Here is a 115,343-nt window from a genome sequence, read left to right as displayed (position 1 = left end):
ACGGCGGCCGCATGCTGGCCGACCTCAGCCCGGCGCCGGCCTATGAGAAGCTGGTGGAGGCGAGCGGCGGCACGGGCTTCCGCGTCGAGCGGCCGGAGCAGCTGTGCGAGGCGCTGCGCCAAGCGGTCGCCGTGGTGACGACCGAGCGCCGGCAGGCGCTGGTCAACGTGCTGTGTGATTACTGTTGTCGGCGCAGGATCAAGCCATCGCTGCAGCAACGCCGGCAAAGCCGGCGGGCGGCTGGGGCACCGGCGGGCTGTCGACGGGGGCCGCGCGCCTGCGCCGCCGCTTCCCGACGGTCGCCGATCTCGCGGCGCAGGCCCGGCGGCGGGCGCCGCGTTTCGCCTATGACTTCGTGGCCGGCGGGGTAAGCGACGACCTCGGGTTGGCGCGCAACCGCCGGGCGCTGGACGCCATCGAGATCGTGCCGCGCTATGGGCTGGACGTCCGCTCGGTGACGACGGAAACGATCCTGTTCGGCCGCGGCTACGCCCTGCCGGTCGGGGGAGCCCCGATGGGGCTGGCCGGCCTGCTGTGGCCGGACGCCGACGAGTCCATCGCAAAGGCCGCGCAGCGGGCGCGCATCCCCTACGTGATGTCCACAGTCGCCAACACCTCCATCGAGCGCATCGCCAAGATCGCGCCGGACGTCTTCTGGTACCAGCTCTACAACGTGCCGGAGAACGACCACGCGGTGTCGCTTGACCTGATCCGGCGCGCCCAGGCCGCGGGCGCCCACGCGCTGGTCCTGACCATGGACGTGCCGGTGCGCTCCAAGCGGGTGCGCGACGTGCGCAACGGCTTGGTCGTGCCCTTCCGCCCCACTCTGCGCACCGCGTGGGACGTGGCGCGGGCGCCGGCCTGGGCGCTGGCGATGCTGCAAAAGGGGCAGCCACGCTTCCGCAACTTCGAAGCCTATCTGGGGCCGGACGCGAGCACCGCCGATCTGGCGAGCTTCGTCTACCAGAAGATGACCGGCCCGCTGACCTGGGAGTCGGTGGCCCGCTTCCGCGACGCCTGGACCGGCCCGCTGATCGTCAAGGGCATCCTGCATCCCGACGACGCCGAGACAGCGGTCTCGCTGGGCGCCGACGGAATCCTTGTGTCGAACCATGGCGGACGCCAGTTCGACGCGGCACCGGCCACCGCCAGCGCCTTGCCCTCGATCGTGGAGCGGGTCGGGCGGCGGGCCACGGTTCTCGTCGACGGTTCCATCTCCTCGGGCCTCGACCTGCTGCGCGTCCTTGGCCGGGGCGCCGTCTCGGCCTTCGCGGGGCGCGCCTTCCTGATGGCCTACGCCGCGGCCGGGGAGGGTGGCGTGGACCATGTCGTGCGCCTCTTCACCGACGAATTGCGGGTGGCACTCGCCCAGAGCGGCGCCGCCGCACTGGGTGTCACCTTGGGCGCCCCTCCGGGTGGCGCCGGGGGGCCGGCCGGCCCCCATCATCATCCATAACCAACCGGCGCCCCGAACAAGAGCCTCACCAACGGGCTTGGCGTCATCAAACTCCGGGAGGGAATCCGCATGGAAGCCAATTGGACGGCCATGTCCCTGGCTGTCGTCTACATCCTGGCGATGGGCGTGGTCAGCTACGCCGCGCGCCGCTTCTCCAACACCGCCCACAACTTCACGTCCGGCGGCACCACCTACCCCGCCATCCTGGTGGGTTTCCTGCTGATGTCGGAATTCATCGGGACGACCGCCAGCGTCGGCACCGCCCAGGCCAGCTACAAGTGGGGCATCTCGGCGGCGTGGAACCTCGTCGCGCTGGGCATTGGCTTCGTGCTCTACGCCTTCCTGTTCGCCCGGAAGTTCAAGGATCTGGGCGAGAACACCATTTCCGGCGCCCTGGCGCGGACCTACGGCGCGCCGACCAAGATCGCCACCAGCATCATCATGATCTTCGCGCTGCAGATCGTGGCCGTGTCGGTCTACGCCAGCGGCGGCGCGGTGCTCGCCGGGCTGCTGAAGATCGACCGGTCGCTGGCCATCGTCTTCACCGGCCTGTTCGCGGCGCTCTACGTCGGTATGGGCGGGATGCGGTCGGTCATCTACACGAACGTGATGCACGCCATCGTGAAGTACATCGGCATCCTCGTCGCCACCGCCTTCGCGCTGACCAGGTCGGCGGCTGGTCGGAACTGAGGGCGCAGCTGCCGCCGGCCATGTTCACCGTCGACAACGCCGGCTGGCCGCAGATCCTGGCCTGGGTCCTGGCCGGAACGGGCGCGGTCTTCTCCACCCAGTACGTCCTCCAGGCGATCAGCACGGTCGGCGACTCCGCCAAGGCCCAGAAGGCCAGCTTCTACACCTCGGTCCTGCTGGTCCCCTTCGGCATCGCCGCGGCCGTCTGCGGCATGTGCGCCGCCGTGCTGTTCCCGCAGATCAACTCGCTCCAGGCCTTCCCGATGATCGTGTCGCGGATGGACAGCATGATGGCGGCCATCGTCGTCGCCGGCCTCGCCGCGTCGCTGTTCGGCACGATCTCCGCCATCAGCATTGGCACGGCGACCCTGCTCTACAAGGACTTCTACCTGTCCATGACGGGCAAGGCCGCCGGCAACGACAGGTCGCTGATGTTCGTGCGTGTCGCCGCGATCGTCGTGGGCCTGCTGCCGATCCCGCTGGCCATCTTCGCGCCGGACGTGCTGAAGGTGACCTTCCTGGCCAAGTCGCTGCGCCTGACCCTGGCGGTGCTGGTCCTATTCATCTTCTACGCCCCGAACTTCGGCAGCCCGAAGGGTGCGGTGACCAGCATCCTGCTATCGCTGGTCCTGACCATCGGCTGGTACATGGCCGGCGACCCCTACGGCTTCGACAACGCGTACGTCGCGCTGGTCATCCCGCTGATCGTGATGAGCATCAGCCACCTGCCGCGCCTGATGACCTCGGGCCGGGCCATGCGGGACACCGCCTGATACGGACGGCGCCTGAAGGCGTCCTCCGTATCACCCTCTCAATCAATGCTAACGCATTGGTCTGCCGGGTTTGACGGTCGGCGGGCACTGGAAGTGATCATCCGCCGACCGTATGACGGCACGGGCCGGGGTGGAACATGGCCCCCCGGCCCCTCTCGCATCCTCGAAACTCTTCCATCAGGGCACAAACGCCATGAGCGCGCACATCATCGAACGCATCCATTCCCAGGACCCGCGCGGCAAGGCCTTCGGCCTGCGCGGCTGGCTCGACCGGCTGGCGGCGACCAACCGTCTGACGGTGATGCGCCCCGGTGTCGGGCTGGTCCATGAGTTGGCCGCCGCCAAACGCCTGGACGGGACCACCGCCACCCTGTTCCCCCGCCCGGACGGGCATCCGGGAACGGTCGTGTCGGGCCTCGTGTCCGACCGCGCCTGGATGGCCGAGGCGCTGGGCGTCTCCGGCGACGCGCTGATCGCCCACGTCCAGAAGGCCGCGGACGAGCCGCTGCCCTGGCGCGAGGTGACCAACGCCCCGGCGCAGGAGGTCGTGCATCGCGGCCCCATCGACCTGACCAAGCTGCTGCCCATTCCGACCCACAACGAGCACGACAGCGGCCCCTACATCTCCGCCGGCCTGACCATTGCGCGCGATCCGGAAACCGGCGTCCAGAACGTCTCGATCCACCGCTGCCAGATCAACGGGCCGGACCGCATCGGCATCCTTCTGCTGCCGCGCCACACCGATCATTTCTACCGAAAGTCCGAAGCGAAGGGGGAAGCGCTGGAGATCGCGCTGGTCATCGGCGTCGATCCGGCCACGCTGCTGGCCTCCCAGGCGATCGTGCCGGTCGGCCAGGACGAGCTGGAGATCGCCGGCGCGCTGCGCGGCGAACCGCTGGAGGTCGTGCGCTGCCTGACCAACGGGGTCCGCGTTCCGGCCCGGGCGGAAATCGTGATCGAGGGCCGCCTGCTCCCCCGCGTGCGCGAGGCCGAGGGGCCGTTCGGCGAATTCCCGCAATATTACGGGGAGCGGGCCGACCGCCACGTGATCCAGGTGGACGCGGTGACCCACCGGATCCGCCCGATCTTCCACACCATCGTCGGCGGCGGGCTGGAGCATCTGCTGCTCGGCGCCATCCCGCGCGAGGCGACCATCCTCGCCTCGCTTCAGCGCAACTTCCCCGGCGTGCAGGACGTCCACCTGTCGCTGGGCGGCGTCGGGCGCTACCATCTGGTGGTGAAGCTGAAGAAGACGCAGCACGGCGAGGCCAAGAACGTGCTGCTCGGCGCCTTCGCCGCCCATTACGACATCAAGCATGCGGTCGTCGTCGACACCGACGTGGACATTCACAACGCGCGCGAGGTCGAATGGGCCGTCGCCACGCGCTTCCAGGCCGACCGGGACCTCGTCGTCATCGGCGACAGCCAGTGTTCCAAGCTCGACCCGTCCACCGCCGACGGGCTGGGCGCCAAATGGGGCATCGACGCGACCATCCCGGTCGACGCGCCCGAGATGAAATTCAAGCGCATCCGCGTTCCGGGCGAAGAGTCCGTCGATCTGGACCGGCTGGTCGATCCCGGCGCGTCCTGGCGCAGCGTGATCGAATAGGTCCGGTTGCCCGCGCCGAGTCACGTCCCCAACTGGTGCCGATCCGGAGACCAAGAGGCCGGATCGGCCCATTTTTGTTGTTTCCCATGCCGGGGAAACCGAGCCGACAGAGGACCGCGCATCATGTCGAAGGCCATGCGGATTCACCAGGGCGCGTTCGGCCGCGTTGCGCTGCTGGACATGGACCACGCGCTGATCCACCACGCGCATCCCCATTGCCATGTGCTGATCAAGGCGTCGGGCGCCGACACGCAGTTCGCAGTGCGGGAGCGGTGCCACCCCTTGCGCGACGACACGGCCGTGCTGGTCAACAGCTGGGAGGCGCATTCCTACGCCCACCAGCCGAGGGCGCCGGGCACCGTGATCCTGGCGCTCTACATCGAGCCCGGCTGGCTCGGCGCCATACAGCGGGAGTTCACCGCCAGCGGCAACCCCGGCTTCTTCTCCCACCCCTGCGGCGAGCTGACGCCGCACATCCGGCGCCTCGCCGACCGCATGACCGCGGAGCTGCTGTACGGCGATCCCTCGGCCGAGCGGATGGAACAGGCGCTGTTCGACCTGATGGTCGCCATCGTCGACCGCTTTTCCGATTGGCGAAGCCTGCGCGGAGCCGTCCTGTCCCCGGTCACGGCGCCCACGGATTTCCGCATCCGGCAGGCCATCCGCTTCATGAGCGGCAACCTGGGGGAGGAGTTCGACGCTGCGCGCGTCGCCGTGGCCGCCGGCCTGTCGCGGGCGCACATGTTCCGGCTGTTCCAGCAGGCGCTGTCGATCACGCCGGCGATGTATTTCAATGTGCTGCGGATGGAGGCCGCCATCGGCGCCATGGCCGCGGGGCGGGAGAGCGCCACGGAGATATCAGGTCGGCTCGGCTTCGCCGCACCCAGCCATTTCAGCCGCTTCTTCCGCAATCACCAGGGCGTGACGCCGACCGAATACCGCCGCGTCGTCACCCTGTACCACGGGTCCGCCACCGCAGGGGCCCGACGGCGCTTCGGAGGGTCCAGCCGGCCAGCTTGCCAGTCAGCGTGCCCAGGCGCCACAGCGTCGCAAGTGCCATCAGCGCACCGACCAGGAAGGACAGGACACCGCTCGCCACGGCGAACAGGGCGCCCAGCGTCATCGCGGACAGCGCGCCGGCGCGGGCGACCGTTGCGAGGACCTTCTTTCCGGTCAGCCGGAACGCGCCGCTCACCGGCTTGCCGAGCAGCGTGGCGGCCCGTTCGGCCTTCTGGACGTCCTTCACGTCGTCCACATGGCGCAGGACCGCCAGGGTCCGGGCGGGCGAGGTCGCCTGGTTGATCGAGCCCACCGAGGCAAGGAGTTTCCGGGCCTCGGCAACATCCACGCGTGCGGCGTGCCGCCGCGCAACGGCCGCCAGATCGTCCAGCCGGTACCAGGGAACGTCGCGGACGGCCTGCCGGAAGGCGGGCACGTCCATCGACTTGGCGACGACGCGCCCAAGCTCCGCCTGGAAAGCCGCGGTCAGCCGGCCGGTCTTCCGGGCCAGCTTCGCCAGGGAGACGCCTGTCTTGGCCGGCAGGGCCCCGCCCGCCGTGGCCACGGTCCCGACCGTCAGCGCCACGCCGGCGATGGAGAGGCCAAGGGTCAGTTCGTCCACGGCCTCGCCCCGGATCATCCGCGACGCCTGGCCGGCGAGGTCCCGGACATCGCCGACGACGGTGAGGTCGGAGGCCAGGGCAGCGGCCATGCCGACGGCATCCTCCCCCTCGCCGGTCACGAAGCCGGTGGCCGCGCGCCGCACCGATCGCGACGCCGTCCGCCAGCCGGACGTCTCATCGGCCCAGCGGGACCGAAGGGCGGGATCGACCGGCACGCCGACGAGGTCGGCGACCTCGAAATACTTCTCCGCCTCTTCCGGGACGTCGCGATCCAGCGCCGCGGCGATCTCCGCCTCCAGCCGCTCGCGCGGGGCGGCCTCCCGGATCATCGCGACAAGATCGGCGCGAACGTCCGCGTCGCTCGGTTCGCCCGGCTTTTCGGTCAGCAGCACGAAGGCCGCGGCCAGGGCGACCAGCGGTCCGACCAGCATGAGCGTCCGCGCCGTCCGGCCTCGGCGAGGCGTCGACGGTCCCGCTACGGCGTCGTCCGGCATCGGGCGCTGACCCTCTCCAGCCTGTCGGTTCATACCCTGTGGATGCCATCGGCCGGCCACAGCCACAAGGTGAAATTCAGGGGTACCGAACTCCCCTCTCCCTGCGGAGCAGGGAGAGGAGGAAAAGGCCCTGTCACTCAGCGTCCCTTGAAGACCGGCTTGCGCTTGTCCTGGAAGGAGGCGACGCCCTCCGCGAAATCCTCGGAGCTGCGCAGGCGGCCGTAGGCCTGACCCTCAATCTCGATGGCGCCGTTGACCGACACGTTGTTGCCGCTGTTCAGCACCCCCTTGATGGTGCGCTGGGCCAGCGGGGAGAAGCCGCGCAGCTCGTCCACCAGCGCGGCGACGGTGGCCTCGAGCTCGGCGTCGGCGACGCATTCGGTGACGAAGCCCCAATCGGCGGCCTGGTGCCCCGGAATGCGCTTGGCGCGCATCACCATGTCCTTGGTCCGGCCGATGCCGATCATGTGCAGCAGGCGGGCCGAACCGCCCGAGCCGGAGATCATGCCGATGCGCATCTCGGGCAGGGCGAACTGCGCGGTCTCGGATGCGATGCGGAAGTCGCAGGCCAGCGACAGCTCGAAGCCGACGCCGAAGCAGTAGCCGCGGACCTGGGCGATCACCGGCTTGTGGCAGCGTTCCGGGGCGGCGACGTTGATCGCCAGTTCGGACACGTGCTCCGGGGTCTGCTCCAGGAAACCGGCGATCTTGCCGCCGGAGGAGAAATTCTCGCCCTCGGCCCGCAGAACGATCACGCGCACCTTCGGATCGCGGTCGGGCGTCGCGAAGACCGCGCCGAACTGGTCGCGCTGGAGCATGCTGATGATGTTGAAGGGCGGGCGGTGCAGGACGATGTCGGCGCGCTCCTTGGCTTCGTCGATCTCGACGCGGAAGCCGTCGAGATCGGAGAGGAGGTGGTTGCTGCTGTCGAACGGGTAGGGCTTCACGGGTTCTCTCCAGAAAAGTCAGTTGCTCAGTGTGCGATGGGGCTGTGTTCGAGCTGGTGTTCGCCGGCCTGGAGCTTGCGCCGCAGGATCTTGCCGACCGGCGACTTGGGGATTTCGTCCAGGAAGACGTACTCGCGCGGGCGCTTGAAGTTGGCGAGGCCGGAGGTGCGGCAGTGCGCGTCCAGGTCGGCGGCCTCCACCCCTGGCGCCCGCTTGATGAAGGCGACCACGCGCTGGCCCCAGCGCTCGTCCGGCAGGCCGGCGATGGCGACCTCCAGCACGCCGTCGTGCAGGGACAGGACGCTTTCGATCTCCACGGGCGAGACGTTTTCACCGCCGGTGATGATCATGTCGTCCACGCGCCCGGTGACGAACAGGTCGCCGTCGGCGTCGAAGAAGCCGATGTCGCCGGTGAAGTACCAGCCGGCGTGCAGCGCCTTGGCGTCGGCGTCGGGGCGCTTCCAGTAGCCTTCGAAGGCCTCGTCGCCCGACAGATCGGCGATGATCTGCCCTTCCTTGCCCGCCGGGGCCTCGTCGCCTGAGTCGTAGGAGCCGAGCCTCACGACGCGGATGCGCTGGTTCAGCGCCGCCTTACCGGCGGAACCGGGCTTGGCCGGCGCGTTCTGGTCGAGCGTGAAGGTGTAGATTTCCGACGAGCCGTAGTGGTTCACGAACAGCTCCGGCCGGAAGGCGGCGTCCAGCCGCTTCAGCAGCCCATCGGTCATCGACGCTCCGGCGAAGCCCAGCTTGCGCACCGACGACACGTCGGTGGCGGAAAAGCGCGGGTCGGCCAGCAGGTCGTGGTAGAGCGTCGGCACGAGGTAGAGGCAGGTCAGACGCTCCGCCTCGATCAGGTCCAGCGCGCGGGCGGTGTCGAAGCGCGGCAGGCAGACGAAGGTGCCGTCCACCAGCGCCATCGCCAGCAGGGAGCGCACGCCCATGGTGTGGTAGAGCGGCATCACGCCCAACGTACGCTCGCCGCGGCGGTAGCAGTTCTGGGCGACATGGGCCACGGCGGCGGCGCGCTCCGCCCGGTGGCGGCGCGGCACGCCCTTCGGCTTGCCGGTGGTGCCGGAGGTGTAGAGGAACAGCGACACATGGTCGTCCGTGGCGCGCGGCACCGCCGGGGCCGGCTTGGCGTCGAGCAGCGCGGTGAAACGGTGGGTGCCCCCCGGCGCGCTGGAACCGACGACGACCCGCGGCAGGGCTTGCGCGACGGGGGACTTGGCCGTGGCTTCCGCCGAGACGTCCTGGAAGAACAGGGCGCGCACCTCGGCGTTGGGCAGGCAGTAATCCAGCTCGTCCGCCTTCACCCGCCAGTTCAGCGGCACAACGGCGATGCCGGCCAGCTGGCAAGCCCAATGGATGGTCGCCATCTCCCAACTGTTCTGCAGGGCGGTGGCGATGCGGTCGCCGGGGCGCAGGCCGAAGCGGTCGAAGGCGCCGACCAGCCGGCGGATGCGGTCCAGCCACTCCGCGTAGGTCAGGCGCAGATCGCCGTCGACGACGGCCAGGGCGTAGGGGCTGCGCTCCGCGCTGGCCAGGATGCTGCGGCCGAGGTCAAACATGGGCGGCCTCCTCGCCCATGGTTTTTGAAACCGCTGCCTGGCCGGTCACGTCCATCACGGCGCGGACGATTCCGGCGTAGCCGGTGCAGCGGCAAAGATGGGCGCTCAACATGTCGCGTAGCTCCTCCTCGGTGGGTTTCGGGTTGCGGCCCAGGTAATCGGACAGCGACATCAGGATGCCGGCCGTACAGAAGCCGCATTGCAGGGCGTGGTGCCTGCGGAAGGCCTCCTGGAGCGCCGTCATGCGGCCCTCGTTGGATTGGGACAGCCCCTCGACCGTGTCGATGCGCCGCCCGTCGGCCTGCACGGCCAGGGTCAGGCAGGCGCGCTGCGCCACCCCGTCGATGCGCACCGTGCAGGCGCCACAGACCCCGTGCTCGCAGCCGACGCGGGTGCCGTGGGCGCCCAGCTCGTGGCGCAGGAAGTCGCTCAGCAGCAGGCGGGGGTGGGCTTGGCCCGTGCGGGGCGCGCCGTTCAGGACGACGGTGACGGTGTGGCGCGCGTCGGCGGCCAAGGTGGCGGCGACGCTCTTCAGCGGCGGCATGACAGGGCCTCCTCAAGGACGGTGCGGCCAATGCGGCGCACGAGGTCGCGGCGGTAGCGAGCGGTGGCGTGCTGGTCGTCGTCGCCCCCGAGATCCCAGGCGAAGGCGTTGAGCGCCGCGTCGAGGTCGGGCGGCAGCGCGCCGCCGGCCAGCGGCCAGAAGCGCAGCGTCGGGCGGTCGGCCACCCCGCCGACGGCGAGGCTCGCCCGCGTCCCGTCCACCGTTGCGGCGCAAGCGGTGATGGCGAAGTCGCCGTGCCGCATGGAGACCTCGCGGAAGGCGTGGCCGCTGCCGGCGGCGGCGAGCGGGAAGCGCACGCTCTCGACGATCTCGTCCGCCGCCTTCACCGTGGTCAGCGGGCCGAGGAAGAAGTCCGCGGCCTTCACGGTGCGGCGGCGCCTGGCGTTGCGCAGCACCACCTCGCCGCCGGTGGCGACGAGGCAGAGCGGCGTCTCGGCGCTGGGGTCGGCGTGGGCGACGGAGCCGCAGACGGTGCCGCGGTTGCGGGTCTGGAAATGACCGACCCAGGGGAGGGCGGCGGCGAGCAGCGGCACCTCGTCCCGCAGGGACGGGCGGGACAGAAGCTCCGCCTGGGTCACCGCCGCCCCCACGCTCAACCAGCCGGCCTCGACGCGCAGGGTCCGAAGCTCTTCCAGGCGGCTGAAGTCGATCAGCAGGCGCGGCTGCACCAGCCGCATGTTCAGCATCGGCATCAGCGACTGGCCGCCGGCGATCACGCGGGCGTCGTCGCCCTCCGCGGCCAGCGCCGCCAGGGCGTCGGCGACCGTGGCCGGCCGCAGGTAATCGAAGGACGCGGGTTTCATCGGTTCAGCCCCAGAAACCGCAGCAGGCGGGCGAGAAGGCCCGGCCGTTCGGCCGGTGCCGGCGTGCCCCCGGCGCGGGCAACCAGCTTTTCGAAGAACTGGCCGATCAGCAGGCGCGACGCGCTGTCGAGCATGCGCCCGCCGACCGCCGCGACCTTGCCGCCGACCTCGGCGGAATAGCGGTAGGTGACGCGGGTGCCCCCGGCCGTGCGCTCCAGCGTGACGTGGCCGGTGCCGCGCCCGGTGCCGAGCGCGCTCGACCCGCTGCCGGACAGGGTCAGCGATCGGGGCGGGTCGAGGTCGGACAGGGCGACCTCCGCGGTGTAGCGGCCGCGCACCGGTCCGATGCCGACCACCACCTCCGCCCGGTAGGCGTTGGGACCGGCGAGATCCAACGCCTCGCAGCCCGGCAGCAGGGCGGCCAGCTCCTTGGGATCGAGCAGGATCGCCCAGACCTGTTCCGGCGCCGCCGGGACCTCGCGGCTGCCTTCCCCCGTCAAGCCGCGCCCGCCGAGGCTTTTCGAGGGAGCAACCTCACCCGCCGTTCCCGCCGGACGCGGCGGCTCCGGCGGATGGATCAGCGCCGCGATCTTGGCCGGGGTCAGCGGCAGCGACGGCACCGGCCCGCCGAGCGCGTCCGCCACAGCGTTGGCGAGGCAGGCGGGCGTGCTCATGCAATTGCCCTCGCCCACCCCCTTGGCGCCGAGCGGCGTGACCGGCGACGGGCTCTCGCGGTGCAGGATGACCGGCACCGGCACCTCGCAGGCGGTCGGCACCAGATAGTCGGCGAAGGTGCCGGACAGGAAGCGCCCGTCGTCGCCGTAGGCGTATTCCTCGTAGAGCGCCGCCCCCACCGCGTGGGCGAAACCGCCCAGGATCTGCCCCTCCACCAGCAGCGGGTTCAGCAGCCGGCCGGCGTCGTGCATGGTGACGTAGCGGTCGATCCGCACGGCCCCGGTGTCGCGGTCGATCTCCACCCCGCAGAAGTCGAAGATGAAGCCATAGCAGGCCGAGCTGTTGATGTGGTCGGCGTCGGTCGGAGCCTTCAGCGGCTCCGGCGTCCAGAAGGCGGTCTCGCGCAGCGCCGCCTCCCGCCCATCCGGCAGCGTGCCCGGCGCCCAATGGCCGGCGGCGGCGGCGCGGGAGAAGGACAGCGCGTTGTCCGGGTTCCCCGCCGCGAAGACCTTGCCCCCGGCGAAGCGCACCTCCTCCGGCCGGCTGTTGAGCGATCCGGCGACCAACGCCGCCATGCGGTCGCGCAGCCGCGTCGCGGCAACCTGCGCCGCCCCGGCCACCGCCCCGGCGAAGCGGCTGGAATAGTTGCCCGACGCGATTGACCAGGCGTCCTTGCCGGTGTCGAGGTCCGTGTTGACGCGGACGTCCTCGAAGCGCAGGCCGAACACGTCGGCCACCACCTGGGCCAGCACCGTGCGGTGCCCCTGCCCCTGCGGCGCGGAGGAGACGTGGACCGAGACGCCGCCCGTCGGGTCCACCGCGACGCTGGCCGTCGCCTGCGCGCCGTTTTTCGGCCCGGCCTTGCGCCGTTCCTCGGCGGTCAGCACGGTGGTGATGTAGCCCATGTTGGAGATGGAGGGCTCGACCACCGCGGCGTAGCCGATGCCGTAGAGCCGCCCCTCGGCGCGCAGCGCGTCGCGCCGGGCCTTCAGCGCCTTCAGCGCGCCGTCGCGCACCGCCTCCTCCAGCGTGGCGGGATATTCGCCGGAGTCCAGCGACCCGCCCGACGCCGTGCGGTAGGGCATGGCCTCGGCCGCCACGAGGTTGCGGCGGATCACGTCGAGCGGGTCGAGCCCAAGCTCCGCCGCGACGCGGTTCATCAGCCGCTCCAGCCCGTAGTAGAGCTGCCCGCCGCCGAAGCCGCGGTTCAGGCCGGTCGGCGTCTTGTTGGTGACGACGATGCGGTTGGTCACCGCGAGGTTCGGAATGTCGTAGGCGCCGGTCAGGTTGCCGTGGTTGCGGTAGAGGGACGCCGGCTCCGGAGCGCGCAGATAGGCGCCGCAATCCTCCGTCTGCTCCATGCGCAGGGCGAGCACCTTGCCGTCCGGCTCCACCGCCGCGTCGATGCGCATCCGCCGCGCCGTGGCCGAGGTGGCGGCCATCAGATGCTCCAGCCGGTCCTCCACCCACTTCACCGGCCGGCCGGCGACGCGGGCGCACACCCCCATCAGCACGATGTAGGGGAAGACCGCCTGCTTGTTGCCGAAGCTGCCGCCGGAATGGGGCGGCGTCTTCAGCCGAAGCCGCGATCCCGGAACGTTCAGCGCCTTGGCCATCACCGGATGGACCGCGAAGGGGCCGGAGAAGTTCGACAGGATTTCGTAGGCGTCCTCGGCCGCGTCGTGGTCGGCCAGCACGACGAAGCACTCCATCGGCGTGCAGGAATTGCGGGGGTATTCGACATCAATGGAGACCGTCCGCGCCGCGTGGGCGAAGGCGCCGTCCGGGTCGCCGTAATGAAAGCCGCGGCTGTTGACGAGGTTGGAGCCGAGCGCCGGGTGCAGCGGTTCCGACGCCGGGTCCAGCGCCTGGGCGATCGAGGCGACCGGTGGCAGCGGGCGGTATCGCACCGCGATGCGGTCGAGCGCGTCCTCCGCCTGATAGCGGCTGTCCGCCAGCACCACCGCAACGGGTTCCCGGACGTGGCGGACGCGGTCGACGGCCAGGCACCAATGCTCCATCGGTGCGCGCACGCCGACCAGGAAGGGGCTGGCGAAGCGCTTGGCGTCGGCCCCGGTGACCACCGCGGCCACGCCGGGGACCGCCAGGGCGGCGGCGATGTCGGCGTCCAGGATCTCGGCGTGGGCGTGGGGCGAGCGCAGGATCGCCGCGTGGAGCGTCCCCGGCTTGGCCGGCAGGTCGTCGGCGTAGCGCGCCACGCCGGTCAGCAGCGCCCCATCCTCCACCCGCGGCATGGGACGCCCGACCAGAGCCGGTGCACCAATCCCCGCTTCGTCCGGCAGTCCACTTGTCCGATGGCCGGCGGCCTTTTGACCCGCCGCCCCATTCCAAACAGTCTGCATCACCGTCATGTCGGCCCTCCCATTGCGTGAAGCCTAGGGGACCGGGCGGCGGAAGCCTTTACCGTGGAGTATCACGATTTATCCGGGGGTCTGATTTTCAGCAGCGGAAAGCTTGGCGGGGAGGGACTCCGTCTTGCCAGCTCCGGGCCATGGGTTCGGGAGCCCCGGTCGTCACACCGAAGGCCGCTTCCCGCGGCTATCCGTTCCACCCGACCCCGGACTGCGAGGAGCTTGTCGGATATTGGGCAATCCCGATGCCTACGTCGAGATCGTCTCCTACGCCAAGATGTTGCGTGACGCGACGATGCGGAACGCCATCTTCTTCCTGATCCCTGCGACCGGATCGGATCCCCGCCGCGATGGCGTCCATCACTTCAACAAGGCGTCGGAGGAACGGCAGCACTACGGCACCGGTCGATACACCCGGACCGCCGCGGCCTCCCGTCCGCTTGCCCGTACCCCGAGGAAGAGGCGGTCCAGTTCCGGAACCCAGAGCGACGTTCGCGCGCCGGGGACGGTCGGAATTCGCCCGATGTCCTGGTAGACGTCGCCCTGTCTCTGGAGGACGGCGAGCGCGCCTTCGCCGCAGCTGATGTAGAGGCGCTGGCGCTTGCTGTCGACGAACACGTCATCAGCGTCGCCGCAGGTGGGAAGCCGCGCGACGACCTCGCCCCGCGCGGTGTCGAAGACGGCGAGGGTGGCGGGCTTGCGGTAGACGACCGCAAGACGCCCGGTTGCGGCGTCGAGCGCCATCGGGAAGTTGGCTCCGGCGCCGCTCAACGTCCAGGTGGCGACCTGACGGCTCTCGTTGCGGTCGACGACCGCGACCTGCCGCGCGTCGGGGACGTTCACGAAGACGCGCGGGCCGTTCGGTTCCAGCCGGAAGGACTCCGGGTGCCCATCGAGCCTGATCGCGCCGAGCGTCTTTCCAGACCCAGCCTCCAGCACCGCCAGGGTGCCGTTCCCGTACCCGACGATCACTTGGTCGGCGGACGCGTCGACGCGGACGTTGTCGGCGTCGTCCCCGAGCTTCACCGTATCGAGGGCGGCGAAGTCCTCACCGCGGAACCGGCGGACGGTGCCGTCGCCGCCGCTCGCCACGTAGACGGTGTCCACTCCCGGCACGTAGCCGATGCCCTGAGGCTCCTTCAGCCCGGTCAGCCGATGAATGACCTTGCCTTGGGCGAGGTCGAGCACGCCGACCGTGCCGTTGCCGAGTTCGGCGACGAAGAGGCGCCGCCGGGCGAGGTCGATGGCGAAGTGATCGATCCGGCCGGAGACATCGCCTAGGGGGATCGTCCGCTCCAGCACCAGGGCTCCGCCGTCCGCCGCCGATGCGGGCGGCGGGGACCAGCCGGCGAGAAGGCTGGCCGATGCGGCGAGCAGGGCCAGCGTGCCGATGCGCCGGGTCATGGCCTTACGGCTTCGCCGCGCCGGGCAGCTCCGACGTCTGGCTGCGGGCGATGTTCACCTTGTCGAGCGCGGCGCGCAGGCCGGAGCCGAGCTTGGCCGGGTCGTCGACGCCCCAGAAATGCATGAAGATGAGCCGGGGCTCCTCGCCCAGCATGTGGGTGTGCAGCGCCGTCACCTCGATGCCGTTCGCCACCAGGGCCTGGACCACCGGCTCGACCTCCTCGGTTGTCAGGACGAAGTCGCCCGTCGTTGCGGCCTTGCCATCCCCTGCCGATTGGACGTTGATCGCGATGGCGGTGCCCATGGCGGGCGGAATCTCCATGCCCATGTCCTGCACCGTCTCGGCCCGCGGGATGCTGAACTGGTAAGTGCCGCCCGCCGCCTTGCCCTTCTGACCGAGCGCCGCTTCCAGCGCCGCTGTGTCGAGGCCGAGCGCCTGCTCGGCCGGGGAAGGCGTTTCCTGGAGCATCGCGCTCTTCGCCAGGGCGACGCGGATCGCCTGGGCCAGCTTCACGGGATCGCCGGTCCCGGCGATGTGCATGTACAGCGTTGCGGGGGAAGCCCGCAGGATGTGGTTGTGCACGGCGGTGACCTGGAGTCCGCTCTCGACCAAGCTCTTCATCACCGGCGCGATCTCAGTTTCCGTCAGCACCAGGTCGCCCATCGCCATCGCGTGCCCGCTGCCCTCCTTGCGATCATCCTTGAAGGCGACCCAGGAGCCGAGCGCGAGGGCCGGTTTGACCGCGACGCCGTCCACCGTGACCTTCAGGTCCGTGCGCGGGATGGAATATTTGTGGACGTCGCCCGGCTGCATCGCGCCGGACCGCCCCATCGCCTCGTCGACCGCCCTCCAGTCAACGTCCGCCCCGAAGGCAACCGTCGATAGGGCCGTGGCGGCCACCGCCGCGATCAGAAGTCCGATGTGGCGCACCATGGCGGGCCTCCTGTTCGTCCCTCGGATTATCTGGATAAGAAACAGACCTTACTCCTTGAGATGTGGCGATACAAGTGTTGCACTGCTGTTATTGCTGAGATACAGGTGCCCGATGAGCGATGCGCCCGCCACCTCGCACTCCCGGTACGCTTGGCTGCTGCTGGCCCATCAGCTGCCGCCGAAACCCGCGTATTTCCGCGTGAAGATCTGGCGCCGCCTCCAGGCGTTGGGGGCGGTGGGCATCAAGAACTCGCTCTACGCGCTGCCCGCAGGGGATCAGACCCGGGAGGACTTCCAGTGGCTTCTGCGGGAGATCAACGAGGGCGGCGGCGAGGCGGCGGTGTTCGAGGCGCGCTTCATCGACGGGCTGACCGACCGGGAGATCCGGGCGCTGTTCGACCGGGCGCGCGACGCCGACTACGAGGCGCTCGCCATCGATGCCCGTGGCGTGGCCGAGATCCTCGCCGCTGGGCCGGAGGCGTGGAACGGGCGGAAGGGCGAGTTGCGGGCCCAGGCGACCCGCCTGCGGCGTCGCTTGGCCGAGATCGTCGCCATCGATTTCTTCGGCGCGGGTGGCCGGGAGCCGGTGGAGGGCTTGCTGGCCGGCATCGAGGCTCGGCTCGCCGAGGCCGAGCGCAGCCCGGATGAAGAGGAGACGACCATGGACGCCAAGGCTGTCGGGGACCTGAAGGGACGGACCTGGGTGACGCGCCGCGGCGTGCAGGTGGACCGCATCGCTTCGGCGTGGCTCATCCGCCGGTTCATCGACCCGGAAGCCCGCTTCATCTTTGTGCCGGACAAGGGCTACGTGCCGGAACCCGGCGAACTGCGTTTCGACATGTTCGAGGCGGAATTCACGCACGAAGGCGACCACTGCACCTTCGAGGTCCTGCTGGCCAAGCTGGTGCCGCCGGACCGGACGCCGGATCGGGCACTCCGGGCGATTGCCGAGATCGTCCACGACATCGACCTGAAGGACGGTAAGTTCCAGCGGGAGGAGGCCGCGGGAATCCGCACGCTGCTTTCCGGCATCGCCGCCGCCACGGACGACGACGAGCGACGCCTGGAGCGCGGCGGCGCCGTGTTCGAGGACCTCTATGGCCACTTCCGCAAAAAAGCGTGACTGAGGAGACCGCGATGACCGAGGCGAACGCCACCGTGGATGCACCGGCCTCCGCGATGAGGGCCGGCGGGCATGGGGTGAGCCTCGGCGAGGCGACACGGGTGTGGGCGCGCATCGCCGCGCTCAGCTTCGGCGGCCCGGCCGGGCAGATCGCGGTGATGCACCGCATCCTGGTCGAGGAAAAGCGCTGGATCGGCGAGACGCGGTTCCTGCACGCTCTGAACTATTGCATGCTGCTTCCGGGACCGGAGGCGCAGCAGCTGGCCGTCTACGTCGGCTGGCTGATGCACCGCACGCCGGGTGGTCTGATCGCGGGCATCCTGTTCGTGCTGCCCGGCATCGTCGCCATCATGGCGCTCAGCTGGATTTACGCGGCCTTCGGCAACGTCGGGCTGGTGCAAGGGCTGTTCTTCGGTCTGAAGGCGGCGGTGCTCGCCGTCGTGCTGGAAGCGGTCGTGCGCATCGGCAAACGGGCGCTGAAGAACCGGATCATGCTCGGCATCGCCGCGGCGGCGTTCGTGGCGATCTTCGCCTTCGACGTGCCGTTCCCGATCATCATCCTGGCGGCCGGTCTGGTCGGCTTTGTCGGTGGACGGTTGGGCCGCCCGGAGTTCGCGGTCGGCGGGGGACATGGGTCCGGCACGGGCAAGACACTGGCGGACGCCGACAGCCTGCTTGGCGAGGGCACGCCGCCGCACGCGCGCCCGACGCTCGGCTGGTCGCTGCGGGTCGGCGCCATTTGTCTGGCGCTGTGGCTGGGGCCGGTGCTGGCTCTGCTCCTGACGCTCGGCCCGGGCGACGTGTTCGGCCAGATCGCGGTGTTCTTTTCCAAGATGGCGGTGGTCACCTTCGGCGGCGCCTACGCCGTGCTGGCTTACGTGGCGCAGCAAGCGGTCGACCACTATGGCTGGCTCCAGCCCAGCGAGATGCTGGACGGCCTGGGCATGGCCGAGACGACGCCGGGGCCGCTGATCATGGTGACGCAGTTCGTCGGCTTCATGGGCGCCTTCCGCGATCCGGGCGCGCTGCCGCCGCTGCTGGCCGGCACGCTGGGCGGGTTGCTGACCACCTGGGTCACCTTCGTGCCGTGCTTCCTGTGGATCTTCCTCGGCGCGCCGTTCGTGGAGGCCCTGCGCGGCAACAAGGCGCTTGGCGGCGCCCTGTCGGCGATCACCGCCGCGGTGGTCGGCGTCGTGCTGAACCTGGCGGTGTGGTTCGCCCTGCATGTGCTGTTCGGGCGGCTGGAACCGGTGCACGGCGCCGGCGTAACGCTCGACGTTCCGGTGCTGAGCACGATCAACATTCCCTCGCTGGTCCTGACCATCGGCGCGGTGCTCGCCGTCTTCCGGTTCAAGGTGGGCATGATCCCGACCCTGACGGTGTGCGCGCTCCTCGGCTTGGCCCTTCACGTCGGGGCCAGCTAGCGATGGCGTCCCATAGCCGAATGAGCCGACGTGGAAGCACCCCGGGTCCGTTTAGACTGCGCCCGTCCCGGCCCGGCTCAACGGCCCACACAGAAGCGAGCGCCCGCCCATGCTCACACGGTGGACCCGACGCGCGTTCGGCAAAATCGCTGGGCTGACCGCGCTCGGCCTGTCCGCCCGGGCCAGGGCCGCCGACGCACAGCCGGGCGGCCAAGCTGCGGTCCGTCCGGAGGCCGCGCGCCGGTTTCCGGACGGGTTCCTCTGGGGCACGGCGACCTCCGCCTATCAGGTTGAAGGGGCGGTCGGGGAGGATGGCCGCGGTCCGTCCATCTGGGACCGCTTTGCGCACACGCTGGGGAAGGTGCGCAACAACGACAACGCCGACGTGACCGCCGACCACTACCATCGCTATCGGGAGGACGTGGCAATGGCCCGCGACCTGGGGGCGAAGGCCTACCGGTTCTCGATTGCTTGGCCCCGCCTGTTCCCGCAGGGCACAGGCGTTCCGAACCCGAAAGGCCTGGATTTCTACGACCGGCTGGTGGACGAGCTGCTGGCCAACGGCATCGAGCCATTCCCGACGCTCTACCACTGGGACCTGCCGCAGGCCCTGCAGGATCGCGGCGGCTGGGAATCGCGGGACACGGCCAAGGCCTTCGCGGACTACGCCGGCCACGCCGCCGAACGGCTCAGCGACCGGGTCCGCCGTTTCATCACCACCAACGAGATTTCCGCCTTCGTGGAGCTTGGCTATGGGACGGGGATACACGCGCCCGGTCTCACCCTGCCGCCCGGCCGCCTGAATCAGGTACGGCATCACGCCGTGCTGGGTCACGGACTGGCGGTGCGGGCGATCCGCGCGCATGGGCGTTCGGAGACGCAGGTGGGGTTGGCGGAGAGCATGGCCGTGTGCGTGCCGGTGATCGAGACGACCGAGCACATCCGTGCGGCCGCGCTGGCGACGCGCGAGCGCAACGCCGGCTGTCTGACGGTGATCATGGAGGGCCGGTACACCGATGCCTTCCTCGCGTCGGCTGGCGCGGACGCCCCGGCCTTCACCGCCGACGATATGGCCGTGATCGCGAGTCCCGTCGATTTCGTCGGGATCAACGTCTACACGCCGACCCACTATGTGCGCGCCGTCGACACCGCGCCGGGGTACGCCGAGGTGCCTTTCGCCCGGTCCCACCCGTACATGGTGTCGGAGTGGTTGAGGATTGGTCCCGAGGCGCTCTACTGGGGACCCCGCCATCTGGCCGAGATCTGGAAGGCGACGGACATCCACATCACCGAAAACGGATGTGCGGCGGCGGATATGCCGGAGCCCGGCGGGGCCGTGCCCAATGGGACCGTATACGACACCGACCGAGTCATGTTCCTGCGCAGCTACCTGACGCAACTTCAGCGCGCCACATCGGAGGGCGTGCCGGTGCGCGGCTATTTCCTATGGAGCCTGATGGACAACTTCGAATGGGCGGAGGGTTTTGGAACGCGCTTCGGGCTTCATCACGTGGATTACGAAAGCCAGACACGCACGCCGAAGCTGAGCGCGTCCTTCTACCGGGCGGTCATCGCTCAAAACAAGGTGGTCTAGGGAAGGGATCGCGATGCAGGGCCGATGGCTGGTCGACAGTGCCGGCACCACCCGCCGCCTTGTCCTGGGACAATGGGTGGCCGTGGTGTGGCTTGGCGAGACGGACTGGAGATGGCTGGTCACGGCGTCGGAAGACGACTTGGCGAGCGGTTCGTGCAAGGGCGTGGGCGATGCCATAGCCACCGCCGAACGGGCCCTGCACGCCGCAGTCGCGGGATGGCGCGGCCGTGGGTAGATTCTCGTTCGCGGTCAACTCCAGCCGCAGGCGGCTGCGTTGCTCCACGAACGGCTTTCCCCCGGCGTTACGGACCGCGCCACCGGGGCGCGGAACGGACCCGGCGGCGGGATCGGGCTTTTCCCCGCCGCCCGCCGCCGGGGGCCGTTACCCGACGCCCATCACTGAAGTCCCATCACTGAAACCCCATCATTGAAACCAGGCGTCCGTCACGCCGGTGACGCCGACCACGGTGATGGTGCTCTTGTCGGACAGGGTGAACACCGTGCTCGTCCCGACGGTCTTGGCGGTCGCCTTGAGGTCGGCGATGCTGATGCCCGGGATCGCGAAGCCCAGGAGATCGTCGTCGGCGTTGAACTCGAACACATAGTCGTTCCCGCCGCCGAGCGTGAAGGCGAAGATATCCTTGCCCGCGCCGCCGATCAGCCAATCGTCGCCGCCGAAGCCCCACAGCACGTCGTCGCCGGCCCCGCCGAACAGCGTGTCGTTGCCCTCCTCGCCGATCAGGGTGTCGTTGCCGATGCCGCCGTCGATCAGGTCGTCGCCGGCCCCGCCGCCCAGCAGGTCCGCCCCGGCCCCACCGAGGATGGAGTCGGTTCCGTCCCCGCCGACAATGGTGTCGTTGCCCTCGTCGCCGGTCAGCAGATCGTTGCCGGCCATCCCGAACAGCACGTCGTCGCCGGTCCCGCCGATCGCCGTGTCGTTGCCGTCCTCGCCCATCAGCCAGTCGTTGCCGGCGTCGCCGCTCAGCAGGTCGTTGCCCGCACCGCCGCCGACCAGGTCGTTGTCGTCGCCGCCCATGACGGTGTCGTCGTCGTCGCCGCCGTGCAGGGTGTCGTTGCCCGCATCGCCGGCCAGGAGGTCGCGGCCGGTGGTGCTGACCACGACGTCGTTGCCGCCGCCGCCGCTGGTGGTGTCGTCGCCCGGGCCGAGGTTGATGGTCTGCGCCGCGTCGTCGCCGATGGTCCGGCTGTTGCCGGCCCCGCCGGTGAAGGTTCCGCTGCCGACGATCGCCGCGAAGTCCACCTCGTTGAGGACGACCGAGCCGCCGGGATTGCTGCCCATGTTGAGGATCAGCGCTTCCCGCGGGGCCCCTGCGACGGAGCTGCCGGTGATGGTGACCGGCCCGGTTCCCGTCGGCGTCAGCGTGCGCAGCGTCAGCTGGCCACTGGCGCCGCCTGCGAAGCTGCTCACCGCGTTGCGGATGTCCGTGCTCCGGGCGTCCGGCAGGACGGTGGCCAGCATGCCTGCGAAGATGCCGGCCGTCTGGCTGCTGTCCACGGTGGACTGCGGACCGTAGGCGGTCAGGCCCGCGCCCGCCGACACGTTGGCCTGAAGCAGCGGGGCGCTGCCCGCATCCTGCATGAGCGCGATCGTCGCACCGTCCCGGCGGTCCGCCGGGACGGCCTGGGAAAGCCCGGTTTCGACGAAGGGAACGTTGACGCCGGTGGGCGCGGTTCCCTGCCGGGTCTGGACCACCACGCCGTTCACCGTCTCGTCGCCCACCGGCTTGGAGCCCGCGCCGTTGGAGTTGCCGCTGCCGGACGGGACGTCGTCGTTGCGGATGGTGCCGGTCGCGACGGGCCCCCGAATGGTGCCGCCGATGGGGTTGGAGAGCGTGACCGTGAAGGTCTCGTCACCCTCCACATCCCGGTCGCCCTGGACGTTCACGATGATCCCGGCTGTCCGCTCGCCCGCCGCGAAGGTGACCGTGCCCTGCGGCAGCGCGTTCCCGGCGAAGTCGCTGGCCGTGGCCGGGACGATGCCGCTGCCCGTCACCGTGTAGGACACGGTGGTCGCGCCGGTGATGTCGCCCAAGCGGATGAGCATGAACCTCAGCGCCGTCGTGCCGTCGTTCCCTTCCGCGTCGCTGCCGGCTACCGCGAAGATGGTCACGGACGCCGGATCGGCTGGCGGTGCCGTGTCTTTGATGACCCCCGTCGCCACCGCCGTGCCGATGGTGGCGCCCGACGGGTTGGAGAGCGTGACCGTGAAGGTCTCGTCCTCCTCGGGCAGGGCGTCGGCGGCGATGGCGATCTCGATGGTCTTGGTCGTCTCGCCGGCCGCCAGGCTGACCGTGCCGCTGGGGAAGGCGTTGCCCGCGAAGTCGGCGGCGGCGGCCGGATTCGGCCCGCTGCCGGCGACCGTGTAGGCGACGCTCACCGGGTCGAGCGAGTTGTCGCTGCGGGTGATGGTGAAGGTCGCCTTGGCGTTCTGCCCTTCCTGCACCGTCGCGGAGGTCGCGGCGATGTCGAGGCGTGGGGTGAGCGCGCCGTCGTCGTTCTCGATCGTCACGGTCGCCCGCGGGGCGGCGATGACCGCCTTGGTCGCCGCGTTGGCCTGTTGCGACAGGGTGACCGCGAAGGACTCGTCGGCTTCCGCCAGCGTGTCGCCGGCGACCGCGACGGTCACCGTCGCCGAGGTCTGGCCGGCGGCCAGCGTCACCGTTCCGCCGGGGAGCTGCCCGCCGAAGTCGGCGGTGTCCGCCGCCGCCGTGCCGAAGCCGGTCACGGCGAAGTCGAGCACGAGGTCGGCGCTGGAGTCGCCGGTCCGGTACACGTCGAACACGACGTTCGTGCTTCCGCTGTTGCGCTCCGTCACGGTGGCGGTGCGGGCCGCGATGGTCATTACCGGGGCGGCGGCCGGCGCGTTCGCCGTGGTGGACTGCTGCGTCGGGGCGTCCGCCAGCGTGGCTCCCTTCAGGAAGCTGGCGTCGCCGGTGAGCGCCACGTCGAGCAGGGCCGCCTGCCGCAGCGCCGGATCGGTGATGCCCGCGGCGTCGAGCAGCGCCTCCGCGCGCTGGCGCAGGGCGTCCGGCAGCGTGTCCACCGACAGGACCTGCCGCGGGAAGCTGCGGTCGGTGTAGGTCGCCGTCGTCTCTCCCTGCCCGTAGTCGAACAGCGAGGTCTGCTGGGTAACCCGCCAGCCGTCGGCGTAGCTGCCGTACAGCACCGAGTAGTCGACGGGCTGCGACAGCACCGTGCCGTCGGCCAGGGCCAGGTCGTTGGACGCATTGCCGTCGAGGTTGCCCATCAGGCCCTCGATCGACCCCGCCGCGCGGGTCGGCGACAGGAAGAGCTGGAGGTCGACACGGTCCGCCTCGACCGTGACGATCATCTGCTCCTGGTTGGCGTAGACGACGGTGTAGACGTTCCCGGACCGGAAGATGCGGCCGTCGCCGACGGCGATGGAGCCGGCGCTGTTCGGAATGTCGGCGACCGCCCCGTCGACGCGCAGCGGATGGCCGGCGTCGAGCGCGTTGATCGACACCCGCGCCGCCCCGATCTTGGTCGCGACCGCCGTGTTGACCGACACGGCGTCGCCCATGGCCGCCGTGCGCAGCTGCACGATCCGCTCGTCGCCGGACTTGGCGTGGACGTAGGTGAATTCGCCGACCGCCTGGAAGCTGTAGTAGAAGCCGTCGAAGGTGACCAGATGCGGGTCGCCCCAGTTGGCGCCGGGACGGAAGCCCGGCGGCAGCGGCGGCGCTTGGTTGTCGTCGTTCAGGATCGTCCCGGTCGCCTGCCGGTTGCCGAGCTTGACGTTCGAGCCCGCCGCCGGCGTGCCGAGCGTCACCGCGAAGGTCTCATTCGCCTCCGCCACCGTGTCGCCGACCACGTCGACCGCGATGGTCTTGCTGGTCTCGCCCGCGGCGAAGGTGACCGTCCCGTCGTAGGGCAGGAAGCCGCCCATCAGGTCCCCGGCGCCGATCGGGCTGCTGCCCGTGCCGGCGACGGTGTAGCCCACCGTCACGCCGCTGGTCGTGTCGCCGGCGCGGGTCACCGTGAAGGTGAAGCGTGTGGAACCGCTGTTGCCCTCCGCCTTGGACAGCTGGCCGGGCTCAATGGAAACCACCGCCGGCAGCGCGTTCGACGCGGTGCCGCCGGTCATCGAGAAGCGCCACAAGCCGTTCGAGCCGGTGTTGCCCGCCGTGCTGTCGAGGGCGAGCATCCCCGCCGTGTCGCCCGACTGGGGCAGGATGAAGACGCCCGCCGCGTCGCCGTTGCCGGCGGTGTAGCCGGCCTGCGCGACGGTCCCGGCGCCGCCGGTCTGCGCCCAGGTCACGGATTCATAGCGGAACTCCGCGTCAAAGTCCCCGGCCTGGCGCCCCGCCGCTCCGGCGGCGTTGGTCAGCACGAGCTGGAAGGCGTTGCGCGCCCCGTCCGTGCCGCCGTTCGCGGCCACGTCGTCCCAGGTGATGATGATCGTGCCGGTCGTTGGGTCCAGGTCGTAGTAGACGCGGTTGGTGCCCTGCGAGGTGCCGCCCGGTGTCGCCGCCCCCGTGCCGCCCCGCGTGTCCACATCCGACAGGAACGGCGCGATGATCGCCGGGGCCGAGGCCGACAGCGCGTTGGCGGACGGGCCGGTGGACAGCGGCCCGTCGAAGGAGATGCTGCCGTTCGTGTTGATGTAGACGCCGGTGTAGATCTTGCCGGCGACGTTGATGCCGTCCGCGAAGATGGACCGGACGTCGACGAAGCCGCTCGACCCGTCGTTGCTGCGGTCAAGCTCGTTCTCGCCGAAGCCGGCGGTCCCGCCGAGGCCACTGATCAAGCGGGATCCGATCGCCGAGGCCGGCGTCAGGTCGACGGTCTTGTCGGTGAAGCGCAGCTCCTCCACCGCCGTCACGCGGGCGACGCCGTCCGCTTTGGTGCCGCGGGCGTGGGTGACGGTGACCGTCGTGCCGTTGTTGGCGATGTCGTAGTTCGCCCAGGCGTCGGTGAAGACCACCGCGTCGGTCCCGGCGCCGCCGTTGATGTCGTCGGTGCCGCCGCTCGCCTCGAACCGGTCGTTGCCGTCGCCGCCGTTCAGCGTGTCGTCGCCGGCACCGCCGTTCAGCGTGTCGTCGCCGGCGTCGCCGGACAGCAGGTCGGCCCCGTCGCCGCCGCTCAGGCTGTCGTTGCCCTGGCCGCCGGACAGGCTGTCGTTGCCGCCGTTGCCGAGCAGGCGGTCGTCGCCCGCCTGCCCGCTCAGCCGGTCCGGAGTCTCCGCACCGGTCAGCATGTCGGGGTCCGCCGTGCCGGTCAGCGTCAGGCCGGTCGCCTGGACCAGCACGCCCGGGCTTCCCTCGGCCTCCTGAAGGTCGTGGAAGCCGGCGAGCGTCAGGGTCCCGTCGGCGACGCCGTCGCCGTTCATGTCGAACAGGACCTGCGTGGCCGACCCGCCGGACGTGACGAAGCGGATGCCGACCTGCGCCCCGCCCCGCTGGGCCGTGGTGCCGGTGAACGGTCCGCTGCCCACATAGGTGAAGGCGATGCCCGATAGGTCGAACCGGTCGCCGACGGCGAAGTCGGCGATGCGGTCGCTGTCCGCTTCCGCCGCGGAGGCGTAGCGGAAGGTATCGTTGCCGTCGCCGCCGGTCAGGACGTCCTCGCCGGCCCCGCCGGCCAGCGTGTCGTCGCCCGTCCCGCCATCCAGGAAGTCCGCGCCGGCCAAGCCGTCCAGCCGGTCATTGCCGTCGCCGCCGGCCAAGGTGTCGGACGCGGCGCCACCGGTCAGCGTGTCGGCACCGCCGCCGCCGGTGCTCTTGACCGCGGTCACCCGGGTCAGGACGCCGGTGTTGGCCGGATCCACGGCCAGCGCGTGGGTCCCAGTGATGTGGATGACGCGGTCGGCCACGCCGTCGCCGTCCACGTCGAACTGCAGGTCGGTCGTGGCGAAGGCGCCCGACCCGGTCTGGACATAGTTCACCGCCACGCCGCTGCCGTAGCGCTGGGACAGCGGCGTTGTGCCGAGGAAGTTGGCCGACAGGCCGGAGATGTCGATGCGGTCGCCGGTGGCGAAGTCGGTGATGGTGTCGCCGTCGATGTCGGTGGCGCGGGCGAACAGGAAGGTGTCGGTGCCGGCGCCGCCGGCCAGCTCGTCCCGTCCTTCGGACCCGGCCAGCGTGTCGTCGCCGTCGCCGCCGTTCAGCGTGTCGTTGCCGGCACCGCCGGTCAGGCTGTCGTTGCCCGCACCGCCGGCCAGCGCGTCGCCGCCGTCGCCGCCGTCCAGCGTGTCGTTGCCATCGCCGCCGTCCAGGCGGTCGTCGCCGCCGGCACCGGCCAGCCGGTCGTCCCCGCCGAGGCCGCTCAGGCTGTCCGCGCCCTCGCCGCCAGCCAGCGTGTCGGCCGCCGCCGTGCCCGTCAGGTTCTGGTTGGACACGCGGACGAGGACCCCCGCATCCGCGCCGTCCTCGCGCAGGGCGTGGGCGCCGGTGAGTTCGATCACCGAGTCCGCGATGCCGTCGCCGTTGCCGTCGATCTCCACGCGGGTGCGCTGCTGGCCCTCCGCACCGGTCACGGCGTAGCGGACCTGCGCCGGACCGAGATTCGCGGCGGAGCCGGTGAAGGTGCCGCCGCCGATGAAGGTGGCCTGGAGCGCCTTGAGGTCGAGCCGGTCGCCGTCGGCGAAGTCCTGGATGCGGTCGCCCGCGGCGTCGCCCACGGTCAGCACGCGGAACACGTCGTTGCCGGCGCCGCCGGTCAGCGTGTCGGCCCCGTCGCCGCCCGCCAGCGTGTCGTCACCGTCCCCACCGTCGAGCCGGTCGCGACCGGCCCCGCCGGTCAGGCTGTCGTTGCCGGCACCGCCGGTCAGCGTGTCGTCGCCGGCATCCCCCGCCAGCGTGTCGTCGCCGGCGGTGCCGTCGAACCGCTGGCCCAGCGCGCGGACGAGAACGCCCGGCGCGTTCGGGTCGATCTGGAGGATGTGCTCCCCGGCGATCTCGATGCTGCGGTCGGTCTGGCCGTCGCCGTTGAGGTCGATCTGCAGCAGGGTGTTCCGGTAGCCCGGCTCGCCGACCGCGGACACGCGGATCTGCGCGCCCCCGGTCCCGTTGAAGAGGGCGGTGCCGATGAAGGCGGCGTTCAGGGCCGACAGGTCGATCCGGTCGCCGTCGGTGAAGTCGGTGATGCGGTCGCCAGCGATGTCGTCCGTCGTGAAGACGAAGGTGTCGTTGCCGCCGCCGCCGGTGAGGCGGTCGGTGCCGAGGCCGCCGACCAGCGTGTCGTTGCCGGCATCGCCCGTCAGCGTATCGTCGCCCGCACCGCCGGTCAGGCTGTCGTCGCCGGCACCGCCGCTCAGGCTGTCGCGCCCGGCGCCGCCTTCCAGCGTGTCGGCGTTGCTGGTCCCGGCAAGCACGAGGTCGTCGATGCGCACCAGGACGCCGGGGCTGTTCTGGGCGGTCGCGAGCGTGTGCGTGCCGGACAGGATGAGTGTGCGCTCGCCGACGCCGTTGCCGTCCAGATCGAAGACGAGCCGGGTTTCGGCCAACGGCCCGCTGCCCGCCACCACCACGTTCACCTGCGCCGGTCCGGGCTGCGCCGTCGTGCCGGTGAAGGCCGCGGTGCCGATGAAGGTGGCGTTCAGGTCGGTGATGTCGATGCGGTCGCTGGAGCTGAAGTCGGTGATCCGGTCGCCGTTGACGTGGCTGGCCTTGTTGAAGCGGAAGACGTCGCGGCCGGCGCCGCCGGTCATCAGGTCGCCGCCGGGGCCGCCGTTCACCGTGTCGTTGCCGGCGCCGCCCTCCAGCGTGTCGATCCCGTCGCCGCCGATCACGACGTCGTTGCCATCTCCGCCGATGACGAGGTCGTTGCCGTAGTCGCCGCTCAGCGTGTCGTTGCCGGCGCCGCCGGTCAGCGTGTCCGGGCCGGACGCGCCGGTCAGGCTGTCGTTGCCGTCCCCGCCGGTCAGGGCTTGCCCGGCGTCCGTCACCAGGACGCCCGACGGCGCCCCGGCCAGCTGGACCAGCGGCACCACGCCGTCCAGCGTCAGCGCCGCGTCGCCGGCCCCGTCGCCGTTGCTGTCCAGGACGACCGTCGTGCTGTCGGTGCCGTAGAACACGCGCAGCTGGGCGCTTCCCAGAGCGGCGGGCTTGCCGCTGAACTGGGATTCGCCGATGAACGTCGCCCCCAGCGCCGACAGGTCGAGCCGGTCGCCCGCGGCGAAGTCGCGGATGCGGTCGTTGTGCATGGCCGTCGGGGAGTCGTAGACGAACTGGTCGTCGCCCGCCCCGCCGTCCAGGCTGTCCGCCCCGTCGCCGCCGATCAGCACGTCGGCGCCGAGACCGCCCTGCAGCAGGTCGGCAGCGCCGCCGCCGATCAGGGTGTCGTTGCCGGCGCCGCCGGACAGCGTGTCGCGGGCGGAGCCGCCGACCAGGGAATCATCGCCGTCCGTGCCAGACAGCGTCTGGTTCGGCACGCGCACCAGCACGCCCGCTGCCTGCGGATCAACCGCAAGGTCGTGCTCTCCCACCAGCGTGAAAAAGGTGTTGGCGGAGGGATAACCGGAAGAGGCGACCTCCACGCGGGTCATCCCGCCCGCCACGACCGAGCGCACCTGGACCGGGCTGGAATTGCCGGGGGTGCCGCTGAACTGTGCCGACCCGATGTAGACCGCGTTCAGGGCCGACAGGTCGATGCGGTCGCCATCGGCGAAGTCGCCGATGCGGTCGTTGAGGATGTCGCCGACGTTGGTGAAGCGGAAGGTGTCCTTCCCGTCGCCGCCCATCAACTGGTCGGCTCCGGCGCCGCCGTCCAGCGTGTCGTCTCCCTGGCCACCGTCCAGGCTGTCCGCCCCGTCGCCGCCGATCAGCATGTCGGCGCCCAGGCCGCCGCGCAGGACGTCCGCCCCCGAACCGCCGTACAGCAGATCGTTGCCGGTTCCGCCGTCCAGGCTGTCGCTGGCGCCGTAGCCGAACAGGGTGTCGTCGCCGGCGCCGCCGGACAGCGTGTCGCGGCTCGCGGCACCCTCCAGCGTGTCGTTGCCGTCGGTCCCGGTCCGGTGCAGCTCCGCCACGCGGATCAGGACGCCCGGCGCGCTGGGGTCGACGGCCAGCCATGTTCGCCCGACAGGACGATGCTGCCGTCGATCCGGCCGTCGCCGGTCGTGTCGAACTCGAGCTGCGTGTCGTCGCCGACCGTGCGCAGGCGAACCTGTCCCGGCCCCGGATACTGCGAGTTGCCGGTGAAGGCATCCTCGCCGATGAAGGAGACGTTCAGGGCCGACAGGTCGATGCGGTCGCCGGTCGCGAAGTCGGTGATGCGGTCGCCCGCCAGCTGGGTCGACGCGGTGAAGCGGAAGGTGTCGCTGCCCTCGCCACCGATCAGCAGGTCGGCGCCCTCGCCGCCGCTCAGCGTGTCGTCCCCGGCCCCGCCGTCGAGCACGTCGCCGCTGCCCAGGCCGTTGAGGACGTCGTTGCCGCCGCCGCCCCACAGGCTGTCGAAACCGGAGCCGCCGTTCAGCGTGTCGGCGCCCTCGGTCCCGACGACGGAGCGGTCGTCGAGGCGCACCAGCACGCCGGGCGACCCTGCCAGTTCCCCAAGCGCATGGGCACCGGACAGCGTGACCGTCCGGTCGACGAAGCCGTCGCCGTTGCTGTCGAATTCGAGCGTGGTGCTGGTGACGTCGGCCCTGTAGCGCACCTGCGCCGGGCCAAGGGAGGGATAGCTGCCCGTGAAGGTGCCGTCCCCGATGAAGGTGACGTTCAGGGCGGACAGGTCGATGCGGTCGCCGGCCGCGAAGTCGGTGATCAGGTCACCGCCGACGTCGCCGAAGCCGTCAAACCGGAAGGTGTCGCCGCCCTCGCCGCCGGTCAGCGTGTCGCGTCCGGGGCCGCCGCTCAGGACGTCGTCGCCGGCGTCGCCGGACAGGTTGTCGCTGCCGCCCAGGCCGCGCAGCAGGTCATTGCCGGCACCGCCGGAGATGGTGTCCCCACCGGCCCCGCCGTCCAGTGTTTCGTTCGCCGCCGTGCCGGTCAGCACGCGGTCGGGCACCCGCACCAGCATGCCCGGCGACCCGGCCTGCTCGACCAGCGCGTGGGAGCCGTACAGATTGATGGTGCGATCGGCGAGGCCGTCGCCGTTGCTGTCGACCTCCAGCATCGTGGTGCCGACATAGTCGGAGCGGAGACGGACCTCCGCCTTGCCGGTGCCACCGTTCAGGTTGTTGCCGGAGAAGGCGGTCTCGCCGATGAAGGTCGCTTTCAGGGCCGACAGGTCGATGCGGTCGCCCTGGGCGAAATCGGTGATGGTGGTGGACGAGACGATGGAGTAGCTGAAGGTCGTTCCGGCCGGCTGCGCCACGATGCGGAAGGTGTCGTTGCCGGCGCCGCCGGTCAGCGTGTCGGATCCGAGGCCGTCTTCCAGGATGTCGTCACCCGCGTCTCCCGTCAGGCTGTCGTTGCCCGCCAGTCCGCGCAGCAGGTCGTTGCCGGCACCGCCGCCGATGGTGTCGCGGCCGGCGCCGCCGTCCAGCGTATCGCCGGCCGCCGTGCCGGTGATGGTCTGGGCGGGCACGCACTCGAACACGCCCGGTGAACCGGCCACCTCCCGCAGTCCCGGCGAACCGTTGATGTAGATGGTCCGATCGATGTTGCCGTCGCCATCCCCATCGATTTCCAGCATGGTGTTGGCCGCGTCGGTGCGGACGCGTACCTGCGGAGCACGGTTCACAGCGTTGCCGGTGAAGGCCGAATCGCCGATGAAGGTGGCATTCCAGTCGGACAGGTCGATGCGGTCGCCCGGCGCGAAATCGACGATCCAGGCATGCTGATAGCCGTGCGTGCCGGTTCCGTTTGGAAAGCGGAAGATGTCGTTGCCCGCCCCGCCGCTCAGCGTGTCGACGCCGAGACCGCTGACCAGCGTATCGTTACCGTCGCCACCGGACAGGACGTCGTCGTCGGCCAAGCCGTCCAGCAGATCGTCCCCGCCGCCCCCGCTGATAACATCGCGCCCGGCACCGCCGGTCAACGTCTCCGCGCCGACACCACCGGTCACGGTCAGTTCGGCCACCCGCTCCAGCACGCCGGGCGAGCCGGCCACCTCCCGCAACGTGTGCGAACCGGCCAGAGTGATGATGTGGTCGGACAGTCCGTCGCCGTTGCTGTCGATCCACAGGTAAGTGGTGGCATTGCTCGTGCTGACCATAACCTGGGCCGGCCCGTGGTTGGCATAAGTGCCGGTGAAACGGTCGCTGCCGATGAAGACGGCGTTCAAAGCCGACAGATCGATGCGGTCGCCGGCCGCAAAGTCGGTGATGATGTCCTCCGCGATATCATCCAGGCTGGAAAAGCGGAACGTGTCGTTGCCAGCGCCACCGGTCAGGCTGTCGCCGCCGGCGCCACCGTCCAACGTGTCGTCTCCGGTCCCGCCGGACAGGCTGTCGTTGCCGTTCATGCCGAGCAGAAGATCGTTGCCAGCGCCGCCGCTGATGGTGTCGCGCCCGGCACTGCCGGTCAGCGAATCGTTCCCATCGGTCCCGGTGAACGTCCGGTCGGGAATGCGCTCGAACAGACCGGGCGCGCCGGCAACCGGCTGAAGCGCGGGCGCGCCGGTCAGGCTGATCGTGCGGTCGGACACACCGTCGCCGTTGCTGTCGATCTCCACGACGGTGGTGTTGGCGTTGACGCTGATGCGGATCTGCGCCGGGCCGTTGCTGGCGTAGCTGCCGGTGAAGGCGCCGCTGCCGATGAAGGTGGCGTTCGCCGTGCTGAGGTCGAGGCGATCGCCCTGCGCGAAGTCGGTGATGACATCGCCTTCCATGTCGCTCAGGACGAAGCGGTAGGTGTCGTTGCCGGTGCCGCCGGTCATCGTGTCGGTACCGGCGCCGCCGTCCAGCGTGTCGTCGCCCTCGCCGCCGATCAGGCTGTCGCTGCCGGACTGGCCGCGCAGCAGGTCGTTGCCGGCGCCCCCGCTGATGGTGTCGCGGCCGGCACTGCCGGTCAGCGCGTCGTCCGCGTCGGTTCCGGTGAGGGTCTGGTCGGGCACCCGCTCCAGCACGCCTGGAAACCCGGCAACCTCCCGCAGGGCGGGCCCGCCGTTCACGTAGATGTAGCGGTCGGCGTAGCCGTCGCCGTTGCTGTCGATCTCCAGCGACGTCTGGCCGGTGTAGGTCCGCACGCGGATCTGCGCCGGGCCATTGCTGGCAGAGCTGCCGGTGAAGGCGCTGTCGCCGATGAAGGTGGCGCCCAGGCCGGTCAGGTCGATGCGGTCGCCCAGAGCGAAGTCGCTGATGAGGTCGCCGTTGACGTCCGCCAGGCTGGCGAAGCGGTAGGTGTCGTTGCCGGTGCCGCCGGTCAGCGTGTCGGAGCCGGAGCCGCCGTCCAGCGTGTCGTTGCCGGCACCACCGATCAGGCTGTCGTTGCCGCCCAGGCCGCGCAGCAGGTCATTGCCTTCGCCGCCGCTGATGGTGTCGCGCCCGGCGCCGCCGTCCAGCGATTCATCCGCCGCCGTCCCGGTGACGGTCTGGTCGGGGACCATCGTGAAGATACCGGGCGAGCCGGCCACCTGCTGGATCGCCGATCCCCCGTTCAGGGAGATGGACCGATTGGTGAAGCCGTCACCGTCGGTGTCGATCTCCAGCGTCGTGTTGTAGGTGGTGGCGTTGATGCGCACCTGCGCCGGACCCTTGTTCATATAGGTTCCGGTGAAGGCGGTTTCGCCGATGAAGGTGGCGCCCAGCGCGGACAGGTCGATGCGGTCGCTCTGGCCGAAATCGGTGATCGTGGCGTAGCCGTAGCTGGCGGTGGTGGAAAACAGGAAGGTGTCGTCGCCGGCCCCGCCGGTCATCGTGTCGTAGCCGACCCCGCCGTCCAGCGTGTCGTTGCCAGCGCCGCCGGTCAGGCTGTCGTTGCCGGCCAAGCCGAGCAGCCGATCATTGCCGCCGCCGCCGCCGATGGTGTCGGCGCCGGCGCCTCCGGTCAGCGCATCGTCCCCATCGGTGCCCGTCAGGGTCAGATCCGGTACCCGTTCGAACACATTGGGAGAGCCGGCCACCTGCTGCAGGGCGGGAGCGCCAGTGATGTAGACTGACCGGTCCGCATAGCCGTCGCCGTCGCTGTCCACCTCCAGCGCGACGCCGGAATCCGTGCGGAGCCGGTACTGCGCCGGACCCTTGTTCGCGTAGGTGCCGGTGAAGGACCCGGTGCCGATATAGGCGGCGTTCAGGCCCGACATGTCGATGCGGTCGCCCTGCGCAAGGTCGGCGATCTGGGTGCTGTTGTAGCCGGAGGTGCTGGAAACGGGGCTGAACAGGAAGGTGTCGTTGCCGGCGCCGCCGGTCAGCGTGTCGGAGCCGGAGCCGCCGTCCAGCGTGTCGTCCCCGGTGCCGCCGGAGAGGCTGTCGTTGCCAGTCAGGCCGCGCAGCAGGTCGTTGCCGCCGCCGCCGCTGATGGTGTCGCGTCCGGCCCCGCCGTCCAGCGTCTCGCCCGCCTCCGTGCCGGTGAGCGTCAGGTCGGCCACACGCTCGAACACGCCCGGCGAACCGGCCACCTCCTGCAGTCCGGGAGACCCGCTGATGTAGATGGAAAGGTCGGTGAAGCCGTCGCCGTTGCCGTCGATCTCCAGCGTGGTGTTGGCAAGATCGGTGCGGACGCGGACCTGCGCCGGCCCTTTGTTGATGGAGTTGCCGGTGAAGGAGCCGGTGCCGACGAAGGTGGCGTTGAAGCCCGACAGGTCGATCCGGTCGCCCTGCGCGAAGTCGGTGAGCCGGGCTTCGTTGTAGCCGAGCGCGCCGTTCGTTCCCTGGAAGAGGCCCGGGAAAAGGAAGGTGTCGTTGCCGGCACCGCCGGTCAGCGTATCGTTGCCGGTCCCCCCCCTCCAGCGTGTCGTCGCCCTGGCCGCCGGACAAGCTGTCGTGGCCCGCGAAGCCGCGCAGGCGATCGTTGCCGCCGCCGCCGCTGATCGTGTCGCGCCCGCCGCCGCCGTCCAGCGTCTCGCCCGCTTCCGTCCCGGTGAGCGTCAGGTCGGGCACGCTTTCGAGCAAGCCGGGCGAGCCTTCGATCTCCCGAAGGGCCGGTCCGTTGTTCACATAGATGTAGCGGTCGGGGTAACCGTTGCCGTCGCTGTCGATCTCAAGAACCGACGTGGAAAAATCGATCCGGTTGCGGATCTGGGCCGGCCCCTTGTTCATGGGGGAGCCGGTGAAGGACCCAGTGCCGATGAAGGTGGCGTTCAGGGCCGACAGGTCGATGCGGTCGCCTGGGCCGAAATCGGTGATCTGGTCGTTGCTGATGTCCGCAAGGCTGCTGAAACGGAAGGTATCCGCTCCCTGTCCACCGGTCAGGAGATCGTAGCCGCCAGCCCCATCCAGCGTGTCGTTGCCGGCTCCCCCGGCCAGCGTGTCGTTCCCCGGAGTGCCAACCAGCTCGGACATCGGATACCCCTTTGGACTAAATCGTTCGGACTTTCCTCCTACCTTTGCACTCAGGACTTTTCAATCTTGGGTTATTGGCTAAAGCTTTCTTATCGTAAAATAGTGGTCAAAGATCTCAATAAATCGATGAATGAGAGAATTATGCTCGGATGGGCATTGATTTAATAACGCTCGCCAACGGCCACTCAATATTTTTGAGGACTGGTGTTTCTGTCTTCCGCGCATGCGACCATGTGCCGCAATCCGACCGAATAAAATCAACGACTTAGCGAACCAGATGATGTTCTTCGGGCTGCCCCTTATGGAGGGGTGGCGTTGGTTTCCTCTTGAGAGCATTGTTCATCTCAGGATTTTCAAGATCAGGATCAAAACGCGGAAAACGGGTGTTTCGCCGGCGCCTAATGGCATAAGTGTGGAATATGAACGAAAGTATCTCTTCTGATAACAATCGCGCCAAGCGATTTTCTCTCGTTCGAGTGGCGCAAAGGGCGTCATCGCAGAATCGGTTCCAAACCGGGTTCTGGCCGGATAGCCGCCTCCCGGATCATTCTGGGTCCGTGAGATCACCAAGGGCTCGGTGACGCGATCCGGCTGATGCCGCCGCAGTGGGGAGGCCCTGCGTCAAGCGCCTCAAGAAGAGCCTTCACTTCGGGCCGACACATGGCGGCATTTCCAAGGCGGGCGAGAACGACCTGCGCCGCCTGCCGTCCCGGCCCATCGCCCTGCCGGCGCCCGAACTCACCGCCATTATCACGTGGTCGGTCTGGCGAAGACGCCACCAGCAGCGGGCCCAACGCTCCCACTGGGAACGCCGTGCCCGACCCGATGGAAAAACGACTGTAATGCTAACGGAGCTTCAACAGTCGTTCAGCATTGCCATGGCAGACGAGTTGCCTGACATCCTCGGAAACTGGTGCCTGCTCGATGAAATCCGCGGCAATAGCCGTCGATTCATAGGGATAGTCCACCGAGAACATCACCGCCTCCGCGCCCATTTCGTCGATTGCGCATTGCAAGGCGGCGGGCGAGCAGACGCCGGAGGTGGTGATGACGATGTTTCGGCCGAAATATTCCGACGGCCGGCGCTCCAGTCGGATGCCGTGCGAATAAACGGCGAACCGGCTGTCGAAGCGCCACCGCAGCATGGGAAGGCCTTCACCCATGTGGCCGAGGATCAGCTTGAGGCGTGGAAAGCGATCGAACACGCCGCCGAACAGCAGTCTCAGGGCATGGGTTCCGGTTTCGACGCCCCAGCCCCACACCGCCCCGGCCAGTTCGGGGTGCCCGGCGTAGGCGCTGGGAATGGGCGATGGGTCCGTGGGATGCAGGTAGAGAGGCACATCCAGCGCTTGCATCCGGTCCCAGAACGCGTCATAGGCCGGATCGTCGTAATAGACGCCGTTCGTGTGTCCGTTCACGAGCGCGCCCTTGAAGCCCAGGTCGTTGACGGCGCGCTCCAGCTCGTCCGCCGCTGCGCGTGGCGCGTGCATGGGAAGCGATGCGAAGCCGGCGAGGCGGTCCGGATGCCGCTGGATCTGCCGCGCCAGGAAGTCATTGTTTTCCTGCGCGTAGCGGATCGCCTGGGCCTGATCCGGCTCGGCCTGCACGCTGGGGCCGGTCTGCGACAGGACGGAGATGTCGATGCCTGCGCGGTCCATCTCCGCGAGCCGCAGTTCATCGAAATCCGCCAGACGCGCCGCAAGCTGAGCCTGCGAGGCGCTGTCCATGAGCTTCGTGAACACCTTCGAGTAACGTTCGAAACCCGGCGCCGTGAAATGCTCTTCCAGAGCGATCTTCCGAATCCTGCTGGTCATCCTCATCGTCCCTTTTTGTGTGTCTTGTGTGTGGTCGCCGGACGTTCCCCAACCCGCGGGAGAAGACGCCGGATCAATTGGTCTTCTGGAACTGGCGCATCGCGTCGAGCGCCGGGTCACCGCCCTGGGCGCTGTCGTCGCTTCCCAGGGCGCCCGGATCCAAGGGTTGTAGGCTGTCGGAGATTTCAGGGATCTCGATCTTCACCTTGTCGAGGTCGATCTTTTCGCCGCGGTCCAGGCCGGAGAAGACCAGGTCGGGGAAGGCGATGACCAGCGCCACCATGATCAGCTGGATGATCACGAAGGGCACGGCGCCCCAGTAGATCTGGCCGGTGGTGATCTTCGCGATGATCCTGCCGGTGATCTTGTCCTTGTAATCCTCGCGCGGCGCGACGCTGCGCAAGTAGAACAGGGCGAAGCCGAAGGGCGGGTGCATGAAGGAGGTTTGCATGTTCACGCCGAGCAGCACGCCGAACCAGATCAGGTCGATGCCCAGCTTCTCCGCGACCGGCCCGAGCAGCGGCACGATGATGAAGGCCAGCTCGAAGAAGTCGAGGAAGAAGGCCAGCACGAAGACCATCAGGTTGACGACGATCAGGAAGCCCAGCTCGCCGCCCGGCAGGTTGGTCAGCAGATGCTCCACCCACAGGTCGCCGTTGACCGCGCGGAACACCAGGCCGAACACCGTCGAGCCGATCAGGATGAAGATCACGAAGGACGACAGCTTGGCCGTCGTGTCCATCGCCTGCCGGAGCAGCCCCAGCCCGAGCTTGCGCTTGGCCAGCGCCAGCAGGATGGCCCCCGCCGCGCCCATGGCGCCGCCCTCCGTCGGCGTCGCGATGCCGAGGAAGATGGTGCCCAGCACCAGGAAGATCAGCACCAGCGGCGGCACCAGCGAGGTCAGCACGCGCAGCAGCAGCTTGAAGCCGCGCAAGGAGCGCGCCTCCGGCGGCAGGGCCGGGGCGAACTCCGGCCGCACGATGGTCATGATCAGGATGTAGCCGGCGTACAGGCCGGTCAGCACCAGCCCCGGGACCAGGGCGCCGGCGTACATGTCGCCGACCGAGCGGCCGAGCTGGTCGGCCAGCACGATCAGCACCAGCGACGGCGGGATGATCTGGGCCAGCGTGCCCGATGCCGCGATGACGCCCGACGCCAGCCGGCGGTCGTAGCCGTAGCGCAGCATGATCGGCAGCGAGATCAGGCCCATGGAGATGACCGAGGCGGCGACCACGCCGGTGGTGGCGGCGAGCAGGGCGCCGACGAAGATCACCGCGTAGGCCAGACCGCCGCGCAAGGGGCCGAACAGCTGCCCGATGGTGTCGAGCAGGTCCTCGGCCATGCCGGATCGTTCGAGGATCAGGCCCATGAAGGTGAAGAAGGGGATGGCCAGCAGCGTGTCGTTGCGCATGATGCCGAACACGCGTTCCGGCAGGGCCTGGAACAGGGCCGGGGTCAGCAGCCCCAGTTCCACGCCGATCAGGCCGAACATGAGACCGTTGGCGGCCAGCGCGAAGGCGACCGGGAAACCCAGAAGCATGAAGGCGACCAGCGCCACGAACATAAACGGCGCCATGTTGGCGACGAGCATTTCAGCCATGGTAAGGGTCCCGGAGCTTAGGAGTGGCCGTGCATCGCGCCGCCGGGCTGGTCGGTGACCCCGGCGAGGAAGGCGATGCGCTTGATCAGCTCCGACAGGCCCTGCGCGGTGAGCAGGAAGAAGCCGACGGGAACCAGCAGCTTGGCCGGCCAGCGGATCAGGCCGCCGGCGTCGCTCGACATCTCGTGGGTGACGAAGCTGTCTTTGAACATCGGCCAGGACAGCCACATGATCAGGATGGCCATCGGGAACAGGAAGACGATGATGCCAAAGACGTCGACCGCCGCCTGGACCTTCTTGGAGAAGCGGCCGAGCACGATGTCGATGCGGATGTGTTCGTTGCGCAGGAACGTGTAGCCCGAGCACAACATGAAGATGGCGGCGAACAGGTACCACTGCAGCTCCAGCCAGGCGTTGGAGCTGTAGTTGATGCTGTAGCGGACCACCGCGTTGACCGAGCTGACCACGACCGCGGCCAGCACCAGCCAGTAGACGAGCTTGCCGATGCCGTTGTTCAGACGGTCGATGCCGCGCGACAGGGACAGGGCTGCGTGCACCTTCGTGCTCCCCTGTTGGAAATTGAGACGATCGCGGACAGCCGGGCGCAGTCGCGCACCGCTGGGGTGCGCGTCGGAGGCGCCGTCAAAGGCCGCGGGAGGCTGTCGGCCCCTGGCTTATGCGCTGGTGAACAGCCGCTTGATCCGGCCGGCGAGCACCGACACCAGCATAGCCAGGACGTTCATCTCGACCGGCTTGGCGGCCTGCGGCGGAGCCCCGTCAGCGCGGGGTGCCAGCGAGGCGGACAGGTTGGACGCGAAGGTTTCGGCCATGCGGCGGACGAAATCCTGGACCAGCGCACCGCGCGAGAACTGCGCCAGCGTCCCGGTCAGCCGGTAACGGATGGTGACCACGACGGTGGCGCTGTCCGGCCGTTCGCCCTCGACCACCCGATAGACGACCTCTCCGGCGGCCTGGGAGCCGCTGCCGCTGTCGCGCCCGGCGCCGGTCACGCGGCCGGTGTGCGCGGACTCGTCGCGCCGGACCGTGCCTTCGCCGGCGAAGCGCGCCTTGATCGGGCCGAAACGCACGCTCATGCGGCCGGTCAGGCTTTCACCCTCCAGCTTCTCGACCTCGGCACCGGGCAGGCAGGCGGCGACGCCGCGGACATCGCCCAGCGCGTCCCACACCGTCGCGGGGGCCGCGGCCACGGTGATGGTCTGGTCGATGGCCGTCCAGCCGGCGCTGTCGCCGGCCGCCGACGCGAGCGGGGTTGCCGCGACGGAGGGGGCCGGTGCGGGCGCCATGGACGGGCGGACGGGCGCGCCGGCCGCCATTGCGGGCTCCGGCAGGCGAATGGGGGCCGTCGCCGCGGCCGGAACGGGGGTCGCGACCGGCGGAGCCTCGACCTCCGGAGTCTTGCCCCGGCACACGCTGCCGACGGCGGCGACGATGCCCATGTAGCCGGTGCAGCGGCAGAGGTTGCCGCTCAACTCCTCGCGGATCGTCCGTTCGTCGGTCTCGCCGCAGCGCCGGACGATGTCGCGCGAGGTGATCAGCATGCCCGGCGTGCAGAAGCCGCACTGCAGCCCATGGTGCGTCGAGAAGGCCTCGCGCAGCTCGCTCATGGTCGGGTCGTCGTCGAAGCCCTCCACGGTGCGGACGGTGGACCCGTCGCAGGCCACGGCGAAGGCGATGCAGGACCGTTGTGGGCGGCCGTCGATCTCGACGGTGCAGGCGCCGCACACGCCTTGTTCGCAGCCCAGGTGGGTGCCGGTCAGCCCGACCGTCTCGCGCAGGAAATCCGCAAGGTGCTGGCGCGGCTCGACGCTGGCGGTAAAGGGCTGGCCGTTGACGGTGATGGTGACGGGAACCCGGTTCATTTCGACCCCAATTCGGCAAGCGCACGGTCCACGGCCGTGTGGTGCATCTGGCGGAAGACGGCGTCGTGGTCGGAAAGCCGCCGGTCGATCTCGTCCCTCAGGACCGCGGCGGCGGCCTGCGGTCCCGCGCGGCCGAGCGCGGCGGACGTCTCCTCCAGCAGGATGGGCGTGCGCTCGATGGCGCCGCAGACCACGCGGGTCAGGCCGCGTTCCGGATCGTGCAGCACGGCCCCGATGGCCTTCGCGAACTCGCCGGTCTTGCGGCAGATCTTATGGTAGGCCCAGCGGCCCCGGCTGGACAGCTTCGGCAGGACGATGCCGGTCAGCAGCTCGTCGTCGCCCAGTTCCGTGCTGTAGCCGCCGAGCATGAAGGTGTCGATGGACGCCTGCCGCTCGCCGTCCGGAGCGTGGATCAGCAGCCGCGCGTCGAGCGTCAGCAGGGTGGAGATCCAATCGGCGGCCGGGTCGGCGTGGGCGACGCTGCCGCCGATGGTGCCGCGGTTGCGGACGGCGCGGTAAGCGATGCCGTGCGCCACCGACGGCAGGAAGCCGTTGGTGGCGCACGGCATCGCGCCGTCCTCGATCTCCGCGTGGGTCCAGAGGGCGCCGATGATGAGGCGGTCGCTGGTCTCCTCGACCCGGCGCAGTTCGGGCGCGTGGCGCAGGTCGACCACCCGGGTGGGCCGCGCCAGCCGCAGGTTGAGCATCGGCCCGAGGGAGCAGCCGCCGGCCATCGGCTTGGCGTCGCCGTTCCCGTCGGCCAGCGCCGCCAGCGCGTCCTGGACGCTGCGGGCGCGGTGATAGTCGAAAACGGGGGCTTTCATGCGGCGGTCTCCCGGCTTTTCTCCATTTGGCCCTTGGCGGCCAGGATGGCGGCGAGGATGCGTTCCGGCGTCGCGGGAATTTGGGTCAGTTCCGCGCCGAGCGGTGCCAGGGCGTCGTTGATGGCGTTGACGATGGCGGCCGGCGGTGCAATGGCCCCGCCTTCGCCGACCCCCTTGATGCCGTGCGCGGAGTAGGGCGAGAGCGTCTCGAAATGGTCCATGCGGATCGAGGGCAACTCGGTCGGTCCCGGCAGCAGGTAGTCGAGAAGCGTCGAGGCGAGCGGCTGGCCGAGATCGTCGTACGGGCTCTCCTCGAACAGGGCGGTGCCGATGCCCTGCGCCGTGCCGCCATAGGCCTGGCCCTCCACGATCATCGGATTCACGCGGCGGCCGCAGTCCTCGACGATGACGTAGTCCAGGATCTCCACCATGCCGGTCTTGGGATCCACCGCCACGACGGCGGCGTGGGTGGCGTAGGAGAAGACGCCGGAGTCCACGTCCGGCTTGTAGGCTTCCGTCGCCTCCAGCCCGCGGCTGTCCACGCCGGCGGGCAGCAGGTCGGGGCGCATGTACCAGGCGAATCCGACGTCGGCGAAAGTGATGCTGCGGTTGCCGGCGAAGATGCGGCCGTCCTTCAGCTCGACCTCCTCCGGCGTGCATTTCATCAGGTGGGCGGCGATGCGCCGGACCTGCCCGGCCACCACCTGCGCGGCCTTGGAGGTGGCGCCGCCCGACATGACGATCCCGCGCGAGGCGTAGGCGCCGGTGGAGTAGGGGGTGGTCGCGGTGTCGCCCAGCGTCACCGTGATCCGGTCGATGGGGATGGTCAGGATCTCGCTGGCGATCTGCGCAAGCGTGGTTTCCAGCCCCTGGCCGATGGTGTGGATGCCGGCGCGCACCTCGACGCCGCCGTCCGGCGTGATCTTGACGCTCGCCTGGTCGAAGCCCGGGATCACCGACAGGCCCCAGGAGCTGAAGACCGACGTCCCGTGCGCCGACTGCTCCGTGTAGGTGGCGAAGCCCAGCCCGATGCGCCGTCCGTCGGGCTCGGCCGCGCCCTGGCGCTCCCGCACCTCGTCCATCTTGATCATCTCGCGCGCCCGGCGCAGGGAGGCCGGGTAGTCGCCGCTGTCGAAATGCTTCTTGGTGACGTTGGTGAAGGGCATCTGGTCGGCGGTGACCAGGTTCTCCGCGCGCACGTCCACCGGCTCCCGCCCGACCGCGCGGGCGATGGCGTCGATGGTCAGCTCCATGGCGAAGCAGACGCCGGGTCGCGCCACCCCGCGGTAGGGTGTGAAGGCCGGCTTGTTGGTTGCGACCGTGTAGGTCTTGCAGCGGTAGGCCTGGAAGTCATAGGGGCCGGGCAGGTTGCCGGCGATCTGCGACGGCTCCAGGCAGGCGGTGAAGGGCCAGACCGAATAGGCGCCGGTGTCCACCATCACCTCGGCGTCGAGGCCGAGCAGGCGCCCGCGCTCGTCGGCGTAGGCGGTAATGCGGTACTGGTGCTGCCGTGTGTTGGCCCCGGCGGTCAGGTGCTCGCGCCGGTCCTCCACCCAACGGAAGGGGGTCTTGCGCGTCAGCGCCAGCCAGGCGATCAGCACCTCCTCGGGCTGGAGCACGCACTTGTAGCCGAAGCCGCCGCCGACGTCGGGCGGCATCACACGGATGCGCGCCTGGTCGAGCCCCAGGCATTCGGCGAGCCCGGTGCGGATCATGTGCGGCACCTGGGTGGAGGTCACCACGACCAACTGGGACGCCTGGTAGTCCCAGTAGGCGAGCACGCCCTTGCCTTCCATGGGGTGCATGCACTGGCGGGCGGTGCGGTATTCGCGCGTGACCTTGACGGGGGCGGTGCGCGCAACTTCCTCGACCTCGCTGTCGAAGCCGCTCTCCAGGAAGAGGTTGTCGCTCCACTCCTCGTGAATGCGCGGGGCGTCGGGCGCGCGCCCGGCCTCGCTGCTGGCGATCACCGGCAGCGGGTCGAAATCGACCAGCACGGCGTCGCACAGATCCTCCGCCTCGGCACGGTTGGCCGCCACGGCCATGGCCACCGGCTCCCCGACGAAGCGGACCTTGCCGGAGGCCAGCGGCCAGTGGGTCGACTCCTTGTAGCCGGGGATGGTGGACCGCGTCACGATGGGGCTCAGGCCCGCGAGGTCATCGACCGTGTAGAGGGCCCCCTCCGCACCCGCCGGCTTGGTGACCGAACGGATGCGGGCGTGGGCGTGCGTGCTGCGCAGGAACGCAACGTCCCGGAGGCCCGGCATCTTGATGTCGCCGACGAAACGCCCGCGCCCCATCAGGTGGCGTGCGTCCTCCTTTCGGCGCACCCGCGCGCCGATACCCGTGTGGCTCATGAACCCTCAACCCCTATCGTGAACGCATCCCGGTGGCCGGTGCGTTGCCGGCCGTTCTCTTTACGCCTTACGTTGCGCCGTGTAGCGGAACGAGTCGAGTTGGTTTTCGGCCAGCGCGAACCACGAGTTGGACGTGTCGTGGAAGGTCTTCCAGGAGTCGTAGATCTTGGCGAAATCCGGGTTCTTCTCGGCGTTTTCCTTCAGGACCTCCATGCTCGCCTTGTAGCAGGCCTCCATGACAGGGCGCGGGAAGGCGCGAAGCTGCACGCCCATACCGACCAGACGGCGCAACGCTTCGGGGTTCTTCGCGTCGTACTTGGCCTGCATGAGCAGCGCCTGCTCGTTCGCCGCCGTCTCGAACGCCACCTTGAAGGGGTCCGGCAGGTTGTTCCATGCCGCGGTGCTGACGAGGCCGGTGATGGCCGCCGACCCTTCCCACCAACCGGGCGTGTAGTAGTATTTCGCGACCTTGGCGAAGCCGAGCTTCTCGTCGTCGTAGGGGCCGATCCACTCCGCCGCGTCGATGGTGCCCTTCTCCAGGCCGGTGTAGATGTCGGAGGCGGCGATCTGCTGCGGTACCACGCCGAGCTTGGTCAGCACCAGCCCGCCGAAGCCGCCGACGCGGAACTTCAGGCCGTTCAGATCCTCGACGCTCTTGATCTCCTTGCGGTACCAGCCGCCCATCTGGACGCCGACGTTGCCCACCAGGAAGTTGACCAGACCGTTGCGGCCGTAGAAGTCGCGCAGCAGCTCCATGCCGCCGCCATAATGCAGCCACGCCGCGTGCTGGCGCGCGTTCAGGCCGAAAGGCAGCCCGCCGTCGATGCCGTAGGCGGTGTTCTTGCCGATGTAGAAGGAGGCCAGCGTGTGCCCGCATTCGACGGTGTTGTTCTGCACCGCGTCCAGCACCTGGCCCGCCGGGACGATTTCGCCGCCGGCGAAGGGCCGGATCTCGAACTTGCCCTCGGTGAGCTGGGCGATGCGGTGGCACATCGCCTCGGCCGAGCCGTGGATGGTGTCCAGGCTCTTCGGCCAGCTGGTGGCCATGCGCCAGCGGACCGCCGGCGTGCCCTGCGCGAGGGCGGGGGCGCTGACGGTGCCGACGGCAAGGCCGGACACCGCGGCGGTGGCGGCGGTGTTGGCGGCGGTGGTGAGGAAAGCGCGACGTTTCATGTCTCTACCTCGTCCCTGTCGTTTGTTCGTCTGTGTGTTCTTGTTTGAGTCGTTCTTGTTTGATTGGGCTTTTTTATTTGGGCGCGCGGCGGTGCCGGGCAGTTGCCATGCGTGCCGAAGGGCCGCGTCCGGCCCTGTCGCTGTCGGCCTTATCGCTGTCGGCGGGGGCCGTCAGCCGATGATGTTTCGTCGGGAAGGGAGGGTGCGCGAAGGACGGAGGAGCCGGATCCGGGTCCGCAACGGGGCAGCGCGGCGCCAACGGCCACGGGATGCTCGTTTGCGTTGTGCCGATGTCCGTCTCGCCGCAGTCACGTGTCTCTCTTCCGGGAGCGATACCGTGTGCGCCTTCGGTCCGGCGCCGGCCCATGGGATCCACGTCCGGGCGCCAAACATGATGGTATACTGACTAATTGTCGCACCCCCGTCAACGCCTTTTTACGACGGAATTCGGGCGCGATCGGGTGGTTGCCGGTTGATTTTCCGGGAGGATGTTCGGGCGGTGGGCGGACATGGGCGGTGCCGCCGCGTGCTTGCGGTCCGGGACTGCGTTTGGCAACTGCGCTTGGCAAACGGGATTTTGCTCCGTACAGCCTCATACACGCAAGCGACAGCCGGCGGGGCGCGGACGCCCAGGCTTTCCGGTCGCGCGCCGCCGCGGGGCGATGGTCCCGCGGCGCTGGAGCATTGGCGGAAGGGGCGCGCTCAGGTCGGCCGGAAGATGGCGCGGCCCAGGTGGTTGTTGCCGTCGACGAGGCGGATCAGCATGGTCAGGAAGGCGTTGCGCTCCTCCGGCAGAAGCGGTTCCAGCAGGCGCAGCTGCGCCTTCTGCATGGCGCCGTACATCTCGCGCGTGATCCGCTCCCCTTCCGGCGTGAGGCGGGTCAGCACCATGCGCTTGTCCTCGGTGCTGCGGCTGCGTTCGATCAGGCCCCGCTTCCCGAGGCGGTTGAGCACGTCGGCGACGTTGGTGCGGTCGATCCCCAGTTCCCGGCCCAGCGAGTTCTGGTCGATATTCGGGTTTTCCGCCAGCGACGTCAGCAGCCCGTACTGGACCGGCGTGATGTCGAAATCCCCGCATTCCTCGAAGAACAGCGCGTAGTGGATCTGGTGCAGGCGGCGCACGAGATAGCCGGGCCGGGCCCACAGGGGCATGTGGTCGATCAGCAGGTTGACCGGCGCGGTCTCGGCGGCTTCGGCGGGTTCGGGCTTGGCGGCGCGAGCGGTTCGCTTGGCGGCGGTCTTCTTGAGTTCGGACATTCTGGTACCGTTTCTGCAAAGATGCGTCGAAGGGGCGCGCGGGGCGTGCCGCCGGCGCCGCGCCGGAAACGGGTGACGGCGTGCCCATTCCCACGGAGCCGTTCGCGGCCTTCCGATCTGGGCCTTCCGTTCCCGGCCGTCCGCGGATGCTCCCACAATCACCGTTATACCCCGCATTTCAGCGCCCGACAAACGGGCACTTCGACCAAATATGGGGCACAACCTCCTATATGGCGCCGGATTTTCCTGGGGCTGAAGGCTGGGGTGGGCGTCAACCACGTTGGTTCCCGATAGTCAGTATACCATCACATTCCGCTTGCTGGTGCCTGTTATGTAGGTATACTGATCATTATCAGAACAATGAGGAGGTCGACGGCCATGCCCTGGGTTCAGGTGGCATCGTCGGGCGATGTCAGGGAGAGCGGCGCCCTTGGCGTCGACGTGGAGGGCACTCCTGTCGCGCTGTTCCGGGTGGATGGCGCCGTCTATGCGACGCACAACATCTGCACGCACCAATTCGCGTTTCTCTCCGACGGCTATGTCGAGGACGGCTGCGTCGAGTGCCCCCTTCATCAGGCGCTCTTCGACATCCGGACCGGCAAGGCGAAGACGGCTCCGGCCAGCACCGACCTGCGCACCTTTGCGGCGAAGGAGGAGAACGGGGCCGTCTATGTGGATCTGACCCGCAGCGCGGGCGAGGAGGCGGAGACACCCGCCGGGGAGCCGGTGGCGCCCGCCGCCGGGACCGGCGAGCGGCTGGTCATCCTCGGTGCCGGCCAGGCCGGTGCCCGTGCTGCCGAGGCGATGCGGCAGGCGGGGCACGCCGGCCCCATCCTGCTGATCGGCGACGAGGACGAGGCGCCCTACGAACGGCCGCCGCTGTCGAAGGAATTGCTGCTCGGCACTACCACGCGGGAGTCCATCCGCGTGCTTCCGGCGGAGCGGCTGTCCAGCCTTAACGTCGGCTTCTGTTCCGGCTGCCGTGTCACCGCCATCGACCGGGCGGCCCGGACGGTTTCCTTGTCCTACGGGTCGAGCGTGCCCTACGACAAGCTGCTGATCGCCACCGGCGCGCGGGCGCGGCGCTTGCCGGCTCCCGGCGCCGACCTGCCGGGCGTCCATCACCTGCGTACGATCGCGGACGCCGAGGCGCTTGGGGCGGCGTTGACGGCGGCGAAGCGGGTCGTGGTGATCGGTGCCGGCTTCATCGGGCTGGAGATCGCCTCGGCCGCCCGCAAGCTGGGCGCGGCGGTGACGATCCTGGAGCGCGCGGACACGCCGCTGGAGCGGCTGTTGCCGCCGGCCGCCGGCCGGGTGCTCCAGGCGCTGGCCGAAGGGCAGGGCGTCGCCTTCCGCTTCGGCGTGCAGGTCGCGGCCATTCGGAGCGACGTGGTCGGACTGCGGGTGGACTGCGCCGGTGACGACTCCGTCGCGGCCGACGTCGTGGTGGTGGGGATCGGCACCGAGGCCAACCTGGAACTGGCGCGGGACGCCGGCCTTGCCGTGGCGGACGGCATTGTGGTGGACGGGGAGGGGCGCACCTCCGACCCCGCCATCTTCGCCGCAGGCGACGTGGCGCATTATCCCACGCCGATCAACGGCCGGCGCTGCCGCCTGGAATCCTGGCAGCACGCGCAGGAACAGGCCATCGCCGCCGGCCGGACCATGGCCGGGCAGGAGACGACTTACAGCCGCACGCCCTGGTTCTGGACCGACCAGTTCGACCGCAACATCCAGATGATCGGGCTGCCGTCGCGCGACGCGTCCGTGCTCGTCCGCGGAACGGCGGGGGAGGCGGGCTCGGTTCTCTACCTGCTGGAGGGCGGGACGCTGTCGGCAGCCATCGCCTTCGACGACCCGCAAGCCATCCGCGACGCCCGCGCGCGCATCGAGTCCGGCGCGCCCGTCGACGCGGCGTCGCTCGGCGCCGCCCCGCTGTCTTCCACCGTGATGTCCGGCGCGCCGACGGCCTGTGCCGCGGATGGCGCCTCCGCAGAGGAATATTCGACCATGGATCATCCACAGCCGAATTTCCGTTGGCCCGAGGAAGGGCTGACGCGCATTCCGGACTGGGTCTACACCGACGAGACCATCTACAAGCGCGAGGTGGAGCGCATTTTCCACGGCCGCACCTGGAACTACGTCGCGCTGGAAGCGGAGATCCCCAACCCCGGCGATCATGTGCGCTCCAACGTGGGCCCGACGCCGGTGGTGGTGTCGCGCGCCGAGGACGGCAGCATCAACGTCTTCGAGAACCGCTGCGCCCACCGCGCCGCCGAGTTCTGCCGGTCGCTGCGTGGCAACGCGAAGGAGTTCGTCTGCCCGTACCACCAGTGGAGCTATGACCTGAAGGGCAACCTCGTCGGCGTGCCCTTCCGGCGCGGCGTGGACGGCAAGGGCGGTATGCCCAAGGATTTCCGGGCGCAGGACCACGGGCTGACGCAGCTGACGGTCACCACGCACCGCGGCGTCGTGTTCGCCTCCTATGCCTCGGACATGGAACCGCTGGCCGACTATCTCGGTCCCGACATCCTGGGCGAGTTCGAGGCGACCTTCGACGGCCGGCCGCTGAAGGTGCTGGGCTATTACCGCAACACGCTGCCCGGCAACTGGAAGCTCTACCACGAGAACCTGAAGGACCCGTACCACGCCACGCTGCTGCACACCTTCCTGGTGTCCTTCGGCCTGCTGGTGGCGGGCAACCGCTCGCTGATGCTGTGCGACGAGAGCGGCCGGCACGGAGTCATGGCGTCGGCCAAGAGCGACGGCAAGAACGTCAGCCAGGAAAACAAGAAGGAGATGCGCGCCTACCAGGAAGGCATGGTGCTGGAGGAGCCGCGCTTCGTCGATTACCGGCCGGAGTTCGACTCACCCTGGTCGGTCACCATGATGACGGTCTGGCCGAACATGATCGTCCAGCGCGAGATGAACACGCTGGGCATCCGCCAGATCGTGCCCACGGGCCCGAACGAGTTCATCATGAACTGGACCATGTTCGGCTTCGAAGGCGACGACGACGAGATGCTGCGCCACCGCCTGCGCCAGGGCAACCTGATGGGTCCGGCCGGCTTCCTCGGGCTGGAGGACAACGAGGCCATCAAGTACGTCCAGGACGGCATGAAGAACATCCCGGACGGCCGGCATCTGGTCGCGCTCGACCCAGCGACGGAGGCCGGGACCTCCGACACGCTGATTTCGGAATCCGCCATCCGGGCCATGTACCGGCATTGGCGGTCGGTCATGGATGTGTGAGGAACCGGCCATGGACAGCATCATCGACGCCACCGCCGGTTCGCGGCAGGACCGGCTTCTGCTGCGCGCGGAAATCGACGACTTCAACGCCGCCTACGCCGCCGCCCTCGACGACGGACGCCTGAAGGACTGGCCGGCGTTCTTCACCGACGACGCCTTCTACCTGATCACCTCGCGGGAGAACCACGACGCCGGGCTGCCGGTGGGGTTGGTCTATTGCGAGGGGGCGGGCATGCTCCGCGATCGCGCCTTCGCCATCGAGAAGACGGCGATGTTCGCGCCCCGCTACCTGCGCCACATCGTCGGCACCAGCCGGCTGCTGCGTGGCCGCGAGGACGGCACCGTCGAGGCCACGGCCAACTATCTGGTGCTGCAAACCCTGTTCGATCGCCCGGAATCCACGATCCATCAGGTTGGCACCTACATCGACCGCTTCCGCCGGGTGGACGGCGTCCTGAAGCTGCAGGAGCGCCGCTGCGTTTACGACAACCTGCTCGTCCCGAACGCGCTGGTTTACCCGGTTTGATGATGGGGCCAGCCCGCGCCCCGAACAAACGCACAAAAAAGACGTCGGGCAAAAAGAGACAAGCAGACAGAGACAACAGGTGAGGTTCTAGCCATGGCGACGCCGCGCGACCCCCGGTCGCGCGCCGCCACAGCCTGGGAGGGTTATCGTGACGATAAGCTCCGCAAACGATCTCGGCGCCGCACGCAGCGGCGCGATGACGCGGGAAGAGCGCAAGGTTATCTTCGCGTCGTCTTTCGGCGCACTGATGGAATGGTACGATTTCTACATCTACGCCGCGCTGGCGGTGTATTTCGGTGCTTTCTTCTTTCCGGCGGGCAATGACACCGCCGCGTTCCTGGCCAGCTTGGCGACCTTCGGCGCCGGCTTCCTCGTCCGCCCCGTCGGAGCCCTGCTGTTCGGGCGGCTTGGCGACCGGATCGGCCGCAAGCACACCTTCCTGATCACCATCCTGCTGATGGGCGTTTCCACCGTCGGGGTCGGCCTGCTGCCGACCTACGAGCAGATCGGCATGGCGGCGACGGTGCTGCTCGTGGCGCTGCGGCTTCTCCAGGGGCTGGCGCTGGGCGGCGAGGTCGGCGGCGCCGTCACCTACGTCGCCGAGCACTCGCCGGTGGCCAAGCGCGGCCTCTACACCAGCTCCCTCCAGACGACGGCGACGATCGGCCTGCTGCTGTCGCTGCTGGTCGTCTATCTGCTGAAATCCATGATGACGGAGGAGGAGTTCCGCGCCTGGGGTTGGCGCGTCCCGTTCCTTGTGTCCTTCCTGATGCTCGTCGTGTCGGTCTACATCCGCACGAAGCTGCATGAATCGCCGGTCTTCCTGGCGATGAAGGAACGCAAGGCCACCGCGCGCTCGCCCATTCTGGAAAGCTTCACCCGCTGGGAAAACCTGAAGAACGTCCTCCTTCTGTTGGTCGTGGCGTCCGGGCTCGGCGCGATCTTCGGCACCGGGCACTTTTACACGATGTTTTTCCTGAACCGGACGCTGCACGTGCCGCTGGAGGTGGTGCATCTGTATGTCGGGATCGCGCTGGTGATCGCCACGCCCTGCTACGTGTTCTTCGGCTGGTTGTCGGATCGCATCGGGCGCAAGCGCATCATCCTGCTCGCCTGCCTGCTCGCCGCCCTGACCACCCAGCCCATCTTCAAGGGGCTGACGCAGGCCGCCAACCCGGCGTTGGCGCGGTTCCAGGACGTGAGCGACGTCGTGCTGCGCGCGGGCGACTGCCACGTCAGCCTGTTCGCCGCTCCGGTGACGGAGTGCGACCGGGTCAAAGGCTACCTGACCGACCTCGGCGTCGCCTACACCCATGTGGAGGAGAGCGGAAGCGCGGCAAAGCTGACCATCGGCGCGCAGTCCCTGGACGGGTTCGACCGCGACGGCATCCGGCGGGCGCTGGTCGCCGCGGGCTGGCCGGAGCGCGCCGACCTGGACGCCATCAACCGGCCGCTGCTTTTCCTGTTCGTGCTGCTGCCGATCCTCTACCTGACCATGGTCTACGGTCCCATGGCCGCCTTCATGGTGGAGCTGTTCCCGGCGCGCATCCGCTACACCTCGCTGTCCTTGCCCTTCCACCTCGGCTCCGGCTGGGTCGGCGGGATGCTGTCCTTCGTGGTCAGCGCGATGAACGTGTCCGCCGGAAACATGTATTTCGGCCTGTGGTACCCGGTGGTCATCACCGCCGTCGCCTTCGTGATCGGCGCGCTGTGCGTGCCCGAGACGCGCGGCCGCGACCTGCGCCACTGATCCTCGCCACTGACCCTCCCACCCTGCTTCGCCTGTCCAGGCGACCGTCAAAGAAAGGGACCGACGTGCGGACCAGCTTCCGTATCGGCCAGATCGTGCCGAGTTCCAACATCACCATGGAAACCGAAATTCCGGCGATGCTTGCCGCGCGCCAGCTGATCCGGCCGGAGCGCTTCACCTTTCACTCCAGCCGCATGCGCATGCGCCACGTGACGAAGGAGGAACTGGCGGCGATGGACGCCGAGTCCGACCGCTGCGCGCTTGAACTCAGCGATGCCGGTGTCGACGTGCTGGGCTACGCCTGCCTCGTCGCCATCATGGCGATGGGCCTCGGTTACCACCGCCAGTCGGAGCGACGCCTCGCCGCCCGCACCGAGGAGAACGGCGCGCCGGCCCCCGTCGTCACCAGCGCCGGCGCCCTGGTGGACGCGCTTGGCGTCATCGGGGCCAAGCGCATTGCCCTGGTCGCCCCCTACATGAAGCCGCTGACCCGCACGGTCGTCGAGTACATCGAGGCCGAGGGCGTGGAGGTCGTGGATTGGGTGGCGTTGGAGATCCCGAACAACCTCGACGTCGCGCGGCATGACCCGAACAACCTGCCGGGGATCGTGCGCGGGATGCGCACCGCCGACGTGGACGCCGTCGTGCTGTCGGCCTGCGTCCAGATGCCGTCGCTGCCGGCCGTCGCAAAGGTGGAGGCGCTGACCGGCAAGCCGGTGGTCACGGCGGCAGTCGCCACGACCTACGCCATGCTGAAGGCGCTGAAGCTCGAACCGGTGGTGCCCGGTGCCGGCGCGCTTCTGTCCGGCGCCTACGGAACGGAGGGCAGGGCATGACCGGCGGCCGGCTGCTCTACGGGGCCAACGTCCACGCGAACGGGATCCGCCAGCATTACCTGCGCTACGGCGGGACCGGGGGCGGGACCGGGGGCGGCGCCGGCACGCCGCTGATCCTCGTTCCCGGCATCACCAGCCCCGCCGTCACCTGGGGCTTCGTCGCCGAACGGCTGGGCGAGCGCTTCGACATATACGTGCTGGACGTGCGCGGCCGTGGCCTGTCGGACGCCGGGGAGGGGCTGGATTATGGGCTGGACGCCATGGCCGACGACGTCGCGGCCTTCGCCGAGGCGTTGGGCTTGCGCGACTTCGTGCTGCTCGGCCACTCCATGGGCGCCCGTGTCGCCGTCCGCATGAGGCGCCGCCACCCCACCGCCGCGGTCGGCCGGATCGTGCTGGTCGATCCGCCGGTCAGCGGGCCGGGGCGGCGGCCCTACCCGGCGCAGCTCGGCTGGTACATCGACTCCATCCGCCTGGCGCGGAGCGGCGCCGACTGGGAGGCGATGCGGCCCTTCCTGCCGGCCTGGAGCGAGGAGCACCTGCGGCTGCGCGCCGAATGGCTGCACACCTGCAACGAGGACGCGATCACCGCGACCTACCACGGCTTCCACGAGGACGACATCCACGGCGACGTTCCGCATCTGGATGTCCCCACGCTGCTGGTCGTGGCCGGCAAGGCCGGAGTCATCCTGCCGGAGGACGAGGCGGAACTGCGGTCCCTGCTGCCCTCGCTTCGGGTCGAGCGCGTGGCCGGGGCCGGACACATGATCCCGTGGGACGATTTCGACGGCTTCTTCGCCGCCATCGATCCCTTCCTGAACGCGCCGTAAGGCGGCCGAAACGACCACCGAGAACGATCGTCGAGAACGATCATCGAGAGGGAATGGCTCCCATGGCAATCAGTGATTTCGATCTGATCGAGGCGTGGCGGCAGGTGCTGAGCCTGTCGCGGCTTCAGGCCGGCCAAACGGTCACGGTCCTGACCGGGCCGGACACCAACCCGCAGACGCTGCGGACCGCCGTGGTCGCCGCGCGCGGGCTCGGCGCCACGGTGTGCCGGCTCGACCTGCCGCCGCTGAACGGCGAGAAGTCGCTCAGCCGCGACCCGCTGGCCTATGTGGGCACGACGCCACTGACCGGGAATCCCGCGGCCATGGCCGCGCTGAAGGCGAGCGACCTCGTGCTCGACCTCATGCTGCTGCTCTTCTCGCCCGAGCAGCAGGAGATCCTGGAATCCGGCACGAAGATCCTGCTGGCGGTCGAACCGCCGGAGGTGCTCGCCCGCCTCGTCCCGACGCCGGACGACCGGGACCGGGTGGAGGCCGCCGCCCGCCGCATCGAAAGCGCGCACGAAATGCGCGTCACCTCGGCGGCGGGGACCGACCTGCGCTGCCCGATCGGGCAGTATCCCGTGGTGCGGGAATACGGCTTCGTCGACGAGCCCGGCCGCTGGGACCATTGGCCGAGCGGCTTTCCGCTGACCTGGCCCAACGAAGGCACGACGGAGGGCCGGATCGTTCTGGACCGCGGGGACATCCTGCTGCCGATGAAGTCCTACCTGCAGGCCCCGATCGAGATGATCGTCGAGGCCGGCTACGTCACCTCCATCACCGGCGGCTTGGACGCCGACCTGCTGAACGACTACATGGAGTCCTTCGGCGATCCCGAAGGCTATGCCATCTCGCACATCGGCTGGGGCGTGCAGCCCCGGGCGCGCTGGTCCACGCTGTCGCTGTACGACCGTGAACAGACCATCGCCATGGACGCGCGCGCCTTCGCCGGAAATTTCCTGGTCTCCCTGGGGCCGAACACCGAAGTGGGGGGCACGCGCAACACCCCCTGCCACATCGACATTCCCATGCGCCGCTGCACGGTGGCGCTGGACGGGGTCGAGGTCGTGCGCGACGGCAAACTCGTTTCCGAAGGGGGGACGCCATGACCGAACCGACTTTGCCCCGCGAGGACGACGAGGCGGTCTACCGGCGCCAGGGCTTCGGCACGCGCCTTGGCCTGTCCGGATCGCTGGGCCTGCTCATCGTCGATTTCGTGAACGGCTTCGCCGATCCGGGGTCCTTCGGCGGCGGGAACATCGCCGAGGCCATCCAGGCCACCACCCATCTGCTCGCGCAGGCGCGGGCGCGCCGGTGGCCGATCGCGCACAGCCGGATCGTCTTCGCCGACGACGCCGGCGACGCCAACGTCTTCAGCCTGAAGGTGCCGAGCCTGCTGAAGCTGACCGAGCATTCGCCCCTCAGCGCCATCGTCCCGCAACTCGCGCCGCGGGAGGGGGAACTGGTCGTCCGCAAGACGGTTCCCTCGGCCTTCTTCGGCACGGGGTTGGCACCGTGGCTCACCCAGCGCGGTGTCTCGACGCTCGTCGTGGCGGGGACGACCACCAGCGGGTGCGTGCGCGCGTCCGTGGTCGACGCCATGTCCTTCGGCTTCCGTCCCGTTGTGCTCTCCGACTGCGTCGGTGACCGCGCGCTTCCGCCACACGACGCCAACCTGTTCGACATGGACCAGAAGTGCGCCGATGTACTGACGTCGTCGGCCCTATTCGAATCGCTTGGCGATGGTGTGGGCGCGCAGCCAATCCGGTCTTAAAAGACGGTCACGGCAAAGGCCGGGTCCGGCGGGTTTCGTGCCATCTTGCCGGCCTGCCGGACCGGCATTGTCACAGCGTGGCCGCTGGATGATGCCGTAACCGGGATGATCGGGCGGCGCAATCGTTGGCTGGACTGGCGCCGCAGTCGCTTAAAAGCGGACGATGGAGGTGGATGCTTACTCGTCGGCTGCTTCGTCAAGAAGCACAGTCTCGGAACGCTGCGGCGGTTCCGGCACCTCACAGCCGGTGGCGCAGCAGCGGCCAGGCTGTTTCGACACGCGGCGGCCGTCGTCCAGGACGCCGCGGTCGAGGAGGCTCTCCACCAGTTCCACCTTTTCCATGACGGGATAGTTGCGCCAGATTTCGCGCTTCATCGCTTCCGGCGAGCCACCGCCGTGGAGCGAGATCACCGAATACCAGCCCGCCTCATGCGAGACCGTCAGGTCCTCGATGAAGCGCGCCACCTCCGCGCGCTGCTCGGCGGGGACGTCGGGGCGTCCGCCCATCACCGCGGCAATCGACGCCTTGGTCTCGGGGTTGTGATCCTCGTCGGGGCCCGGCAGCGCCACGATCAGGCCGCCCGAGACGTAGTGCGCGACGCGGTGCATGTCGTAGATCTTGGTGGCGAGGAGAAGCTTGCCGATGTTGGAGAACACCGCATCGGGCATCACCGACCCGGCGGGGTCCTTCGTGCAGTAGACGGAGGAGGCGACACCGCAGGCGTAAAAGCTTTCGGTGATGGTGATGAGTTCGACCATCGCCTCACGGATGTGGGCGTGGCGGTTGGGATCAAGGCCGTTGGCCTCGATCATCAACGCCCCTGCCCCGATCAGGAGATCGCCGAAGCCCGCGCGCGCCCCGATGCAGGAGTGCCGATGGTGTGTCGCGTAAGAGGTCGTCAGGAAGCCGCCTTCCTCGGTCTCACCGGCCAGAAACACGCGGTCATGCGGGACGAAGACGTCATCGAACACCACAACGGCGACGGATTGGCCGTATTTGGCGGAGAACTTGGCCGAGGCCTCGCCCGGACGTCCCGCCGGACGCGCGATGATCGTAACGCCGGGCGCGTCGCAAGGCACGGCGCAGGCGACGGCAAAGTCCCTGTCTTCCGGAACATGGGTTCGGCACGGCATGACGAGGAATTCGTGCATGTAGGGCGCACCCGTCACGATGGCTTTCGTGCCACGGATGACGATGCCGTCCTTGCGCCGTTCCTTGATATGAACGTAGGTGTCCGGATTGACCTGCTGCCCCGGCCGCCTCGACCGGTCACCCTTGGCGTCGGTCATCGCGACACCGAGCGTCAGATCCCGGTCCTGGACGTCGTGGAGATAGGCAAGGAAGCGTTGGCTGTAGTCCGTGCCGTGACGGTCGTCCGTCAGCTTCGTCGACTGGTAGAGGCCGTTGAGCGCGTCGTGCGTGAGGTAGCGCTGGGCGCAGCCGGACGTCTTGCACACCAGGCGCACGGCTTCGAGCTTGTAGAGCAGGTCCTGCGATGTCTCGTTGATGTGCAGCATCCGGTTGACCGTCTTGCCTGACGTGCACTGCCGCGCCGTCATGATCGGCGCATGCTCCTTACGCAGCGCGAAATCATAGGTAACCCCGACGCCGGCGATGCCGGGCGCGAGCAGCGGTTCATCGGCGACACTCTCCACGGTCTGCCCGTTCACGAAGACACGCGGTTTGTAGGCCCGCAACGATTCCCGGTACTCGGCGGCTGACATCAACATCGCGATCCTCCGTGTCGTTCAATTTTTCGAACGGTGTTAGAGTGTCGAACAGTGTTAGAATTTTTGCAAGAGCGATCTCGGGGGCGCGATGGTTGGGAAGCGGCAGAGCCGGCGTGAGGCCGTCAGCGAGCACAAGCGCGAGCTGATCCTCGATGCCGCGCGGCAGATCTTCGCGGAAGAGGGGCTCGACGGAGCGAGCCTCAGGGCGATCGCGGTGCGAGCCGGGTACACACCGGCCGCGCTCTACTTTCACTTCGAGTCGAAGGAAGCGATGTACGCCGAGGTGCTGCACGCATCCCTTGAGTCTCTCGGCTCTGCCGTCGATCAGGCGGTCTCGCGGACGAAGACCCCACAGCAGAAGCTGAAGGCCGCGGCGCTGTCGTTCTTTCAATTTTATGCAGCGAACCCGCGCGATCTCGATCTGGGTTTCTATCTGTTCCGCGGCGGCATGAAGCCCGCCGGCCTCGGACACGATCGCGACGTGAGACTGAACGCCGCGCTCGAAGCCGCCCTCCGCCCCATCGCCGAAGCCGCCATCGCGCTCGGCGCACCGCAGGAACGGGCCAACCTGCTGATGGTCGACTGCTTCGCCCACGCCGCGGGGCTTCTTCTGCTGCTCCATACCGGTCGCATCCGCATGTTCGGCGCCTCGGCGCCGGACCTGATGGAGGCCTACGTCGACGAGCGGATCGCCCAACTCGTTCAGGAGTGACGTTATGCTGACCATCGACCCCAGGCGATCGCTTCTTCTCGTCGTCGATTTCCAATCGCGGCTCATGCCGGTGATCCACGACGGCGAGATCGCGATCCGGAACACAAGCCGGCTGATCAAGGCGGCGGAGCTGTTCGGTGTCCCGCGCCTGTTCACCGAACAGAACGCCAGGGGGCTCGGATCGACCGTTGCAGACCTTGCCGTCGAGCAGGGGCACCTGTTCCACAAACAGTACTTCGACGCCTGCCGGGAAGACGGGTTTCTCGACCGGGTTCCCGCCGACGGGCACATCGTCGTCGTCGGGTGCGAGGCGCACGTCTGCGTCCAGCAGACGGTGCTCGGCCTGCTCGCTGCCTCCCGGAAGACCTATGTTGTGCGCGACGCCATCGGGTCGCGCCATCCGGAGAACAAAGAGACTGCGGTGCGACGCCTGCAGCGCCACGGCGCGGAAATCGTCACGACCGAGATGGTGATCTTCGAGTGGCTACAAACCGCCGAGCACCCGCGCTTCCGTGAGGCGATCGCCTTGATCCGGTAGCCGCCGGCCGATGACGCCGGGCGGAGCGCGGACACGCCTGCGCCGGCGGAGAGCCTCCGCCTCGAACGGCAAGGGCGCCCCGCACCTGGGTGGGTTGCGCAGCTGTATGGGTTTCGAAATGACGGACGCTTCTTCCGCAATCGACCATATCCGCTCGTCGTCGCGTCGGCTCGTTCGCGAACTCGGCTTCATGGAGGGCGCGTTTGCTGGAACGGCGATTCACGTTCTGGATGCCGTTCTTTTGGGTCAGGTGCGTGGATTGGAAGGAAGGATGGGGTGGAAGGCATCCTCCGTCCGTCATGCTGGCCGGCTTGATCATTGAGGGAGACGCCGAGCCCCCGCGGCGCAAGCGTCCCAAGGACTGAGGGGACGGAAGCCGAAGTGCAGCCCTCCGCGTAGCAAGGGGGGAGTCGTGAAAAAGGGCGGACCCGGTGGGATCCGCCCTCAATCTGCTGTCCGTCCCGGCAGCGCGCTCCGCTTCGGTCAGGCTTGGCGTTTCTCAATCATTGAGTGAAACTTCTCAATCATTGAGTTCGGTTTCTCAAACTTTGCTTTAACGACCAACACAACCACATTTACACGTCGAGATTGGCGACCTTCAGCGCGTTTTCCTGGATGAACTCGCGCCGGGGTTCGACGATGTCGCCCATCAGGGTGGAGAAGACCTCTTCCGCTTGGTCGGCGTGGTTGACCTTCACCTGCAGCAGCGAGCGCTTGGTCGGATCCAGCGTGGTTTCCCACAGCTGGTCCGGGTTCATTTCGCCCAGGCCCTTGTAGCGCTGGATCGTCACGCCGCGGCGGCCAAGCTCCATCACCGTGTCGAACAGAGCGACGGGGCCGGTCAGGCTGCGACTTTCCTTCTGCTTCTCAAACGCACGGCCCGGTTCGGCGTAGACCCGCTTCAGGTCCGCCGCGATGGCGTCCAGCTTGCGCGCTTCGACGCTCTTCAGCAGGTCAGCGTCGAGGAGATGGCGGTGGGTGACGCCGCGGCGGGTGCGCACCAGGGCGTAACCACCCTGCGGCAGCGATTCGCCGCGCCAGCCGCCTTCGGCGTCGAGCGCGTTCAGCCGGTCCGCCACGGTCTGCGCCGCCTGCTGGGCGAGCGCCGCATCCTGGGCCAGAGAGGCCGAGAGCGCGCCGATGACCGCAGCCTGTTCCGCCACGTTCAGGCTGCCGGCCTTGCGGGCGATCGCTTCGATGTTCTGGCGGGCGCCGCGGGCCTGCTCCACCAGTTCCTTCAGCGTTTCACCGGTCAGCAGCGAACCATCGACGGTACGGACCGACAGATCGCCCAGCGCCGCCTCGATCAGGTACTCTTCCAGCGCCCGGTCGTCCTTCAGGTACCGCTCCTTCGCGTTGCCGCGCTTGATGCGGTAGAGCGGCGGCTGGGCGATGTAGAGGTAGCCGCGCTCAATCAGCTCCGGCATCTGCCGGAAGAAGAAGGTCAGCAGCAACGTGCGGATGTGGCTGCCGTCCACGTCCGCGTCCGTCATGATGATGATCTTGTGGTAGCGCGTCTTGTCCGGGTTGAACTCGTCACGCCCGATGCCGGTGCCCAGCGCCGCGATCAGCGTGCCGATTTCGGCCGAAGACAGCATCTTGTCGAAGCGCGCGCGCTCCACGTTCAGGATCTTGCCGCGCAACGGCAGGATGGCCTGGAACTGGCGCGAGCGGCCCTGCTTGGCCGAACCGCCCGCCGAGTCGCCCTCGACGATGAACAGTTCGGACAGCGCCGGGTCACGCTCCTGGCAGTCGGCCAGCTTGCCGGGCAGGGAAGCGATGTCGAGCGCGCCCTTGCGCCGGGTCAGCTCGCGCGCCTTGCGCGCGGCCTCGCGGGCGGCAGCGGCCTCGACCACCTTCTGCACGACGCGCTTGGCGTCGGCCGGGTGCTCCTCGAAATACTGGGCCAGGCACTCGCCGACCACCGCCTCGACCACCGGGCGGACCTCCGACGAGACCAGCTTGTCCTTGGTCTGGCTGGAGAATTTCGGGTCGGGGACCTTCACCGACAGCACGCAGGTCAGCCCCTCGCGCGCGTCGTCGCCGGAGAGGTTGACCTTCTCCTTCTTGGCGATTCCCGATTCGTTGGCGTAGTTGTTGATCGCCCGCGTCAGCGCCGCACGGAAGCCGGCGAGGTGCGTGCCGCCGTCCTTCTGCGGGATGTTGTTCGTGAAGCAGAGCGTCGTCTCGTGGTAGCTGTCGTTCCACTGGAGCGAGCATTCCACGGTGACCACGCCGCCATGCTCCGTCGGGCGCTCCGCCTTGATGGAGATGGCCGGCTTGTGCAGCGCGACCTTGGAGCGGTCGAGCCAGTTCACGAAGGCCTCAAGCCCGCCCTCGTAGCACAGGTCGAGCACCTTCGGCTCCACGCCGCGGGCGTCGGTCAGGACCAGGCGCACGCCGGAATTCAGGAAGGCCAGCTCGCGCAGCCGGTGTTCCAGCGTCGCGAAATCGAACTCGGTGTTGGTGAAGGTGTCCTTGGACGGCAGGAAGGTGACCTCGGTGCCGCTCAGCGGCTTCTGTCCGCCGGCACCGTCGTCGACCATCGGGGCAGAGCCGGCGTCGGCCAACCGGGCGTCCGCGACGCCGTGGCGGAAGCGCATCGCCCATTCCCGGCCGCCGCGCCAGATGCGCAGGTCCAGCGTCTCCGACAGGGCGTTCACGACCGAGACGCCCACGCCGTGCAGGCCGCCCGACACCTTGTAGGAGTTCTGGTTGAACTTGCCGCCGGCGTGCAGCTGGGTCATCACGACCTCCGCCGCCGAGACGCCTTCCTCCGGATGGATGTCCGTCGGAATGCCGCGCCCGTTGTCGCGCACGGTCACAGAGCCGTCGGCGTTCAGCTGCACCACGACCTTGTCGCAGTAGCCGGCCAGCGCTTCGTCGATCGCGTTGTCCACGACCTCGTAGACCATGTGGTGCAGGCCCGAGCCGTCATCGGTGTCGCCGATGTACATGCCCGGACGCTTGCGCACGGCATCAAGCCCGCGCAAGACGGTGATCGATTCCGCGCCGTAGTCCTGCTGCGGGAGGTCGTTCTTCAATGCTTCCTGTGCCATGATTCGACTATAACAGACTGCGTTGCGGTTTCGGCGGATTACCGTGCTGCGGTATGCGAATTTTCGAGATTTTTCGCGGTCCCCAGCGGGTTTGAGGGAGGCGGGGCTAGGCCGGGGTCACGGTCGCGTCCTCGATGTGAAAGCGTTTCGCGGCCGACCCCAGCGGGGCGAAGACGTTGTCGTCCGTTCCGGTCATCCAGGCCTGGGCTCCCAGCGCCAGGATCTCGTCGAACAGCGCCTCGCGCCGGTGCGGATCCAGGTGGGCGGCGACCTCGTCCAGCAGCAGAAGCGGGGCGGCCCCACGCTCCGCGGCCAGCAGGCGCGCGTTGGCCAGCATGATCGCGATCAGCAGGGCCTTCTGCTCCCCCGTGGAGCATAGGGCCGCCGGCATGTCCTTCTGGGCGTGGCGCACCGACAGGTCGCTCTTGTGCGGGCCGACCGCCGCCCCGCCGGTGTCCGAATCGAGCCGGCGGCTGTCGCGCAGGGACTGGCGCAGGGCGTCTTCGGCGGCCAGCGCCGGCCCCTCGTCCAGCCAGCGTTCCACGGTGCCTTGCACAGCCAGATCGGCGCCGGGGAAGGGGCCGACGGCGCGGCCGCAGGCGGCGCGCAGCCGCTGCACCACGTCACGCCGGGCGGCGGCCACGGCCATGCCGGTGGTCGCCATCTGGTCCTCCAGCCCGGTCAGCCAGCCATCGTCGACCCGGCCATCGCGGAGAAGGCGCGCGCGTTCGCGCAGCGCGTGCTCGTAACGGCTGAGGCGGCCGGCGTGGGCGGGATCGAATCCGAAGACCAGCCGGTCGAGGAAGCGACGGCGCCCGCTCGATCCCTCCAGGAACAGGCGGTCCATCTGCGGGGTCAGCCAGACGACGGCGACGTGTTCCGCCAGCACGGTCTGGCCCTTGGCCGGATGGCCGTCGATGCGGACGACGCGGCGGTCCCGGTCGCCGCTCCCCGATCCGTGGGCTCCGGCCTCGCGTCCCGTGCCGATCTCCACCGGGCCCATGGGCGTGTCCAGGACGGCGGCCACAGCCCAGCCGGCCCCGGTCGGCGAACCGATCCGTTCCACCTCCGCCAGCTTCGCCCCGCGCAGGCCGCGGCCGGGGGCAAGAAAGCTGACGGCTTCCAGAAGGTTGGTTTTGCCGGCGCCGTTCGGGCCGGTCAGGACCACCGGACGGTGGTCGGGCTCCAGGCGCGCGCCGTCGTAGCCGCGGAAACGGGTCAGCGTCAGGCGCGTCACCGCCAGCGCCGCCGGTCCCAAGAGATCGGGGCGGCCAGCTTGGGCGGCCGAGGGAGCGTGGGGCTGTCTGGCTTCGAGCAAAGTGTCCGTTCCGAACCGTGGCGGCAACGCCTCCACGGCCCAAGCTGGGGCCGTCCGATGGGGGCCGTCAGGCCCCTGGACGCCGTCCACAGGACCGATCACACACGCATCGGCATCAACACGTACAACGCGGTCCCGTCCGCAACGTCGCGGATGATGGTCGGGGAGGCCGCGTCCGCCAGCGAGAAGCGGGCGCCTTCGCCCTCGATCTGCTGCGTGATATCAAGGAGATAGCGAGAGTTGAAGCCGATTTCCAGGGGGCCTTCCTGGTAATTGACCTCGAGCTCTTCCGTGGCGCTGCCGGCCTCGGGGCTGGTGGCCGACAGGGTCAGCGTGCCGCGGGTCAGCGACAGCTTCACGGCCCGGCTCTTCTCGGTAGAGATGGTGGCGACGCGGTCCACGGCGGCGGCGAACAGCTTGGCGTCCACCTCCATGGTCTTGTCGTTGCCGACCGGGATGACCCGCTCGTAATCCGGGAAGGTGCCGTCGATCAGCTTCGACGTCACGACAACCGAATCGAAGGCGAAGCGGATCTTGTTGTCGGACAGCGACAACTCGATGCGGTCGGCGGCCTCGTCGATCAGCTTGCGAATCTCGTTCACCGTCTTGCGCGGCACGATCACGCCGGGGATTCCCGACGCGCCGTCCGGAAGCGGCATCTCAACGCGGGCCAGACGATGCCCGTCGGTCGCCACGGCGCGCAGCACCGGCAACTCCGCGCCGCCGGCCTTGGCCTTGGCGGCGTGCAGGTAGATGCCGTTGAGGTAATAGCGCGTCTCTTCCGTGGAGATGGCGAAGCGGGTGCGGTCCACCAGCGCGCGCAGGTCGCTCGCCGTTAGGTCGAAGCGGTGCGGCAGGTCGCCGCCGGACAGCTGCGGGAAATCCTCCATCGGCAGGCAGGACAGCTTGAACTGCGACCGGCCGGCCCGCAGCGTCAGGATCGTGCCGTCGCCGCCGATGTCCAGTTCCACCTGGCTGCCGTCGGGCAGCTTGCGGACAATGTCGTAGAGCGTGTGGGCAGGCGCCGTGGTGCCGCCCGGGCGGGCGACGCTGGCCGGCACCGTCTCCACGATTTCAAGGTCCATGTCGGTGGCGGCCAGCGACAGTTCGCCGTCGCTTGCCCTCAACAGGACGTTGGACAGAATCGGAATGGTGTTCCTGCGCTCCACCACACTCTGCACGTGACCCAGGGACCGAAGAAGGGCGGCGCGTTCGATGATGATGTTCATGCTGGTCGTCGTCTCGGCAGGTCGTTTTTATGCGCGATTCGCAGGATTTCCCGTGCCGATCCGGCCGCATTGCACGACGCGGAACGGGCGCGCATCATACCACAACACCGCTTTTGCCGAACGAAATTCGTGAACGGCCGGGGATGGGGCCGGAAATCCGTGATTCGGCGCGGAAATGGCGGCGGAAGACACGCGCGCGAAAGAAGGATTCGGTGCCGACTCGGGTCCCAAAAAGGGTTCGAACGCGGCTCAACGGGCCATTTCCGCGGCGAATTGTGCGTCCAGGCCGGCCCGGTAATCGGGGTACTTCAATTCCACCCCAAGCTGCCGCTTGATGCGGTCGTTCTTCACGCGCCGGCAATCCGCGTAGAAGCTGGCGGCCATCGGCGACAGTTCGGCCTTCTCGAAGGGCACGAGCGGCGGGGGCTCCACGTTCAGCAAGTCGCAAGCGTAGGCGACCACCTCGTGCGAGGGGGAGGGCAGATCGTCGGCCACGTTGTAGACAGCACCCAGGGTCGGCGTCGCCATGGACGCCCGCAGCGTTCCGGCGATGTCCTCCACATGGATGCGGCTGAAGACCTGTCCGGGCTTGTCCACACGCTTGGCGGTGCCGTCGCGCACGTTGTCCAGCGCGCTGCGGCCGGGCCCGTAGATGCCGGCCAGCCGGAAGACGTGCAACGGCACGCCATACTGCCGGTACAGGTTCAGCCAGCCGCGCTCCGCCTCCACGCGGCGCTTCTGCCGGTCGCCGGTTGGCCGCAGCCAGGCGGCCTCGCCGACCCACTCCCCCTTGGTGTCGCCATAGACGCCGGTGGTGGACAGGTAGCCGGCCCAGTCGAGCGTGCGGACATCGGCCAGATCCATGGCGTGCTGGTCCAGCACCGGATCGCCCTTTCCGTCCGGCGGCACGCTGACCAGCAGATGGGTTGTGCCGTCCAGCGCCGCCCTGGCGTCGGCCAGCGGCCGGCCGCGGTCGAACAGGAAGGCTTCAAAGCCCTGGGCCTCCAGCGTGGCGCGCTTGTCCTCGCTGCGGCAGGTGGCGGCGACCCGCCAGCCTTCAGCCTTCAGTGCCTCGGCGAACACGCGCGCGGTGAAGCCCAGGCCGAAGACGAAAAGACGGGGTGCGGTCATCGTTCTCGAATCCTTTGCGTCGAAACCTTGCGTCCAAGGCGGCGATGGCGGAGTGTAAAGGCGTCATGACCCAACGCAACGCTTACGTTCCGGCCGAGGTTCTCGCCAAGGCTTTTGCCGTCGGCCTCGCGCTTCTCGTCGCGACCCCGATTGCGACCCCGGCCGCTGCCGCCGATCGTGCGATCGATCACAACAAGGAATTGCAGGCCTGCCTCACCTTGGCCGAGCGGAAGCCGGCCGAGGCGTTCGAGAGCGCGCTGACTTGGCAGGACCGGGGCGGCGGCGACCTTGCGCGGCTGTGCCAGGCGCTGGCGCTGTTCCACAAGGGCGACTTCAAGGCTGCCGGCGCGCGGCTGGAGGAATTGGTGCCGGTCCTCGGCAACGACGACCCGAAGGCCGCCGCGTCCCTCCTCGGCCGCGCCGGCTGGGCGTGGCTGCGCGCCGGCGACGACGCGCGGGCGGAGCGGCTGTACAGCCAAGCGCTGGAGCGCCAGCCCAGCGACGTGGACCTCTACATCGACCGGGCTTTTGCCCGCGGCGAGGCGGAACGCTACTGGGACGCCATCGCCGACCTCGACACGGCGCTCGCCAAGGACCCGAAGCGGGCCGACGCCTATCTCTACCGGGCCGGCGCCCACAAGGCGCTGGCCAACGACCGGCAGGCCATCGCCGACATCGACCAAGCGCTGCAGTTGAAGCCGAACGATCCGGACGCCATCCTGCTGCGCGGCAACATCAAGGCGCAGGTCGGCAACGTCGCCGCCGCCAAGGACGATTGGCAGCTCGTCCAGCGCCTCGCCCCGGACACGTCGGCGGCGCGGACTGCGCAGATCAATCTGGAGCGTGCTGCGAAGTACCAGGCGGCACAGGCGCCCAAGGCCGGCGCTAAAGCGCCGGACGCCAAGAGCGGAACAGACAAGCCAGCCAAGCCGTAAACGACCCGCCGCTCAGAAATCCAGATCGGCGTAATGGCGGGGGGGCGGACAGCCGGGAATGTTGTCCGCCAGTAGGGAACGGAAACTGGGGCGCGACTTGATGCGGGCGTACCAGTCCTTGGCCTCCGGCACCTTGTCCCACGGAACGTTGTCCACATAGTCGACGCAGGACAGCGCCGCTGCCGCCGCGATGTCCGCGACGGTGAAGTGCGGCCCGGCGAGCCAGGAGCGCCGTTCCGACAGGAAGGCGATGTATTCCATGTGGTACTGGATGTTCGCGAGACCCGCCCGGATCGCCGGGGCAAAGGGGTGACCCTGGCCGGACAGGCGCTTGATCAGCTTCTCGCCGACCAGGTTCTCCGTCACCTCGCGGTCGAACTTCTGGACGAACCAGGCGACGATGCGCCGCACCTCGGCGCGCGCCACGATCTCGCGCGGCATCAGCGGCAGGTCGGGATAGGCCTCCTCCAGATACTCCAGCAGGGGGAGGCCGCCGGCCACGACGGTTCCATCCTCCTCCACCAGCACCGGCGGTTCGCCGGCTGAGTTCAGGAGCAGGAAGTCCTCGCGCCGATCCCACGGCTTTTCGATCACCGGTTCGAAGGGGAGGCCCTTCTCGGCGAGCATTACCCGCGCGATGCGGGACAAGGGATTGAGGGGGTGGTGATAAAGTATCCGCATGCCGGGCCGGACTGTAGCGCAAGGGAGACCCGGAAAACAGTCTGCGCTTCGGCGGGTGCCTTTTCCCGATCGGCGAGGGGAGTACCCTGAACGGTGAGGGTCAGAGCGCGGATTTGCGGTAGACGACCAGCGGGTCGACCTCGCCGAGGCCGGCGGACAAGACGGGGGTCCATCCGTTGTGCTCGTAGAACGCGCGGGCGGCTTCGTTGCGGGCGGCACAGGTCAGTTCGGCCGATCCCTGGAGAAGGCTGAGCGCTTCCCGCAGCAGCGCGCTGCCGATGCCGCGGCCGCGCCAAAGGGGGTCGATGAACAGGTTGTGGATGAAGCGTTCCGCCACATCCACCGAAATGAACCCGACGATGACGGACTCGGCGGCACGGCTGTCCACCTCCGCCACCAGGATTTCCTCGCCCTCCACGCAGTCGTAATAGTCGTTCAGGCCGAAGCGGTCTTCGGGATGCCAGGGGAAGGCGGCGCGGCGGCCAAGGAGGAAGATTTCGGCGCAACGCGGCCCGTCGGTCGGCCGGGCGAACCGAATGCTGACGCGCGGGCCGTCTTGTGCCGGCATGACGCCCTCCCCCATGGCTCTGGATGTCTCCAAATGTTTGGACAAGCCATCCAAACAACCATCCAGCGCATAGAATATTCCGGGGCGCACAAATTGGATAGGCCGTGTGTGCAACAGTTGGTGCAAAAACGGCGGCCCGGATGGTCCGGACCGCCGTTCGCACACGCACAATCGTCGGTCGCTACTCGGCCGGAATGGCCTTCGGCTGGTTCACCGGCACTTCCAGGCGGCTCAGCATCTCCTTGGGCACGACCTGCCAGAACTTGGCCATCTCGCGCGCCCAGTCGTTGAGGATCTCCGCGGCGAAACGGCTCTGCGTCTCGGCCACATGCTCCTCGATCAGGCGCTTCAGCTGGTCCTCGTAATGGGCGACCTCGATGCGCTGGAAGATGACGCTCTCATCGTTGATGTACAGCGGCAGGCTGTCGTCCGGATCGTAGACGTAGGCCATACCCCCGGTCATTCCGGCGGCGAAATTGTCGCCAACCCGGCCCAGGATGACCGCGGTGCCGCCGGTCATGTACTCGCAGCCGTTGGAGCCGCAGCCCTCCACCACCACGGTGGCGCCGGAGTTGCGGACGGCGAACCGCTCGCCGGCCTGGCCCGCGGCGAACAGCTTGCCGGCCGTCGCACCGTAGAGGACCGTGTTGCCGATGATCGTGTTCTTGTTCGTTTCCAGCGGCGAAGAGGTGGTCGGCCGCACCACGATGGTGCCGCCGGACAGGCCCTTGCCGACATAGTCGTTGGCGTCGCCCATCACCTCAAGCTTGATGCCCTGGACCGCGAAGGCGCCCAGCGACTGGCCGGCCGTGCCGCGCAGCCGCACGGTGATGTGGCCGGGCTGGAGCCCGAACATGCCGAACTTGCGCGTCACCATCGAGGACAGCCGCGTGCCAATGGCGCGCTGCGTGTTCCGGGCGTTGTAGGCGAGCTGCATCTTCTCGCCCTCCTCGAACAGCGGGCGGGCGTCCGCGACGATGCGGGCGTCCAGCGTGTCCGGCACTTCGTTCCGGCCCTGCAACGTGCAGTACCGCGCGTTCTCGCCCGGGTCGACCTGGGCCAGCAACGGGTTCAGGTCGAGGTCGTCGAGATGCTCGGCGCCGCGGCTGACCTGGTGCAGCAGGTCGGTGCGGCCGATGACCTCGTTCAGCGAGCGGAAGCCGAGCTGGGCCAGGATCTCGCGCACTTCCTCGGCCAGGAAGGTGAAGAGGTTGACGACCTTCTCCGGCGAGCCGACGAACTTCTCGCGCAGCTTCGGATCCTGCACGCAGACGCCGACCGGGCAGGTGTTGCTGTGGCACTGCCGCACCATGATGCAGCCCATGGCGATCAGGCTGGCGGTGCCGATGCCGTACTCTTCCGCGCCCAGCATGGCGGCGATGACGATGTCGCGGCCGGTCTTCAGGCCGCCGTCGGTGCGCAGCCGCACGCGGTGGCGCAGGCGGTTCAGCGTCAGGACCTGATGCACCTCCGACAGGCCCATCTCCCAGGGCAGGCCGGCGAACTTGATTGAGGTCTGCGGCGAGGCGCCCGTGCCGCCGGAATGGCCGGAGATCAGGATGACGTCCGCGTTGGCCTTGGCGACGCCGGCGGCAATCGTTCCAATGCCGGAACGGCTGACCAGCTTCACCGTCACTTTCGCATCCGGATTGATCTGCTTCAGGTCATAGATGAGCTGCGCCAGATCCTCGATCGAGTAGATGTCATGGTGCGGCGGCGGGCTGATCAGCATGACGCCCGGCGTCGAGTGACGCAGCCGCGCGATCATTTCCGTCACCTTGAAGCCGGGCAACTGGCCGCCCTCGCCGGGCTTGGCGCCCTGGGCGACCTTGATCTCCAGCTCGCGGCACTGGTTCAGGTACTCGGCGGTGACGCCGAAGCGGCCCGAGGCCACCTGCTTGATGGCGCTGTTCCAGTTGTCGCCGTTCTTGTCCGGGCGGAAGCGCGCCGGATCCTCGCCGCCCTCGCCGCTGTCGGACTTGGCGCCGATGCGGTTCATGGCGACGTTCAGCGTGCCGTGCGCTTCCGGCGACAGGGCGCCCATGGACATGCCCGGCGTGATAAAGCGCTTGCGGATCGAGGTGATGCTCTCGACCTCGTCCACCGACACCGGGGCGTTGGAGGAGCGCAGCTCCAGCAGGTCGCGCAGCTGCATCGGCGGCCGCTTGTTCACCTGCTCGGTGTACTTCTTGAAGGTCGTGTAGCTGTCGTTGGTCACCGCCTGCTGGAGCGTGTGGATGATGCCACCCTCCCAGCCGTGCCGGTCGCCGGACTTGCGGAAGCGGTAGAAGCCGCCAACCGGTAGGGTCACGACCTCCTCGTCGTAGGCGGACGCGTGCTGCTCCAGCACCTTCTTCTGGATGCCGTTCAGGCCGATGCCGGAGATGCGGCTGACCATGGCCGGGAAATGCTCGGCGACCAGCGCGCGCGACAGGCCGATGGCCTCGAAGTTGCCGCCGCCGCGGTAGCTGCTGATGACCGAGATGCCCATCTTGGACATGATCTTCAGCAGGCCGTCGTCGATGGCCTTCTTGTAGTTGGCCATGCCCTTTTCCAGCGGCACGGAGCCGAACAGGCCGCGGCGGTGGCGCTCGGCGATGGCCTCCTGCGCGAGGTAGGCGTTGACCGTGGTGGCGCCGACGCCGATCAGCACCGCGAAGTAATGGACGTCCAGACCCTCCGCCGTGCGCACGTTCAGCGAGGTGAAGGTGCGCAGGTTGGAGCGAATCAGGTGCGTGTGCACGGCGCCGGTGGCGAGGATCGCCGGGATGGCGGCGCGCGCCGGGCCCATCGCCTCGTCGGTCAGGATGACGTGGTTGGCGCCGCCGCGCACGGCGTCCTCCGCCTCCTGGCGGATGCGGCGCAGCGCGTCACGCAGGGCGTCCGGGCCGCCGTCGACCGGGAAGGTGGCGTCGATCTCGGCCGCCGTGTCGCCCATGTAGTCGCGCATGGCGCGGAACTCGGCGGTCGTCAGGACCGGCGACTCCAGCTGGAGCAGGCGCGTCTGGGTCTCGTCCTCCTCCAGGATGTTGCCCAGGTTGCCGAGCCGCGTCTTCAGGCTCATCACCCGGCGCTCACGAAGCGAGTCGATGGGCGGGTTGGTGACCTGGGAGAAGTTCTGGCGGAAGAAGTGGTGCAGGCCGCGGTACTTGTCCGACAGCACGGCGATGGGGCTGTCGTCGCCCATCGAGCCGATGGACTCCTTCCCGTCCTCCACCATCGGGTGAAGGATCAGCTCCATGTCTTCCATGGTGATGCCGAAAGCCTGCTGGCGGCGGCGCAGCTCGGCCTTCTCCATCTCCGACGGCTCGCCCTTCTGGGAGGCGGTCTTGACCAGCTCGTCCAGGTGGGTGGTGTTCTTGACCCACTTGCCCCACGGCTTCATCGCGGCGAGGTGGTCCTTCAGCTCGCGGTCGTGGAACAGCCGACCGGCCTGGAGGTCGACGGCGATCATTTCGCCCGGGCCGAGGCGGCCCTTCTCGACCACCTGCGTCTCGTCGATCTTCACCATGCCCGTCTCGGAGCCGGCGATGATCAGCCCGTCGGTGGTGATGGTGTAGCGCATCGGGCGCAGGCCGTTGCGGTCCATGCCTCCGACGACCCAGCGACCGTCGGTCATGGCCAGCGCGGCCGGGCCGTCCCACGGCTCCATGACGGAGTTGCAGTACTGGATCAGCGCCTTGTGGTTGTCCGGCGTGGTCTGCGAGCTGGTCAGCGCCTGCGGCACCAGCATCATCTTGACCATCGGGGCCGTGCGGCCGGCGCGGACCATCACCTCGAACACGGTGTCGAGCGCGCCGCTGTCCGACAGCCCGACGCCGATGATCGGCTTCAGGTCGGCCATGTGGCTGCCGAACACCGGATGCTCCATCCGGGTTTCGTGCGCCTTCATCCAGTTGACGTTGCCCTTCAGCGTGTTGATCTCGCCGTTGTGGGCGAGCATGCGGAAGGGCTGGGCCAGCGGCCAGGTCGGGAAGGTGTTGGTCGAATAGCGCTGATGGTAGATGGCGAAGTCGGACTCGAACCGCTCGTCCAGCAGGTCCGGGTAGAAGGTCGTCAGCTGTTCCGCCAGGAACATGCCCTTGTAGATCAGCGAGCGGGCGGAGAGGGAGCAGATGTAGAAGTCGTTGATCTGCTCGCCCTTCACCGCCTTTTCGATGCGGCGGCGGATGACGTACAGGTCCAGCTCGAACTGCTCGTCGGACACGCCCTTGCTGTTGCCGATGATGATCTGCTCGATCTCCGGCCGCGTGGCGTTGGCCTTCTCGCCGATGATGTCGACGTTGATCGGCACCTGGCGCCAGCCATAGATGTAGTAGCCGAAGGCCAGGATCTCGGTCTCGACGATGCAGCGGCAGGCTTCCTGCGCGTCCAGGCTGATGCGCGGCAGGAACACCTGGCCGACGGCCAGCTTGTTGTCCGGCGCGCGGTGACCGATGACCTTGACGTGGTCCTTGAAGAACTTCTGCGGCACGGCGACGTGGATGCCCGCGCCGTCGCCGGTCTTGCCGTCGGCGTCCACCGCGCCGCGGTGCCAGACGGCCTTCAGCGCCTCGATGCCTTTCTCGACCACCGAGCGGCGGGGCTTGCCGTCGATCGCGGCGATGAAGCCGACGCCGCAGGCGTCGTGCTCATCCTCCGGGTTGTAGGCGTTGGCAGTGGTCAGCGCCGCGGCGTTGGCGCGGTATTCGGCGACGAACTGCTCACCCTGGTTCAACTCGGTGGTCATCGGTGGACCCTTTCCGTCTTCAATGCCGGAGGGGGCTCTGCCCCTCCGCGTCCGCCTCTTGCGGATGTCGTGGACCCCGTGCGTCGGGTTTCGCTGCGCTCCACCCGACCTACGAACTACGGACTTTCGGTTACTCGGCCGCCTGGGCGACCAGTGTCTCCGCCGTCGCCTGGGCGTAGGCGTGGATCGCGTCCGCCGCGTCGCGGCCGTCGCGGATGGCCCACACGACCAGCGAGGCGCCGCGCACGATGTCGCCGGCAGCGAAGACGCCGTCCAGGTTGGTCATCTTGCTGCGGAAGTCGATCGGCAGCGTGCCCCAGCGGGTGACCTTCAGCTCCGGCTCGGCGAACATGGACGGCAGGTCCTCCGGCTCGAAGCCCAGAGCCTTGATGACCAGGTCGGCCTCGACGGTGAACTCGCTCCCCTCGATCACCTGCGGGGTCTGGCGGCCGGTGGCGTCGGCCACGCCCAGGTGGATGCGCACGGCGCGCACGCCGGTCACCACGCCGTCGCCGGTGAAGCCCTCGGGCGCGGCCTGCCAGATGAACTCCACGCCCTCTTCCTCGGCGTGGGCCACCTCGCGCTGCGAGCCCGGCATGTTCTTGCGGTCGCGGCGGTACAGGCACTTCACCGAGGTGGCGCCCTGGCGGATGGCGGTGCGGACGCAGTCCATGGCGGTGTCGCCGCCGCCCAGCACCACGACCTTCTTGCCGGCCGCGTTCAGCGAGCCGTCGGCGTAGGCCTCCACCGTGTCGCCCAGGCCCACCTTGTTGGAGGTGGTCAGGTACTCCAGGGCCGGAACGATGTTGCCGAGGCCGCAGCCCGGCGCCTGGATGTCGCGGGCCTTGTAGACGCCGGTGGCGACCAGCACGGCCACGTGGCGGCGGCGCAACTCCGGCAGGGTGGCGTCGCGGCCGACCTCGAAGTTCGGGTGGAAGACCACGCCGGCGTCAGCCAGCAGCTGCACGCGGCGCTCGACGACGTTCTTCTCCAGCTTGAAGCCGGGAATGCCGTAAACCAGCAGGCCGCCCATGCGGTCGTAGCGGTCGTAGACGTGCACCTCGTAGCCCTTGGCGCGCAGCTCTTCCGCCGCGGCGAGGCCGGCCGGGCCGGCGCCGATGACGCCGACCGACAGGCCCAGCTCCCGCGACGGCTTGCGCGGCTTGACCCAGCCCTGATCCCAGGCGGTGTCGTTGATGTACTTCTCGACCGAGCCGATGGTGACCGCGCCGTGGGTCGACTGCTCGATGACGCAGTTGCCCTCGCACAGGCGGTCCTGCGGGCAGATGCGGCCGCAGATTTCCGGGAAGTTGTTGGTCGCCTGAGAAACCTCGTAGGCCTCCTCCAGCCGCCCTTCCGCCGTCAGCTTCAGCCAGTCCGGGATGTTGTTCGAAACCGGGCAGTGGACCTGGCAGAACGGCACGCCGCACTGCGAGCAGCGGTTGGCCTGCTCATTGGCGCGCTCGTCGGAGAAGCGGGCGTAGATCTCGGCGAAGTCCTCGCGGCGCTCGCTGGCGGGGCGTTTGTCGGGCATCCGCTGCGCGGTGTGCACGAAGCCCAACATCCTCTGGTTCGCCATAGCGCCTGCTCCTTCTTCGCGCGTCCCGTGTGCTTGGGACGATGCTGGCGGCCCGGCGCCTGGAGTGGCGTGGCCGCGGTGAGAACGATTGTCCGCGGTCATGCGGTCGGAACGTCATATACCGCATAGGAACAGGTCTGGCGAGCATAATTTCGCCGTTGAGACAGGTTTGCTGACCAAACGGTCGCGCGATGCTGGAAGAACCCTTTCATTCGGCCAACAGCGGCCAAAAGCGGAAAGAAAATTAGTCCTAAAACGGACCTATGACCCTAATCGGGGTACCGCCCCTTGTCCCTTCGCCATTGCAGCGTGGCGCTGCTATAAGCCGGCATTGCCACCCGCACACCTCTTAGAAGGCCCTGTGCCGCATGTTCATCGACCAATATCTCGACGCGATTCTGCTCGGCCTGATCGAGGGCCTGACGGAGTTCCTTCCGGTGTCGTCGACCGGGCATCTGATCATTTTCGACCGGCTGTTGGACTTCCAAGGCCCTCCGGGCAAGGTGTTCGAGGTGGTGATCCAGCTCGGCGCCATTCTGGCCATCTGCACCGTCTATTTCGCGCGGCTGTGGAAGGTCGTCACCGGCCTGCCGGACAACCCGGACGCCCGGCGCTTCGCCATGGCGGTCATCCTGGCCTTCCTGCCCGCCATGGTTCTGGGTGCCGGCTTGCACGGCATCATCAAGAGCGTGCTGTTCAACCCGACCGTCGTCAGTCTCGCGCTGATCATCGGCGGCGTTGGGATCCTGCTCGCCGAACGGTTCGTGCCGGTCGCGCGCTATCATCAGATCGAGCGATTCCCGGCGCCGTTGGCGTTGAAGATCGGACTCTGCCAGTGCCTTGCGCTGGTTCCGGGCGTGTCGCGCTCCGGCGCCACCATTCTCGGCTCCCTGCTGATGGGCGTGGACCGCCGCACCGCCGCGGAGTTCTCCTTCTTCCTGGCGATCCCGACGATGGCCGGCGCCACCGTCTATGACCTCTACAAGAACTGGAGCGGGATGACCTTCGATTCCGGCGCGCTGATCGCCGTCGGCTTCGTCACCGCCTTCATCGCCGCTGCGCTGGTGGTGAAGACGCTGGTGGACTTCGTCGGCCGCTACGGCTTCGCGCCGTTCGGCTGGTACCGAATCGCGGTTGGCACAGGCATGCTGGCGTTTTTGTATTTGTAGCGCTTGCAGGTCGCTGACGGACGCAAAGCCCCGGCCATTTGGCCGGGGTTTTTTTGTTTTGATGCGGCCCGCAACGCCCCATGGCATGCGACATTCCGTCACTGCCTGCCGACCCGAAGCACCGCATCCCGCGGTGAGCGATACCAATTTGCCTTGGCTGCTCAAGGCTGTAGCGCACCGCTTTCAGCCTATGAAACAAGGCAGATCATTGGTGTGGCAAAGGAAACGCAAGACAATCGGACTATGCCGATATGTTGAATGCGCCCATGACTGCGTTACATTCGACTCAGGAAAACAGGAGGTAGTGCGCGTACCAACAAATTGACAGACAAGGAGCAGTGGAGATGAATAGAGTACAGGAGCATGCCAGTGTGTGTGGCATTTGGATTGCTGCTATAATCTTCATCACGGCCCCTTGTGTCGCGTTTGCTGGTGCGACGGAAGAGCTTCTCGATGCGTATGTCGGCTCCAGACAGTTCATCGCATTCCTGAATGAGATTATAACGAGCATGGGTGTAGCGATACACCAAATTATTGTACTGTTATTTGCATCTCTTGCGGCGATTTGGGCGTTTCTAAGGCGTGGCGGGATCGCTAGCGCTCTGGCCAATTTATCAGCTAAGAACTTCCTGGACGATTTCTTTCAACATATTCGCAAAAAGGCCATGGATGTCGTGTTCAACATCATTTTGGTCGCTTTGCTCCTGGCTTTGATCGGCGTTGGAAGGATCGTCAGGTTCGTCCTCGGCATCCTGGCGCTTTTCTAGCCGGCCAAGGGCGCTCGGCCTCGCATCACGCGCGCCGCGGTACGGCACGTGTGGAGGCCAGCGCGATCACCAAGGCCAGCGCGGCGACAAGGGCGAAGGAAAAGCCCACCGTGCTGGCCTCCGCTACGAAGCCGAGCAGGGCCGGGCCGGTCAGCACGCCGGCATAGCCCAGGGTTGCCACCGCCGCAATGGACGACGCGGCGGTGCCCTCGTCTCCGGACCCCGCCGCGCTGAACAGCACGGGCACGATGTTCGACAGGCCGAGGCCGGTCAGGCCGAAGCCAACCACCGCCACGACCGGTCCGCCCCCCAGAAGCGCCACGGCCAGGCCGGCGAAGGCGAGCATCGCCCCCGACCGCACCAGGGTCGTCCCGCCGACGCGCTGGCGAAGCGCATCCCCGCAGAAGCGACCGGCGGCCATGGCGCCGGAGAACACCGCGAAGCCCAGGCCGGCGACGGTGGTCGCCCCGCCCAGATCCTCGCGCAGATAGATGGCGCTCCAGTCCAGGATGGCGCCCTCGCTCAGGAAGGCCAGGAAGGTCAGCGCGCCAAGCAGGAGGGTGCCGCGGCTCGGCAAGGCAAGGCCGCCCGATTCCGCGCCGCCATCGGCCTTGCCCGGCAGGAAGCGGCCCTGCAGCGCCAGGAACAGCGCGATCAGCGCGCCGGCGATCACCGCGCAAGCCGCCGTGGGCGGGATCATTTGCAGGAGCAAGCCGCCGGCCGCTGCGCCGAACAGGCCGCCCAGGCTCCACATGCCGTGCAGGGACGACATGATCGGCCGGCCCAGGTGCCGCTCGACCAACGCGCCGTGCGCGTTCATGGCGACGTCCATTGTCCCGCCGGCCGCGCCGAACAGGAACAACACGGCGCACAGGGCGGCGAGGTTCGGCATCAGCGCCGGCAGGGGCAGCAGCAGCGCGAAGAGTAGGGCGGTCACCCGCACCGCTGGCGCGCTCCCCACCCGCCCGAGCAGGGCGCCGGTCCCGATCATCGCCGTCAGGGCGCCGGCGGCCAAGCAGAGCAGGGCCAGCCCGACCACGGCCGGGCTCAGGTCCAGATGGGCCTTGATCACGGGAATTTGCGTCGCCCACCCCCCGAAGACGGTGCCATTCAGAAAAAACGCCACGATGGTCGCCCATCGGGCCGCCGGGGCGCGCGCCGCCAGATCCTGCATCGGAAAACCCACGCTGTTTCAGTCACTTGCCACTTCCCGGGGAGGGCACGGGATGACGGCTAGGTGCGGGCTGGGCCGTTGGAATTCAAGGCTTGCCATGGCCGACCGGCGGTTTCTTGTCCGGTGCCTGGACGATTATGCGCCGAAGCTCATGCACCGAAGCATCCGCTGCGCCCGATGCCCGCGAGGTGCTGCGACAAATTGTACGAGATGAATTCGATTGAGCGCTCCGGTGTTCAGGGAAAACGCCGCGCGCGGAGGGAATTTTCCCGCGTTTTCAGGGAGATACAAACAGAATGGAGTTGTTTCTAAAGATACCAATTTGTCTCGGCGCAGAATATCCAATGAAAATGCATACTGGGATCTGCATATCCAAGGTTGAACATTGAAAGATGTGTGGCAAAGTAGGCAACGAAGGCGGAAATGCCTGTCATCGGTCATTCGTATACAGGAGTGATTGACATGGAGTATTGCATACGTTGGAGTGGTAGTCTGAGGATGTTGCTGTTTTCTCTTGCAATTTACGCCCTCGGCATTGGAATTGCTGGTGCTACCACTGCCGAGATCATCGCAATCCCCTACCTGGAGTATCGAGCAGAGGAAGCTGCAAACACCCAATCGCTGGTTCAGATTGGTGCGCGGATCGTCTATGGCTTCGCGGCATTGAGCACTCTCTTTGTGCTTCTGTTCGTCACCTCACGGGGAAGCACTGTTGACAGGGTCCTTAAAGAAACAGATTGGGGGGAACGCTTTTTGAAGATGCTCCGCGAGCAAGTCCTGACGACCGCAGCGTTTAAGACTCTGCTTCTCTATCTGTTGATAGGGTGTCTGGTCGGTGAGATTGCCGCCCGTGTCTATTTTCGCACGGTGGCGGCTTGGGGCTGACTTGGCGCCATCCGGACACCAAACATCCGGAATTCATGGTCTATTGATGAGGGGCTTGTGATGGGCCGACCTCGGTCTGGACCGATGAACAAACACAACGGTGTCTATGTTCTGTAAAATTCGCCTGCTCACGTAAAAGCCCCGGCCGTTCCGCCGGGGCTTTTCGCTTTCATACGCCTGCCGCGATGGTACCGTCCGCGTCAGCGCGCGCTCGGGTACTTGTTGAACTTGCCCACGTCGCGGGTCAGCGTGGAGTTGCGGCCACCGACGATGAACCGCGACAGATAGGTCGGCAGGATCACCTCGCAGCTCGCCAGCTCGGTCATTCCCAGTTCCTTGAAGCCGGGTGCGGACGGCGAGGCCACGTTGTCCGTCTTCAGAAGCTCCACCTGATCGCGGGTCAGCAGCGGGGCGATCAGCGGGATCTTCTCGAAGAAGGCGCCCAGCTTTTCCGCGATGTTGAAGGGCACCGGCACCAGCAGGCGGTGCTTGCGGCGGATCTCGTGGAGCATCAGCTCCATCAGTTCCCGGAAGGTGTAGACGCGCGGGCCGCCCAGCTCGAAGGTCTTGCCGGCCGCGCTGTCCTGGTGGACGGCGGCGGTGATGGCGTCGGCGAGGTCGCCGACATAGACCGGCTGGAACTTCGTGTTGCCGCCGATCAGCGGCAGGGCCGGAGCGATCTGCGCCATCGACGCGAACTTGTTGAAGAAGGCGTCCTCCGGCCCGAAGACGATGCTGGGGCGGATGATCGTCGCACTGGGGAAGGCCTGCAGCACCGCCTGCTCGCCGGCCGCCTTCGACCGCGCGTAGGCGGAGGCGGAACGGCCGCCGGCGCCGATGGCCGAAACATGGACCAGCTTGCGCACGCCGTTGGCCGCCGCGATGCGGGCGATGCGCGTCGGGGCGTCGACATGGACGGTCTGGAAGCTCCAGGGGGCCGTCTCGTAGAGCGCGCCGATCAGGTTAATGACCGTGTCGCTGCCCTGGATGGCGCGCGCGACCGACTGGTCGTCGGTGACGTCGGCGGCCATCGGCACGATCTGCCCGACCGAGCCGGCCGTCTTCAGGAAGTTCGCCTGGTTCGGATGGCGCGACACGACGCGCACGATGGCGCCCGACTTGGCGAGGCGGCGGATCAGATGGCGGCCGATGAAGCCCGAACCGCCGAACACCGTGACCACTTCATAGCGATAGGACATCGACCTTCTCCCGTGCCGTTTGGGCCCGCAATATGCTGCGATCCGACAGCGGCCGAGCCAGGGCGCGGCCGGCGGATCGGAGGATGCTTATAGAGAAAACTCCCCGGCGAGGCTAGGCCTGCCGCGCGGCTTCCAGCCCAAAACACGGCGAAGCGGACGGAAGGAGGAGGGTGGCCCCGACCTCCGCGCAAAAAGTGAAAAAAAGCTGTTGACGGAGATCCGCCGTCCGGCTACATAAGCGGCCCACACCGAGCCCAGGTGGCGGAATTGGTAGACGCGCAGGTTTCAGGTACCTGTGGCAGAAATGTCGTGGAAGTTCGAGTCTTCTCCTGGGCACCAAATCTACCCGGCTGCGCCGCATGCTACGGACCTCCCCTTGCAGGGGACGGGAAGGAAGCAGAGCGGCGTTCGTCGTTTCTAGGGTCCATGGCCGGGGGCCGTCCTCCAACGCGGGAAGCCACCCGATGCCCATCGATCTTCATGACGGCGACCTGCCGGACGGCCTCGACCTGAAAGCCATGGCCCGCGACGGCGCCGTCGCGATCGACACCGAAACCATGGGGCTGAATCCCCACCGCGACCGGCTCTGCCTGGTCCAGCTGTCGCCCGGCGACGGCACGGTGCATCTCGTCCAGTTCCGCAAGGGGCGCTACGACGCGCCGAATTTGAAGCGGCTGCTGACCGACCCGCAGGTTACCAAGCTGTTCCACTTCGCCCGCTTCGACGTCGCGATCATGCAGGCCTACCTCGGCATCGTCTGCCAGCCGGTCTACTGCACGAAGGTCGCGTCCAAGCTGGTGCGCACCTTCACCGACAAGCACGGCCTGAAGGATCTGGTGAAGGACCTGCTGGGCGTGGAGCTGTCCAAGCAGCAGCAGTCCTCGGACTGGGGTGCGGACGAACTGACGCCGGAGCAGATGAAGTACGCCGCGTCCGACGTGCTGCACCTGCACGACCTGAAGGACAAGCTGGACGTCATGCTGGCCCGCGAAGGGCGGACGCACTTGGCCAAGGCCTGCTTCGATTTCCTGCCGGCGCGCGGCGCCCTCGACCTTGGCGGCTGGGACCAGCCGGACATTTTGGCGCACTGAGCCATTTTGGCGCACTGATTGCCGATCGCGCTGGAATAGGCTTGTCCATCCGGGCGTTGATTTGACCGGTGGCGCATTGGTGGGCATACTGCCGGGGCGGGGATCCGCCCGTCGGGGCATATGCCCAACCCCGGGTTCGCCGGTGTACCTGTGATTGCCCGCGGCGCGCCGCCGCCCGTTGGCACAACTGAAGAGGCAGCTTCGCCTTGACCAGCCTGATCGATTGCCCGGCCGCCGGGGAGCAGGACGAGACGCTCGCCACGGCCGTGCCCGACCGCGACATCGCCAGCGCCGTGCGCGTCCTGCGCATGGAGGCCAACGCGCTGACGGCGCTGGCCGCCAGCCTGGACGGCGCCTTCACCCGCGCGCTCGACACGCTGGGCGGAATCGCCGGCCGCGTCGTGGTGACGGGCATGGGCAAGTCCGGCCATGTCGCGCGGAAGATCGCGGCGACCCTGGCCTCCACCGGCACGCCGGCCTTCTTCGTCCATCCGGGCGAGGCCAGCCACGGCGACCTCGGAATGATCGCGCGCGAAGATGCGGTGATCGCGCTGTCCAACTCCGGCGAAACCCACGAGCTGTCGGACGTCATCGCCTACACCCGGCGCTTCGCCATCCCGCTGATCGGCGTCACCCGCCGCGCCGGTTCCTCGCTTGCGGAGCAGTCGGACGTGGCGCTGGTCCTGCCGTCGGCGCCGGAAGCCTGTCCGCTTGGCCTCGCCCCCACCACCTCGACCACCATGATGCTGGCCCTGGGTGACGCCCTGGCCGTGGCGCTGTTGGAGCGTCGTGGCTTTACCGCGTCCGACTTCAAGGAGCTGCATCCCGGCGGCCAACTGGGCCGGGCGCTGCTGAAGGTCACCGACGTCATGCACAAGGGCGACGACATGCCCCTGTGCCGCCTGCACACCCCGCTGTCGGACGTGATCCTGGAGATGACGGCCAAGCGGCTCGGCTGCGTCGGCGTGCTGGACGACGAGGGTGTGCTGGTCGGCGTCATCACCGACGGCGACTTGCGCCGCCATCTGAAGCCCGAATTGCTTGCGGAGCGGGCGGACAGCATCCTGTCGCCCCGGCCGAAGACGATCCGTCCAAAGGCGCTGGTCGTGGAAGCCCTGCGGGAGATGAACGAGAAACAGATCACCAGCCTGTTCGTGATCGAGGCTGACCGGCCGCTTGGCGTCGTGCACATCCACGACTGCCTGCGTGCCGGGGCGGCGTGAGCGGCGGCCGGTGGAAGGTGGCCTGATGGACAGCGGCTTGATCGAACGTCGCCATGGTGAGCGAGGCCCGAAGGAAAGCGGACCGATGAGCGGGGACGACCTACGCGCGGGCGACCTGCGTGCGGATGGCCGGCACCGGATCGGTGGACCGGGTTCCGCCGACGGGGATCCGCTCGTTGCGCTGCGCGCCGATCCATCGGGCGGGCGCGCCCACCGCCGTCGGGTCATCCGGCCAGTCAGCCGGCTGTACAGCCGTTTTGTCACCGGAATGAAGTTCGTGCTGCCGGCCGTGGCGCTCGCGGTGCTGGCGCTGATCGCGGCCTGGCCGTCGCTGACCGAGCTGCCGACTCCGAAGATCGCGGCCGACAAGGGCCAGACGGAGATGATCAAGCCGCGCTATCTGAGCAAGGACGAGCAGAACCAGCCCTTCTCCCTGATCGCGGTGAAAGCGGACAAGCTGGCCGACCAGCCGGACATTGTGGTGCTGGACAAGCCGGAAATGGAAATGACCCAGAAGGACGGGGCCTGGGTCAACATCCGGTCCGACAAGGGCTGGTACGACCAGAACACCGGCATCCTGAAGATGCGCGGCAACGTCCACGTGCTGCGCGACGACGGCAACGAGTTCACCACGGAAGAGGCCGACTCCGACGTCCGCAAGGGCACGGCCTGGGGCGACGTCCATGTGGTCGGCCAGGGGCCGCAGGGCGTGATCAACGCCGAAGGCTTCCGCCTGTCCGACCGCGGCAAGACGATGGTCTTCCTGAATCAATCCAAGGCCGACGTCCAGGCCGCCGAGCGCCCGGGGGGAGGAAAGAAGCGGTGAGTGCATCCACGTTCGCGGCCAAGTTTGCGAGCAATGCCGCTGCCGCCCTCGCGCTGGTCGGCCTGCTGGCGCTTTCGCCGGCCCCGGCCCTGGCGCAGGGACTTCCCGGCCTGGGCGGCGGGCCCAACCCGGTCGAGGTCAACGCCGACCAGGCGATCGAATGGCACCAGGACATCCGCGCCTACGTCGCGCGCGGCAACGCCTCGGCCAAGCGCAACGACAGCACCGTCTATGCCGACGTGCTGACCGCCTATTACCGCGAGGTCCCCGGCAAGGGCAACGAGGTGTTCCAGCTGGTCGCCGAGGGCAACGTGCGCATCGTCAGTCCGTCGCAGACGGTGTTCGGCGAGCGCGGCGTCTACGACGTGGACAAACAGGTCGCGGTGGTGACCGGCAACAACCTGAAGCTGGTCACGCGCACCGACGTGGTCACCGCCCGCGACACGCTGGAATATTACGAGGCCAAGGACATGGCGGTGGCGCGCGGCGACGCGCTGGCGGTGCGCCAGTCCAACGGCGACCGGCTGCGCGCCGACGTGCTGATCGGCCAGTTCAAGAAGATGCCGGACGGTTCCACCCAAATGGAGCGGATCGACGGGTCCGGCAACGTGGTCGTCACGACGAGCACCGACGTCGCTCTGTCGGACAAGCTGGTCTATTCGGTCGCGGACGAGACGGCGGTGCTTCTCGGCAACGTCAAGATCACGCGCAACGACAACCAGCTGAATGGCGAAGCCGCGGAGATGAACACCAAGACCAAGGTCAACCGGGTCATCGCCGGTCCCGCCACCGGCGGGCGGGTGATGGGTCTGCTGGTTCCCGGACAGGAGCCCGGCAGCCCCGGCGCGCCGGCCTCCGGCAAGCCGGGTGGCAAGCCGGCCAAATCCTCCAAGCCCTGACGGCTTCCACCAGACCGGCCGGCGGCCCACTCCCGGCAGACAACACGATGACCCCAACACGATGACCATGGATATCGAAGACCGGGACCTTGACGAACACCGGGCCGCGACGCCGGATCCGGCGGCCGGATCCGCGCTGGCTGCCAGCCTGCCGTCCGAGGGGCTCGTCGCCCTGCATTTGGGCAAGTCCTACAAGAAGCGCCCCGTTGTCCGCGACGTGACCGTGACGGTGCAGCGGGGCGAGGCTGTCGGCCTGCTGGGCCCCAACGGCGCCGGCAAGACCACCTGCTTCTACATGATCACCGGCCTGATCGCGGCCGACTCGGGCACCATCCTGCTTGACGGGCAGGACATCACGGCGCTGCCCATGTACCGCCGCGCGCGGCTCGGCATCGGCTACCTGCCGCAGGAGGCGTCGATCTTCCGCGGCATGTCGGTGGAGAACAACATCCGCGCCGTGCTGGAGGTCGTGGAGACAAACCGCGACGCCCGCGAGGCGATGCTGGACGAGCTTCTGGCCGAATTCTCCATCACCCATCTGCGGCGCGCGCCGGCGCTGGCCCTGTCGGGCGGCGAGCGGCGCCGCGTGGAGATCGCCCGCGCGCTGGCCTCGCAGCCGCATTTCATCCTGCTGGACGAACCGCTGGCCGGCATCGACCCGATCGCCGTGAACGACATCCGCGAACTGGTCAGCCACCTGCGCGACCGCGGCATCGGGGTGCTGATCACGGACCACAACGTGCGCGAAACGCTGGACCTCGTCGATCGGGCATACATCTTGCACGATGGTGTGGTACTAATGGAGGGAGAGCCGTCGGAGATCGTCGCGCACCAGGATGTGCGGCGCGTCTACCTCGGCGACCGGTTCAGCCTCTAGCCTGGTCTCCCTGCCCATGGCGCTCAGCCAACGACTCGATCTACGCCAAACCCAGTCCCTGGTGATGACCCCGCAGTTGCAGCAGGCGATCAAGCTGCTGCAGCTGTCGAACATCGAGTTGTCGGATTTCGTGGATCGGGAGATCGAGCAGAATCCCCTCCTGGAACGCGACGGCGGCCCCGGGGATTCCGGGGGCGATTCCGCCGGCGGCGACGGCGGTGCCAATGGCGCGGCCGAGCCGGGCATGGCCGACCTGTCCGGTCCGGACGAGGCGCCGCCGCCGTCCTTCGAGGGACGGACCCGCGACACGGTGGAGATGACCTCGTCGGAGACGATGGGCTCCTCCTCCGACGCTCCGCTCGACACCGATTTTGAGAACGTCTACGCCGACGACCGCTTTTCCGACGGAACCGACGGGTCGAGCGACGTCTACGGCTCCTGGCAGGAGCGCGGCGGGCGCGGCGGTTTCGACGACGACGACAGCAACCTCGAAGCGACGCTGTCCGGACAGGTCAGTCTGCGCGATCACCTGATCGAGCAGCTGAAGATCGACCTGCCGGATCACGGCGACCAGCTGATCGGCCTTGCGCTGATCGACATGCTCGACGAGTCGGGCTGGATCATCGGCCTGGAGATTGAGGCGCTCGCCGGGCAGCTCGGCTGCGGGCCGGAGCGGGTGGAACGGGTGCTGGCCGCCTGCCAGCGCTTCGATCCGCCGGGCATCTTTGCGCGCTCCCTGAAGGAATGCCTGGCCATCCAGCTGCGCGAGAAGAACCGGTTCGATCCGGCCATGGAGGCCCTGCTCGACAATCTGGAGCTTCTGGCCGCGCGCAACCTGCCGGCGCTGATGAAGGTCTGCGGCGTGGACGCCGAGGACATCGCTGACATGGTCGCCGAGATCCGCAAGCTGAACCCCAAGCCGGCGCTCTGCTTCGACCACACGCCGGCGCAGCTCGTCACGCCGGACATCCTGATGCGCGCCAACCCCGGCGGCGGCTGGCTGATCGACCTGAACCCGGACACTTTGCCGCGGGTGCTGGTCAACCACCGCTACTTCGCGCGCATTTCCGGAACGGCCCGCAACAAGGCCGACAAGGAGTACATCACCGAGCGTTTCCAGTCCGCGAACTGGCTGGTGAAGTCGCTGCACCAGCGCGCCACCACTATCTTGAAGGTGGCCAGCGAAATCATCCGACAACAGGACGCCTTCTTCATTCATGGTGTCTCTCATCTTAAGCCTCTGATCCTTCGCGACATCGCGGAGGCGATCGGCATGCACGAGAGCACGGTCAGCCGCGTCACCACCAACAAGTTCATGGCGACCTCGCGGGGCGTGTTCGAGCTGAAATACTTCTTCACCTCTGCCATCCAGGGTGCCGACGGGCAGGCCGCTCATTCCGCAGAAGCGGTTCGGCACCGCATCAAGACCATGATCGACGCGGAGAAAGCGGAGGACGTGCTGTCCGACGACAAAATTGTCGAGATCCTTAGGGGTGAAGGGATCGACATTGCGCGACGGACCGTCGCGAAGTATCGTGAAGCGATGCGAATTCCGTCATCGGTGCAGCGCCGCCGTGCCAAGATGTCACGCATGTAAACGGGTCCGAACAAGGGCGTCGTTCGTTGACAGCCTAGGGCTTGGCCACTATGGTCCCGGTCCGCATGTGGCGGCGTGCCGTCGTCTTCTGTCCCTCGCGGACCAATTTGGAAACCACCCAAAATGCAACTGACCGTCAAAGGCAAGCAGCTTGACGTTGGCGATGCCCTGCGCACCCACGTCGCGGATAGCCTGAACTCCGTCGTCGGCAAGTATTTCAACAAGCCGATCGAGGCGAACGTCGTCCTCACGCGCGACGCGCACCTGTTCAAGGCCGACATCCAGGTCCATGTCGGTCGTGGCATCGTGCTGCAGAGCGCGTCGGAAGCGACCGAGCCGTATCCGGCGTTCGACACGGCCTGCGAGAAGCTGTCCAAGCGCCTGCGCCGGTACAAGAGCCGCCTGCGCGACCACCACACCGTCGACGCCGCCGCGCAGCAGGAGGCCGTGCCGGCCCGCTACCAGATCCTGGAAGCGGAAAAGGACGAGGCCCAGGTCGACGGCGACGAGGCAGCGGCCGAAAAGGTCCAGCCCATGGTCATCGCCGAGATGCAGACCTCCATCGCGACCCTGACGGTCAGCGAGGCGGTGATGCGCATGGAGTTGGCCGACTCCCCGGCTCTGCTGTTCAACAACAGTGCGCATGGCCGTCTGAACCTGGTCTACCGTCGTGCCGATGGCAACATCGGCTGGGTCGACCCGGCGGAGAAGGCCGGCGCCTGATCCCGGGCTCCGTCGCAACCACACCGCAACAGTCATGCTCGATCTCATCACGCCGCACGCCATCCTCCCCAGCCTCAAGGCCGGCAGCAAGAAGCAGGCCCTGCAGGACATGGCGCGCAAGGCGGCCGAGCTGACCGGCCAGCACGAACGGGCGATCTTCGACGTCCTGCTGGAACGCGAGCGGTTGGGCACCACCGGCGTGGGGCATGGCATCGCCATCCCCCACGGCAAGCTGTCCAACCTCGACCGTGTCCATGGCGTCTTCGCCCGGCTGGAGCGGCCCATCGACTTCGACGCGATCGATGAGCAGCCGGTCGATCTGATTTTCCTGCTGTTGGCTCCGGACCATGCCGGCGCCGACCATTTGAAGGCGCTGGCCCGTGTGTCGCGCCTGCTGCGCGACCAGTCCATGTGTGAAAAGCTGCGCGGCTCCGACTCGGCGGACGCGATCTACGCGCTCCTGACCCAGCACGAAGCAAGCCACGCCGTGTGAATCAGAACGGGAGGGCGGGAGCCCTCCCGTTTCCTTTGCACCCCCCGGCGCGCTATACTCTCTCCATGCCGAACGCGATCCGAAAGCCGTGGATCACGCCCGAGGACTACCTCGCCGCCGAGCGGGTGGCCGAGTTGTACGCGCCATGAGGCCTGGGTGGGTTGGGTGGAGCGTACGCGGAACCCAACACCGTTGGCGATGATGGGTCTGTTGGGTTGCGCTTCGCTCCACCCAACCTACGGTCTACGGTCTCGTCAAATGTGTTCGGCCCAGGCCATGTAGTTCACGTCGAGGTCGCGCGGGTTCAGGCGGAACTCGTCGGACAGTGGGCTGTACGTCACCCCGGTCAGGTCCTTGATGCCCAGCCCGTGCGCGCGTACAGCGGCGGCAAGCTCGCTCGGGCGCAGGAACTGACGCCAGTTGTGAGTGCCGCGCGGCATCCAGCGCAGGATGTACTCCGCCCCCACGATGGCCAGCGCGAAGGACTTCGGCGTGCGGTTCAGGGTGGCGAGGAACAGCACGCCGCCGGGCGACAGCAGGTCGGCGCAGGACTTCACGAACAGGTCGACATCCGCGACATGCTCGATCACCTCCATCGCCAGCACCACGTCGAAGCGCTCGCCGGAGGCGGCCAGCGCCTCCGCCGTGGTGGCGCGATAGTCGACGGCGGTGCCGGTCTCCGACGCGTGGGTGGCGGCGGTCCTCACGTTCTTCTCCGACGCGTCGACGCCGACCACCGTGGCGCCCATGCGGGCGATGGGCTCCGCCAGCAGGCCACCGCCGCAGCCGATGTCCACGACGCGGATGCCCTTCAACGGTTCGGGCGCCAGCGGGTCGCGGCCGAGCCGCCGGCAGACGGTGTCGCGGATGTAGGTCAGGCGCAGCGGGTTGAGACGGTGCAGCGGCCGGAACTTGCCGGTCGGGTCCCACCATTCCGCGGCGATGGCGGAAAAGCGGGCGACGTCCGCTGGATCAACAGTGCCTGCGGTTCCGGCAGTCGCGGTCATGAATGAAATCCCGTATGCTGGTTTGCGATAACAATTGCGGGGCGAACTTGCCTCGCTGTGAACGACAGAGTATGGATACGCCGCCCCGCGCCGGCAACGGTAGAGCGGGGGCGCGCGGACGGCCGGTTTTTTCGGCACAGATATGGTGTGAGGTATGGCGCGGATCGTCCTCAAGTTCGGTGGCACGTCGGTCGGCGACATCGACCGCATCAAGAACGTGGCCCGCAAGGTCGAGCAGGAAGTGAAGGCGGGCCATCAGGTGGCCGTCGTCGTGTCGGCGATGTCCGGCGTGACCAACCAGCTCGTCAAATACTGCAACGACATCGACAAGCTGCACGACGCGCGCGAGTACGACGCCATCGTCGCTTCGGGCGAGCAGGTGACCTCCGGTCTCCTCGCCATTGCGCTGCAGTCGCGCGGCATCCCGGCGCGCTCCTGGCTCGGCTGGCAGATCCCGATCTACAGCGACGAGACGCACGGCAAGGCCCGCATCGTGTCGATCGACACGACCGAGATCGACAAGCGCATGGAGACCGGCGAGGTCGCCGTTGTCGCTGGCTTCCAGGGCGTGACCGAAAGCGGCCGCATCACCACGCTGGGCCGCGGCGGTTCCGACACCTCGGCGGTGGCGCTGGCCGCGGCGCTGAAGGCTGATCGCTGCGACATCTACACCGACGTGGACGGCGTCTACACCACCGACCCGCGCATCGTCACCAAGGCCCGCAAGCTCTCCAAGATCACCTACGAGGAGATGCTTGAGCTGGCGTCGCAGGGCGCCAAGGTCCTGCAGACCCGCTCGGTCGAGATGGCGATGAACCACCGCGTGCGCGTGCAGGTTCTGTCGAGCTTCGAGGAGGCCGCGGGCAGCGCGCTTCCCGGTACCCTGGTTGTGGACGAGGACGAGATCGTGGAAAAGGAAGTTGTGAGCGGCATCGCCTACAGCCGCGACGAGGCGAAGATTACCCTCATCGGCGTCGCCGACCGTCCGGGCGTGGCGGCCAACATCTTCGGGCCGCTGACCGACGCTGCCATCAACGTGGACATGATCGTGCAGAACGTGTCCGAGGACGGCACGTCCACCGACATGACCTTCACCGTCGGCAAGGCTGACATCGCCCGCGCCGTGAAGGTGCTGGAGGACGCCAAGACCGAGTTGAACTACCGCCGCCTGGCGTCCGACGCCAACGTGGTGAAAGTGTCGGTGATCGGCGTCGGCATGCGCAGCCACACCGGCGTGGCCCAGCGCATGTTCAAGGCGCTGGCCGACAAGGGCATCAACATCCAGGTCATCTCCACCTCCGAGATCAAGATTTCGGTCCTGATCGCCGAGGAGTATGCGGAGCTGGCGCTGCGCGCGCTGCACACGGCCTACGGTCTGGACGCGGCCTGACGTCGGCAGAAGACGTCGGCAGGAAAAAGGGAGAGGCGGGCATGACCGACGCCAGGTCCGACATCCGTTCCGACGGGCGCTCAGACGGGCGGGCCGACGGGGCGGCGCGGGCGCGGCTCGAGCAGCTGTGGGCGCGGGGGCGCGATTTCCTCGGCACGCGCACCGCCATCATGGGTGGTGCCATGAGCTGGGTGTCGGAGCGCCACCTCGTGTCCGCCATCTCCAACGCCGGCGGATTCGGCGTTGTCGCCTGCGGGTCGATGCCGCCGGAGATGCTGGCCGAAGAGATCGCCGGCACTAAGGCGCTGACCGCCAAGCCGTTCGGCGTGAACCTCATCAACATGCACCCGCAACTCGACCAGTTGATCGACGTCTGCCGGGAGCAGGGGGTGAGCCACGTGGTGATCGCCGGCGGCTTCCCCTCCGGCGCGACCATCAAGCGGATCAAGGACGGCGGCGCCAAGGTCATGGCCTTCGCCCCGACGCTGGTCAGCGGCCGACGTATGGTGAAGCTGGGCGCCGATGCGCTGGTGATCGAAGGCACGGAGGCCGGCGGCCACATCGGCCCGGTGTCCACCACCGTGCTGGCGCAGGAGATCCTGCCCGACCTGCGCGACGTCCCGGTCTTTGTGGCCGGCGGAATCGGCCGCGGCGAGGCCATCGTGGCCTACCTGGAACTGGGTGCGGCCGGCGTGCAGATCGGCACGCGTTTCGTCTGCGCCACGGAATCCATCGCGCACCCGCGCTTCAAACAGACCTTCATCCGGGCGTCGGCCCGCGACGCGCAGGCGTCGGTGCAGATCGATCCGCGTTTTCCGGTCATCCCGGTGCGCGCGCTGGCCAACGCGGGCTCCAAGCGTTTCATGGAGCTGCAGCGCGAGGTCATCGGCCGGGTGGACCGCGGCGAGACGTCGCGCGACGAGGGGCTGCTGGAGATCGAACATTTCTGGGCCGGCGCGCTGCGCCGCGCGGTGATCGACGGCGACATCGAGACGGGCTCCCTGATGGCCGGCCAGAGCGTCGGCCTCGTCACCCGCGAACAGCCGGTGGCGGAGATCATCGAGGATCTGGTCGCCCAGGCTGAATCGTCGCTGGCGCGGCGGTTCGGCGGCCCTGCCGCGATCGGGCAGCCGGTTGATCCAGGGCCCGTCGAACTGGGGCCGGCCGTGCTCGGGGCGGCCTGAGATGACCGACACCGTGGGTGAAGCCCCGGCAAGCGGGCCCGGTTTCGACGGGGCAGCCTCGCGCCGGTTGCTCGCGCGCCTGCGCGACGTCATGGCGGGCTCCGGTTCGGGCCAGGAACGGCTCGACAAGATCGTCTCGCTGATCGCCGTGGAGATGGGGGCGGACGTCTGCTCCGCCTACGTCATGCGTGCGGGCGAGGTGCTGGAGCTGTTCTCCACCTACGGCCTGAACCAGACGGCAGTGCACAACACGCGCCTGCGCGTGGGCGAGGGCATCGTCGGCGACATCGCCGGCCACGCGCGGCCCATCGCGCTGGACAACGCGCCGTCGCACCCCAGCTTCGCCTACCGCCCGGAAACGGGCGAGGACCCCTTCCTGTCGCTGGCCGGCGTGCCGATCCTGCGTGGCGGCAAGGTGCGCGGCGTCCTGGTCATCCAGCACAAGGACCGTCGCCGCTACACGGAGGAGGAGGTCGAAACCCTGCAGACCATCGCCATGGTTGTCGCCGAGCTGGTGGCCCAGGGCGAGCTGGTCAATCCGCAGGAGGTCTCCTCCACCGGCGACCCGGCGCTTCTGCCGGCGCGCCTGTCCGGCACGTCGCTGGCTGGCGGCCTGTCCATGGGGCTGGCGGTCATCCACCGGCCGCAGCTGACCATCCGCCAGATGGTCGCCGAGGACGCGGAGAGCGAGCTGGTGCGGCTGAACGCCGCCATCGCCACCATGCACAGCGCCATCGACGATCTGTTGGCCGCGGCGGCGCTGGCTGGGCTGGGCGAGCCCAAGGACATCCTGGAAACCTACCGCATGTTCGCGGAGGACCGCGGCTGGCTTTCGCGCATCCGCGAGGCGATCCGCATGGGCCTGACGGCGGAGGCCGCGGTGCAGCAGGTGCAGAACGACACCCGCGCCCGCATGAGCCACCTGACGGATCCCTACATCCGCGAACGGCTGCTCGACCTGGAAGACCTGACCAACCGGCTGCTCCAGCATCTGGCCGGCCGCAAGTCGGAGGCCGACGGCGGTACCTTGCCGGACGATATCGTGCTGGTTGCCCGATCCATGGGACCGGCGGAGCTGCTGGACTACGACCAGCGCCGCCTGCGCGCCGTGGTGCTGGAAGATGGGTCGCCGTCCAGCCACGTCTGCATCGTGGCGCGCGCGCTGAACATTCCGGTGGTGCAGGCCAACGACGCGCTGAACCGGATCGAGTCGCTGGATCCGGTCATCGTGGACGGCGACCACGGCCAGGTGTTCGTGCGCCCGGCCGAAGACATCCAGATGGCCTTCGCTGAGAGCGTCGCGCTCCGCACGCGCAAGGAGCAGATCTACGCGGAAATCCGCGCGCTGCCCTCGGTGACGCGCGACGGCGTGCCGATCTCCATCCAGCTGAACTGCGGCCTGCTGATCGACCTGCCGCACCTGAAGGCCAGCGGGGCGGAGGGCATCGGCCTCTACCGCACCGAAATCCCCTTCATGGTCCGGTCCTCCTACCCCGACGTGAAGGCGCAGACCGACCTTTACGCCCGCATCCTGGACGAGGCCGGCGACAAGCCGGTGGTCTTCCGCACGCTGGACGTCGGCGGCGACAAGATGCTGCCCTACATCGCGTCGGGCGAGGAGGAGAACCCGGCGCTCGGTTGGCGGGCGATCCGAATCGGGCTCGACCACCCGTCGCTGCTGCGCCAGCAACTCCGCTCGCTGTTGAGGGCGGCGGCCGGCCGGCCGCTGTCGGTCATGTTCCCGATGATCGCCGAGGTGGCCGAGTTCGACGCCGCCAAGCGCCTGCTCGATCTGGAGCTGAAGCGGCTGGAGCAGCAGGGCGTGGAACCGCCGAGCCGCCTGCGCGTCGGCACGATGATCGAGGTGCCGTCGCTGCTGTGGCAGCTGCCGGCCTTGCTGGCGCGCGTGGATTTCCTGTCGGTCGGCTCCAACGACCTGACCCAGTACATCTTCGCCAGCGATCGCGGCAACCCGCGCACGGCGAGCCGATACGACCCGCTCGCCCCGGCCATGCTCTGCCTGCTGCGGCGTCTGGTGGAGGCTTGCAACGACGCCGGCGTTCCGGTCAGCATCTGCGGCGAGATGGCCGGGCGGCCGCTCGACGCCATGGCCCTGCTCGGCATCGGCTTCCGCAGCCTGTCCATGTCGCCACCCTCGGTCGGGCCGGTCAAGACAATGCTCCGTTCGCTCGACGTGGCAGCGTTGCGCCAGTACATGGCCGGGCTCTACCAGAAGGGCGACCACAGCCTGCGCGACAAGCTGCGCAGCTTCGCCAAGGACCATGGCGTCCTGATCTGAGCACTCCCGAGCGAGCACCCCCGATTTGAGCCCCCCGATTTGAGCGCAAGGGACTGCCCTGTTGCTCCGGACACACGTGCCCCTTAATCGTTTGTAGAAGCGACGTTTTGTTACAGCGGCTCGGCCGATTGGCGTATACAACGTCGCAGCGTTGCGGTCATTCGCGGTTGCGCGGCCACGGGGGCTGGCGTACCCATGCGAGGGGACGACCGCCTTGGTTTCCGGAGCGACGGTACGGCTGACATGATGGGCAAGCGCAAGGTTCTCGACACCCTCGACCCCGCGTCCCAGTTCGGCGTCCTGCCGGCCGGGCCCAGTGTGTCGGACACGCTGCGCGAAACGCGCGAGAGCCTCGGCTACGACCTGCGGGAGGTCGCGACGATGCTGCGCATTCGCTACCCCTACCTGCAGGCCATCGAGTCCGGCCGGTTCGACGAGCTTCCGGGCGCTGCCTACGCGGCCGGATTCCTGCGGTCCTACGCAGAATGCCTGGGGCTCGACCCCGAGGCGATCATCACCCGGTACAAGGACGAGGCCGCCGGCAAGACGCGCAGCCAGCAGCTCTATTTCCCGACGCCCGTTCCCGAAGGACGCATCCCCGGCGGCACCGTCCTGCTCGGCACCATGGTGCTGGCCGGCATCGTCTACGGCGGCTGGTACTACCTGTCGGCCACCGACCGGTCGATGGTGGATTTGGTGCCGACCCTGCCGGACCGGCTGGTGTCGCTGCTCGACACCTCGCCCCTGAACAACGTGCAAGGCAACGCCCAGGCGCCGGCGCCCGCGGACACGGCTCCGCCGGTCCCGAACATGACGGCGGAAGCGCCCACGGCGACGCCGTCTGCCGGCGGCGCCTCCACGCCGACTCCGACTCCCACCGGTCCGGCCGCCGCCGTGGTGGCGCCGACCCCTGCGGCGCCCGCCGCTCAGCCGACCCCGGCTCCCGTCCCCGCTCCCGCTCCTGCCAAGGTGGCCGCCGCACCCGCCACGACGCCGTCGCCTGCCGCCTCGGCCCCCGCGGCTCCGCCGCCGCCGGCTCCGACGGCTGCGCCGTCACCGACCACCGTCGTTCCGGCCCCGACGCCAGGGGTGAAGCCGTCCGTTGTCGCGGCCGTTCCCCCGGCCGCCGCTCCGACAGCACCCGCGGCGGCCCCGCCGGCGCCCGCCGGCATGGTCAGCGTGCCTCCGCCGCCGTCCGAAGACGAGGAGGGCGAGGTGACCGCGCAGGAGCCGACTCCGCTGTCGCCCGGCGCCCCGACCATCGCCGGTCTGCCGCCCGCCCCGCCGCCGGCTCCGGCACGCGCCGCGACCGACACGGCGGGCCTGCCGTCCAAGGTCTACGGCAGCCAGAATCCGACCTCGCGCATCCAGCTCCGCGCCACGCAGGACAGCTGGATCCAGGTCCGCGATGGCAACGGCGAGATCATCTTCACCCGCGTGCTGAAGCCCGGCGACGTCTACCGCGTGCCCGACCGGGCCGGCATCCGCGTCCGCACCGGCAACGCCGGCGGCCTGACCATGGTCACGGACGGGGTGGACGGCGCGCCGCTGGGCGCCGTCGGCCAAGTGCTGCGCGATGTGGCTCTGGACCAGGGCGGAGCGGCCCCGCGTACGAGCAATGCCCGCTAAGCTCGCCTGAACACGATCCGGCCAGTGGGTTCGGACGGATGGCAGACTTGAATCCACGGGCTTCGACCGCACTTCAGGCGTGACGCCGGCTGCGCTATAAGGGCGTGGACGGCGCCTTCGCGACCGGTCCCTCCGTTCGAAGCCCCGAGGCTGAATCCCATGAGCAGCGTGCGTCCCTACCGCCAGATCCTCCGCCGCAAGTCCCGCCAGATCCGGGTGGGCAACGTGCTCGTCGGCGGCGACGCGCCGATCTCGGTGCAGACCATGACGAACACCCCCACCGCCGACGTGAAGGCGACGGTGGAGCAGATCCTGGCGGCGGAGCGCGTGGGCGCCGACATCGTGCGCGTGTCCTGTCCCGACCAGGAATCGGCGCTGGCCCTGAAGCAGATCGTGCCCCAGGTCAACGTGCCGATCGTCGCCGACATCCATTTCCACTACAAGCGCGCCATCGAGGCGGCGCAGAGCGGTGCGGCCTGCCTGCGCATCAATCCGGGCAACATCGGGTCGGCCGAGCGGGTGCGCGAGGTGGTGAAGGCGGCCAAGGACTACGGCTGTTCCATGCGCATCGGCGTCAACGCCGGCTCCCTGGAGCAGGACCTGCTGGAGAAGTATGGCGAGCCCTGCCCGGAAGCGCTGGTCGAAAGCGCGCTGAACCACGCCAAGATCCTGGAGGACCACGACTTCACCGAGTTCAAGATCTCGGTGAAGGCCTCCGACGTGTTCCTCGCCGTCGCCGCCTACCAGGGGCTGGCGGAGGCCTGCGACTACCCGCTGCACATCGGCATCACGGAGGCCGGCGGCCTGCGCGCCGGCACGGTGAAGTCGTCCATCGGGCTCGGCATGCTGCTGTGGTCGGGCATCGGCGACACCATGCGCGTGTCGCTGTCGGCCGACCCGACGGAGGAGGTGCAGGTCGGCTACGAGATGCTGAAGTCGCTGGGCCTGCGCCGGCGCGGCGTCACGGTCATCTCCTGCCCCAGCTGCGCGCGCCAGAACTTCAACGTCATCAAGACGGTGGAATTGCTGGAGGCCCGGCTGGCGCACATCACCACGCCGCTGACCCTGTCGGTCATCGGCTGCGTCGTGAACGGCCCCGGCGAGGCGCGGGAGACCGACATCGGCCTGACCGGCGGCGGCAACAACACCCACCAGGTCTACCTGTCCGGCGTGACCGACCACCGCCTGAAGGACCAGGACATCGTCGAGCACCTCGTCGGCCTCGTCGAGAAGAAGGCGGCGGAGATCGAGGCGGCCAAAGCGGCGGAAGCGGCCGTCGAGAACGCTCCGGCGGCGGAGTGACCGCCTTTCCACGGACGGCACGGATGAACACGGAGCGATCGGCACTGCCATAGCGCCCAATCTGTGTTTATCTGTGTTCCTCTGTGGATTGAAAAAGCCCATCCGTGACCTCCTCCTACTTCGTCATCGGCGCCAGCCACCGGACCTGTTCGGGCGCGATCCGCGACCGTCTGACGACGGAGGAGGCGGAGGTGCCGATGATGCTGGAGCACCTGCGCGACGCCGGCCTGACCCAGGCGGTCTGGCTCAGCACCTGCGACCGGGTGGAGGTGCAGGCGGTCCATGAGCGCCCGCACGAGGCGGCGCTGGCGGTCGCCGGGATCATGGCGGAGCGGGTCGGCCTGTCGGAGCCGGACCTCGCCGGGCAGCTCTACACGCTGACCGGGGTGGACGCGGTGCGGCATGTCTTCGCCGTCGCCTGCTCGCTGGACAGCCAGATCGTCGGCGAGCCGCACATCCTCGGCCAGTTGAAGGCGGCGCACCGCCACGCCGCGACGGCCGGGCTCACCGGGCAAGCGCTGGAGAGTGTTTTCCAGGCGGCCTACGGCGCCGCCAAGAGGGTACGCCGCGAAACGCCGATCGCGGAGGGGGCGACCTCGCTCGTCGCCGCCGCGGTCCAGGTGGCGCGCGACCTGCACGGTGACCTGAAGCGCTGCTCCGGGCTGCTGATGGGCCTCGGCGACATGGGGGCGCTGGTGCTGGACGGTCTGCGCGAGGCGGGGCTGGGACGGCTGACGGTGGCCTCCCCGGTCGACCGGCGGGCCGAATCGGCGGCGCGCCGGATGGACAGCCACTTCGTTCCCTGGGCGGATCTCGATTCCGCGCTGGCCGGTGCGGATATCGTGGTGACCGCGGCCGGTCTGGGGCGCTATATCCTGTCGGCGCAGGCGTTGGGGGCGGCGTTGAAGCGCCGCCGCCGGCGCCCGGTGTTCGTGGTGGACGCGGCCATCCCGGCCGACGTGGACCCGGCGGTCGCGTCGCTGGACGAGGCCTTCGTCTACGACCTCGCCGACCTGGAGCGCGTGGCGCTGCAGGGGCGGGTGGGGCGCGAGGCGGCGACCAAGGCGGCCTGGGCCATCGTGGAGGAGGCCGTGGCGGTCTTCGCCCGGCACCGGGCGGAGCGTGCGGCCGTGCCCGCCGTGGCGGCGCTGCGCGCGCATTTCGAGGCGGAACGGCGGCGGTTGCTGGACGAGCATCGCGGCCTGGACGCGGCGGCGGCGACGCGGCTGCTGGTCAACCGCCTGCTGCATGGGCCGTCGGAGGCGCTGCGGGCCATGGCGGCGGAAGGCGGGGTCGATAGCGGTGGGGCCGGGCTGGTGGAGCGGGCGGCGGCGGAGAGGCTGCTGTTCCAGCTGTTCCAGCTGGCCGAGAGTGATGGTCCCCAGATTGATGGGAATGAGGACGAGCGACGTGAGCCTGGACGAGAAGTTCAATAAGGTCGTGGCCCGCCATGACGAGTTGCGGGACGCCCTGGCGGCGGGCACGGTGGACCCGGCGGACTTCGCCCGGCTGTCGAAGGAGTACGCCGACCTCACCCCCGTCGCCGAGGCGATTGCGGAGCTGAAGAAGGCCAGGACCGAGGCCGCCGACCTCGCGGGCATGATCGCGGACCCGGCCGGCGACGCGGAGATGAAGGCGTTGGCGGAGGAGGAGTTCGGCGAGCTGACCCGCCGCATCCCCGGCCTGGAGCGCGGCGTCCAGATCGCGCTGCTGCCCAAGGACGAGGCGGACGAGAAGAACGCCATCCTGGAGGTGCGCGCCGGCACCGGCGGTGACGAGGCCGCCCTGTTCGCCGCGGAACTGTTCGAGATGTACCGCCGCTACGCCGGCCTGCACGGCTGGCGCTTCGAGACGATGGAGGTCAGCGAGACCGGCATCGGCGGCTACAAGGAGGCCATCGCCAGCATCACCGGCCGCGGCGTCTTCGCCCGGCTGAAGTTCGAGTCGGGCGTCCACCGCGTGCAGCGCGTTCCGGCGACGGAGACGCAGGGGCGCATCCACACCTCCGCCGCTACGGTCGCCGTGCTGCCGGAAGCGGAGGAGGTGGACATCCACATCGACGAGAAGGACCTGCGCATCGACGTGTTCCGCTCCAGCGGGCCCGGCGGCCAGTCGGTGAACACGACCGACAGCGCGGTGCGCATCACCCACCTGCCGACCGGCCTCGTGGTCAGCCAGCAGGACGAGAAGAGCCAGCACAAGAACAAGGCCAAGGCCCTGAAGGTGCTGCGCGCCCGCCTGTACGAGCTGGAGCGCTCCGCCAAGGACGCGGCGCGGGCGGCCGACCGCAAGAACCAGGTGGGCTCCGGCGACCGCTCGGAACGCATCCGCACCTACAACTTCCCGCAAGGGCGCGTGACCGACCACCGCATCAACCTGACGCTCTACAAGATCGACAAGGTGATGGCCGGCGAAGCGCTGGACGAAATGATCGACGCCCTGGTGGCGGAAGACGAGGCCGCGCGGCTGGCCGAGTTGCAGTAGGCCCGATTCCCTCCCCCGCTGGGCGGGGGAGGGTTAGGGTGGGGGTGAGTCTTTCCCAAGCTTCGGCCCACCCAACGCGCGCAAGATCTCCGTCGCAACCCCTTCGGGATTGCTCAGCACGTCGTTGTTCCAGAATCGCAGGACCCGCCAGCCATGCAGCCGCAAATGCCTGTCCCGAGCCGCGTCATATGCGGAGTCCGCGTGCTGGCCGCCGTCGACTTCGATAACCAGCTTGGCCTCAATACAGGCAAAATCCGCAATGTAGGGAGGGATGGGATGCTGGCGCCTGAAGCGATGGCCACCAAGCTGCTCACCGCGCAAATATCGCCAGAGCGCCTCTTCGGCGTCCGTTGGTTCATTGCGGAGGTTGCGCGCCCGGTATTTGAGTTTCACATCCCGCATAAGCGCTCGCGTCGCTACACGTGCCCCCACCCTAACCCTCCCCCGCTTCGCAGGGGAGGGGACAAAATGCCCTCCCCTGCGAAGCGGGGGAGGGAGGGGACCCATGCGCAGCATGGGGAGGGTGGGGGCAATTCATGACGACGCTCCGTGATCTCCGCCGCGCCGCCGAATCCCGCCTGCGCGAGGCCGGCGTGGACACGCCGGACCTTGACGCACGCCTGCTGATCGAGCACGCGCTGACCTTCACCCGCGAGGATCTCCTCTTCAAAGCCGACACCCCGATCCCCGACGCCGACGCGGCCCGCGTTATGGCGCTGGTCGAGCGACGCGCGGCGCACGAGCCGGTGGGGCGCATCCTGGGTCACCGGGAGTTCTGGACGATCGACCTCGCCCTCAACCCCGACACGCTGGAGCCGCGGCCGGACACCGAGACGGTGGTGGAGGCCGTGCTTAAGGCCGTTCCCGACCCCGCGGCCCCGCTGCGGCTGCTCGACCTCGGCACCGGGACGGGCTGCATCCTGCTGGCCCTGCTCGCCGAACTGCCGCGATCCTCAGGCGTGGGGGTGGACCTCAGCCCGAACGCGGCGGCGGCGGCGGCGGACAACGCGGCGCGCAACGGGCTGGCGGGGCGGGCGCGTTTCCAGGCCGGGAACTGGGGCGAGGGGCTGGCGGGTCGGTTCGACGTCGTCGTCTCCAACCCGCCCTACATCCCCAGCGCCGACATCCCCACCCTGGCGCCGGAGGTGCGGGAGCATGACCCGTTGCGCGCGTTGGACGGCGGGGCGGACGGGCTGGACGCCTACCGGGCGATTGCCGCGCAGCTTCCCGGCCTGCTGGAGCCCGGTGGCCTCGCCGCGCTGGAGGTCGGGCAGGGGCAGGCGGACGACGTGGCCGGGCTGCTCCGCGCGGCAGGTTTGGAGGTGCGGGGCGTGTTCAGCGACCTGGGCGGGGTGGAACGCTGCGTCCTGGCCCGCAAGGCTTCGTGAATCCGGCTGTCCCAAAAACAGGTTGGCCCCAAAAAAAAGGTTGGATTGCTGCGCCGTCCCCATTAGGGTGCAGGGTACGACGACAACCCTAGGGACGATGGCCCCAGGGGCGTTCCCAAGGCCACCGGAAACTCCGCGCAGGTGGGCGGAAGTCCGCTAGGCCACCCGGTTTTAGGGCGGGCGCGTCGTTTGCTCCCTGTGACCCATCCGCGGACCGCTCCGCGGCGGGCTCGACGGCCAGGACGGCCGCCGGGGTATTCCGGGGATTGCGCTTCTCTTGCAGAGGGCCTAAAGAGCCAAATGAGACAAGGACCGAACTCCAGGCGCTCGCGCGGTCGTGGCAACGGCGGCGGTGGTGGCGGAGGTGGTGGCGGTGGCGGCGGTGGAAATCGTCGGCAGAACGTCCCGCTGCGGCACCAGACGTTCGACAGCAACGGCCCGGACGTGCGCATCCGCGGAAACGCGTGGCAGGTCCATGAGAAGTATCAGGCGCTGGCGCGCGACGCGGCGTCCTCCGGTGACCGGATCCAGGCGGAAAACTACCTGCAGCACGCGGAACATTATTTCCGCATCATCAACCAGATCCAGGAATCGGAAAACCGCCAGCGCAATCCGGGCGGCAACGGCCACGGCGCGCTGTCCGGCGGCATGATGGCCGACGAGGACGAGGGTGGCGAGGCCGCCGAGGACGCCGATGGCGCGGACGAACGGGCCCCGCTGAACGCCTGAGCGTTCGCCAACCTTTATTTCCCCAGGCCTGCTTCCGTCAGGGAAGCGAAGTCTCTGACAGGGTCACCGGGTCGCCCAGCGCGATCCGGCCGCCCTGCACCACGCGGGCGTAGACCCCGCACTGCGTGTGGCCGTAGCCGCGCTCCAGGATGGGAAGCGTGTTGAAATCGCGCGCGCCCGTCGCCGGGTTGACCTCGCTGGACGAGCGGCAGTCCTTGTGGGCGCAAACGCGCAAGGTCGCTCCGCCGATGGTCAGCAGGGCGCCGATCCACTGGCGCTCCACCCAGGGCTCCAGCCCGTCGACGACGAGGTTGGCGCGGAAACGGCGCGGGTCGACCGGCTGCTTGGCCACCCGTTCCTCCAGGTCGCGCACGCTGGCGAGGTTCAGGATGGAGACGGCCGCCTCTTCCCGGTCGGTGAAGGCGCCGCCCTTCGCCTCGGCCAGCTTCGGAAGACCGGGAGCCGCGCCGGCGAGGTAGGCGGCGAAGAACTGCTCGATCAGCATCCGGCCCATGGGCTGGTCCAGCCGCCCGCGCGACACGGGCTTTCCGCCACGCCGGATGATCAGCGATTGGGTGGCCTCGTCGAACTCGCTGTCGAGAAGCGCCAGCTTCTCGTTGCGGTCAAGCGTGAAGAAATCCTCGTTGGGCCGCCAGATCCCCGCGTCCAGCCCGGCGTCTTGCGCCGCCGGCCCGTGCAGGATGCCGAAACGGCGGTCGAACGGTATCGGCTGGCCGGTGACGAGGTCAACGGCGGGCAGGTCCTGGCCGCTCAGTCCCTTGATGGGGTAGCGGCGGATGGCGGCGACGGTCGCGGTCATTGCACTGCACAATGGTGGGACCGATTCGCTTCTGTCAACCGTTGCAAACGGAATCCGTCACCAACGCCCTCACCAACGCTCTGCCACCGGTTCCTGACCCAGGAACTCGGCCAAGCGCCGCCGCGTTGCCGGGGAGATGTCGTCGGGGAGTTGGTCGAGCGGAAAAAAGCGCGCTTCCACGATCTCCACACCGTCGGCGACGGGGGTTCCCGACCATTCCCGCGCGACGAAGACCGCCACATGGTCGCTCGCCCCGTGGCGGAAGCGGGCGTAGACGGCGAAGGGCTGCGGGTCGCTGTCGACGCTCAGCCCGACCTCCTCACGCACCTCGCGGCGCATGGCCTCCACCAGCGTCTCGCCTTTCCCGACCCCGCCGCCCGGAAAATGCCAGCCGCCAACGTAGCTGTGCCGGATCAGCAGCACCCGCCTCATACCGGCCCCGCTCGATGTGTCCCCCGACTCGTCGATGATGATGGCTCGCACGCCCATGGTTAGCGGCCGCGCGACCAGATGCCACAGGTTGCGGGCGTGCCAGGCGAGGCGCAGCGCCGAGGAGGTCAGGGACAGCGGCACGATGGGGCGGCGGGTCGAGGTGGCGATGGCCGTCATGGGCGGGCGGGTCCAAGGGTGAAGGACGAACGAATGGCGGCCAAAACCCTAGCCGCATCCCGCATTCTTAAGATAGACGCGCATTCGGCGCGACCCGCCCGAAAGGTCTAGCGTCCAGGAGGGCTGTTCTCAGAAAACCCTTCGCTCGGGGTGGTCTTGCATAGGCTGGACACGCACCCACATCTACGGCAACACAGCATCCTTGCGGATCGCACAGCGTTTGTGGATCGGATCGACCGGGCTGCCCAGCGGACGGTCGACGGGATAAGGGAGCAGACCTATGGACTTCGAAAAGTACACCGAGCGCAGCCGCGGATTCGTGCAGGCGGCGCAGACCCTGGCCTTGCGGCGCGGCCACCAGCGGCTGACGCCGGAACATCTGCTGAAGACCCTTCTGGACGACAAGGAAGGTCTAGCGGCCAACCTGATCCGCGCGGCCGGCGGCGACCCCGCCGCAGCGCTGGCGGGCGTGGACGCCGAACTCGACAAGCAGCCCAAGGTGGAAGGCGCCGGGGCGGGGCAGGTGTACCTGTCGCCGGAGTTGGCGCGCGTGTTCGAGCAGGCGGAGAAAATCGCGGAGAAGGCGGGCGACAGCTACGTCACCGCGGAGCGCATCCTGCTGGCGCTCGCCATGGCCGACGGCACGCCGTCCGCCAACGTGCTGAAGCGCGCGGGCGTGAACCCGCAGTCGCTGAACACCGCCATCAACGAGATCCGCAAGGGCCGCACCGCCGACACGGCCAGCGCCGAGCAGGGCTACGACGCCCTGAAGAAGTACGCGCGCGACCTGACCCTGTCGGCGCGCGAGGGCAAGCTCGACCCCGTCATCGGCCGCGACGAGGAGATCCGCCGCACCATCCAGGTGCTGGCCCGCCGCACCAAGAACAACCCGGTGCTGATCGGCGAACCCGGCGTCGGCAAGACCGCCATCGTCGAGGGCCTCGCCCAGCGCATCGTCAAGGGCGACGTGCCGGAGGGGCTGAAGAACAAGAAGCTGCTGGCGCTCGACCTCGCGGGCATGGTGGCCGGCGCCAAGTACCGCGGCGAGTTCGAGGAGCGGCTGAAGGCCGTTCTGTCGGAAATCCAGGCGGCGGCCGGCGAGATCATCGTCTTCATCGACGAGCTGCACACGCTGGTCGGGGCCGGCAAGGCGGACGGCGCGATGGACGCCTCCAACATGCTGAAGCCCGCGCTGGCGCGCGGCGAGTTGCACTGCGTCGGCGCCACCACGTTGGACGAGTACCGCAAGCACATCGAGAAGGACGCCGCCCTGGCGCGGCGCTTCCAGCCCGTCTTCGTGCCCGAGCCGACCGTGGAGGACACCATCTCCATCCTGCGCGGCCTGAAGGAGCGGTACGAGGTGCACCACGGCGTGCGCATCACCGACGGCGCCATCGTCTCCGCGGCGACGCTGTCCAACCGCTACATCACCGACCGCTTCCTGCCCGACAAGGCCATCGACCTGATCGACGAGGCGGCGAGCCGCCTGCGCATGGCCGTGGACAGCAAGCCGGAGAACATCGACGAGCTGGACCGCCGCATCATCCAGCTGAAGATCGAGCGCGAGGCGTTGAAGCGCGAGTCCGACGAGGCGTCCCGCACCCGCCTCGGCAACCTGGAGCAGGAGCTGGCCGACCTGGAGCAGGAGTCGGCCGAGCTGACCGCCAAGTGGCAGGCGGAGAAGGACCAGCTCCAGGGCGCGCAGAAGCTGAAAGAGGATCTGGAAAAGGCCCGCACGGAACTGGATCAGGTTCAACGCGAGGGCAACTGGGGCCGCGCCGGCGAACTGACCTACGCGGTCATCCCGGAGCTTGAGCGCAAGCTGAAGACCGCCGAGGAGCACGCGGCCAACCGCATGCTGAACGAGGAGGTGCGCGACACCGACATCGCGTCGGTGGTCAGCCGCTGGACCGGCGTGCCGGTGGACAAGATGCTGGCCGGCGAGCGCGAGAAGCTGCTGGCGATGGAAACCCGCCTGAAGACCCGCGTGGTCGGCCAGGACGAGGCCATCGTCGCGGTGTCCAACGCCATCCGCCGCGCCCGCGCCGGCTTGCAGGACCCGCACCGGCCCATCGGCTCCTTCCTGTTCCTCGGTCCCACGGGCGTCGGCAAGACGGAGCTGACCAAGGCGCTGGCCGAGTTCCTGTTCGACGACGAGACGGCCATGGTCCGGCTCGACATGTCGGAATACATGGAAAAGCACTCCGTCGCCCGCATGATCGGCGCGCCCCCGGGCTACGTCGGCTATGAAGAGGGCGGGGCGCTGACCGAGGCGGTGAGGCGCCGGCCTTATCAGGTCGTGCTGTTCGACGAGGTGGAGAAGGCCCACCCGGACGTCTTCAACGTGCTGCTCCAGGTGCTCGACGACGGGCGCCTGACGGACGGGCAGGGGCGGACGGTGGACTTCCGCAACGTGGTCATCATCATGACCTCGAACCTCGGCTCCGAAGTCCTGGCGAGCCAGCCTGAGGGGCAGGACAGCAGCGCCGTGCGCGACGAGGTGATGGAGGTGGTGCGGGCCCACTTCCGGCCGGAGTTCCTGAACCGGCTGGACGAAATCCTGCTGTTCCACCGCCTGGATCGCAGCCATATGGGCGGGATCGTCAAGATCCAGCTCGGCCGGCTGGTCAAGATGCTCGCCGACCGCGACATCACGCTGGAGGTGGACGACGCCGCGACCCAGTGGCTGGCCGAGGCCGGCTACGACCCGGTCTACGGCGCCCGCCCGTTGAAGCGCGTGATCCAGCGGGAACTGCAGAACCCGCTCGCCACCATGATCCTGGAAGGCCGCGTCGCCGATGGCCAGACAGTGAAGGTGGGGGCCGAGGGCGGCGAGTTGACCATCAACGGCCTGCCCGTCTCCGCCCAGGTCCGCAGCGCCGCCGCGGCGGGTCCGGTGGCGACGACGGTGCATTAGTCGTCCGGCCTTACTTGGGATGGGCGCGCGGATGGACGATACCGGAGGCGGCAACTGGATGTCGCTTCGGCGGGACGCCGAAACCGGTGTCGAGACCATCCGCGCCCACTTCAAGGGGCACGCCTACGACCCCCACGACCACGACGACATCCTGGTCGGCGTCACCGAACAAGGCGTGCAGCAGTTCCAATGCCGCCGCCGCGTCCACACCAGCACGCCCGGCCGGGTCATCCTGATCGAGCCGGGCGAGGTGCATGATGGGCGTAGTCCCCAGGACGACGGCTTCACCTACGCCATGCTGTACCTGCCCTACCGGCCCTTCGCGGCGCGGATGGCGGAGGTGGGGGAGCTTGGCCCGACATCGGGTGCGCTGGGTTTCCGCGATACGCTGTCCGACGATCCGGACCTGGGGACGGTGATCCGCTCCGCCTTCCTGGCGCTGCACGGGCGGGAGGGGCGGCTTGCCCGCGACTTGGCACTCGACCGGCTGGCGCTGGCGCTCGCGGGGCATGCGGTGACCGGGGTAAGTGCCCGCATCCGCCGGCCGCAGCGCGCGGCAGCCCTGGCGCGCGACGCGCTGCACGCCCGCATGGCCGAGGACATCGGGCTGGAGGAGCTGGCGGCCCTGGCGGGGGTGGACCGCTTCCGCCTGAACCGGGCCTTTCGCGAAGCCTTCGGCCTGTCGCCCCACGCTTATCTGGTGCAACTGCGCCTGAAGGCGGCGCGGCGGCTTCTGGCGGTGGGGCAAACGCCAGCAATGGCGGCGGCGGACGTGGGCTTTGCCGACCAGAGCCACCTCGGCCGCTGGTTCCGCCGGGCCTACGGCATGACGCCGGCCGCCTACCGGCGTATCTGCACAAACGTTCCAGACTGACGGCGCTCTCCTCCGCCACGGTGTCGGCGAAGGAGGCACGAACCCATGTTCGACACCAAGGTTGCCCTGATCGTCCGTTCCGACCTCGCCGGCTGGCAGAAGCTGAACGTCGCGGCCTTTCTCGCCACCGGCGTCGCCGCCGTGGCGCCCGAGGCGCTCGGCGAGCCCTATGTGGACGCTCGCGGGCGCGTCCATGGCCGTATGCTCGGCCAGCCCATACTGATCTTCGCCGCCGACCGGGAGCAGCTTCAGGCCGCGCACCGGCAGGCGCTGGAGCGCGATCTCAGCGTCGTGCCCTATGTGTTCGCCATGTTCGCGACCGGGCATGACGCCGCGAACCGCGCCGCCTTCGCCGCGGAGGATCCGGAGAACACCGACTTCGTCGGTCTGGCGCTGCGCGGGCCGAAGAAGGCCGTGGACAAGGCAACCAAGGGCCTCGCCCTGCACGGGTGAGAGGTCGGCGGTTACCCGATCAGCCCGATCCGGTCCAGCCGCAGTGCCTTCAGCCAGCCCGACGGCGTGTCCAGCCGCGCGTTGAAGTCCACGGAGAAATGCCGCAGGTCGGCCCGCCCGATCAGGTTCTCCGCCGGCACGAAGCCGACGCCGCCCAGCGCGGCTGGAACGCGGCTGTCCAGCGAGTTGCTGCGGTTGTCGCCCATCATGAAGTAATGCCCCTCCGGCACGCGGAAGGGCGGCGTGTCGTCCATCGCGGTCAGGCGGCTGTCCTGGAGGATGTCGTGGCGCACGCCGTTGGGCAGCGTTTCGATGTAGTGCGGGATGCGCCGGTCAATGCCGCCCTCGCCGGACTCGGTGAAGTCGGCGACCCGTTCCAGCCCGACGGGGGCGCCGTCGATGTGCAGCACCCCGCGGATCACCTGCACCGTGTCGCCGGGCAGGCCGATCAGGCGCTTCACGTAGGTCTGGTCAGGGTCGCGCGGCAGGTGGAAGACCACGATGTCGCCGCGCTGCGCCGGGTGTCCCAGCACCCGCCCGGTAAAGGGCGGCAGGCCCACGGGCAGGTCGAAATGGCTGTAGCCGTAGGGAAACTTGCTGGCGAACAGGAAATCGCCGACGAGCAGGGTGGGCTCCATGGAGCCGGAGGGGACATGGAATGGCTCCGCGACCGCGGTCCGGACCCCGAAGGCCAGCAACAGGGCCACGACAACGGTCTTCACCGTGTCCAGCAGGCTGCTTCTGGTGTCCATCCCGCGGCGCTCCACCACATACGAATTGTGGTTATCCTACCGTCGTCCGCGCCGGGCCGCCAGCGGCTTTCCTCAGGTCACGAACTCGCCCGCCACCGCCGCGAAATGGCAGGCCGCCGCAATCACGACGAACGCGTGCCAGACCGGGACATGGTAGGGCAGCCGCTCGAAGGTGTGGATCACCGCACCCACCGTGTAGACGATCCCGCCGACTGCCAGGAGCAGCAGGGTGGAGGGGGCCAGCGACCGCCACAGCGGTTCCGCCACCGACAGCACCGCCCAGCCCAGCCCCAGGTAAAGGGCAAAGCCCAGCCGTTCGAACCGGAAGGGGAAGCGCAGCTTCAGCCAGACGCCGAAGGCGGCCACCCCCCACACCGCGGCGCAGAGCGCGGTGCCCAGCCCGCCGTCCAGCCGGTTCACCGCAAAGGGCGTGTAGCTGCCGGCGATCATCACGAAGATCATCGCGTGGTCGAGCCTCCGCAGCCGTTCCTTGCGCCGCCCCGGCGGCGTCAGGTGATAGGCCGCGGATGCCGTCAGCATTCCGATCAACCCGGCGCCGTAGGCCGCCAACGACAGCATCTCGGCCGCGGACACGCGCCCGGCCGTGACCATCAGCAACCAGGACGCGCCGATCAGACCGGCGATCACGCCGATGGCGTGGACGACCGTGTCCGCCGCACGCTCTCCGGCCGTGTAGACGGGAAACTCGTAAGGGGAGTCAGGCTTCATGACGACCAGCGTGCCGGAAAGCCATGTAGAAGGAAACGCCTCCCCACGGATCCCGGCCGCCGCGGAAACGTTAACTCCGGAGATACACCCGGTCGATGTAGGGGGCGTAGCGTCCGCCCGGATTCGGCAGCACCGGTTCCAGCGGTCCGAAGCGGTTGCGCAGCAGCGTGTATTCGGTGACGAAGATCAACCGGTCGCTGCGCGTCGGCTGCAAGGCCTTGTGCATGCCCACATTGTCGGCCAGGAAGCAGTCGCCCGCCCGCCCGGTCGGCACGACGGGGGCCGACGCGCCGCAGGTCGCCTCCACCTCCTCGTCATCTTGCGCCGCGGCTCAATCTCCGAGCGCGGAATCTGGTGCCAGATCACGTCGTCGATCCAGCGGGTCTTGTTGTTGAACGGAGTCTTCATGCGAACAAGTTATCCGGATGGCAGCGCGAATACGCGCATATCGATCAGAAATAGCGCAAATGCGGGAATATCTTTCGACAGTTCGTGCGCGGCATTTTGTACGCAAAGGCCGCGTTCGCGCGGACGGGCACGACTTGTACCCGGACAATAAAGTTCGGGCGGTCCAGCCTTCGCAGCGCTATGGTCCGCAACCCGACGCTGTTCCGAACCACCACCGCCGTTTGACGATGACCAGATTGTCCAGCTTTGCCTCGGGCGCCCGCGACACCGTGCCGATGCTGGTGGGGGCCGCACCCTTCGGCGTGATCTTCGGCACGCTGGTGGCCGCGGGTCCGCTCGCCCTATGGCAGGGGCAGCTGATGTCGATGAGCGTCTTTGCCGGGTCCAGCCAGTTCATCGCGGTCGGGCTGGTGGCCGGGCACGCGGGGCTGTTGGTGATCTGGCTGACCACGCTGATCGTGAACCTGCGGCACGCGCTCTACGCGGCCACGCTGCTGCCGCACGTGGCGCATCTGCCGGCGCGCTGGCGCTGGACGCTGGGGTTCTTCCTGACCGATGAGACCTTCGCGGTGATGGCCGGCTATTACCAGCGGCACCCGCGGGCGCCGCTGGGCCACTGGTATTTCCTGGGATCCTGCCTGTCCATGTACGGGAACTGGCAGCTGTGGACACTGGTTGGGCTGCTGTTCGGGGCGGCCTTCCCGCAGCTGCAGTCGCTCGGCCTCGATTTTGCGATGGTCGCGACCTTCATCGCCATCGTGGTGCCGCAGCTGGCCAGCCTGCCGCATTTCGCCGCCGCGCTGGCTGCGGGAAGCATTGCCTATCTGGGGCAGGACCTGCCCTACAAGCTCGGTCTCATGGCGGCGGTGACCGCCGGGGTGATGGTGGGGCTGGCGCTGTCGCGCTGGCACGCGGGAAGCCGGGAACGGGTGGGGGAAACCGCGTGATGGACGACACGGCCCTGACCAACACCGTTATGATGAACACCATCATGATCCTGGGCATGTCGGCGGTGACGGTCTTCGTGAAGGCCGCGCTGTTCATCCTGGGCGACCGGATCGTCTTCCCCCCGCTGCTGAAGCAGGCGTTGGGCTTCGTTCCGGTGACGGTGCTGACCGCCATCATCGTGCCGATGATCCTGTCCCCGCATGGGGAGGGGCTGGAGCTGACCTGGCGCAACCCGCAGCTGGTCGGTGCCGCCGTGGCCGTGCTGGCCTGTGTGGCGTCCGGCGGGCGGCAGCTGCTGACCATCGGCGCGGCGCTGGCGACCTTCTTCGTGTGGCAGCTGGGCGTGCTTGGGTAAGCCCTGACCCGCTGATGCTGCGACCGGCTGATGCCACAAACAGTGCATAGCGGGCGTGCTGCACCGCGGTGGCGCTCAAGCCTCGGCTTCCTGTATGGTCGCGCGATCGATAGGGCTGTTCCATAGGGTCTTGAGATGACGCGGCATCTGCGAGTGCTTTCCCTGTCCGTGGCCGTTGGCTGCGCGGTGCTGCTCACCGCTTGCGGGACGCGCGACCGGGCGCCCCGGCCTCCGGTCGTGCAGACGGCGCCTCAGTCTTCCGGCCCGGGGCTCGACCCGATGTACGGCGACTGGGAGACGGACAAGTCAACCCAGCTGCGGTCGCAACCATCGAACAGCGCGCCGATCGTCGCCTCCTTCCCGCCGGGCGTGCCGGTGAAGGTGGTGGGCCGATCCCGCGGGACCGATTGGGTCGCGGTCCAGGCCGCTGGCTCCACCGCCTATGTCCGCATGCACCTGCTGCGCTTGCGCGGCACCGCGGTGCAGACGACGAAGGGCACCACGACCACGGTTGCCAAGCCGACCGACAACGCCGGCCCAACCATCAAGGCCGCTCCGCGCCGCAAGATCGAGGCGGCGCCGATCGCGAATTGAGCCGGCGCGAATTGAGCCGGGGCGAACTGAGCCGGCCGCCACGAAAAAGGCCCCTCGTTCCGGTGGACGAGGGGCCTTTTCGCGTCTGAGCGGAGGGAACGATCAGAATTCCTTCCAGTCGTCGTCCTCGCTGGTGTTCCGCTTCAGCACGGCGGCGGAAGCGCCGGACCCAGCGGACCGGGCGAGCGGCTTCGCCGCCGGCTTGGCGGTGGGCCGGCCGTTGCGGCCGGTGGGCGACGGCTTGGCCATGCCACCCGTCCGCTGGAGAGCGGGCTGTTGGGCCGCGATGGCCTGGACGGAGCGTGGGTCCAGCTTGAAGAAGCCGATCAGGGTCTTCAGGTCACCCGCCTGCCCGGCCATCGCCTGGGCGGCGGCGGTGGTTTCCTCGACCAGCGCGGCGTTCTTCTGGGTCATCTCGTCCATCTGCGAGACGGTGGCGTTGATCTCGTCGAGCGCCGAGGCCTGCTCGGAGGAGGCCGCGGCCATCTCGGCGATCAGGCCTGCGACCTGCTGCACGCCCGACACGATGCCGCCCAGCGCGTCGCCGGCCTTCTTCACCAAATCGACGCCGTCGCGCACCTGGCTGTCGCTGTCCAGGATCAGGCTCTTGATCTCCTTGGACGCCTGGGCGGAGCGCTGGGCCAGGTTGCGCACCTCCTGCGCCACCACCGCGAAGCCGCGGCCCGCGTCGCCGGCGCGGGCGGCTTCCACGGCGGCGTTCAGCGCCAGCAGGTTGGTCTGGAACGCGATCTCGTCGATCACCCCGATGATGTCGGTGATCTTGCGGCTGGCGTCCTCGATCCGCCGCATCGCCTCGATCGCCGACCCGGCCACGCCGCCGCCCGACTCCGCGGCGGAACGGGCGTCCGCGGCCATGGTGTTGGCGCGCTGGGCGTTGTCGGCGTTGGAGCGCACGGTGGCGCCCAGTTCCTCCATGCTCGCCGCCGTTTCCTCCAGCGAAGAGGCCTGCTGCTCCGTGCGCTCGGCAAGGTCGGCGGAGCCGGTGGACACCTCCGCCGCGGCGGACGCGATGGTCTCCGCCGCCTGGGTGATCTGGCCGACGATCTCCGACAGCTTGGCGGAGGTGGCGTTGACGTCGGTCTTCAGGGTCTGGAAGGCGCCCTGGTAGTCGCGCTCGACGCGCTTGTTGAGGTCGCCCTGGGCGAGCGCGCTGAGCACGGCGCCGAGGTCAGCGATGACCGCCTCCACCGTGTCGGTCAGGCGGTTGATGCCCTGCGACATGGTCTTGTAGAAGCCGTCCTTGCCGGCCAGGTCGAGCCGGCGCGACAGGTCGCCGTTGGACACGCCGTCGATCAGGGCGGCGATCTCCTCGCCGATGGCCTGCTCGCGGGCGCGCCGGGCTTCCTCCTCGCGGCGTTCCTCCTCCAGGCGGGCGCGCTCGGCCTCGTCCATCGCCTTCTTCTCGATGGCGTTGTCCTTGAACACCTGCACCGCCTGCGCCATCCGCCCGATCTCGTCACGGTCGGCCAGGGCCGGGATCGTCACGCCCAGGTCGCCGCCGGCCAGCGCCGTCATCGTCCCGGTCATCGCCGTCACCGGCTTCACGATCGACCGCGCCACCGCCCAGGCCGCCAGCAGACCGATCAGCAGCGCCGCCGCGGCCAGGGCGATGTCGATGGTCATGGTGCGGTCCATGCCCGTCTGCATCTCCGTCTGGACGCCACGGCGTGCCTGCGTCTGCGAATCGACCGTCCGGTTGGCCAGCTCTCCGAACTCCGAGGCTTCCTTCGCCATGGTGTTGGACGCGAGATCCTGCGTGGCGGTGACCAGCGCCGCGACCTGCTCGAAAGACTCGACATAGCGGTCGGACAGCTGGTCGGCCTCCTGGGCCAGCCGCTTGCGGGTCGGGTTGTGCAGGCGCTCCGCCAGCGGGCGGATGACGTCGTTGAAGGCGTCGTTGCGCTGTTTGACCTCCTGCACCAGCTTCTGGGACGGGTCGCTGAGGAAGCGTTGGCCGCTCAGCCGCGCCAGCATCAGCTTCTCCTGGGCGACGCCGGCGAGTGCTGCGGCTTCCATGTCGCCGTCGGCCATGGCCGACTGGATGATCTGCGTCAGGTTCTCCCGCGCCTTGGTGCCGGTGGGGTTCATCTGCTCGACGATCAGGCGGTCGCGCTTCTCGCGCATCTCCACCAGCTTGCCGAAGTTGGCGCGGTAGCTTTCGAAATGCTGGATCATCCGCTCGATCATGGCGCGGCGACCGGGATCGAGCGTGGCATCACGCGCAGCCCGCAACTCCTGTTCCAGCGTCTTCTGGGTGTCCTTGACGCGCTCGATCAGCGCGCGGTCGCCGGAGGCGTTGTAGCTGATGACGTTACGTCGCATCTCGCCGACCAGCACTTCGATCTCCGTCACGCGGAGCGAGTTGTCGGAGATGGCGACGTAGCGGTCGACGTCCGCGCTGGTGACGGACAGCGCCCGTACCCCGACGCCCACGACCAGGGCAAGCAGCGCAAGCACGAGGAGGAAGCCCGTGTAGATTCGGGTCCCGACCCGGAAGCGGCCGGAAAAGCTGGCGTTCTGCATGATCGAATGAATCCCAGCGTAGGATGACCCGCCGAGGATAGGACCCACATGTTTCAAGTGTCTTTACGTTCCCTCAAATTTCGTAATGTTTTTCCTCGGGACCGCAAGGCAGCGATGCGCGGGCCCCGCCGCCCTTTGCGCGGGCGCCCCTTGCCCCTAGGTTAGGAGCGCCGCCGTTCAACCGCTTGCCGACCGGAATCCCTCCCCATGCGCCGCCGTTCCCAACCCACGGGCCCAGCACTGTCCTACGCCGAGGCCGCGACCAGCACCGGCGACCTGGGGGCGCTGCGCTCGCTCGTGCCCTATCTCTGGCCGGCCGACTCGCTGGAGACGAAGGTGCGCGTGGTCCTGGCGCTCGTGCTCCTGGTCGGGGCCAAGGCGGCCAATGTCTACGTGCCGATTTTCTACAAGCGGGCGGTCGACGCGCTGGGCGGCGGAAACGTCAGTGCGGCGGTGGCGATCCCGATCGGCCTGATCGTCGCCTATGGCTTGGCGCGCGTGCTGTCGTTGGTGTTCGCGGAACTGCGCGACGCGGTCTTCGCCTCCGTTGCCCAGCGCACGATCCGCAAGGTGGCGCTGTCGGTGTTCCAGCACCTGCACGCGCTGTCCCTGCGCTTCCATCTGGAACGGCAGACCGGCGGCCTTACCCGGTCGCTGGAGCGCGGCACGCGCGCGATCGAGGCCCTGCTGCGCTACGCCCTGTTCTCCATTGTGCCGACGCTGGTGGAGATCGGGCTGGTCTGCATCATCCTGTGGCGGATGTTCAACGGCTGGTTCGCGCTGGCGACCTTCGTCACGGTGTTCGGCTACATCGCCTACACCTTCTTCGTGTCGGAATGGCGCATCCAGTTCCGCCGCGCCATGAACGAGACCGACAGCAAGGCCAACACCAAGGCGGTGGACAGCCTGCTGAACTATGAGACGGTCAAGTATTTCGGGAACGAGCAGCACGAGGCGCGCCGCTACGACGCCGCACTCGCCTCCTACGAACAGGCGGCGGTGCAGAGCCAGCGCAGCCTGTCGCTGCTGAACATCGGCCAGTCGGCGATCATCTCCCTGGGGCTGGCCGTGGTCATGGGCATGGCGGCGCGGGGCATCGTCAACGGCTCCATGACGATCGGCGACTTCGTGCTGGTCAACACCTACCTCTTGCAGCTCTACCAGCCGCTGAACTTCTTCGGCGTGGTGTACCGCGAGATCAAGCAGGCGCTGACCGACATCGAATCGATGGTGAAGCTGCTGTCGGTGGACCGGGAGGTGGCCGACCGGCCCGGCGCCCCGACGCTGGCGGTGACCGGCGGCGAGGTGCGGTTCGAGGGGGTGGAGTTCGGCTACGACCCGCGCCGGCCGATCCTGAAAGGGGTGAGCTTCACCGTGCCGGCCGGCAAGACGGTGGCCATTGTCGGCCCCTCGGGCGCCGGCAAGTCGACCATCAGCCGGCTGCTGTTCCGCTTCTACGACGTGTCGAAGGGCCGCATCCTGATCGACGGGCAGGACATCCGCGCGGTGACGCAGGAGTCGCTGCGCGCCTCGCTCGGCATCGTTCCGCAAGACACGGTGCTGTTCAACGACACCGTCTACTACAACATCGCCTATGGCCGCCCCGGCGCCGGCCCGGCGGAGGTGGAGCGGGCGGCGCGGCTGGCGCACATCCACGATTTCATCATGGCGCTTCCCGACGGCTATGAGACCACGGTGGGCGAGCGCGGGCTGAAGCTGTCCGGCGGCGAGAAGCAGCGCGTCGCCATCGCCCGCACGATCCTGAAGAACCCCGGCATCCTGCTGTTCGACGAGGCGACCTCCGCGCTCGACACCCACACGGAGCGGGAAATCCAGGCCAACCTGCGCGAGGTCAGCCGCGGGCGCACGACGCTGGTCATCGCCCACCGCCTGTCCACGGTGATCGACGCCGACGAGATCCTGGTGCTGGAGGCCGGCCGGGTGATCGAGCGCGGCCGGCACGGCGAACTGCTCGCTCGCGCCGGCGCCTACGCCGCGCTGTGGGCGCGCCAGCAGGAGTCCTCGCAGGGGCCGGAGCCGGTGCCCGAAGTCCTCGCCCCCACCTGACCGACTCCGCTAGACTTCATCCATCCACACCCGACGGGAGCATTCATGGGACCGGTACGGCACGCGCTACGCGCGGCGACCCAGCCGATTCACGACCGGCTGGACAAAGCGGCGATCCTGCGCCCGCTGACCAGCCCGGACATCACGGTCGACGGCTACCGCGCGGCGCTGGTCGCGCTGCACGGCTTCAACGCCCCGATGGAACGGGCGCTGGGCGGGCCGGAGAAGCGGGTGGGGGAGCGGCTGGCGCTGTTGCGCGCCGACCTCGCCGACCTGGGGCTCGACGCCGACGCGCTGCCCGTCGCGGATGGACTGCCGGACCTCGACCGTCCCGCGGCACGGCTGGCCGCGCGCTATGTGCTGGACGGATCCGCGCACGGCGGGCGCGCCATGCTGCCGAACGTCACGCGCGCGCTGGGTTTCGACGCGACTCGCGGCGCGCGCTTCCTGGCGTCGGCCGGGATCGACATGGCTGGACGCTGGCGGGACCTGCTCGCCCAGTTGGAACGCGATCTGGCGGAGCCCGCCGCCACGGCGGAGGCCTGCGACGCCGCCGTCGCGCTGTTCGCCGCCCTGGAGGTCTGGCTGGACCGCTGCGCGCTGAATAATCCTCTCCCCGCTGGGGAGAGGGTTGGGTGAGGGGGCGCCCGAAGGGCGTAAACGCAGCCTCATTGCAGCACTGGTCCGGCCTTCGGCCGCCCCCTCATCCTGACCTTCTCCCCAGGGGGGAGAAGGAATGAGCGCCGCGTCGCAAATCGCCGCGGGGGCTTCACCAGTTCGGCGGAGCCCGCTAGGTTCTCGGACCATGACGACTTCCGCCGCCCATTCCCCCGCAGCACTGGCCGACGCGGTGCTCCGTGGGGACCGCCGCGCGCTCGCCCGCGCCATCACGCTGATCGAATCGACCCGGCGCGATCACCGCGCCCAGGCCGACGCGCTGCTGGAGGCGCTGCTGCCGCACACCGGCAATTCGGTGCGGGTGGGCATCTCCGGTGTGCCGGGGGTGGGCAAGTCGACCTTTATCGAGGCGTTCGGGCTGCACGTCATCGGGCTGGGGCACAAGGTCGCGGTGCTGGCCATCGACCCGTCCTCGCAGCGCACCGGCGGCTCCATTCTCGGCGACAAGACCCGCATGGTCGACCTGTCGCGGGAGCCGAACGCCTTCATCCGCCCCTCGCCCGCGGGCGCCACGCTGGGCGGCGTGGCCCGGCGCACGCGTGAGGCCATGCTGGTCTGTGAGGCGGCGGGCTTCGACGTGATGGTGGTGGAGACGGTGGGCGTCGGCCAGTCGGAGACGGCGGTCGCCGATATGGTCGACCTGTTCATGCTGCTTCTGCTGCCGGCCGGCGGCGATGAGCTTCAGGGCATCAAGAAGGGCATCGTGGAGCTGGCCGACCTCGTGGTCGTCAACAAGGCCGACGGCGACCTCGCCGCGACGGCGCGGCACACGGTTGCGGACTACCGCCACGCCCTGACCCTGCTGCGCCACGGCGACTGGCGCGTGCCGGTGCTCAGCTGCTCGGCCATCTCCAAGAGCGGAATCGACGCAGTCTGGGACACCATCGGCGCGCACAAGGCGACGACAGACGCCTCCGGCGCCCGCGCAACCCGGCGCGCGGAGCAAGCCCGCGCCTGGCTGTGGAGCGAGATCCGCGAGACGCTGGTGGACGCCTTCAAGGCCCACCCGGCGGTCCGCGCCGACCTTGCCGACCTGGAGGTGCGCGTCACCGCCGGCGCCGTTACCCCCACCGCTGCCGCGCGCGGTCTGCTGGAGCGGTTTCTCGGACGTCCAGTGGAGTAGGGGGCCGGACTACCCCTTTCCGCTTATATTGCGCCGCAGCATTTTCTATTGCGCCGCGTTATCCCCGTGCATAAGTTGGCCTGGGCGGGAAAGGTGCGCCTTTTGGGCGCGTGGGCGATGGGATTTGCCCGCGATCTCCGGGGTTCCTTGCGGGCGTTGGCCTTTCCATTTTTGCCGCCGCTTCGAGTCGCACAGGGGGAAACCTTCATGACCGCCACCAACACTCTTCTGAATCTTTTCGCGCCGTTCGGTTCGCTGGCGAAGGCCAACGCCGAGACCCACGCCGCCCGTTCGGCGCGCGTCGCCGGCCTGCTGCAGGACGGTTGCCGCCGCCTGTTCGACAACGCGACCGCCGGCGTCGGTGAGACCACCCGCCTGGTCGGCGAGTTCAGCAAGGTCCGCAACGCCGCCGACTTCGCCGCGCTCCAGGGCGAGTGGCTGAGCGTCACGCAGGCCCGCGTCGCCGGCCAAGTCCAGACGGTCCTCGATCTGTCCTCCAAGATCGCCGCCGAGCTGACCTATGCGCCGGTCCAGGCCGCGCCGGCCCCGGTTGCGGCTCCGGTCGCCGCCCCGGCCCCGAAGGCCGTCGTGGCCGCGGCGCCCGCGCCGAAGGTCGAGGCTCCGAAGACGGTTGCT

The 115,343-nt window shown here is 68.6% G+C and carries 85 protein-coding genes, 1 tRNA gene and 6 pseudogenes (2 of these 92 running past the window's edge); 52 read left to right on the top strand and 40 right to left on the bottom strand.

The window, feature by feature from the left end; translation table 11 throughout:
• The 6 genes and pseudogenes from M2351_RS45460 to M2351_RS45455 form a co-directional block, all read left to right on the top strand.
• Window positions 1-107, top strand: a pseudogene (locus M2351_RS45460) (thiamine pyrophosphate-dependent enzyme) (its annotated part extends 460 nt beyond the left edge of the window); the annotation flags it as partial.
• A 77-nt stretch (window positions 108-184) separates the two neighbouring features.
• Window positions 185-1,456 carry an alpha-hydroxy acid oxidase gene (locus M2351_RS43760; RefSeq protein ID WP_264662208.1) on the top strand — a complete coding sequence of 424 codons (1,272 nt, stop codon included), beginning with the start codon at window positions 185-187 and terminating at the stop codon, window positions 1,454-1,456.
• A gap of 69 nt (window positions 1,457-1,525) precedes the next feature.
• A complete protein-coding gene (locus tag M2351_RS43755; RefSeq protein WP_264662207.1) occupies window positions 1,526-2,146 on the top strand; it encodes a sodium:solute symporter family transporter in 621 nt (206 codons plus the stop codon).
• A 20-nt stretch (window positions 2,147-2,166) separates the two neighbouring features.
• On the top strand, window positions 2,167-2,919 hold the full coding sequence (locus M2351_RS43750) for a sodium:solute symporter family transporter (protein WP_264662206.1): 753 nt from the start codon (window positions 2,167-2,169) through the stop codon (window positions 2,917-2,919).
• A 193-nt stretch (window positions 2,920-3,112) separates the two neighbouring features.
• The gene (locus tag M2351_RS43745; RefSeq protein WP_264662205.1) at window positions 3,113-4,528 is read left to right on the top strand and encodes a UbiD family decarboxylase; all 1,416 of its coding nucleotides are present in this window, start codon (window positions 3,113-3,115) and stop codon (window positions 4,526-4,528) included.
• 123 nt (window positions 4,529-4,651) lie between these two features.
• Window positions 4,652-5,413 (top strand): annotated as a pseudogene (locus M2351_RS45455) (helix-turn-helix domain-containing protein); the annotation flags it as partial.
• Window positions 5,414-5,477: 64 nt separating this feature from the next.
• Here the strand turns inward: M2351_RS45455 and M2351_RS43735 are convergent.
• From M2351_RS43735 to M2351_RS43700, 8 genes are all read right to left on the bottom strand, one after another.
• Window positions 5,478-6,581 carry a hypothetical protein gene (locus M2351_RS43735; RefSeq protein WP_264662203.1) on the bottom strand — a complete coding sequence of 368 codons (1,104 nt, stop codon included), beginning with the start codon at window positions 6,579-6,581 and terminating at the stop codon, window positions 5,478-5,480.
• A 200-nt stretch (window positions 6,582-6,781) separates the two neighbouring features.
• Window positions 6,782-7,591, bottom strand: a complete 810-nt coding sequence (locus tag M2351_RS43730) for an enoyl-CoA hydratase/isomerase family protein (RefSeq protein ID WP_264662202.1) — start codon at window positions 7,589-7,591, stop codon at window positions 6,782-6,784.
• A gap of 26 nt (window positions 7,592-7,617) precedes the next feature.
• Window positions 7,618-9,159: an AMP-binding protein gene (locus M2351_RS43725; RefSeq protein ID WP_264662201.1), complete on the bottom strand. Its 1,542-nt coding sequence runs from the start codon at window positions 9,157-9,159 to the stop codon at window positions 7,618-7,620.
• A complete protein-coding gene (locus M2351_RS43720; RefSeq protein ID WP_264662200.1) occupies window positions 9,152-9,703 on the bottom strand; it encodes a (2Fe-2S)-binding protein in 552 nt (183 codons plus the stop codon). Before M2351_RS43720 ends, M2351_RS43725 begins: the two co-directional genes overlap by 8 nt.
• The gene (locus M2351_RS43715) at window positions 9,691-10,527 is read right to left on the bottom strand and encodes an FAD binding domain-containing protein (protein ID WP_264662199.1); all 837 of its coding nucleotides are present in this window, start codon (window positions 10,525-10,527) and stop codon (window positions 9,691-9,693) included. The genes M2351_RS43720 and M2351_RS43715 overlap by 13 nt, the downstream gene beginning before the upstream one ends.
• Window positions 10,524-13,574 (bottom strand): xanthine dehydrogenase family protein molybdopterin-binding subunit, encoded by a 3,051-nt coding sequence (locus M2351_RS43710; protein WP_264662198.1) that lies wholly within the window; start codon window positions 13,572-13,574, stop codon window positions 10,524-10,526. The genes M2351_RS43715 and M2351_RS43710 overlap by 4 nt, the downstream gene beginning before the upstream one ends.
• Before the next feature lie 393 nt (window positions 13,575-13,967).
• On the bottom strand, window positions 13,968-14,978 hold the full coding sequence (locus M2351_RS43705) for a YncE family protein (protein WP_264662197.1): 1,011 nt from the start codon (window positions 14,976-14,978) through the stop codon (window positions 13,968-13,970).
• 4 nt (window positions 14,979-14,982) lie between these two features.
• Window positions 14,983-15,912, bottom strand: coding sequence for a DUF1259 domain-containing protein (locus M2351_RS43700; RefSeq protein ID WP_264662196.1), 930 nt, complete (start codon window positions 15,910-15,912; stop codon window positions 14,983-14,985).
• A 112-nt stretch (window positions 15,913-16,024) separates the two neighbouring features.
• On the opposite strand from M2351_RS43700, the gene M2351_RS43695 reads away from it, so the two are divergent.
• From M2351_RS43695 to M2351_RS43680, 4 genes are all read left to right on the top strand, one after another.
• The gene (locus M2351_RS43695; RefSeq protein ID WP_264662195.1) at window positions 16,025-17,035 is read left to right on the top strand and encodes a chromate resistance protein; all 1,011 of its coding nucleotides are present in this window, start codon (window positions 16,025-16,027) and stop codon (window positions 17,033-17,035) included.
• Window positions 17,036-17,049: 14 nt separating this feature from the next.
• Window positions 17,050-18,459, top strand: a complete 1,410-nt coding sequence (gene chrA / locus M2351_RS43690; RefSeq protein ID WP_264662194.1) for a chromate efflux transporter — start codon at window positions 17,050-17,052, stop codon at window positions 18,457-18,459.
• A gap of 109 nt (window positions 18,460-18,568) precedes the next feature.
• Entirely contained in the window at window positions 18,569-20,053 is a 1,485-nt protein-coding gene (locus M2351_RS43685; protein ID WP_264662193.1) for a GH1 family beta-glucosidase, read from the top strand.
• Between the two features lie 13 nt (window positions 20,054-20,066).
• Complete coding sequence (locus M2351_RS43680; protein WP_264662192.1) at window positions 20,067-20,288, top strand: hypothetical protein; 222 nt, start codon at window positions 20,067-20,069, stop codon at window positions 20,286-20,288.
• A 189-nt stretch (window positions 20,289-20,477) separates the two neighbouring features.
• Here M2351_RS43680 and M2351_RS45450 read toward each other — a convergent pair.
• From M2351_RS45450 to M2351_RS43610, 13 genes and pseudogenes are all read right to left on the bottom strand, one after another.
• A pseudogene (locus M2351_RS45450) lies at window positions 20,478-24,080 on the bottom strand (Calx-beta domain-containing protein); the annotation flags it as partial.
• Window positions 24,081-24,188: 108 nt separating this feature from the next.
• A pseudogene (locus M2351_RS45445) lies at window positions 24,189-29,063 on the bottom strand (beta strand repeat-containing protein); the annotation flags it as partial.
• 5 nt (window positions 29,064-29,068) lie between these two features.
• Complete coding sequence (locus M2351_RS43660) at window positions 29,069-33,535, bottom strand: poly(beta-D-mannuronate) C5 epimerase (RefSeq protein ID WP_406567505.1); 4,467 nt, start codon at window positions 33,533-33,535, stop codon at window positions 29,069-29,071.
• A 273-nt stretch (window positions 33,536-33,808) separates the two neighbouring features.
• Window positions 33,809-33,925 (bottom strand): annotated as a pseudogene (locus M2351_RS45440) (hypothetical protein); the annotation flags it as partial.
• Window positions 33,897-34,418 (bottom strand): annotated as a pseudogene (locus M2351_RS45435) (M10 family metallopeptidase C-terminal domain-containing protein); the annotation flags it as partial. The pseudogenes M2351_RS45440 and M2351_RS45435, both read right to left, overlap by 29 nt.
• Window positions 34,419-35,263: 845 nt before the next feature.
• A complete protein-coding gene (locus M2351_RS43650) occupies window positions 35,264-36,232 on the bottom strand; it encodes an amidohydrolase family protein (RefSeq protein ID WP_264662191.1) in 969 nt (322 codons plus the stop codon).
• 73 nt (window positions 36,233-36,305) lie between these two features.
• On the bottom strand, window positions 36,306-37,832 hold the full coding sequence (locus M2351_RS43645; RefSeq protein ID WP_264662190.1) for a TRAP transporter large permease: 1,527 nt from the start codon (window positions 37,830-37,832) through the stop codon (window positions 36,306-36,308).
• 17 nt (window positions 37,833-37,849) lie between these two features.
• The gene (locus tag M2351_RS43640) at window positions 37,850-38,389 is read right to left on the bottom strand and encodes a TRAP transporter small permease subunit (protein WP_264662189.1); all 540 of its coding nucleotides are present in this window, start codon (window positions 38,387-38,389) and stop codon (window positions 37,850-37,852) included.
• A gap of 117 nt (window positions 38,390-38,506) precedes the next feature.
• Window positions 38,507-39,712, bottom strand: a complete 1,206-nt coding sequence (locus M2351_RS45035; protein WP_319801973.1) for a xanthine dehydrogenase family Fe-S subunit — start codon at window positions 39,710-39,712, stop codon at window positions 38,507-38,509.
• The gene (locus M2351_RS43625) at window positions 39,709-40,536 is read right to left on the bottom strand and encodes an FAD binding domain-containing protein (RefSeq protein WP_264662188.1); all 828 of its coding nucleotides are present in this window, start codon (window positions 40,534-40,536) and stop codon (window positions 39,709-39,711) included. Before M2351_RS43625 ends, M2351_RS45035 begins: the two co-directional genes overlap by 4 nt.
• Window positions 40,533-42,893 carry a xanthine dehydrogenase family protein molybdopterin-binding subunit gene (locus M2351_RS43620; protein WP_264662187.1) on the bottom strand — a complete coding sequence of 787 codons (2,361 nt, stop codon included), beginning with the start codon at window positions 42,891-42,893 and terminating at the stop codon, window positions 40,533-40,535. Before M2351_RS43620 ends, M2351_RS43625 begins: the two co-directional genes overlap by 4 nt.
• 60 nt (window positions 42,894-42,953) lie before the next feature.
• Window positions 42,954-44,066: a TRAP transporter substrate-binding protein gene (locus M2351_RS43615; protein ID WP_264662186.1), complete on the bottom strand. Its 1,113-nt coding sequence runs from the start codon at window positions 44,064-44,066 to the stop codon at window positions 42,954-42,956.
• A gap of 702 nt (window positions 44,067-44,768) precedes the next feature.
• The gene (locus M2351_RS43610; RefSeq protein ID WP_264662185.1) at window positions 44,769-45,323 is read right to left on the bottom strand and encodes a MarR family transcriptional regulator; all 555 of its coding nucleotides are present in this window, start codon (window positions 45,321-45,323) and stop codon (window positions 44,769-44,771) included.
• A gap of 378 nt (window positions 45,324-45,701) precedes the next feature.
• Here M2351_RS43610 and M2351_RS43605 point away from each other — a divergent pair, with 378 nt between their 5' ends.
• The 7 genes from M2351_RS43605 to M2351_RS43575 all read left to right on the top strand — a co-directional run bounded on the left by M2351_RS43605 (window position 45,702) and on the right by M2351_RS43575 (window position 54,291).
• Complete coding sequence (locus tag M2351_RS43605; RefSeq protein ID WP_264662184.1) at window positions 45,702-48,575, top strand: FAD-dependent oxidoreductase; 2,874 nt, start codon at window positions 45,702-45,704, stop codon at window positions 48,573-48,575.
• 10 nt (window positions 48,576-48,585) lie between these two features.
• A complete protein-coding gene (locus M2351_RS43600) occupies window positions 48,586-49,101 on the top strand; it encodes an aromatic-ring-hydroxylating dioxygenase subunit beta (protein WP_264662183.1) in 516 nt (171 codons plus the stop codon).
• 148 nt (window positions 49,102-49,249) lie between these two features.
• Window positions 49,250-50,851 carry an MFS transporter gene (locus M2351_RS43595; RefSeq protein WP_406567504.1) on the top strand — a complete coding sequence of 534 codons (1,602 nt, stop codon included), beginning with the start codon at window positions 49,250-49,252 and terminating at the stop codon, window positions 50,849-50,851.
• 65 nt (window positions 50,852-50,916) lie between these two features.
• Window positions 50,917-51,687: a maleate cis-trans isomerase family protein gene (locus tag M2351_RS43590; RefSeq protein ID WP_454464610.1), complete on the top strand. Its 771-nt coding sequence runs from the start codon at window positions 50,917-50,919 to the stop codon at window positions 51,685-51,687.
• Window positions 51,684-52,517: an alpha/beta fold hydrolase gene (locus M2351_RS43585; RefSeq protein ID WP_264662182.1), complete on the top strand. Its 834-nt coding sequence runs from the start codon at window positions 51,684-51,686 to the stop codon at window positions 52,515-52,517. Before M2351_RS43590 ends, M2351_RS43585 begins: the two co-directional genes overlap by 4 nt.
• 62 nt (window positions 52,518-52,579) lie before the next feature.
• The gene (locus M2351_RS43580) at window positions 52,580-53,626 is read left to right on the top strand and encodes a 2,5-dihydroxypyridine 5,6-dioxygenase (RefSeq protein WP_264662181.1); all 1,047 of its coding nucleotides are present in this window, start codon (window positions 52,580-52,582) and stop codon (window positions 53,624-53,626) included.
• A complete protein-coding gene (locus M2351_RS43575; RefSeq protein WP_454464609.1) occupies window positions 53,623-54,291 on the top strand; it encodes an isochorismatase family protein in 669 nt (222 codons plus the stop codon). Before M2351_RS43580 ends, M2351_RS43575 begins: the two co-directional genes overlap by 4 nt.
• Before the next feature lie 177 nt (window positions 54,292-54,468).
• On the opposite strand, the gene M2351_RS43570 is transcribed toward M2351_RS43575, so the two are convergent.
• A complete protein-coding gene (locus tag M2351_RS43570; protein ID WP_264662180.1) occupies window positions 54,469-56,022 on the bottom strand; it encodes a 4-hydroxyphenylacetate 3-hydroxylase family protein in 1,554 nt (517 codons plus the stop codon).
• An 88-nt stretch (window positions 56,023-56,110) separates the two neighbouring features.
• Between M2351_RS43570 and M2351_RS43565 the strand changes: the two genes are divergently transcribed.
• The 3 genes from M2351_RS43565 (at window position 56,111) to M2351_RS43555 (ending at window position 57,594) form a co-directional block, all read left to right on the top strand.
• Window positions 56,111-56,734 carry a TetR/AcrR family transcriptional regulator gene (locus M2351_RS43565; RefSeq protein WP_264662179.1) on the top strand — a complete coding sequence of 208 codons (624 nt, stop codon included), beginning with the start codon at window positions 56,111-56,113 and terminating at the stop codon, window positions 56,732-56,734.
• Between the two features lie 4 nt (window positions 56,735-56,738).
• Window positions 56,739-57,272, top strand: a complete 534-nt coding sequence (locus M2351_RS43560) for an isochorismatase family protein (RefSeq protein ID WP_264662178.1) — start codon at window positions 56,739-56,741, stop codon at window positions 57,270-57,272.
• A gap of 106 nt (window positions 57,273-57,378) precedes the next feature.
• Window positions 57,379-57,594: a hypothetical protein gene (locus tag M2351_RS43555; protein WP_264662177.1), complete on the top strand. Its 216-nt coding sequence runs from the start codon at window positions 57,379-57,381 to the stop codon at window positions 57,592-57,594.
• Between the two features lie 253 nt (window positions 57,595-57,847).
• Here the strand turns inward: M2351_RS43555 and gyrB are convergent, their stop codons facing one another.
• The 4 genes from gyrB to M2351_RS43535 all read right to left on the bottom strand — a co-directional run bounded on the left by gyrB (window position 57,848) and on the right by M2351_RS43535 (window position 64,009).
• Window positions 57,848-60,331: a DNA topoisomerase (ATP-hydrolyzing) subunit B gene (gyrB, locus tag M2351_RS43550; RefSeq protein ID WP_264662176.1), complete on the bottom strand. Its 2,484-nt coding sequence runs from the start codon at window positions 60,329-60,331 to the stop codon at window positions 57,848-57,850.
• Window positions 60,332-60,437: 106 nt separating this feature from the next.
• A complete protein-coding gene (gene recF / locus M2351_RS43545) occupies window positions 60,438-61,589 on the bottom strand; it encodes a DNA replication/repair protein RecF (protein ID WP_406567508.1) in 1,152 nt (383 codons plus the stop codon).
• Window positions 61,590-61,747: 158 nt separating this feature from the next.
• Entirely contained in the window at window positions 61,748-62,878 is a 1,131-nt protein-coding gene (dnaN, locus tag M2351_RS43540; protein ID WP_264662175.1) for a DNA polymerase III subunit beta, read from the bottom strand.
• 249 nt (window positions 62,879-63,127) lie between these two features.
• Window positions 63,128-64,009 (bottom strand): SDR family oxidoreductase, encoded by an 882-nt coding sequence (locus M2351_RS43535; protein ID WP_264662174.1) that lies wholly within the window; start codon window positions 64,007-64,009, stop codon window positions 63,128-63,130.
• 65 nt (window positions 64,010-64,074) lie between these two features.
• On the opposite strand from M2351_RS43535, the gene M2351_RS43530 reads away from it, so the two are divergent.
• Window positions 64,075-64,944, top strand: a complete 870-nt coding sequence (locus M2351_RS43530; protein WP_264662173.1) for a tetratricopeptide repeat protein — start codon at window positions 64,075-64,077, stop codon at window positions 64,942-64,944.
• 12 nt (window positions 64,945-64,956) lie between these two features.
• Here the strand turns inward: M2351_RS43530 and M2351_RS43525 are convergent, their stop codons facing one another.
• The 4 genes from M2351_RS43525 to M2351_RS43510 form a co-directional block, all read right to left on the bottom strand.
• Window positions 64,957-65,625, bottom strand: a complete 669-nt coding sequence (locus M2351_RS43525; RefSeq protein WP_264662172.1) for a glutathione S-transferase family protein — start codon at window positions 65,623-65,625, stop codon at window positions 64,957-64,959.
• Between the two features lie 100 nt (window positions 65,626-65,725).
• Window positions 65,726-66,193 carry a GNAT family N-acetyltransferase gene (locus M2351_RS43520; RefSeq protein WP_264662171.1) on the bottom strand — a complete coding sequence of 156 codons (468 nt, stop codon included), beginning with the start codon at window positions 66,191-66,193 and terminating at the stop codon, window positions 65,726-65,728.
• 181 nt (window positions 66,194-66,374) lie between these two features.
• Window positions 66,375-70,922: a glutamate synthase large subunit gene (gene gltB / locus M2351_RS43515; protein ID WP_264662170.1), complete on the bottom strand. Its 4,548-nt coding sequence runs from the start codon at window positions 70,920-70,922 to the stop codon at window positions 66,375-66,377.
• Window positions 70,923-71,052: 130 nt separating this feature from the next.
• Window positions 71,053-72,501, bottom strand: a complete 1,449-nt coding sequence (locus tag M2351_RS43510; RefSeq protein ID WP_264662169.1) for an NAD(P)-dependent oxidoreductase — start codon at window positions 72,499-72,501, stop codon at window positions 71,053-71,055.
• A gap of 368 nt (window positions 72,502-72,869) precedes the next feature.
• On the opposite strand from M2351_RS43510, the gene M2351_RS43505 reads away from it, so the two are divergent.
• Together M2351_RS43505 and M2351_RS43500 are read left to right on the top strand one after the other, a co-directional pair.
• Window positions 72,870-73,670, top strand: a complete 801-nt coding sequence (locus tag M2351_RS43505; protein ID WP_264662168.1) for an undecaprenyl-diphosphate phosphatase — start codon at window positions 72,870-72,872, stop codon at window positions 73,668-73,670.
• A 344-nt stretch (window positions 73,671-74,014) separates the two neighbouring features.
• Window positions 74,015-74,437: a hypothetical protein gene (locus M2351_RS43500; protein ID WP_264662167.1), complete on the top strand. Its 423-nt coding sequence runs from the start codon at window positions 74,015-74,017 to the stop codon at window positions 74,435-74,437.
• A gap of 25 nt (window positions 74,438-74,462) precedes the next feature.
• Here M2351_RS43500 and M2351_RS43495 read toward each other — a convergent pair whose 3' ends face one another.
• Window positions 74,463-75,623 (bottom strand): MFS transporter, encoded by a 1,161-nt coding sequence (locus tag M2351_RS43495; RefSeq protein WP_264662166.1) that lies wholly within the window; start codon window positions 75,621-75,623, stop codon window positions 74,463-74,465.
• 411 nt (window positions 75,624-76,034) lie between these two features.
• Here M2351_RS43495 and M2351_RS43490 point away from each other — a divergent pair, with 411 nt between their 5' ends.
• On the top strand, window positions 76,035-76,496 hold the full coding sequence (locus M2351_RS43490) for a hypothetical protein (RefSeq protein ID WP_264662165.1): 462 nt from the start codon (window positions 76,035-76,037) through the stop codon (window positions 76,494-76,496).
• Window positions 76,497-76,696: 200 nt separating this feature from the next.
• Here M2351_RS43490 and M2351_RS43485 read toward each other — a convergent pair whose 3' ends face one another.
• On the bottom strand, window positions 76,697-77,695 hold the full coding sequence (locus M2351_RS43485) for a complex I NDUFA9 subunit family protein (protein ID WP_264662164.1): 999 nt from the start codon (window positions 77,693-77,695) through the stop codon (window positions 76,697-76,699).
• Window positions 77,696-77,947: 252 nt separating this feature from the next.
• Here M2351_RS43485 and M2351_RS43480 point away from each other — a divergent pair.
• The 9 genes from M2351_RS43480 (at window position 77,948) to ptsN (ending at window position 85,424) form a co-directional block, all read left to right on the top strand.
• Window positions 77,948-78,034 (top strand) — tRNA-Leu (locus M2351_RS43480).
• Between the two features lie 125 nt (window positions 78,035-78,159).
• A complete protein-coding gene (locus M2351_RS43475; protein ID WP_264662163.1) occupies window positions 78,160-78,786 on the top strand; it encodes a ribonuclease D in 627 nt (208 codons plus the stop codon).
• A 308-nt stretch (window positions 78,787-79,094) separates the two neighbouring features.
• On the top strand, window positions 79,095-80,009 hold the full coding sequence (locus M2351_RS43470) for a KpsF/GutQ family sugar-phosphate isomerase (protein WP_264662450.1): 915 nt from the start codon (window positions 79,095-79,097) through the stop codon (window positions 80,007-80,009).
• 85 nt (window positions 80,010-80,094) lie between these two features.
• Window positions 80,095-80,835 (top strand): LPS export ABC transporter periplasmic protein LptC, encoded by a 741-nt coding sequence (gene lptC, locus M2351_RS43465; RefSeq protein WP_264662162.1) that lies wholly within the window; start codon window positions 80,095-80,097, stop codon window positions 80,833-80,835.
• A complete protein-coding gene (locus M2351_RS43460; RefSeq protein ID WP_264662161.1) occupies window positions 80,832-81,734 on the top strand; it encodes an LptA/OstA family protein in 903 nt (300 codons plus the stop codon). The genes lptC and M2351_RS43460 overlap by 4 nt, the downstream gene beginning before the upstream one ends.
• A 67-nt stretch (window positions 81,735-81,801) precedes the next feature.
• On the top strand, window positions 81,802-82,611 hold the full coding sequence (lptB, locus tag M2351_RS43455; RefSeq protein WP_264662449.1) for an LPS export ABC transporter ATP-binding protein: 810 nt from the start codon (window positions 81,802-81,804) through the stop codon (window positions 82,609-82,611).
• A gap of 16 nt (window positions 82,612-82,627) precedes the next feature.
• Window positions 82,628-84,208, top strand: coding sequence for an RNA polymerase factor sigma-54 (gene rpoN / locus M2351_RS43450; protein ID WP_264662160.1), 1,581 nt, complete (start codon window positions 82,628-82,630; stop codon window positions 84,206-84,208).
• Window positions 84,209-84,331: 123 nt separating this feature from the next.
• Window positions 84,332-84,931 carry a ribosome hibernation-promoting factor, HPF/YfiA family gene (gene hpf / locus M2351_RS43445; RefSeq protein WP_264662159.1) on the top strand — a complete coding sequence of 200 codons (600 nt, stop codon included), beginning with the start codon at window positions 84,332-84,334 and terminating at the stop codon, window positions 84,929-84,931.
• A 34-nt stretch (window positions 84,932-84,965) separates the two neighbouring features.
• A complete protein-coding gene (ptsN, locus tag M2351_RS43440) occupies window positions 84,966-85,424 on the top strand; it encodes a PTS IIA-like nitrogen regulatory protein PtsN (protein WP_209765453.1) in 459 nt (152 codons plus the stop codon).
• Window positions 85,425-85,678: 254 nt separating this feature from the next.
• Here ptsN and ubiG read toward each other — a convergent pair whose 3' ends face one another.
• A complete protein-coding gene (ubiG, locus tag M2351_RS43435; RefSeq protein WP_264662158.1) occupies window positions 85,679-86,431 on the bottom strand; it encodes a bifunctional 2-polyprenyl-6-hydroxyphenol methylase/3-demethylubiquinol 3-O-methyltransferase UbiG in 753 nt (250 codons plus the stop codon).
• 154 nt (window positions 86,432-86,585) lie between these two features.
• Here ubiG and M2351_RS43430 point away from each other — a divergent pair, with 154 nt between their 5' ends.
• The 7 genes from M2351_RS43430 (at window position 86,586) to prfA (ending at window position 96,719) form a co-directional block, all read left to right on the top strand.
• Window positions 86,586-87,821, top strand: coding sequence for an aspartate kinase (locus tag M2351_RS43430; RefSeq protein WP_264662157.1), 1,236 nt, complete (start codon window positions 86,586-86,588; stop codon window positions 87,819-87,821).
• Between the two features lie 41 nt (window positions 87,822-87,862).
• Complete coding sequence (locus M2351_RS43425) at window positions 87,863-89,005, top strand: NAD(P)H-dependent flavin oxidoreductase (RefSeq protein ID WP_264662156.1); 1,143 nt, start codon at window positions 87,863-87,865, stop codon at window positions 89,003-89,005.
• Between the two features lies 1 nt (window position 89,006).
• Window positions 89,007-91,304 (top strand): phosphoenolpyruvate--protein phosphotransferase, encoded by a 2,298-nt coding sequence (gene ptsP / locus M2351_RS43420; RefSeq protein WP_264662155.1) that lies wholly within the window; start codon window positions 89,007-89,009, stop codon window positions 91,302-91,304.
• Between the two features lie 243 nt (window positions 91,305-91,547).
• Entirely contained in the window at window positions 91,548-92,933 is a 1,386-nt protein-coding gene (locus tag M2351_RS43415) for a helix-turn-helix domain-containing protein (protein ID WP_264662154.1), read from the top strand.
• A 159-nt stretch (window positions 92,934-93,092) separates the two neighbouring features.
• A complete protein-coding gene (gene ispG / locus M2351_RS43410; protein ID WP_264662153.1) occupies window positions 93,093-94,235 on the top strand; it encodes a flavodoxin-dependent (E)-4-hydroxy-3-methylbut-2-enyl-diphosphate synthase in 1,143 nt (380 codons plus the stop codon).
• Between the two features lie 104 nt (window positions 94,236-94,339).
• Entirely contained in the window at window positions 94,340-95,671 is a 1,332-nt protein-coding gene (gene hemA / locus M2351_RS43405; protein WP_264662152.1) for a glutamyl-tRNA reductase, read from the top strand.
• The gene (gene prfA / locus M2351_RS43400) at window positions 95,646-96,719 is read left to right on the top strand and encodes a peptide chain release factor 1 (RefSeq protein WP_264662151.1); all 1,074 of its coding nucleotides are present in this window, start codon (window positions 95,646-95,648) and stop codon (window positions 96,717-96,719) included. Before hemA ends, prfA begins: the two co-directional genes overlap by 26 nt.
• 33 nt (window positions 96,720-96,752) lie before the next feature.
• Here the strand turns inward: prfA and M2351_RS43395 are convergent, their stop codons facing one another.
• The gene (locus M2351_RS43395) at window positions 96,753-97,121 is read right to left on the bottom strand and encodes an endonuclease domain-containing protein (RefSeq protein ID WP_264662150.1); all 369 of its coding nucleotides are present in this window, start codon (window positions 97,119-97,121) and stop codon (window positions 96,753-96,755) included.
• Between the two features lie 134 nt (window positions 97,122-97,255).
• On the opposite strand from M2351_RS43395, the gene prmC reads away from it, so the two are divergent.
• Window positions 97,256-98,107 carry a peptide chain release factor N(5)-glutamine methyltransferase gene (gene prmC / locus M2351_RS43390; protein ID WP_264662149.1) on the top strand — a complete coding sequence of 284 codons (852 nt, stop codon included), beginning with the start codon at window positions 97,256-97,258 and terminating at the stop codon, window positions 98,105-98,107.
• Window positions 98,108-98,407: 300 nt separating this feature from the next.
• Window positions 98,408-98,836 (top strand): DUF4167 domain-containing protein, encoded by a 429-nt coding sequence (locus tag M2351_RS43385; RefSeq protein WP_264662148.1) that lies wholly within the window; start codon window positions 98,408-98,410, stop codon window positions 98,834-98,836.
• 37 nt (window positions 98,837-98,873) lie between these two features.
• Here M2351_RS43385 and M2351_RS43380 read toward each other — a convergent pair whose 3' ends face one another.
• Both M2351_RS43380 and M2351_RS43375 read right to left on the bottom strand, forming a co-directional pair.
• Window positions 98,874-99,656 (bottom strand): MOSC domain-containing protein, encoded by a 783-nt coding sequence (locus M2351_RS43380; protein ID WP_264662147.1) that lies wholly within the window; start codon window positions 99,654-99,656, stop codon window positions 98,874-98,876.
• Window positions 99,657-99,725: 69 nt separating this feature from the next.
• On the bottom strand, window positions 99,726-100,265 hold the full coding sequence (locus M2351_RS43375; protein WP_264662146.1) for an NUDIX domain-containing protein: 540 nt from the start codon (window positions 100,263-100,265) through the stop codon (window positions 99,726-99,728).
• A 280-nt stretch (window positions 100,266-100,545) separates the two neighbouring features.
• Between M2351_RS43375 and clpB the strand changes: the two genes are divergently transcribed.
• The 3 genes from clpB to M2351_RS43360 are packed head-to-tail and all read left to right on the top strand — an operon-like array spanning window position 100,546 to window position 104,509.
• Window positions 100,546-103,182 carry an ATP-dependent chaperone ClpB gene (gene clpB / locus M2351_RS43370; protein ID WP_264662145.1) on the top strand — a complete coding sequence of 879 codons (2,637 nt, stop codon included), beginning with the start codon at window positions 100,546-100,548 and terminating at the stop codon, window positions 103,180-103,182.
• 31 nt (window positions 103,183-103,213) lie between these two features.
• Window positions 103,214-104,056 carry a helix-turn-helix domain-containing protein gene (locus M2351_RS43365; protein WP_264662144.1) on the top strand — a complete coding sequence of 281 codons (843 nt, stop codon included), beginning with the start codon at window positions 103,214-103,216 and terminating at the stop codon, window positions 104,054-104,056.
• Between the two features lie 45 nt (window positions 104,057-104,101).
• Entirely contained in the window at window positions 104,102-104,509 is a 408-nt protein-coding gene (locus tag M2351_RS43360) for a DUF2000 domain-containing protein (RefSeq protein ID WP_264662143.1), read from the top strand.
• An 11-nt stretch (window positions 104,510-104,520) separates the two neighbouring features.
• Here M2351_RS43360 and lepB read toward each other — a convergent pair whose 3' ends face one another.
• From lepB to M2351_RS43345, 3 genes are all read right to left on the bottom strand, one after another.
• Window positions 104,521-105,261: a signal peptidase I gene (lepB, locus tag M2351_RS43355; protein ID WP_264662142.1), complete on the bottom strand. Its 741-nt coding sequence runs from the start codon at window positions 105,259-105,261 to the stop codon at window positions 104,521-104,523.
• A 72-nt stretch (window positions 105,262-105,333) separates the two neighbouring features.
• Window positions 105,334-105,990 (bottom strand): PAQR family membrane homeostasis protein TrhA, encoded by a 657-nt coding sequence (trhA, locus tag M2351_RS43350; protein WP_264662141.1) that lies wholly within the window; start codon window positions 105,988-105,990, stop codon window positions 105,334-105,336.
• Window positions 105,991-106,060: 70 nt separating this feature from the next.
• A complete protein-coding gene (locus M2351_RS43345; RefSeq protein WP_264662140.1) occupies window positions 106,061-106,297 on the bottom strand; it encodes a hypothetical protein in 237 nt (78 codons plus the stop codon).
• Between the two features lie 328 nt (window positions 106,298-106,625).
• Here M2351_RS43345 and M2351_RS43340 point away from each other — a divergent pair, with 328 nt between their 5' ends.
• The 3 genes from M2351_RS43340 (at window position 106,626) to M2351_RS43330 (ending at window position 108,295) form a co-directional block, all read left to right on the top strand.
• Window positions 106,626-107,345, top strand: coding sequence for an AzlC family ABC transporter permease (locus tag M2351_RS43340; RefSeq protein ID WP_264662139.1), 720 nt, complete (start codon window positions 106,626-106,628; stop codon window positions 107,343-107,345).
• Window positions 107,345-107,701 (top strand): AzlD domain-containing protein, encoded by a 357-nt coding sequence (locus tag M2351_RS43335; RefSeq protein WP_264662138.1) that lies wholly within the window; start codon window positions 107,345-107,347, stop codon window positions 107,699-107,701. Before M2351_RS43340 ends, M2351_RS43335 begins: the two co-directional genes overlap by 1 nt.
• Before the next feature lie 135 nt (window positions 107,702-107,836).
• Window positions 107,837-108,295, top strand: coding sequence for an SH3 domain-containing protein (locus M2351_RS43330; RefSeq protein WP_264662137.1), 459 nt, complete (start codon window positions 107,837-107,839; stop codon window positions 108,293-108,295).
• Between the two features lie 102 nt (window positions 108,296-108,397).
• Here M2351_RS43330 and M2351_RS43325 read toward each other — a convergent pair whose 3' ends face one another.
• A complete protein-coding gene (locus tag M2351_RS43325; protein WP_264662136.1) occupies window positions 108,398-110,839 on the bottom strand; it encodes a methyl-accepting chemotaxis protein in 2,442 nt (813 codons plus the stop codon).
• 207 nt (window positions 110,840-111,046) lie between these two features.
• Here M2351_RS43325 and M2351_RS43320 point away from each other — a divergent pair, with 207 nt between their 5' ends.
• The 4 genes from M2351_RS43320 to M2351_RS43305 all read left to right on the top strand — a co-directional run.
• The gene (locus M2351_RS43320) at window positions 111,047-112,906 is read left to right on the top strand and encodes an ABCB family ABC transporter ATP-binding protein/permease (protein ID WP_264662135.1); all 1,860 of its coding nucleotides are present in this window, start codon (window positions 111,047-111,049) and stop codon (window positions 112,904-112,906) included.
• Between the two features lie 45 nt (window positions 112,907-112,951).
• Window positions 112,952-113,545: a biliverdin-producing heme oxygenase gene (locus M2351_RS43315; protein WP_264662134.1), complete on the top strand. Its 594-nt coding sequence runs from the start codon at window positions 112,952-112,954 to the stop codon at window positions 113,543-113,545.
• A 166-nt stretch (window positions 113,546-113,711) separates the two neighbouring features.
• A complete protein-coding gene (gene meaB / locus M2351_RS43310) occupies window positions 113,712-114,707 on the top strand; it encodes a methylmalonyl Co-A mutase-associated GTPase MeaB (protein WP_264662133.1) in 996 nt (331 codons plus the stop codon).
• 207 nt (window positions 114,708-114,914) lie between these two features.
• Window positions 114,915-115,343, top strand: partial view of a hypothetical protein gene (locus M2351_RS43305; protein WP_264662132.1) — the 5' portion only. 408 nt of this gene lie beyond the right edge of the window; only the first 429 of its 837 coding nucleotides appear in the window; its start codon is at window positions 114,915-114,917; its stop codon lies beyond the right edge, outside the window.

The sequence above is a fragment of the Azospirillum canadense genome (genome assembly GCF_025961225.1).
GTDB classification, from domain to species: Bacteria; Pseudomonadota; Alphaproteobacteria; order Azospirillales; family Azospirillaceae; genus Azospirillum; species Azospirillum canadense.
The sequence above is the reverse complement of the archived record's forward strand: the minus strand, read 5'-3'. Positions and strand labels throughout refer to the sequence as shown.

What these genes read in the sequence shown, in the direction of transcription:
- M2351_RS43755 (WP_264662207.1), top strand. Translation starts at nt 1,526, where the DNA reads ATGGAAGCCAATTGGACGGCCATGTCCCTGGCTGTCGTCTACATCCTG.
- M2351_RS43750 (WP_264662206.1), top strand. Translation starts at nt 2,167, where the DNA reads ATGTTCACCGTCGACAACGCCGGCTGGCCGCAGATCCTGGCCTGGGTC.
- M2351_RS43745 (WP_264662205.1), top strand. Translation starts at nt 3,113, where the DNA reads ATGAGCGCGCACATCATCGAACGCATCCATTCCCAGGACCCGCGCGGC.
- M2351_RS43735 (WP_264662203.1), bottom strand. Translation starts at nt 6,581, where the DNA reads ATGCTGGTCGGACCGCTGGTCGCCCTGGCCGCGGCCTTCGTGCTGCTG.
- M2351_RS43725 (WP_264662201.1), bottom strand. Translation starts at nt 9,159, where the DNA reads ATGTTTGACCTCGGCCGCAGCATCCTGGCCAGCGCGGAGCGCAGCCCC.
- M2351_RS43720 (WP_264662200.1), bottom strand. Translation starts at nt 9,703, where the DNA reads ATGCCGCCGCTGAAGAGCGTCGCCGCCACCTTGGCCGCCGACGCGCGC.
- M2351_RS43715 (WP_264662199.1), bottom strand. Translation starts at nt 10,527, where the DNA reads ATGAAACCCGCGTCCTTCGATTACCTGCGGCCGGCCACGGTCGCCGAC.
- M2351_RS43710 (WP_264662198.1), bottom strand. Translation starts at nt 13,574, where the DNA reads ATGACGGTGATGCAGACTGTTTGGAATGGGGCGGCGGGTCAAAAGGCC.
- M2351_RS43705 (WP_264662197.1), bottom strand. Translation starts at nt 14,978, where the DNA reads ATGACCCGGCGCATCGGCACGCTGGCCCTGCTCGCCGCATCGGCCAGC.
- M2351_RS43700 (WP_264662196.1), bottom strand. Translation starts at nt 15,912, where the DNA reads ATGGTGCGCCACATCGGACTTCTGATCGCGGCGGTGGCCGCCACGGCC.
- M2351_RS43695 (WP_264662195.1), top strand. Translation starts at nt 16,025, where the DNA reads ATGAGCGATGCGCCCGCCACCTCGCACTCCCGGTACGCTTGGCTGCTG.
- chrA (WP_264662194.1), top strand. Translation starts at nt 17,050, where the DNA reads ATGACCGAGGCGAACGCCACCGTGGATGCACCGGCCTCCGCGATGAGG.
- M2351_RS43685 (WP_264662193.1), top strand. Translation starts at nt 18,569, where the DNA reads ATGCTCACACGGTGGACCCGACGCGCGTTCGGCAAAATCGCTGGGCTG.
- M2351_RS43680 (WP_264662192.1), top strand. Translation starts at nt 20,067, where the DNA reads ATGCAGGGCCGATGGCTGGTCGACAGTGCCGGCACCACCCGCCGCCTT.
- M2351_RS43650 (WP_264662191.1), bottom strand. Translation starts at nt 36,232, where the DNA reads ATGACCAGCAGGATTCGGAAGATCGCTCTGGAAGAGCATTTCACGGCG.
- M2351_RS43645 (WP_264662190.1), bottom strand. Translation starts at nt 37,832, where the DNA reads ATGGCTGAAATGCTCGTCGCCAACATGGCGCCGTTTATGTTCGTGGCG.
- M2351_RS45035 (WP_319801973.1), bottom strand. Translation starts at nt 39,712, where the DNA reads ATGAACCGGGTTCCCGTCACCATCACCGTCAACGGCCAGCCCTTTACC.
- M2351_RS43625 (WP_264662188.1), bottom strand. Translation starts at nt 40,536, where the DNA reads ATGAAAGCCCCCGTTTTCGACTATCACCGCGCCCGCAGCGTCCAGGAC.
- M2351_RS43620 (WP_264662187.1), bottom strand. Translation starts at nt 42,893, where the DNA reads ATGAGCCACACGGGTATCGGCGCGCGGGTGCGCCGAAAGGAGGACGCA.
- M2351_RS43615 (WP_264662186.1), bottom strand. Translation starts at nt 44,066, where the DNA reads ATGAAACGTCGCGCTTTCCTCACCACCGCCGCCAACACCGCCGCCACC.
- M2351_RS43610 (WP_264662185.1), bottom strand. Translation starts at nt 45,323, where the DNA reads ATGTCCGAACTCAAGAAGACCGCCGCCAAGCGAACCGCTCGCGCCGCC.
- M2351_RS43605 (WP_264662184.1), top strand. Translation starts at nt 45,702, where the DNA reads ATGCCCTGGGTTCAGGTGGCATCGTCGGGCGATGTCAGGGAGAGCGGC.
- M2351_RS43600 (WP_264662183.1), top strand. Translation starts at nt 48,586, where the DNA reads ATGGACAGCATCATCGACGCCACCGCCGGTTCGCGGCAGGACCGGCTT.
- M2351_RS43585 (WP_264662182.1), top strand. Translation starts at nt 51,684, where the DNA reads ATGACCGGCGGCCGGCTGCTCTACGGGGCCAACGTCCACGCGAACGGG.
- M2351_RS43580 (WP_264662181.1), top strand. Translation starts at nt 52,580, where the DNA reads ATGGCAATCAGTGATTTCGATCTGATCGAGGCGTGGCGGCAGGTGCTG.
- M2351_RS43575 (WP_454464609.1), top strand. Translation starts at nt 53,623, where the DNA reads ATGACCGAACCGACTTTGCCCCGCGAGGACGACGAGGCGGTCTACCGG.
- M2351_RS43570 (WP_264662180.1), bottom strand. Translation starts at nt 56,022, where the DNA reads ATGTTGATGTCAGCCGCCGAGTACCGGGAATCGTTGCGGGCCTACAAA.
- M2351_RS43565 (WP_264662179.1), top strand. Translation starts at nt 56,111, where the DNA reads ATGGTTGGGAAGCGGCAGAGCCGGCGTGAGGCCGTCAGCGAGCACAAG.
- M2351_RS43560 (WP_264662178.1), top strand. Translation starts at nt 56,739, where the DNA reads ATGCTGACCATCGACCCCAGGCGATCGCTTCTTCTCGTCGTCGATTTC.
- M2351_RS43555 (WP_264662177.1), top strand. Translation starts at nt 57,379, where the DNA reads ATGGGTTTCGAAATGACGGACGCTTCTTCCGCAATCGACCATATCCGC.
- gyrB (WP_264662176.1), bottom strand. Translation starts at nt 60,331, where the DNA reads ATGGCACAGGAAGCATTGAAGAACGACCTCCCGCAGCAGGACTACGGC.
- dnaN (WP_264662175.1), bottom strand. Translation starts at nt 62,878, where the DNA reads ATGAACATCATCATCGAACGCGCCGCCCTTCTTCGGTCCCTGGGTCAC.
- M2351_RS43535 (WP_264662174.1), bottom strand. Translation starts at nt 64,009, where the DNA reads ATGACCGCACCCCGTCTTTTCGTCTTCGGCCTGGGCTTCACCGCGCGC.
- M2351_RS43530 (WP_264662173.1), top strand. Translation starts at nt 64,075, where the DNA reads ATGACCCAACGCAACGCTTACGTTCCGGCCGAGGTTCTCGCCAAGGCT.
- M2351_RS43525 (WP_264662172.1), bottom strand. Translation starts at nt 65,625, where the DNA reads ATGCGGATACTTTATCACCACCCCCTCAATCCCTTGTCCCGCATCGCG.
- M2351_RS43520 (WP_264662171.1), bottom strand. Translation starts at nt 66,193, where the DNA reads ATGCCGGCACAAGACGGCCCGCGCGTCAGCATTCGGTTCGCCCGGCCG.
- gltB (WP_264662170.1), bottom strand. Translation starts at nt 70,922, where the DNA reads ATGACCACCGAGTTGAACCAGGGTGAGCAGTTCGTCGCCGAATACCGC.
- M2351_RS43510 (WP_264662169.1), bottom strand. Translation starts at nt 72,501, where the DNA reads ATGGCGAACCAGAGGATGTTGGGCTTCGTGCACACCGCGCAGCGGATG.
- M2351_RS43505 (WP_264662168.1), top strand. Translation starts at nt 72,870, where the DNA reads ATGTTCATCGACCAATATCTCGACGCGATTCTGCTCGGCCTGATCGAG.
- M2351_RS43500 (WP_264662167.1), top strand. Translation starts at nt 74,015, where the DNA reads ATGAATAGAGTACAGGAGCATGCCAGTGTGTGTGGCATTTGGATTGCT.
- M2351_RS43490 (WP_264662165.1), top strand. Translation starts at nt 76,035, where the DNA reads ATGCCTGTCATCGGTCATTCGTATACAGGAGTGATTGACATGGAGTAT.
- M2351_RS43485 (WP_264662164.1), bottom strand. Translation starts at nt 77,695, where the DNA reads ATGTCCTATCGCTATGAAGTGGTCACGGTGTTCGGCGGTTCGGGCTTC.
- M2351_RS43475 (WP_264662163.1), top strand. Translation starts at nt 78,160, where the DNA reads ATGCCCATCGATCTTCATGACGGCGACCTGCCGGACGGCCTCGACCTG.
- M2351_RS43470 (WP_264662450.1), top strand. Translation starts at nt 79,095, where the DNA reads ATGGAGGCCAACGCGCTGACGGCGCTGGCCGCCAGCCTGGACGGCGCC.
- lptC (WP_264662162.1), top strand. Translation starts at nt 80,095, where the DNA reads ATGAGCGGGGACGACCTACGCGCGGGCGACCTGCGTGCGGATGGCCGG.
- lptB (WP_264662449.1), top strand. Translation starts at nt 81,802, where the DNA reads ATGGATATCGAAGACCGGGACCTTGACGAACACCGGGCCGCGACGCCG.
- rpoN (WP_264662160.1), top strand. Translation starts at nt 82,628, where the DNA reads ATGGCGCTCAGCCAACGACTCGATCTACGCCAAACCCAGTCCCTGGTG.
- hpf (WP_264662159.1), top strand. Translation starts at nt 84,332, where the DNA reads ATGCAACTGACCGTCAAAGGCAAGCAGCTTGACGTTGGCGATGCCCTG.
- ptsN (WP_209765453.1), top strand. Translation starts at nt 84,966, where the DNA reads ATGCTCGATCTCATCACGCCGCACGCCATCCTCCCCAGCCTCAAGGCC.
- ubiG (WP_264662158.1), bottom strand. Translation starts at nt 86,431, where the DNA reads ATGACCGCGACTGCCGGAACCGCAGGCACTGTTGATCCAGCGGACGTC.
- M2351_RS43430 (WP_264662157.1), top strand. Translation starts at nt 86,586, where the DNA reads ATGGCGCGGATCGTCCTCAAGTTCGGTGGCACGTCGGTCGGCGACATC.
- M2351_RS43425 (WP_264662156.1), top strand. Translation starts at nt 87,863, where the DNA reads ATGACCGACGCCAGGTCCGACATCCGTTCCGACGGGCGCTCAGACGGG.
- ptsP (WP_264662155.1), top strand. Translation starts at nt 89,007, where the DNA reads ATGACCGACACCGTGGGTGAAGCCCCGGCAAGCGGGCCCGGTTTCGAC.
- M2351_RS43415 (WP_264662154.1), top strand. Translation starts at nt 91,548, where the DNA reads ATGATGGGCAAGCGCAAGGTTCTCGACACCCTCGACCCCGCGTCCCAG.
- ispG (WP_264662153.1), top strand. Translation starts at nt 93,093, where the DNA reads ATGAGCAGCGTGCGTCCCTACCGCCAGATCCTCCGCCGCAAGTCCCGC.
- M2351_RS43395 (WP_264662150.1), bottom strand. Translation starts at nt 97,121, where the DNA reads ATGCGGGATGTGAAACTCAAATACCGGGCGCGCAACCTCCGCAATGAA.
- prmC (WP_264662149.1), top strand. Translation starts at nt 97,256, where the DNA reads ATGACGACGCTCCGTGATCTCCGCCGCGCCGCCGAATCCCGCCTGCGC.
- M2351_RS43385 (WP_264662148.1), top strand. Translation starts at nt 98,408, where the DNA reads ATGAGACAAGGACCGAACTCCAGGCGCTCGCGCGGTCGTGGCAACGGC.
- M2351_RS43380 (WP_264662147.1), bottom strand. Translation starts at nt 99,656, where the DNA reads ATGACCGCGACCGTCGCCGCCATCCGCCGCTACCCCATCAAGGGACTG.
- M2351_RS43375 (WP_264662146.1), bottom strand. Translation starts at nt 100,265, where the DNA reads ATGACGGCCATCGCCACCTCGACCCGCCGCCCCATCGTGCCGCTGTCC.
- clpB (WP_264662145.1), top strand. Translation starts at nt 100,546, where the DNA reads ATGGACTTCGAAAAGTACACCGAGCGCAGCCGCGGATTCGTGCAGGCG.
- M2351_RS43365 (WP_264662144.1), top strand. Translation starts at nt 103,214, where the DNA reads ATGGACGATACCGGAGGCGGCAACTGGATGTCGCTTCGGCGGGACGCC.
- M2351_RS43360 (WP_264662143.1), top strand. Translation starts at nt 104,102, where the DNA reads ATGTTCGACACCAAGGTTGCCCTGATCGTCCGTTCCGACCTCGCCGGC.
- lepB (WP_264662142.1), bottom strand. Translation starts at nt 105,261, where the DNA reads ATGGACACCAGAAGCAGCCTGCTGGACACGGTGAAGACCGTTGTCGTG.
- trhA (WP_264662141.1), bottom strand. Translation starts at nt 105,990, where the DNA reads ATGAAGCCTGACTCCCCTTACGAGTTTCCCGTCTACACGGCCGGAGAG.
- M2351_RS43340 (WP_264662139.1), top strand. Translation starts at nt 106,626, where the DNA reads ATGACCAGATTGTCCAGCTTTGCCTCGGGCGCCCGCGACACCGTGCCG.
- M2351_RS43335 (WP_264662138.1), top strand. Translation starts at nt 107,345, where the DNA reads ATGGACGACACGGCCCTGACCAACACCGTTATGATGAACACCATCATG.
- M2351_RS43330 (WP_264662137.1), top strand. Translation starts at nt 107,837, where the DNA reads ATGACGCGGCATCTGCGAGTGCTTTCCCTGTCCGTGGCCGTTGGCTGC.
- M2351_RS43325 (WP_264662136.1), bottom strand. Translation starts at nt 110,839, where the DNA reads ATGCAGAACGCCAGCTTTTCCGGCCGCTTCCGGGTCGGGACCCGAATC.
- M2351_RS43320 (WP_264662135.1), top strand. Translation starts at nt 111,047, where the DNA reads ATGCGCCGCCGTTCCCAACCCACGGGCCCAGCACTGTCCTACGCCGAG.
- M2351_RS43315 (WP_264662134.1), top strand. Translation starts at nt 112,952, where the DNA reads ATGGGACCGGTACGGCACGCGCTACGCGCGGCGACCCAGCCGATTCAC.
- meaB (WP_264662133.1), top strand. Translation starts at nt 113,712, where the DNA reads ATGACGACTTCCGCCGCCCATTCCCCCGCAGCACTGGCCGACGCGGTG.